Below are 84864 nucleotides of genomic sequence, written 5' to 3'. Positions count from 1 at the left end.
TTGAGCGCCGCGGAGATCGACATGCCGAGGGCGTTGCGGGTGTCGACCGGGTCGAGCATGCCGTCGTCCCAGATCTCGGAAGTCGTGTAGTACGCGCTCTGCTTGCGCTTGAACTCGCCGAGCACCGGATCGCGGATGGCGTCGATGTCGGCCTGGCTGAGCTTCTGGCCCTGCCTGGCGAGCTGGCGGATCTTGACGTCGGCGAGCGTGTTGGCGGCCTGCTCGGCGCCCATCACCGAGGTCTGCGACTGCGGCCAGCTGAACAGCATGCGCGAGTCGAAGGCGCGGCCGCTCATGCCGTAGTTGCCGGCGCCGAAGGAGCCGTGGCACATGACGGTGAACTTCGGCACTTCCGAGTTCGACACCGCCATGATCATCTTGGCGCCGTCCTTGGTGATGCCGCGGCGCTCGTATTCCTTGCCGACCATGAAGCCGGTGATGTTCTGCAGGAAGATCAGCGGCACGCGGCCCTGGTTGCACAGCTCGATGAAGTGCGCGCCCTTGAGGGCGCTGTCGTTGAACAGCACGCCGTTGTTGGCGAGGATGCCGACCTTGTAGCCCCACAGGTGCGCGTAGCCGCAGATCAGGGTCTTGCCGTAGGCCGGCTGGTATTCGTGGAAGCGCGAGCCGTCGACCAGGCGCGCGATCACTTCCTTCATGTCGAACTGCGCCTTGATGTCGCGCGGCAGGATGCCGTACAGCTCGCGCGCGTCGTAGTACGGCGCTTCCGGTTCCTGCCACTCGATGGGCGATTTCTGCGGCCGCTTGAACTGCGCGACGATGTCGCGGGCGATGGCGATCGCCTCTTCCTCCGAAGCGGCCGGATAGTCGGCGGTGCCGGACACGCTGGTGTGCATGTCGCAGCCGCCGAGCTCGTCGACCGACACGTCCTCGCCGGTCGCGGCCTTCACCAGCGGCGGGCCGGCGAGGAAGATCGCGCCGGTGCCGCGCACGATGACGTTGTAGTCGGACAGGCCCGGCACGTAGGCGCCGCCGGCCGTGCAGTGGCCGAGCACCACCGACACCTGCTGCACGCCCATCTTCGACAGCATGCACTGGTTGCGGAAGATGCGGCCGGCCATGTACTTGTCGGCGAACAGATCCGCCTGCAGCGGCAAAAAGCCGCCGGCCGAGTCGCAGAGATGCACGACCGGCAGGCGGTTCTCGATGGCGATGTCGAGCGCGCGCACCGTCTTCTTCACCGTCAGCGGATACCAGGCGCCGCCCTTGACCGAGGCGTCGCCGGCGTTGATGACGACCTCGCGGCCGGAGACGATGCCGATGCCGGTCACGCAGCCCGCGCCCGGCACCTCGCCGCCATACGCCTCATTGGCGGCCAGCGACGAGAACTCGAGGAACGGCGTGCCCGGATCGAGCAAGAGGTTCAGGCGCTCGCGCACCAGCAGTTTCTTCTGGTCGCGCAGGCGGTCGATGTCGCGCTGCGGGCGCGAATGGCGGACCTTGTCCTGCTTTTCCTTGAACTCCTCGGCGAGACGGCGATTGTGCTCGGCGTTGGCCTGGAAGTCGGCGGAAGCCGTATTGAGCTTGGATTCAATTCTTTTCATGCCTGTACTTCCTGTACGAGCCGGCGCCATCCCTGGCGCCGGCTGTCAAATGGGTTCCGTGCTTTATCCGGCGGCACGTTCAAGGCTGAGCAGCAGCGCATCGCGATCGAAGGTCTGGCCCTTCTCGTAGGCGACGGCGGCGACCACGCCGTCGCGCGGCGCGGCGATCGTCGTCTCCATCTTCATGCTCTCCATGACCAGCAGGGTCTGGCCCTTCGTCACCGCATCGCCGGCCTTGACCGACACGGCGACGATGCTGCCCGGCATCGGCGCGCGGATGTGGTCTGCGGCGCTGCCGCCCGCGGCCGCGGCGAGACGGTCGAGCGGATGCCGGTAGCGCAGCTGGTAGGCCTCGCCGTCGAGATGCACGAAGACGTCGTCGCCGCGCGTGGCGACGACGACTTCGAGATGGCGCTCGCCCAGCGTCAGCCAGGCGCGGCCGTCGGCGGCGACGGCGAGATCGACGTCGAGCACCTGCTCGCCGACGTGCAGGCGATAGGCCCGCGCCGAGCGCGACAGCGCGATGTTGTGCTCGGCGTCGCCGAGCCTGAAGGCGTGTTGCATCGATTAATTCCTCCAGCCGCCGATCGCCGCATGCAGATCGGGCACCGCGTCGGCGACATCGCGCATCGGCCGCGTGCTGAGCGCCGCGGCGGCGAGCAGGGCCTGCAGCGTCTGGCTCGGCAGTTCCGGTTCGGCGGCGATCTGCGGGTTGGCGTCGAGAAAGCCGGTGTGCACATCGCCGGCGACGAAGGCCGGATGGGCGATCAGGCGGCGCAGGAAGGCCGTGTTGGTCTTGCAGCCGAGCAGCACGGTTTCCTTCAGGGCCTTGTCGGCGCGGGCGATCGCGTCCTTGCGATCCGTGCCGCGAATGATCAGCTTGGCGATCATCGGATCGAAGGCCGAGGTCACCTCGCCGCCCTGCAGCACGCCGCTGTCCCAGCGCACGCCTTCACCCTCGGGCGGGTGCAGCACGAGGATCGGCCCGGTGGTCGGCGTGTAGCCGCGCGCGGCGTCCTCGGCGTAGATGCGGAACTCGATGGCATGGCCCTGCGATTTCACATCGCCCTGTCCGTAACCCAGCGTCTCGCCGGCGGCGACGCGCAGCTGCTCCTGCACCAGATCGATGCCGGTGATCTCCTCGGTGACCGGATGCTCGACCTGCAGGCGCGTGTTCATCTCCAGGAAGTAGAACTCGCCGCCCTGGCCGAAGATGAACTCGACGGTGCCGGCGTTGCGGTAGCCGATCGAGCGCGCGATGCCGGCGGCCGTCTCGCAGATCTTCGCGCGCAGCGCCGGCGACAGCGCCGGCGACGGCGTCTCCTCGACGATCTTCTGGAAGCGGCGCTGCACCGAGCACTCGCGCTCGAACACATGCACGACGCCGCCCTGGCCGTCGCCGAGCACCTGCACTTCGATGTGGCGCGGATTCTCGATGTAGCGCTCGCAGTACAGGCGGCCGTCGCCGAAATAGCGCTGGCCTTCCGAACGGCCGCGCTCGATTTCCTGCTCCAGCAGCGCCAGATCGCGGACGATGCGCATGCCCTTGCCGCCGCCGCCGGCGCTCGGCTTGATCAAGAGCGGCGCGCCGACCTGGCGCGAGCGCTCGACGAAGCTCGCCGGATCATCGTCCTCGATCGCCGAGGGCGCGACCGGGAAGCCGGCCTTCTCGACGTAGGTGCGCGCGCGCACCTTGTCGCCCATCAGGTCGATCTGCTCCGGCGTCGGGCCGATGAAGCGGATGCCGGCCGCCTCGACGGCCGCGCAGAAACCCTTGTTCTCCGACAGGAAGCCGTAGCCCGGATGGATCGCGCCGGCACCGGCCGACTTCGCGGCGGCGATGATCTGCGCGCCGTCGAGGTAGGCGGCGACCGGCGTCGCGCCGCTGATCTCGATGGCCTGATCGGCCATCTTCACGGCGGCCGTGCCGCGATCGGCGGCGTGGTAGACGACCACGCCCCTCAGGCCGAGCTTCTGCACCGTGCGCAGCACGCGCACGGCGATCTCGCCGCGATTGGCGACGAGCACGGTAGTGAAGGGCCAGTTCTTGATGTCGGGCGTCGGGGTCTCGGTGATCGGCGCAGCCATGCGCGGCTCCTTACTTTCTCTTCTGCGTTGCTTTTTCGAGACGCGCGGCGAGCGCGCTGAGTCGCCGCAGGCCGTCCTGTTCGTCGCGGCTGCGCGCGATGCCGTCGCAGAGCACCGCGGTGATCTGCTCGGCGGCGGCGTCGATATCGAGTTCGCCGCGTTCGTCGCGGCCGCCGGCGGCCGCGGCGACGGCGCGCGCCACGTAGGGCCAGCTGTGGTGTTCGATCGCGCCGAACACCATGTCGCGCAGCAGCGTCGTCGGAATGTCATCGCGGAATTCGCCGCCGGCGCGGCCTTCGTCGATGACGCCGACGAGGAACTGCGTGTACTGGCGGTTCATCGCATGCAGGCCGGAGCCGCGGTAGTCGGCCTCGCCGTGCACCTCGCGGAACATCAGGCGGCACAGCAGCGGGTAGTCGCGCACCGAGCGCAGGTGGCGCCAGACCAGCAGGCGCAGGCGCGCGCGCGCGCCGCGCACGCCGGCCAGGTCGCGCGCGTAGTCGCCGAACATTTCCTCGTACCAGTATTCGAGGACCTTGAGCAGCAGCTCGCGCTTGGTCGCGAAGTATTTGTAGATCGTGCCTTCGACGACGCCGAGGCGCGCGGCGATCTCCGACACCGCCGTCGCCTCGTAGCCCTTTTCGCAGAACACGTCGCGCGCCGCCTGCAGGATTGCGGCGACGCGCTCGCCGCGCTCCATGCGCGGCGCCGGACGTGCGGCGACCTTGGCAGCGACGCGGCTCACGCCGACGTCAGCTCCAGCGAGGCCGGCACCTGCAGCGGGAAGTCCATGAGGATCTGCGCCAGCATCTTGCCCTGCGGATCGAAGCGCAGGCTGGCGGTGCCGCCGCCGCCGAGCGCGCGCTGCATCAGGAAGTTGAAGCCGTGCAGGCCGGGAATCTCGAAGCGCTCGACCGGGCCTTCGCAGAAATGCGCGAAGTACTGGCGCACCGCGTCGCTGCTCAGCTGCTCGCGCAGGATCGCCACGTATTCCGGCTTGCGCGCCAGCACGCCGATGTTGCCGGCATCGCCCTTGTCGCCGGAACGGCCATAGGCGAGCGCGATCAGCGGCACGGTCCGGGTCGGGCCGCTGATCGCCTGCGCCTTCGGCACGACGGTGGCCGCCGGCGCGGCCGGCCGGGCGACGCCGTAGGCGGCCGCCGGCAGTTCATATGGCTGGCCATCGACCTCGATCTTCACCGCGCGCTTCGGCACCAGGCAGGAGAACAGGCGCACCAGCGGCGTCGGCGTCGGGCGGCCGCCGAAGAAGCCGGTGATGCCCTGCGCCATCGCCGTCGCCGGCGGGATCACTTCGCGGCCGAACAGATCGAGCGCCTTGCTGTCGGCGTGCTGCACGGCGATCTTCAGCAGCACTTCGCGCGCATCGCGGCGACGCGCATTGGCGCCCCAGTTCGCTTCGCTGCCGAGCACCTCGACGTCCGTGCGCAGGTAGTCGGCGAATCCGCGCGCGGCGAACAGCGCCCGCGTGCGTTCGAGAATGGCCTTGCCGACCGCATCGGCCTTTCTCACCGCGTCGATGCCGCCGATCATCATCAGCGCCGTGGCGCGGAAGCCGTCCTGGTAGGTCGCCGAAACCTTGTAGGCATCGGTCGGCGCGTAGCCGCGCGCGCCGCTCACTTCAACCTGGTTCTCAGCGATCTGCGTCAGCTGGATGTTGCGCCAGTCGCAGGACACGTCGGGCAGGAGATACGCGCCCGGATCGCCGATCTCGTAGACGATCTGCTCGGCGATGGTGTCCGGCGCGACGCGGCCGCCGGTGTTGGAGGGCTTGGTGACGACGAAGCGGCCGTCCGCCTTGCAGACCGCGATCGGGAAGCCCATGCGGGGCCAGTCGGCGGCCACTTTCTCCCAGTCGGTGCTGGCGCCGCCGGTGGCCTGCACGCCGCATTCGATGATGTGGCCGGCGAGGCTGCCCGCCGACAGCTTGTCGTAGTCCTCCGCCGCCCAGCCGAACTCGTGGACCAGCGGCGCGAGCACGACGGCGCTGTCGACGCAGCGGCCGGTCAGCACGATGTCGGCGCCCTGGCGCAGCGCTTCGACGATCGGGAAGGCGCCGAGATAGGCGTTCATGCTCCACAGCTTCTCGGGCATCGCCGCGCCCGTGAACATTTCCTTGACGCCGGCGAACTCGGCGGCGCGCGGCAGCAGATCGTCGCCGGTGACGATGGCGATCTTCAATTCGACACCGAGCGCCTTCAGCTTCTCCTCGATCGCCGCCTTGCACGCGGACGGGTTCACGCCGCCGGCATTGGTGACGACCTTGATGCCGCCGCTCTTCAGCTTGCCGGCGAGGCCGGCGACGACCGAGGGGAAATCGGTCGCGTAGCCGGCGTTCGGGTCCTTGGCGCGCGCGCGCGCCAGCAGCGACATCGTGATCTCGGCGAGATAGTCGAGCACCAGGTAGTCGATCTCGCCCGAGTTGACGAGCTGCTTCGGGCCTTCGGCCGAGTCGCCCCAGAAGCCGGCGCCGCAGCCGATGCGGATTTGATCTTTCATTGCCGATGACCTGGATGTGCGCCGCCGCAGCGGCGGACCATTTCGAATGGAGTCATAGGGGGTCCTCTGCGCCTCGGGGCGGAGAGGGTCGGGCGAGGTGGGGAACCGGCGTCGCGCGGCGGGCTACGCAAGGGCTCACCTCCCCTGACCCTTCCCCCCGCCATGCGGGCGGAGGGGAACGTGACATGACGGCTCATTTGTCGGCTCAGTTTCCCGTGAAGTTCGGCCTGCGCTTTTCCTCGAAGGCCGCCATGCCTTCCTTGGCGTCCTGCGTCGACGACATCACCGGCACCATGGCCTGCGCGTATTCGAGCGATTCGCGCAGGCTCATGTCGCGAATGGCGTTGAAGGCCTGCTTGCCGAGGCGGATCGCGGTCGGCGACTTGTCGGTGATGCGCGCCAGCAGCCAGTCGAGCTTGGCGTCGAGCTCGGCGCGCGGCACCACGTAATTGACGACGCCCCATTCGAGCGCTTCGGCGGCGCTGAACTGCTCGCCGGTGATGCACATCTCCTGCAGACGGCGCGGCGGCAGCACGCGCAGCATGTACGGCAGGATCATCATCGGCGTCAGGCCGATCTTCGCCTCCGTGGTGCCGATGCGGATGTCGTCGGCGGCGATCGCCAGGTCGCAGGCGCAGAGCAGGCCGAAGCCGCCGGCCATGACGTGGCCGTTGACGCGGGCGACGACCGGCAGCGTGCATTCCTGCAGGCGCTTGAACAGATCGACGATGTAGTGCCTGGGCCGCGCGAAGTCGACGGCGAAGGCGAAGCCCTGCGTGTTCTTGGCGAGATCGGCGCCGGCGCAGAAGGCCTTGTCGCCGGCGCCGGTGATGACGATGGCGCGCGACTGGCCGTCCGTGCTCGCCGCGGCGATCGCCTGGTCGATCGTGCGCACGACGCGCTCGTTGAGCGCGTTGCGCCGCGCTTCGCGGTTGAGGGTGATCCACAGCACCGCGCCGCGGCGCTCGACCAGCACGGGATTCTCGTTGACGTCCGCCATGACTTCTCCTGCGTGGCGCTCACCAGTCCCCCGGAGCGAGGAGCGGCGATGGCCTGGGCCTGAATTTCCGGCAGCGTGCCGGGCTTCTGGTGAGTCCGCCTCACCCATTCAGCGGAGAGCCTAGCGGGCGGCGACGCGGCAATGGAGATTTCCGCCGCGCGACGCGGCGACGGGCCGGCCGGCGGGCGGCGCGCGGCGCGACGGCGGATCAGGGGCGGGCGAGCTCGGCCGCGCCGCAGGCCTGCGCCGCGTCGGCGGGCTCGCCGTCGAGCGCCTGCAGCGGCCAACCGGCGGCCCGCCAGGCGTCCAGGCCGCCGAGCAGCGGCCGCACGTCGTGAAAGCCGAGCCCACGCATGCGCTGCGCGAGCTGGGCGGCGCTGATCTCGTTCGGGCAGGCGCAATAGACGACGATGCTGCGGTCACGCGGCAGATCGGCCAGCGCCAGGTCGAGCACGTCGGGTTCGGGCGTGATCGCGCCGGGAATCAGCCAGGGGTCCTGCTGGCGGTTCAGCGCGGTGCGCACGTCGATCAGCAGCGGCGCATCGCCGGACGCCATCCGCGTGTACAGCTCGTCGACCGAAATGCGGCTCGCCTGCAGCTGGCGCAACAGACGCCGGCGGCGCCACCAGCGCTGCGCGATGAAGCCGGCGAGCACCAGCAGGACCACATAGCCGAAGCCCAGGCCGACGGTCTGCAGCAGGCCCAGCAGCGCATCGATCTGCCCGGACAGCAGGCCGCCGAGCGCGAGCCCGGTCGCCACCCACAGCGCCACGCCGACCAGGTCGTGGGCGGCGAAGCGGCGGAATGGCACCAGCGACAGGCCGGCCATCGGCACCGAGACGACCGACAGGCCCGGCAGGAACCGCGCGACGAGCAGGATGCGCACGCCGCGCCGCGCGAAGAAGGTCTCGGTACGGCGCACGCAGCTGTCGCGCGACAGGGACAGGCGGCAGAGCATGCGCAGCACGCGAAAGCCATGGCGCCGGCCGGCCATGTACCACACGGTATCGCCCGCGAAGCCGCCGGCCACGGCGCCGGCGAAGCTGGCGGCGAGCACGGCGACGCCGCCGTCGGCGCTGACCGCGGCGCTGCCGGCATAGATCAGCGCCGGCATGGTCGGCACCGGCAGGCCGAGCGCGGCCGCGGAAACACAGAGCGCCGCGAGCAGCGGCGCGAGCAGTTGCGGATCGAGGGCCTGGAGCAGCATCGCGGAACCCGAGCGGCCGGACGCCGCCGTTTCAAGCCCTCAGTATCGCATCGCGGCGCGCGCTACCAGTCGAAGGCCGCCACCATACGCCGCTCGCCGCGCAGGAAGGCGTCGGCGACATGGCGCAGCGGACGCAGGTCGACGTCGCTCGCCCCCCTCCCTGATCAGCTGCACGAAGCGCGCGTAGAGTCCGCGGTACTCGGCTTCCGGCGGCAGTGGCTGCGCGGTGCCGTCGACGAACATCGCCGCGCCACCGCCCGCAAGGCGCAGCGTGCCGGCGTCGGTGACGATCTCGATGTCCCAGGTCTGCGTTCCGGTCTGCAGGAAATCGAAGGAGGCGCGGATGTCGATGCCGGCACTGTCGGCGAACGTCAGTTCGGCGGCAATCGGCGCCTGCCGGTTGGCCGGAAAATCGAGCGTCGCCTGCTGCAGGAAGAAGGCGCGCGGCAGGACGTGGGTGACGATCGACAGCGCATTGATGCCCGGATCGAACACGCCGAGGCCGCCGGCGGCGAAGATCCAGTCCTGGCCGGGATGCCAGTGGCGGACGTCCTCGCGCCAGTCGATGCGCACGCTGCGGATCGGCTTGCGCTGCAGCCAGGCGCGCGCCGCTTCGACGCCGGGCGCGTAACGCGAGTGCCAGCTGGCGAACAGCGTCAGGCCCTGCGCGCGAGCCAGCGCGGCGAGGTCGTCCACTTCGCTAAGCGTCGCGCCGGGCGGCTTCTCGAGAAAGACATGACGGCCGGCCTGCAGCGCCGCGCGCGCCTGCTCGTAACGGCCCTGCGGCGGCGTGCACAGCGCCACCGCGTCGACGCGACCGGCGGCGAGAAGTTCGTCGATGTGCAGGTAGTGGTCGACGCCGTCGATACGCGCATGGCGGCTCGCCGCGGCGACGAGCGTGATGCCATCGGTCGCCACGATCGCCGGCAAGTGCTGGTCGCGAGCGATCTTGCCGATGCCGACGAGTCCGAGCTTGATCATCGAAGAACCTCTCGAATCAGGGGCGCCGAGCATGGCGCGGGGGATCAGGGTTGGCCGGCGACGCGCCAGATGCGCCCGCCGAGGTCGTCGCTGACCAGCAGGGCGCCGTCGCGGGCGATGGCGACGCCGGCCGGGCGCCCCCGGACGTGATCGTCGTCGGCGACGAAGCCGGTCATGAAATCGACGTAGCCGCCGTCCGGCACGCCGTCCTGCATCGGCACGCGCACGACCTTGTAGCCGGTGCGCTTGCTGCGGTTCCAGGACCCGTGCAGCGCGACGAAGGCATCGCCGCGATAGCGCAGCGGCAGCGCGCCGGGCGCCGTCGCGCCTTCGTAGAAGACGATGCCGAGCGCCGCCGAATGCGCTTGCAGCAGGACGTCCGGCACCGTGACATGGCCGCGCAGCTCGGGCCGCGCGCCGGCGAGGCGCGGGTCCTCATGATCGCCGAGGTAGTACCAGGGCCAGCCGTAGAACGCGCCTTCGCGCACGCGGGTGACGTAGTCCGGCACCAGATCGTCGCCGAGACCGTCGCGCTCGTTGACCGCGCACCACAGCGCGCCGCTCGCCGGCTGCAGGCCCAGGCCGACGCAGTTGCGGATGCCGTTGGCGAAATGGCGCGGCGGCGTCCTGCCGAGCGGATCGGTGACGAGCACGGTGGCGCGCGCCTCCTCGCCGCCCCAGGCCGCGCCGACGCCGTGGCGGGCATCCCAGTCGGCGAGCTGCGCGGCGCTCTGCTTCGGCAGCAGGCCTTCGGCGACGTTGGAGGCGGAGCCCACCGCGATGTACAGCGCGCGGCCGTCGGCGGAGAACTGCAGATCGCGCGTCGCGTGCCCCGCCGCCTGCGGCGACAGCCGCGCGACGATGGTCTGCGGCTGGCCGCGGGCCTGGCGATCGCCGCTGCGGTAGGCATAGCGCACGACCGAGTTGCGGTTGGCGACGTACAGCCACTGCGCCTCGCCGCTCACCGGATAGAAAGCCATGCCGAAGGGCGCGTCGAGGCCGGCGGCGTAAATGGTTCCGTCGGCGCCGTCCGGCGCGGTCGCCGCGCCGTCGACGTAGGGCAGCACGCGGATGCGGTTCGAGGCCGACTCGGCGACGAACACGTCACCGTTCGGCGCGACGCGAATCCGCCGCGGCGCGGCCAGGCCTTCCGCCCAGGCACTGACCACGAGACCGGACGGCACCTTCGGCAAGGCGCCGTCGCGGCGCGCCGCCGTTGCGCTGCCCTTGCGCGCCGAGGGCGTGCTGTACGGCGGCGGCAGCTCGGCGGCGACGATGCGATGCGCGACCTCGGGCGCATCGCGGTCCCAGTCGCCGGAGCGGCGGCGCGCCGCGGCGCCGCCATCGCCCTCGGCGGCGGCCGCCGGCGCGACCGCGCGCGTGGTCGCCAGAAAGGCGATCAGCGCGCGGCGTTGCGCGGCATCGGCGATCGCCGTCGTCATCGTCGTGCCGGGGACGACGCGCGTCGGCGCGGCGAGAAAGCGGTCGAGCGTGTCGCGGTCCCAGTGCAGGCGCGCGTCGCGCAGCGCCTGCGAATAGGCGAAGTCCGCTTGCGCGGCGCCGGCGCGGTCGACGATCCCGGCAAGGTCCGGGCCCGTCGCGCCGCCGGGCAGATCGCCGCCGGCCGCATGGCAGAGCAGGCAGTTCTCCGCGAACAGCGCGCGACCCTGCGCCGGCACGTCGGCGGCGGCGAGCGCCGGCAGCAGCGGCAACAGCAGCGAGACGAGAGGGCGCCAGAGGCTCATGCCGGACTCCGTTTCCCGGGGGCTGACCACAGTACGTCAATTCACCACGCGCGACGAATGCGGCGGCGCCCTCACAGCAGCGCGAGCTGCGCCGCAAGCTCGGCCAGTTCGATCAGCGCGCCGGCGACGTCTCCGGTGAAGCCGCCGAGGCGGCGCAGTGCCAGCGCGCGCACGACGAGCAGCGTCACGGCGACGGCCGCGATGGCGGGTCCCGCGAACGCGGCAAGGGCCAGCGTCACGGCGAGCGTCACCGCGACGGCGGCGCGGCGATCGAGCTGCGCCGCCAGCACGCTGCCCAGGCCACCGCTGCGCACATAAGCGGTGCTGACGAACAGCGGCAGCACGGCGGTGCGCGCGAGCAGCGGCGCGAACAGCGGCGTGATAGCCGCGCACGGCCGTTGCAGCAGCGCCTGCAGCGCAGCGAACTTCAACAGCAGCACGAGCACCAGGATGACGATCGCGGCGGTGCCGCAGTGCGGGTCTTTCATGATCGCCAGCGTGCGCGCCCGCCCGTCGTCATCGACGCCGTGGCCGCCGAGCCAGGCGTCGGCGCAATCGGCGAGACCGTCGAGGTGCAGCAGGCCGGTCGCCAGCGCCCAGACCGCGAGCAGCAATGCCGCCTGCAGCGCAGGCGGCAGCGGCTGCAGGAGCCAGGCGAGGCCGGCCAGCAGCGCGCCGAGCAGCGCGCCGACGGCCGGATACCAGAGCAGCGAGCGGCCCCGCGCACGGTCGTCGGGTATGGCCGCGAGACGGATCGGCAGGCGCGTGAGGAACTGCAGCGCGATGAAGAACGGATGCGCTGGCACACGCATCGCTTCAGGCACTCGCCCGCGCGGCATCGCGCACGCGCAGCGCCGCGCCGTCGCGCTCGATCGCGAAAGCGAAGCGCGCCGCGTGCGGCACGTCGATCGTCATCAGCGCGCCGAGCGGCAGCCCGTCTCGGGCGGCGATGGCGATGCGCAGCGGGCCGCCGTGCGTGACGATCAGCGCCGTGCCGCCGCCGGCAAGCTCATGCAGCGCGGCGAGCACGCGCGTCTGCAGCGCCGCCAGCGTTTCGCCGTTCGGCGGCGGATGACCGAGCGGATCGCGCCAGAAGGCGGCGAGCGCACCGGGCGTGCGAGCATGCAGCGTGGCGACCGGCACGCCATCCCAGTCGCCGAAGTCGAGTTCGGCGAAGCGCGCGTCGAACGACAGCGGCAGACCGCGCGCGGCGGCAAGCATGCGTGCGAACGCGGCGCAGCGCCGGCGCGGCGAGCTGACGATGCGACTCCAGCTGCCGCCAGCGCTCGCCGTGCGCATCTGCACGAGACCCGGCTCCGTCAGCGGCGGATCGCTGCGGCCGATGTAGCAGGCCGGCTGCGTCGTCGCGCCGTGGCGCAGCATCTCGATGCGCAGCGCCACTTCAGTGCGCCGCGTCGCGGCCGGCGACGCCGGCTTCGCCGAAGGTCGCCATCTGCGCGTGCAGCGCGCAGGCCGCGCGCAGCAACGGCACGGCCACGGCGGCACCGCTGCCTTCGCCGAGGCGCATGCCGATATCGAGCAGCGGCCGCGCCGCGAGGGCTTCGAGAATGCGCAGATGGCCCGGTTCCGCCGAGCGGTGGCCGTACAACAGCCACGGCGCGCAGGCCGGCGCGAGGCGCGTCGCCACCAGCGCGGCGCTGCCGGCGATGAACCCGTCGACCAGCACCGGCACGCCGAGCTGCGCGCAGGCAATGAAACTGCCGGCGAGCGCGGCGATCTCGAAGCCGCCGAGACGGCGCAGCACCTCGCGCGGATCGTCGAGCGCGGCCGCGTGCAGAGCCAGCGCGCGCTCGATCACCGTGACCTTGCGCGCGACGCCGGCGGCGTCGAGCCCGGTCCCGGGGCCGGCCAGTTCGCGCGGCGCGATGCCGAGCAGGGCGCAGGCGAGCGCCGTGGCGCTGGTCGTGTTGGCGATGCCCATGTCGCCGCCGATGAACAGCTCGGCGCCGGCCGCGTGCGCGCGCTGCGCGGCGGCACGGCCGCTGCCGAGCGCCTGCGCGAGCTGCGCCGCGCTCATCGCCGCCTCGCGCGCCAGGTGGCCGGTCTGCGGTGCGATGCGTTCGTCGCGCACGCGCGGCAGCGCCAGGCTCGCGCCGACGGTGCCGAGATCGATGACTTCGAGCGGGGCGCCCAGCGCCTGGGCCAGCACGCTGATCGCCGCACCGCCATGTGTACTCGAGCCGGCGATGTTGGCGATCATCTGCGCCGTCACCGCCTGCGGAAAGGCCGACACGCCGTCAGCGGCGACGCCGTGGTCGGCGGCGAACACGCTGATCCATACCCGTTCCATGCGCGGGCGAACGCGGCGCTGCAGCGCCGCGAGGCGGACCGCGATTTCTTCCAGCGCGCCCAGCGAGCCCGGCGGCTTGGTCAGTTGCGCCTGCCGTTCGCGCGCGGCCTGGGCGCTCGCGGCGTCGGGCGCGCGGATGGCGTCGTGCAGCCAGGACGGCGCAGGCTCATTCAATACCGGCAGCGGCAACCCATGATCGTTCACGGCGTTCCTCGAAGCATGCAATGCAACGGTTTCCTCTTCTTCATCGCGGAGCGAGGCGGCGAGGCTCGGGCTGAGGGGCACACGCTCGTCGCATCGCTCGATTCATTTTTCCCCTCGTCCCAAGCCTCTCCTCGGGCAAATATCGGGGACAGGGCGTTCATCGGGATGCGCTCCTACAAAGTCCCCTTGAGGGCCAGCGGCAGGCCGGCGATGGTGAAGACGACGCGCTCGCTGAGCGCGGCGAGGCGCTGGTGCAGCACGCCGGCTTCGTCGACATAGCGCCGCGTCAGCTCGCCGAGCGGCACCACGCCGAGCCCGGTCTCGTTGCCGACGAAAAAGACCGCGCCGGGCAGCATCGGCGTGACGGCCAGCAGCGCCTCGCGCTCGCGTCCGAGCGCGGCGCCGTCGTCGGCGAGCAGCAGATTGGTCAGCCACAGGGTCAGACAATCGACGACGAGCGCGCGGCCCGGCGCCGCGTGCGCCCGCAGCGCGGCGGCGAGCGCCAGCGGTTCCTCGATGCACACCCAGGCGGCGGGGCGCCGCTCGCGGTGCGCGGCGATGCGCGCGGCCAGCTCCGCATCGTCTCGCGCGCAGGCGGTGGCGATGTAGCGCACGTCGTCGCCGTGCGCGGCGGCGAGGCGCTCGGCGAGGCGGCTCTTGCCGGAGCGCACGCCGCCGAGGATCAGGGTCCTGCCGCTCATGTGCACCTCATGTGTTGATGCCGAGCAGCGCGAAGGTGCGACGCAGATCGAGATGCGCTTCCAGCGCGTCGGCGAGACGCTCCAGCGCCCTCTCGCGCAGCGCGGCGCGGTCGATCGGCTGCGCATCGGCCAGCCCGGCCCAGGCGAGCAGCGCGCGACAGGCCTGCGGCGTATCGCACAGACCGTGCAGATAGGTCGCGGCGACCTGGCCGTCGTCGCTGAGCGCACCGTCGTCGCGGCCGTCCGCCAGTCGTGCCAGCGGCCGCGACAGCGCCGGCCCGCGGCTGATGCCGGCGTGAATCTCGTAGCCGCGGATGGCGGGTTCGCCCGGCAAGGCGAGCCGGCCGTCGATGTTGCGGAGCTGCTTGCGCGCTTCGAGCGTCGTGTGCAGATCGAGCAGGCCCAGGCCTTCGCTGCTGCCGGCCTCGCCTTCGATCGCCAGCGGATCGGCGATCGTGCGGCCGAGCATCTGCAGGCCGCCGCAGATGCCGAGCAGGCGCCCGCCGTAGCGCAGGTGCTTCCGCAGGTACGCCGGCCAGCCGTGCGCGCGCAGATGCGCGAGATCGCCGCGTACCGATTTCGAGCCGGGCAGGATCACCAGGTCAGCCGGCGGCGGCGTGTCGTGCGGGCCGACATAGCGGAAGTCGATCTGCGGATGCGCGCGCAGCGCGTCGAAGTCGGTGTGATTGCTGATGTGCGGCAGCACCGGCACGACGACACGCAGGCGCGCATCGTGCTTGTGCGCCTCGCCGCGTGCGATCGCGTCCTCGGCGTCGAGATCGAGGCCATGCAGGTACGGCAGCACGCCGAGCACCGGCTTGCCGCTGCGTTCTTCGAGCCAGCGCAGTCCCGGTTCGAGCAGCGCGAGGTCGCCACGGAAACGGTTGATGACGAAACCGCGCACGCGCGCCTGCTCGCTGTCCGCCAGCAGCGCCAGCGTGCCGACCAGATGCGCGAACACGCCGCCGCGGTCGATGTCGGCGATCAGGATCACCGGGCAATCGGCCTCCTCGGCGAAGCCCATGTTGGCGATGTCGTGCGCGCGCAGATTGATCTCGGCCGGCGAGCCGGCGCCTTCGACGATGATCGCGTCGTACCGCGCGGCGAGCCGCGCGTGCGATGCGAACACGGCCCCGCGCGCGACGCGCTTGTAATCGTGATAGGCCCGCGCGTCCATGTTGGCGAGCGCACGGCCGTGCACGATGACCTGCGCGCCGGTGTCGCTCATCGGTTTCAGCAGGATCGGATTCAGGTCCGAGGTCGGCGCGATGCCGGCGGCCTGCGCCTGCAGCGCCTGGGCGCGGCCGATCTCGCCGCCGTCGACGGTGACGGCGCTGTTCAAGGCCATGTTCTGCGGCTTGAACGGCGCGACGCGCACGCCGCGCCGGTGCAGCACGCGGCACAGGCCGGCGACCAGCGTGCTCTTGCCGGCGTCCGACGTCGTGCCCTGCACCATCAATGTCTTCGCGCTCATGCGGCAAGTCCGCCGCGCAGTTCGCGCGACGCGTCGCGCAACGCGATGCCGAGCCGTGTCCAGCTGTCGGGCGGCGGCAGGCCGAAGCGCAGGCTTGCCGGCGTGCCGTCGTCGCTCTTGAACAGGCGCGTCAGCACGGCGCGCCGCGCGAGTGCATCGTGCAGGCGGGCCGCCTGCGGCGTCGCCAGCCACTGGAACAATGCGCAGCCGCCGCGGGGCTCCCAGCCGTGCATCGCGAGCAAGGCCGCGAGCTTGTGCGACTGTTCGTGCAGGCGCAGGCGCGCGCTGCTTTGCCAGCCCCGGTCGGCAAGCGCCGCGACGGCGATGACGCGCGACGGTCCGGCGATCGGCCACGGGCCCAGCGCTTCGGCGAGCCGATCGCGCAGGCCCCCGCTTGCGCCGACGAAGCCGACGCGCGCGCCGGCGAGGCCGAAGAACTTGCCGAGCGAACGCAGCACGATCAATCCCTCGCGCCGGCTCGCCTCGGCGACGAGGCTGCGCTGGCGTTCGCCGTCGATGAAGGCCTCGTCGACGATCAGCCAGCCGTCGCGCGCGGCGAGCGTGGCGTGCCAGCCGAGCAGCGTGTCGGCATCGAAACACGCGCCGTCGGGATTGTTCGGGTTGCCGACCACCAGCACCTCGCAGTGCGCTGCCGCTGCCGCGCCTTGCGCCGCGCCGATGGCGGTCACCTCATGACCGGCGCGGCGCCACTGATAGGCGTGCTCGGCGTAGCTCGGTGCGAGTACCGCGACCCGCGATCGCCGGCGCAGCCGCGGCAGCTGCTGGATTGCCGCCTGCGAGCCGGCGACCGCCAGCACATCGGCGCCGTAGTAGCGCTGCGCGGCGGCGCGCAGTTCGTCGTCGTCATCAGGCAAGACATGCAGTGCGACGGCGGCAGCAACCGCGTCGGCCGGCGACGGCAGCCACGGCTGCGGATTGAGGCCGGTTGACAGATCGAGCCATTGCGCGGGCTCGCAGCCGTAACGCAGCGCCGCCGCGCGCGGGCGTCCGCCGTGTTCAAGCATGGCGCCGGCACTCCACGCACAGCACGATCGCGATGATGACGACGAGCCACAAGGCCAGTGTGCGCGCGACCAGGCGCAGCGCCCGTTCGATGCTCGCCGCATCCGCCGCCGCGCCGCCGCCGATCAGGGGCTTGTCCTGCCAGCAGCCGTGATAGAAGGCGCCGCCGCCGAGCGTGACGCCGAGACTGCCGGCGCCGCTCGTCATCACCGCTCCGCCGTTCGGGCTTGCGCACAGACGCGCCTGTGTGCGCCAGCAGCGCAGCGCCGAGCGCGCATCGCCGAGCACGGCGTAGCCGAGCGCGGTGAGTCGCGCCGGGGCGTAGTTCAGCACGTCGTCGAACCGCGCCGCCGCCCAGCCGAATGCCGCGTAGCGCGGCGTGCGATAGCCCCACATCGCGTCCAGCGTGTTGACCAGCCGGTAGGCGACGGCGCCGGGCGCGCCGGCGATCGCGAACCAGAACAGCGCGCCCAACACGGCGTCATTGCCGTTCTCGAGCACCGACTCGGTGGCCGCCGCCGCGACGCGCGATGCGTCCATGCCCTGCGTGTCGCGGCTGACGATCTCGCCGACGCGGGCGCGCGCCGCCGGCAGATCGCCGGCGCGCAAGGCCGCGGCGACGCGCTGTGCGTGTTCGCGCAGGCTGCGATGGCCGATGCAGAAATACAGGGTGACGACGGTGCATGCGACCCCGAAGATGCCCCGTGCGGCGAGCCAGGCGCTGGCGCCCAGCGCCGGCGCGACGAGCAGCAGGACCGCGCACGCGCCGCGCAGGCGGCGGGCCCGGCCGCGGTTCAGCGCGGCTTCGCAACGCGACGCGAGCGCGCCGAACCCGGCCAGCGGGTGCGCGCGCCGCGGCTCGCCGAGCATGGCATCGAGCGCAAGCGCCGCCAGCATCGCCAGCGGCGTCGCGAATGCCGCGATGCTCACGGCCGCGCTCCGAACAGTCGGGCCGTCGCCGACGGATTCGACGCGAAATGGAAATGCACGTACGACGCGATCAAGGCCCCGTCGCGATAGACCGCCTCGCCCCCGCCGCCGTGTGGCGTGCGCGCCCGCAGCGTCGGCGCCAGCGCGCTCTGCAGCGACGAGTAGTGAAAGCTGTGACCGCGCAGTTCGCCGTCATCGAAGGCGACGCCCTGCAGCGCGAGCGCTTGCAAGCGTGGCTGCATCGTCGCTGTGGCGTCGAGCAGACCGGCGAGCGCGTGCGCGACGCCATCGCCATCGACGAGCGTTCGGCAGATCGCCATCAGGCCGCCGCATTCGGCGAGCAGCGGTTTGCCGGCCGCGTGATGCGCGCGCAGCGCGGCGAGCATCGACGTGTTCGCCGCCAGCCGCGCCGCATGCAGTTCCGGGTAGCCGCCGGGCAACCAGACTGCGTCGCAAGCGGGCAATGCCGCGTCGCGCAGCGGCGAGAAGAATCGCGTTTCGGCGCCGAGCGCGTGCAGGCAATCGAGGTTCGCCGGGTAGATGAAGCCGAGCGCTTCGTCGCGGGCAACCGCGATCCGTTGGCCGGCGAGCCGTGCTGCGATCGGCGCGGCCGCGGCGTGGCTGAAGGCGACGGTCGGCAGCGACGCGAAATCGAGCGCGCCGCCCAGGGCATCGGCGGCCGCGTCGAGTCGCCTGTCGAGGTCGGCGATCTCGCCGGCCTGCAGCAGGCCGAGATGACGTTCCGGCAGTTCAAATGCCGCGGCGCGCGGCAGGTGGCCGAGCCACGCGATGCCGTCGGGCAGGCCATCGGCCAGCATTCGCGCATGGCCGGCGCTGCCGACCCGGTTGGCGAACACGCCGAAGAACGGCAGCGTCTGGCGATAGCGCGCGAGGCCGAATGCCAGCGCGGCGAAAGTCTGCGCCATCGCCGATGCGTCGATCACCGCGAGGACCGCAATGCCGAAGCGCTGCGCGAGATCGGCGCTCGATGGCGTGCCGTCGTAAAGCCCCATCACGCCTTCGATCAGGATAAGGTCGGCGTGCAGCGCGGCCTCGTGCAGCAGCGCGCGACAGCCGGCTTCGCCGACCATCCACAGATCGAGCTGATACACCGCCGCGCCGCTCGCGCGTTCGAGCAGCATCGGATCGAGAAAGTCCGGGCCGGTCTTGAACACGCGCACGCGCAGGCCATCGCGTCGTGCCCGGCGCGCGAGCGCGGCCGTCACCGTGGTCTTGCCCTGGCCCGAGGCCGGCGCGGAAATCAGCAGCGCACGGCAAGTTGCGCTCACAACTCGATGCCCTTCTGCGCCTTGATGCCGGCGGAGAACGCGTGTTTGACGACCATCATCTCGGTGACGGTATCGGCGGCGGCGATCAGTTCCGGCGGTGCGGCGCGGCCGGTGACGACGACATGCTGCATGGGTGGGCGCGCGGCGAGCGCGGCGACGACTTTCTGCACATCGAGATAGCGATGCTTGAGCGCGATGTTCAGCTCATCGAGCACGACCAGTTCATACGCCGGATCGCGCAGTAGCTCCAGCGTGACGTCCCAGGCCGCGCGCGCGGCACGCATATCGCGCCCGCGATCCTGCGTTTCCCAGGTATAGCCCTCGCCCATCACGTGATAGCGAATCTCGGGAAAGCGCCGGAAGAACAGCTCCTCGCCGGTCTGCCAACGGCCCTTGATGTACTGCACGACGCCGACCTTCATGCCGTGACCGAGTGCGCGCGCGAGCATGCCGAACGCCGACGAGCTCTTGCCCTTGCCGTTGCCGGTCAGCACCAGCAGCACGCCGCGCTCGGTCTGCGCGGCTTTGATCCTGCCGTCGACGACGGCCTTCTTGCGCTGCATGCGCGCGCGATGGCGCTCGGCCAGACCGTCGTCGCCGCTGCTCATGTCGACCGCCGCGATGCGTGGAAAGCGCTCAGGCCTTCGGCAGTTCGTCGCGCGTGCCACGCAGCTCCGGCAGCAGCGCCGCGGCGGCGACATGCAGCAGCGCGATGATCGCCAGATAGCCCGGCGTGACCGTGGTGAAGTTAACGTAGTACTGCGCGAAGCGCGCCAGATACTCGGCGGCGTTCGGATCGGCGTAGCGGCCGCCGAGCCAGTAGAACGAGCCGTTCGAGATCAGGTACGCGAGATGCGTGGCGATGATGGCGGCCATCGCGAAGCGCAGCAGCGTCACCGGCCTGAAGCTGTAGCCGCGGCGCAGCCACGCGCCGCCCAGCCACAGCGCAGCGTGCGTCGGCACGAGAAAGGCGTAGGCCGGCGTCACGCAGTAATTGCTGATGCCGAGATGCTGGATGACGATGTAGTCGATCGCCGCCGATTCGAGCATCAGTGCCGCGAACACAGCCAGGCCGCGCCGCCCGGCGAAATAGAAGCCGCCGGCGAAGAACGTCGCCCACGATGCATCCGGCAGTTGCGCGAAATGCGCGTAGCGCGTGCTCAGCATCAGCAGCGCGAGCAGGCCGAAGATGGTCAGCTGCGAGGTGCGGCCCGGATTCAGAGTCGCGGCGTTGGAGCGAGTGTTCATCGGACTTCCTGTCGTGTGGAAGAAGTGCCCGGCGCCGTCGCGGCGCCGGGCGAGGGACTTCAGTTGCCGGGCGTGTAGCGGACCGTGAAGAACCAGCCGGTGCCGAGCGAGTTGTAGCCGGCGACCGTTTCGTAGTCCTTGTCGAACACGTTGGCGGCCTTGGCCTGCAGCGTCCACGACGGCAGCACGCGGTAGTCGACGCGCAGGTCGACGGTCGTGTAGCCGCCGAGCGGTTTGCTGTTTTGCGGGTCGTCGTAGCGGTCGCCGGAGGCGAACACCGTGGTCCCGAATGACAGCGCGCGCCAGTCGTAGTCGAGGTCGGCGCGCGCGGTTTGCCGCGCACGGCGCGGCAGCTCGTTGCCCTTGTTGTCGCCCTCGCTGCGATTCTCGGGATCGAGCCAGTTGAGGTAGAGCTGCGAGCGGAAGGCGGCGACGCTGGCCCCGAGCTGGACTTCGACGCCCGTGATGCGGGCATCGCCGATGTTGGCGGCGGAGTACGTCTCCGGGTTGTATGTAATCAGCTCGTCGACCGTCGTGCGATAGCCGTTGAGGCCCCAGTTCCAGTCGGCGCCGGCCGCGTGATGACGACCGCCGATATTCAGCTCGACGCTGTGCGAGGTCTCCGGCTTCAGATTCGGATCGCCATAGCCAAACGGGTAGTACAGGTCGTTGAAGCTCGGTGCCTTGAATGCCGAGGCATACGACGCGCCGGCGCACAGGCCGTTGGCGAAGCGATAGCCGTAGGCCAGCGCGCCGGTATCGTGCCCGCCGTACTGCTGGTTGTCGTCGTGACGACCCGACAGCTGCATTTCGTGGCCGCCCCAGCCGCCCTGGTACTGCGCATAGATGCCGGTGTTGTCGCGCGATGTCTTGGTGTAGTCGGTATCGCTGCTGACGCGATCATGGGTGTAGTCGACGCCAAGGCTGGCGAGCTGGTGCTCGGCGATGTGCAGATCGTTCTGCCAGCTGTAGGTATCGCGGTAGGTGTCGATCGAGCCGCGGTTGCTGATGGCATCGTCGGTATGCTTGAACGAGTCCGACCAGTCCTGTGCCTCGCCGGCTGTCAGCGTCACGTCCCAGATCGCCAGTGGCGAGACGCGCGCCGAGCCGCCGAACAGTTGCTGCACGCCGTAGTTCTCGTTGGTGTAGCCGTCGTACCAGTTGTGGCTGTCGGCGCGCAGGTAGTGCGCTTCGAGCGCGGCGCCGTTCGCGAATTTCCAGCCGGTATTGAAGCTGCCCGACGCGCTGCGGAAGCCGTCGTGATCCGCTTCGCCCGCCGACGGTTGTGCATTGATGCCGTCGGTCGTCGTGCCGGATAGCCCGAGGCTGTACCAGCCACCGCCGCCGTAGCCGCCGCGCAGGCTGCCCTCGACCTTGCCGCTGCCGTAGTTGCCGCCACCGATCGAGAAGGCCGGCGTCGGCGAACCATCGGTGCTGCCGCGCCTGGTGAAGATCTGCATCACGCCGCCGATCGCTTCCGAGCCGTAGAGACTCGAACGCGGGCCGCGGACGATCTCGATGTGATCGATCAGGTCGACCGGAAGCTGCTCGTAGGCGGTCGAGCCCAGCGTGGCCGAGCCGACCTTGATGCCGTCGATCAGCACCACCATGTGATCGGAATTCGTGCCGCGCATGAACAGCGACGTGGCCTTGCCCGGACCGCCGTTGCTGACGATCTGCGCGCCGGGCAGGCCGTTCAGCAGTTCCGGCAGATCGCGCGGCTGCAGGCGATCGATGTCGTCGCGCGTGATGACGGTGACCGCGGCGAGCGAGTCGTCGGCCTTCTCGGCGACGCGGCTGGCGGTGACGATGACGGTGTCGGCGTCGGCCGCGTCGGCCATCGCGACTGCGACGGGCACGGCGGCTGTCTGCGCGTAGGCGGGCGCCGCGCCGGCGGCGATGAGTGCAACGAGCGCCTTGCGAAAAGGCATGGTCGGTCTCCCTGTGCCGGCGCCCCACGCGACGGCGATGATCGAAGGACGAGCACGCGGGAGATGCGACGGGCAGGCGGAAACACCGCCTGTTCCGGCCGCGCCCACCGCGAGCCTTGACGTGGAGCGACGAGGCTCCGGTTCCGGGCCGGTATCCGGGCTCGCGGGTTTGCCGATCAGCGCCTTCCCATGTCCTGCGACACAGTGGCGTCGTGCTGACGGACGACTCGCTTACCGTTGCGGGGGCAGCGCCGGCCTTGTCGTCTTCGCACGAAGAACGACGCACCGGCTTCCCGTTTAACCGCGCCGCCGGATGGCGGCACGGCACCTGGAACGGCGCGAACTGTATGCGAGCGGCGCAGGCCGGACAAGGCCATGGCAAAAGCGCGCAGACGCGCTGAACGATATGGCCAGGCCGCCTACAATGCCGCCGACCCCGGCCTCCCGACATCGCGATGATCACGCTCTACGGCATCAAGAACTGCGACACGGTGCAGCGCGCGCGCCGGCGCCTCGACGACGAGGGCATCGCCTACCGCTTCCACGACTTCAAGTCCGAAGGCCTGTCGCGCGAGCTCGCGCAGCGCTGGATCGATGCGCTCGGCGTCGATGGCCTCGTCAATCGCAAGGGCACGACCTGGCGCAAGCTGGACGCGGCGACCCGCGAAGGGCTGAGCGCCACCAACGCCGCCGCCCTGCTCGCGCGCGAGCCCTCGCTGGTGAAGCGCCCGGTGATTGATCGCAGCGGCAGCTTGTCGGCCGGCTTCGCGAAGGCCGACGAGGACGCCATCGTCGCGCGCCTGCGCGGCTGACACCGGGCTGTCGCGGCGACGCGCCGGCGTTGCGCGGTCCGGCCGGCGCGCGCAGAATTCCCCGACGCCGCGCCAGCCAGTTCCCCGACGAGCCACGCCGCACTCGTGATGTCCGCCCTGGGGAACGGATGGGACTCGTCAATCGCCGCGCGGCTGTCGCGCCGCTCGTCTTCATGTCGTTGTGCGCCACGTTCTGCGGCGGCGCCGCTGCGCAGGCGGATGGATCGTTACTGATGATTCCGCTCGAAGCCGAGGCCGCGCCGCCGCTTGCGGCGCCGGCACCGTCTGTCGAGGCGCCGGTCGAAACGGTGATCGTCACCGGCGAGCTCCTCCGCCGCCCGGCCGAGCGCACGACGAGCAGCGTCAGCGTGCACTCCGGCGAGGAGATCGAGCGCTCGACGGCGCGCGACGTTTACGACGTCATCGCCGCCACACCGAACGCGCGGCTCGAAGACAGCGATTATGGCGTCGGCGGCATCACGCTGCGCGGCATCGGCAGTTACGGCGCCAGCGGCTCCGGCGCGTACGCGGCGTACAGCACGTCGTCGGCGATCGTCTTCGATGGCGTCGGCCTGCCGCGCTCGGCGCTGAGCTATGCCGATCTCTCGGCCTTCGATCTCGCTTCGGTCGAAATCTTCCGCGGCCCGCAGTCCACCAGTCAGGGCCGCAATGCGATGGCCGGCGCCGTCATCGTCAATACCGCCGAGCCGCAGATCGACAGCAGTTTCTCGCCGTTCCTGCGCGGGCGTTTCGCCGGCGGCAATGACGACCAGCAGCAATACGCCGGCGCCGTCGGCACGACGCTGTGGCCGGACCGCTTAGCCGTGCGCGTGGTCGGCGACGATCGCCGCGACGGCGGTGACATCGACAACCGCACGCGCGACGAAGACGACTGGGCGCGGCGGCGCAGCCGCAGCACGCGCGTGCGCGCGAGCCTGCGGCCGAGCGGCATCGGCAGTGCCTACGAGGCGCTGGTCAGCTTCGCCGACCTGCGGCGCTATCAGGGCAGCACATACGTGCCGCAAAGCGAGGAACGCGCGCGCGCGTCGCTCAGCAATGCGCCGCAGGATTACGACAATCACTCGCAGCTCGGCTCTCTCGATCAGCGCCTGCGCCTCGGCGAGCGCTGGCGCGTGCGAGCCATCAGCGCCTACATCCGCTCGGAAACGCAGAGCCGCTTCGACATCGACTACAGCGCCGACGATCAGGGCGCGACGCTGCAGAACGAGGACGCGCACGCGTTCTCGCAGGAGCTGCGCCTCGACTACAGCGGCGAGCGGCTGCGCGGCAGCTTCGGCGCGTATTACTACAAGGACAGCAACGGCGACGATTCGACCGGCCATATCAACATCAACGGCCTGCTGCAGGCGTCCGGCTTCTGCGGCGCGCAGATTCTCTGTACGGCGCCGCTCGGCAACATCCTTTTCGGCTCCGGCTCGCCGTCGCACGTCGAGGATATGGCGCTGTTCGGCGAGGTCGACTGGCTGCTCACCGACCGCCTGACGCTGACCGGCGGCGCACGCGTCGACCGCGAGAAAAACGATCGCGTGATCAGCAGCCACTACACCGGCGACACCCCCGTGGCGACGGCGATCGTCGGTCTGCTCGGCAGCGCCGGCGTGCTGCCGGCCGATGGGGAAACGAAGGTGTCGCGCGAATTCTCCGACGTACTGCCGAAACTGGCGGCGAGCTACGAGGTGTTCGACGGCTGGTTCGCCGGCGCCGCGTATTCCGAGGGCTATCGCCCTGGCGGCGACGGCTACAACCAGGTATCCGGCCGCCATTTCAGCTTTGATTCCGAACAGACGCGCAATTACGAGCTGTCGTTCAAGGGTCGCTACCGCCCCTGGCACCTCGATGCCGCGCTGAACCTGTTCCATACGCGCTGGGACGACATGCAGATCCAGCTCGGATCCGGCGTCGACAACTACATGGGCAACGCCGGCCCCGCGTACATTCGCGGCGGCGAGCTGGAACTGAGCTGGCAGCCGTGGCGCGTGCTGCGCGTGGTCGGCGGGTACGGCATCGCCTACGGCCGCTTCGGCGACGATGTGATCGTCGCCGACGGCGCCGATCTGTCCGGCAACCATCTGCCGAGAGCGCCGGACTACACCGCGGCCCTGGCACTCGAATGGACGCCGTGGCCGGCGCTGCTGATCCGCCCGGATGTGCAGTGGACCGGCAAGGCCGCCGCGGCGGCGGACAACGCGCCGCCGCACGAGCTGCCGAGCTACGCCCTCGTCAATCTCTCGCTGCGCTGGTCGGCCGGCCACTTCACGCTGTTCTTCACCGGCAGCAATCTGACCGATGCGCGCTACCGCAAGGACGCCAACAACTACGCGTTCAACGGCACCGAAGTCGTCAGCCTCGGCGACAGCCGCCGCATCGCCGGCGGCCTGGAATTCATGTTCTGAAGGAGAAGCGCGATGACGACGATCATTCGTGATGCCGAATCCCTGCAAGCCTGCGTCGGCAAGCTGCCGGGACCGCGCGATCTGAAAGTCATCGATTTCATCGACGCGCATGCGCAACGCTGGATCGGCAGCGCGCCGTTTGCCTTCTTCGCGTTCGCACGCGGCGACGCGCTGACGATCAGCGCAGCCGGCGGCGCGCGCGGCTTCGTCTGTGTCGTCGATCCGCACACGCTGCGCCTGCCGCGCGCGGCGCTCGACCGCGACGCCGACGCGCAGGCCGGTGCGAGCTTCGGTTCGCTGTTCCTGTCGCCGGGCCTCGGCGAGACACTGCGCGTCAACGGCCGCGTCGCGGCGGTTGATGCCGAAACCGTCACGCTGGTCGTCGCCGAGTGCTATCTGCATTGCGCCAAGGCACTGATGCGCTCGGCGTTCTGGGACAGCGCGCCGCTCGACGATGCGCCGACCGATTCCCGCGCGCTGCTCGCCGCGAGCCGCTTCATGGCGCTGGCGACCGTCGACGATCAGGGCCGCGTCGACGTCAGTCCCAAGGGCGATCCGGCCGGCGCGCTGCTGCAGTGGCACGACGGCAGCGCCTGGTATGCCGACCGTCCCGGCAACCGCCGCGTCGACAGCTTCCGCAACATCCTCACGCAGCCACGCGTCGCCGCGCTCGCGCTGCTGCCCGGCGCCACGACCCTGCTGACGCTGCACGGCCGCGCTTCGATCATCAGCGATGCGCCGCTGGCCAGCGCGTTCGCCGTCGATGGCCGCGTGCCGAGGCTCGTCACGCAGATCGACGACCTCCGGCTCGCGACCGCCGAAAGCGCCGCGCTGCGATGCGCGCGACTATGGCCGGCAGCGCCGGCGGACGAGCAGCTCGATCCGGCCGCGACCTTCGCCGCGCACGTCAAGCTCAGCAAGACACGCGGCCTGGCCGCCGGCATCGCCCGCGCGGCGCTGTCGGTACCGGGCCTCATGGACAAGGGTCTGCAGCATGACTACAAAAACAATCTCTACTGAAACCGACAGCGGCGCCGGCGCGGCGAAGACCGGCGCGAGTTCGCGCTGGTTCCGCTTCAATCTCTGGCTGCATCGCTGGACGAGCCTCATCGCGACCGTGCCGTTTCTCGTGCTGTGCCTGAGCGGCACGGTGCTGATCTTCCACGAGGAGATCGACGATGCGACGGGTATCGTGCCGACTGCGCAGGCCGCGGACGCGCCGCAGCGGCCGATCGCCGAGGGCATTGCCAACGTGCTCGCCGCGCATCCGGGCGAACGCGCGCTGAGCATCGGCATCGATCCGGAGCATCATCCGGGCGTGCTGCTCGTCGTCACCGCGGCGGCGGCCGAGACCACGTTCGACCACGCGACGCTGCGCTTCGCCGATCTGGCGACGGCGCAGCCGATCGGCGAATCCGATCCGGCGAAGACGCTGACCGGCTTCCTGCTCGAACTGCACGCGCAATGGTTCCTTGGCCCGCTTGGCGAGGTGATCGGCGCGCTGATCGCGCTGCTCGTGTTCCTGTCGCTGCTCTCCGGCCTCGTCGTCTACGCGCCATACGTCAAGCGCATCGCCTTCGGCGTGCTGCGCCGCGGCCGCGGCGCGCGACTGCTGCAGCTCGACCTGCACAACTTCATCGGCGCGATCGTGCTCGGCTGGGCGCTGGTCGTCACCGTCACCGGATTCCTGCTCGGCTTCTCGACGGTCGCCATCATGGTCTGGCAGGCGACCGAGCTCGGCGCGATGCGCGCGCAGGCCGGCCGGATGGCGCCGGTCGATGCCCTGCGCCCGCCGGCCGACGCCGACCGCGCGATCGCCGCGGCGCTGGCGAAAGCCGAAGACGGCCGCCAGGTCACGTCGCTGATCTTCCCGGACACCAGCTTCTCGACGCCACGCCACTACACCGTGCTGCTGAACGGCCGCAGCGGCATCGAGCGGCGCCTGTTCACCGCCGCCATCGTCGACGCCGGGAGCGGCGAACTGACGACTTACGCCGAGCCGCCGACCTACCTGAAGGCCATCATCCTGTCCGAGCCGCTGCACTTCGGCGATTACGGCGGCCTGCCGCTCAAGCTGCTGTGGACGGCCTGCACCTGGCTGACGCTGTTCATCACCGCCAACGGCGCCTGGCTGTGGTGGGATCGCCGACGGCGGCGCGCCGCCAAGGCACCGCTCGAAGGCGTGCCGGCATGAGCGGACGGCGCACCTTGTGGTGGGTCGCGGCGCGCGCGCTAATCGGTGCCGGCGGCATCGTCGGCATGCTGCTGGTCGACGGCGGCGTCGGCGACGGCCTGCTGTTTCTCCTTGCCGCATCGCCGCTGCTCCACGGCTGGTGGCGCTGGCAGAGGTCGCGCCCCTGAAGCGCGGGGCGCTATTGCGCGGCCCGCACCCAGCGCCAGGCGGTGATGGCCTGCAGCAGGGCGAGCAGCAGCGTGAACGTCAGCAGCAGCCACTGGCTGTAGTCCGGCGGCGTGTGGCGCAGTTCGCCGAGCAGATGTCCGGCGTGCGCGAGCACGTAGAGCCCGCTGGCGACGAACACCGTCCAGCGCAGCCAGCGCTGCGCGCCGTACATGAGCGCGACGGCGAAAGCCATCGGCACGACGTTGAACAGCAGTCGCAGCACGATCAGCTGCGGCGGCTGGCTACCGCTGGCGTCGGGCACCTTGAGATCGATGCCGTAGAAAAGACCGCTGAGGTTGTAGTTGAAGTGCAGCATCATGCAGATGCACATCAGCACCCAAAATAGCACTAGGCGTTGCGCAAGGGTCGCCATGGATCGTCTCCGCTGGAATGGGAACCGGCTTGGCTGGGATGATTACTGGCGCGGCCGTGACGCCGATGGTGCTGCAAAACATGTGCCGCGCCCTCAACCGAGCGCCGCGCGCGCCGCGCGCGCCGTCGCCACCATCTGCCGCAGCGCCGCTTCGGTCTCCGGCCAGGCGCGCGTCTTCAGGCCGCAATCCGGATTGACCCAGAGGCGCTCGGCCGGCACCACGGCCAGCGCCTTGTCGAGCAGCGTGCGCATCTCGCCGGCGGCCGGCACGCGCGGCGAGTGGATGTCGTAGAGCCCGGGGCCGATGTCGTTCGGATAGCGGAACTCGGCGAAGGCATCGAGCAGCTTCATGCGCGCGCGCGAGGTCTCGATGGTGATGACGTCGGCGTCGAGCGCGGCGATCGCCGGCAGGATGTCGTTGAACTCCGAGTAGCACATGTGCGTGTGGATCTGCGTCTCGTCGCGCACGCCGCCTGCCGTGATGCGGAAGGCCTGCACCGCCCAGTCGAGATACGCCGGCCAGTCGGCCTTCTTCAGCGGCAGGCCCTCGCGGATCGTCGGCTCGTCGATCTGGATGAGCTTGATGCTGGCCGCTTCGAGATCGACGACCTCGTCGCGCAGCGCCAGCGCCAGCTGCAGCGCGACCTCGCGCTTCGGCAGATCGTCGCGCACGAAACTCCAGAACAGCATGGTCAGCGGGCCGGACAGCATGCCCTTCATCGGCTTGTCGGTGAGACTCTGCGCGTAGCGCGACCACTCGACCGTCATCGGCTTCGGCCGCCACACGTCGCCGTAGATGAGCGGCGGTTTCACGCAGCGCGAGCCGTAGCTCTGCACCCAGCCGTTCTGCGTGAACGCATAACCGGCCAGCTGCTCGCCGAAGTACTCGACCATGTCGTTGCGCTCCGGCTCGCCGTGCACGAGCACGTCGAGGCCGAGCGCCTCCTGCCTCTCGACCGCGTGGCGAATCTCGGCCTGCATCGCGGCGATGTACTCGGCCTCGCCGAGCCGGCCGGCCTTGAACGCGGCGCGCGCGGCACGGATTTCCGCCGTCTGCGGAAACGAGCCGATCGTCGTCGTCGGCAGCTTCGGCAGTTGCAGAACCGCTCGCTGGGCGGCGATGCGCTGCGCGAACGGCGAGCGGCGCCGCGCGTCGTCCGGCCCGAGCGCGGCGACGCGGGCGCGGACCGCGGCCACCTGCGTGGTCGGCGCGCGGCGACGGTCCTCGATCGCGGCGGCGGCGGCGTGCAGCTCGCGCCAGACCGCGGCCTCGCCGTCGCGCAGCGCGCGCTTCAGCAAGGCCAGCTCATCGAGCTTCTGCACCGCGAACGCCATCCAGCTGCGGATGCGCGGATCGAGCCGGCGCTCGAAGGATAGATCGTGCGGCACGTGCAGCAGCGAGCAGGACGGGGCCACCCACAGGCGCTCGCCGAGCGCGGCCTGCGCCGCGTGCAGCGTCGCCAGCGCCGCCGCGAGGTCGGTGCGCCACGGGTTGCGGCCATCGACGATGCCGAGCGACAGCCGCTTGTCGGCCGGCCAGTCGGCGATGAAGGCGGGCAGCTGCTGCGGGGCGCGGACCAGATCGAGATGCAGGCCGGCGATCGGCAAGGCCTTGAGCAGCGCGGCGTGCTCGCCGACGTCGCCGAAGTAGGTCGCCAGCAGGAGCGCCGGTCCGGCGCCGGCCAGCTCGCGGTACGCCGTCGTCACGGCGGCGATCCATGCCGCCGGCAGGTCGAGGGCGAGAATCGGCTCGTCGAGCTGTACCCATTCGACGCCGAGCGCCTTCAGCTCGGCGAGCAGCGCCCAGTAGACATTGAGCAGCAGCGACAGCAGGCGCAGCTTGTCGAAGCCGGCCTCGGCCGACGCCAGCCACAGCCAGGTCAGCGGACCCGGCAGCGCGACCTTGACCTTGTGTCCGAGCGCCAGCGCCTCGCGCACCTCCGGCAGCAGCCAGTCGCGGTTCAGCGCGAAGCGCGTGCCGGCGTCGACCTCCGGCACGAGGTAGTGGTAGTTGGTGTCGAACCATTTCTTCATCGCCAGCGCCGGCTGCGCAGGCGTGCCGCGCGCCATGGCGAAGTACTCGGGCAGGCCGAGCGGGCCGCCGAAGCCGAAACGCGCCGGCGCCGCGCCGATCAGGGCGCTGACGTTGTGCAGCTGGTCGTAGAAGGCGAAATCGCCGACGGTCACGAAGTCGAGGCCGGCGTCGCGCTGCTGCTGCCAGTGGCGCGCGCGCAGGCTACGGGCGAGCTCGTGCAGGCCGGCGGCATCGAGCCCGCCCTGCCAGTGCGCTTCGAGGGCGGCTTTCAGTTCGCGCTGCGCACCGATGCGCGGGAAGCCGAGGATGTGGGCGGTGGTCATGGCGGTCGGCGAGGTGAGTGGTGAAGGCGCCCATGGTCGCCACGCGCGAGACATGATTCAATCTCAGCATTTTCCGAATTTCATTGAATGGAATTAATAGGCTCGCCATGGCCCGGTCGCCGCTCGAAATCCGTCATCTGCAGACGCTGGTGGCGCTCGCCGACAGCGGCTCGCTGGCCAAGGCCGCCGAGCGCGTGTTCGTCACGCAGTCGGCGCTGTCGCATCAGCTGAAGGCCCTGGAATCGCACTACGGCGCGCCGCTGTTCGAGCGCAACACCAAGCCGCTGCGCTTCACGCAGATCGGCGCGCGCCTGGTCGGCCTGGCCCGCGAAGTGCTGGCGCAGCTCGGCGAGGCGGAGCGCGACATCGTGCAGCGCGTGTCGGGCAGCAGCGGCGAGCTGCGCATCGTCATCGAGTGCCACACCTGCTTCGACTGGCTGATGCCGGCCATGGACGCCTTCCGCGAACACTGGCCGCAGGTCGAGCTCGATCTCGTCGGCGGCTTCCAGACCGAGCCGATGACGCTGGTCGAACAGGGCCTCGCCGACTTCGCGGTGATCCACGACAAGCCGCCGCGCCGCGCCGGCATCGTCACCGAGCAGCTGTTCACCTACGAGACGCTGGCGATCCTCGCGCCCGATCATCCGCTCGCCGACAAGCCGCATCTGACGCCGCGCGACTTCGCCGACGAGACGCTGATCAGCTATCCGGTCGACGAGGCGATGATCGACGTGATCCGCCACTTCCTCGCGCCGAAGGGCATCCGCCCGAAGCGCCGCAAGGCCGAGCTGACCGTGGCGATCCTGCAGCTGGTGGCCAGCCGTCGCGGCATCGCCGCGCTGCCGGACTGGAGCGTGATGCCGTATCTCGAGCGCGGCTACGTGATCGGCAAGCCGCTCGGCGCCCGGGGCCTGAAGTGCGAGCTGCACGCGGCGATGCCGGAAAGCCTCGCCGGCAAGCCGTATCTGCGCGACTTCATCGCCAAGGTGCGCGACGGCGTGCGCTGAAGGCGCCGGCGTGGCGCGCCTCGCATCTGTGCCATGCTTGTCGCATTCCATTGAAGGCTGCGCACGGCGCGCGGCCATGAGCCGGAGCTGCAGGTGGCAAAGAAGCTGAGCAAGTCGCAAACGGTGGTGATGAACTGGCTGAGCAAGGGCTGGAAGGCGTATTCGGTCAGCGGCAATCGTGTCGAGGTCAACGGCAACGCGGTCGGCACCACGGCGACCATGGCCACGCTCGAGGCGCTCGGCCTGGTCGAGAAGATCGGCGTCGCGGCCTGGGAAGCGAGCGCGGCCGGCAAGCAGTGGCGGCCGGCCGGCTCGACAGCGGCCTGAGCGCCGCGGCGGCGGAGCGGGCGTGGCGCCGATGCCGCCGCGCTAGAATCCGCCGCCCTTCCTTTCCGGCCGGCGTCGCATGCCCTCCATCACGTTCACGCTCGCAGGCGAGTTCATCGAGCTCAACCAGCTGCTCAAGCTGGCGGGTGCCTGCGACAGCGGCGGCGCCGGCAAGGCGCTGGTCGCCGAGGGCCGGGTGACGGTCGACGGCGCGCGCGAAACGCGCAAGACCGCGAAGATCCGCGCCGGGCAGAGCGTCGTCTGCGACGATTGGCGCATCCGCGTCGTCGCCGGCTGAAAAGCCCGGCGTCGCGGCATGCACACCGAGGCGTCGCTGCAGCGCCAGCTGGCCCGGTATCTCGGCGGCTATCCACCGGCGCTGCGCGCACAGGTCGCCCGGCTGGTCGTCGAACAGCGACTGGCGCCGCATCTGGCGCAGCGCTATCCGCAGCGGCACGCGATCCGCACCGATGCGGCGCTGTACGACTATGCGCTGCGGCTGAAGCAGACGTATCTGCGCAGTTCGGCGCCGCTGCACAAGGTCGTCTGGCAAAACAAGATGGACGTGCTGCAGAACGTGCTCGGTCTGCACACGACCATTTCGCGCGTGCAGGGCGGGCGGCTGAAGGCCAAGGCGGAAATCCGCGTCGCCAGCCTGTTCAAGGAACTGGCGCCGGAATTTCTCGAGATGGTCGTCGTGCACGAGCTCGCGCATCTGCGCGAGTTCGAACACAACAAGGCCTTCTACCAGCTGTGCCGGCACATGCTGCCGGCATACGGGCAGATCGAATTCGATCTGCGCCTGCTGCTGTTGCAGCGCGCGCTCGACGCCGCGCCGCCGGGCTGAACCTCAGCGGCGCGCCGGTTTGCCGCGGCCGCCTTTCACGGCCACGACGCCATCGCCGTTGAACTCGGTCGCAAAGCCGGCGCGCTGCAGCCGGGCCGCCACTTCGCCGGGCACGTCGCGGCGGCTGGTCAGCTTGTTCGGCGTGCCGGTGTAGTGAAACAGGCGGCCGCCGTTCTTCAGCACGCGCGCCAGCTGGTCATAGAACGCCTGCGCGTACAGCTCGCCGGCGATGCCGAAGCGCGGCGGGTCGTGCAGGATCGCGTCGACCGAGGCGTCGGCCATCGCGCCGATCCCTTCGATGACGTCGCCGTGCGTCAGCGTCAGCGCGCCCGGCACCGTGTGATCGGGTGACCAGGGATTCAGCGTGCGCAGCCAGATGACGTCGGCGTTCTTTTCGAACGACAGGATCCGCTGCGCGCCGCCGCGCAGGCAGCCGTCGGCGAAGTAGCCGAGCCCGCCGCAGCAGTCGAGCACGATCTTGCCGCGCGGTGCGATCAGCCCGACCTTGCGCTCGGCGTCGGCATACGGCGAGACGCGCGCCGTCGGCAGCATCTTGATGCCGTCGATCTCGAAGGTCGGCGCGCCCCATTCGGTCGGCACCAGCTTGATCAGCGCGTTCGCATAGCGCGCGACCGGCGCGAACGCCTCGCCGGTCCAGTAATAGATCGTGCGTTCCTTGCAGACCTCGGGCAGCGGATACGCCCGTCCTTCGTGATGCCAGCCCGCCGCGTCGAGCCGGATCGTCGCTTGCGAGCGGCCGAGATCGAGCGAGACGCCGAGCGTCGCGCGCCCGGCCGCGCGGGCGGCGGCGATGGCAGCATGTACCTGCGCCGTCAGTAAAGGTCCGATCGTTCTGCCCACACCGCATTCCGGTGCCGCGCCCGTCGCGCGGCGCGGCATTGTAGCGATGCGCGTCAGCGCGCGGTCGTGCTCCACGCGAACGACAGCCGCGCGGTCTGGCCGGGCCTGACGTTCACCGTCGCGGTCTTGTCCTGCTCGGCGTAGCGGGCGCGCACGACGTAGCGGCCGGGCGGCAGATCGGCGAGCAGATACGGGCCGTCGGTGACGATGTCGAGCAGGGTCGCGCCGCTGGCATCGCTGACGGTCACCGGCACCGAGGCGATGAACACGCCGTGGCCGTCCTCGCTCGCCGACAGCGTCACGGACAGCGAATAGCGCGACGCGGCGGCCTTGATGGCGGCGGCTTCGTCGCTGCCGATGCCGCCGGACAGATACGGCACGCCGCCCTGCGCGTTGAGCGGCGGCAGGGCGGGATCGCGCGCCGGCGCGCCGCGTTCCGCGACGGCGGGCGGCGCGACCGATGCGGCGGCGGCCGGCACGGTCGCGTTGGCATCGCTCGCCAGCCGTGTCCAGCTCAGCGCAACGCGCTGCGGCCGGCCGGCGGCCAGACGGATGACGCTCTTCTTCTCCTCGCCGCCGTAGCTGGCGCTGAGCTCGTAGCGCCCGGGCGGCAGCTGCGCGAGCAGATACGGCCCCTGGCTGACGAGCTCGAGCACCGTGCGGCCGGTGTCGTCGCGGATCGTCAGCGGCACCTCGGCGAGGTACACGTCGCGTCCGTCGCTGCGCGCCGACAGGCTGACGCTCAGCGCGAAGCGGTCGCGCGCCGCCTTGATCGCCTCGACCTCATCGCTGCCGATGCCGCCGGAAAGATAGGAGACCTCGCCCTGCGTCTGCAGCGGCGGCAGCGCGGCGGGGGCCTGCGCGTGGCCGATGCCGGCCACGCCGCAGAACAGCAGCGCGGCGATCGTGTACCGCCGGCGCGGCGATTTTTCCATGGCGAAACTCCTCGCGACGTCCTGTCGCGGCACAGCATGCGTCAGGCGCGCGGACGCCGCCAGCGCCGCTTCGCGGCTCGCCGGCGCCATCGCGCACCGCCATACTCGCCGCGTTCAGCTTGTCCATACGACAATCCGCGTTCCTCCGACCGCTCCGACCCGCCATGACCCTGCGCTTCCATACGCTCGATGTGTTCACGACCGAACCGTTCGGCGGCAATCCGCTGGCCGTGCTGTTCGGCGGCGACGCGCTGTCGACCGCGCAGATGCAGCGCATCGCGCGCGAATTCAATCTCTCCGAAACGGTGTTCGTGCTGCCGCCGACGCGCAGCGATGCCCTGCACCGCGTGCGCATCTTCACGCCCGGTCGCGAACTGCCGTTCGCCGGCCATCCGACCGTCGGCGCGGCGGCGCTGCTCGCCGAACTCGGCCTCGCGCCGAAAGGCGCCGAGGTGCCGTTCATGCTCGAGGAGGGCGTCGGCCCGGTGCCGGTGCGCGTGCGCCGCGTGCCGGGCGAGCCGATCTACGCCGAGCTGAGCGTGGCGCAGCTGCCGCAGTACGGCGAGGCGCCGGACGCCGCCGCCATCGCCCGCGTGCTGGGCCTCGACGCCGCCGATCTGCACAGCAACGGCGAAGGGCCGCGCGCGGTGTCCTGCGGCCTGCCCTTCGTGCTGGTGCCGCTGAAGGCGCCGGAACTGCTCGCCGCCGTCGACTTCGACGCCGCGGCGGCGCGCGCCCTGCTCGCCGGCGGCTGGGCGCAGCAGTTCTACATCTACGCGCGCGGTTACGAAGGCGAACTGCGCGCGCGCATGTTCGCGCCGGACCTCGGCATCCCGGAGGACCCGGCGACCGGCTCGGCGGCCGCCGCGCTGGCCGGCGCGCTCGGCAGCGAGGCGAGCGGCGACGGCACGCTGCAGTGGCTGATCCACCAGGGCGTCGAAATGGGCCGGCCGAGCCTGCTGCACGCCAGCGCCGAGCGCAGCGGCGGCCGGCTGACGGCGGTGCGCGTCGGCGGGCACAGCGTGCTGATGACGGACGGCAATTTCGGCGGCGCCTGAGGCGCCCACCCCGAGCCCGAGCGGCCGTCGGCCCGGCGCTGTCGCCGCGGCGCGCACAGGCCGGCGGGCCTTTATCCTACAAAGGGCGTCGGCATCGGCGTTCTCAACGGACCTTCGGGCGTGCCGTAAAAGAGTTCATGGAGACGATCATGAATACCCTGCCCGCTTACGGTTCACACGACGAGTTCAGCACGCTGATCGAGCACAGCGAGACGGTGCTGTTCAACGCCCTCTTGCTGCCGCGCGATACGGCGTTCTACGGCGCGCGCGCCGTCATCGTCAGCCGCGGCGAAGGCGGCCAGCACTGGCTGCGCGTCTGCGAAGGCGGCGACGAGCGCTGGATGCGCTGGACCGAGCAGCGCCGCCTGCGCATGCAGTTCGGGCGCAGCTACGCGGAAGCGCTGGCACAGGCCTGGATCACGCGCTGGGAGCGCGAGGGCTGGAGCGTCGAGTGGAGCCAGCGCGCGTCGGACGAAACGCTGGCGATCGCCGCCTGAGGCGGCAACGGTTCGAGGTTTTGGGGTTGGGAGCAGGGCGCGGCACGCGGCACCCGGTTGCGGGGAATGACAGGCGGCGCCGGACCTCGCGGTCCGGACGCCCCGGCCCGCAGGGCGCGAATCTCCTATGCTGTCAGCCTGCGCTGACAGAGCCCGTCAGCCGTCGAGGCGGCGCCGCCGCCAGGCAAAACGCCCCGTGAAAAGTTCCGAGATCAACGAGCGCATCTGGGCCGTCATCGCCCGCATTCCGCAAGGCCGCGTCGCGACCTACGGCCAGGTCGCCGCCGAGGCCGGTTTTCCGCGCCAGCCGCGGCGTACCGCGCAGGCGCTGCGCGCGGTGCCCGACGATCTGAAGCTGCCGTGGTACCGCGTCATCAATGCGCAGGGCAAGCTGTCGTTCGAACCGGGCAGCAAGGCTTACCGGCTGGCGCGCCGCAGTCTCGAAGCCGAAGGCGTGGTGTTCGTGCGCGACAAGATCGACTTCGAACGCTACCGCTGGCAACCGCGCAGCGCGGCGCCGCTGCTCGACTGAACGTCGCGCGCGGCGGGCACGGCGCGGCACGGCTTGCAGGGAGGCGCCGGCGCGCGTCTACAATGCCGCGCGGCCATCCCGGCTGCTTTGAGTCCTGCGCACGATGCTCCACTGAAATCCCACCGTCTTCCGACGGCCGCTTTCGCGCCCCGGCGCCCGCGCGGGGAACAGGGTTTTCAGCTGGACATCCTCATGACGATTCACGACGCCTCGATCGCGTTGCACGGCGTTTCCCATCAGCTGGCCGACGGCCGCTGGCTGTTCCGCGATCTGCACGAAACCTTCGACATGCGGCCGACCGGCCTCGTCGGCCGCAACGGCGTCGGCAAGACCGTGCTGGCGCGCATCCTCGCCGGCGCCATCACGCCGACTGCCGGGCGCTGCGAACGCCGCGGCCGTGCGCATTACGTCGGCCAGCAGATCGCGATCGCCGCGGGCGAAACGGTGGCCGGCCTCGCCGGCCTGCGGCCGCCGCTCGATGCCCTGCGGCGCATCGAGCAGGGCAGCACGCGGGCCGCGGATTTCGACGTGCTCGGCGAGCGCTGGACGATACGCGACGAGCTGCGGCAGGAACTCGAGCGCGCCGGTCTCGCCCACGTCGGCGCCGATACGCCGGCGGCGCAACTGAGCGGCGGCGAGGCGACACGCGTGGTGCTGATCGGCGCCCGTCTCGGCGGCGCCGACCTGCTGATTCTCGACGAACCGAGCAATCACCTCGATCGCGACAACCGCCACGCGCTGATCGCGCAGCTGCAGCGCTGGCCGGGCGGGCTGATCGTCGTCAGCCACGATCGCGCGCTGCTGCAGGCCATGCAGCGCATCGTCGAGCTGTCGAGCCTCGGCCTGCGCAGCTACGGCGGCGGCTACGCCTTCTACGCGCAGGCGAGCGCCGACCAGCGCGAGCACGCGGCGGCCGAACTCGAACGGCGCAAGCACGAGCGGCGGCGCACGGAGCGTGCGCTCCTGGCGCAACGCGAAAGACTCGATCGCCGCGCCGCGCGCGGCGCACGCGAGGCGGCGTCGGCGAACCAGGCGCCGATCCTGCTCGGCCTGCGCAGGAGCCGCAGCGAAGCGAGCGGCGGCAAGCTGCGCGCGCAGCAGGCCGTGACGCGCGACGCGCTGGCGCGGCAGGTGCGCGACGCGGCGGCGCAGGTCGAAGCCGACGCGCCGCTGCTGCTGTTCGCGCCGGAGGCGAACGCCGCGCGCGGTGCACCGATCGCCGCGCTGCGCGCGGTGCGGCTGCCGCATCTGCGCGCCGCGACGCAGTACATCGACCTGACGATCGCCGCCGGCCAGCGCCTCGGCCTGGTCGGCGCCAACGGCAGCGGCAAGTCGACGCTGCTCAAGGTGCTGGCCGGCGAACGGGCACCGCTCGCCGGCACGCGCGAGCTGCGCGTCGACAGCGCCTGTCTCGATCAGCGCCTGTCGCTGCTCGACGCCGATCGTTCCATCGCCGAACAGCTGCGCGCGGCGAACGCCCGTCTCGACGACGGCGAACTGCGCAGCCGTCTCGCCCTGCTCGGCCTCGATGCCGAACGCGTGCAGCGGCCGGCCGCATCGCTGAGCGGCGGCGAGCGCATGAAGGCGGCGCTGGCGCTGGCGCTCTACGCCGAGCGGCCGGCGCAACTGCTGCTGCTCGACGAGCCCGACAACCATCTCGACCTCGCCGCGCGTCACGCGCTCGCGGCCATGCTGCGCCAGTACCGCGGTGCGCTGGTCATCGTCTCGCACGACGACGACCTGCTCGCCGAGCTCGCCTTGACCCACGAATTGCGGGCGACCGGCGACGGTTGGCTGCTGCGCGTGCGCTAGGAGCTCACTGCGTGCCGCCGCTGTCGCTCGATGGCGGGCGGCCGTTCGGCGGCGGGCGCCGCGACGGCCGCAGCGCGAGGCGATCGCCGATCTTCTCGCAGGTCCCTTCGATGGTGTGGCCGTTGGCCGTGAAGCTGACCTGATCGCCGGCGCTGCGGCCGCTGCAGGCAGCGTAGGCTTCGGCCGGCGGCTCGGGCGGCTTGCCGCCCTGCTGCGCGTGCGCGGCGCCGGCCAGCAGCGCCAGCGCGGCGGCCGAAAGGGGAAGCATCGTTCTGGGCATCGGGTGGTCCCGTTGGTGGTTCGAACCCTTCGGACCGCGGCGCGGCGCACGAATTGCGCAGGGTCCGCAACAAACGGTTGCGATCGGTATCGCTGTTGCGGCCGACGCCGCTGACCGTGCGGCGGCGGCGCTATCCGGCGCCGGCCTCGCGGCAGTTCGCGTAGCGCTTGCCGCCGATCTCCAGCAGCGCCTCGCGGCCCTTGTTCCAGAACATCGCCTCGCCGCTTTCGAACTTCGCGCCGGATGCCGCCGCCACCTGCGGCAGCACGTATTCCCTGCCCGGCGCCCGCAGCGTGACGCGGTCGTTGTCGAAGCGCGCGCTGAAGTCGAGGCCGTCGCAGTGGTAGCGCAGCGGCGCGGCGACGTTGGCGGGCGGCGGCGGCGACAGCGGATCACCGGGCGGCGTCGGAACGTCCGGCGGCGCGGCCGGCTGTTGCGCGCCTTCGCGCCTGCAGGCGGCGGTCGCCACCAGCAGGACGCCGCCGGCCAGCAGCAGCGCCGCCCTCGCAACTGCATTGCGCCCGTTCATGCCGGACTCCGCGGTGTGGACCCGGTCCGACCCTAGCGCATCGGACATGAATCGCACCGGACTGCGCTCAGCCGCCGTCCTCGAGCTCGTCGCCGGACGGCGTCGCGACGGTGACGCGCAGGCGCTCGATGCGCGGGCCGGCGACGTCGAGGACCTCGATCTTCAGGCCGTCGACCGCGACCTCGTCGCCGCGCTGCGGCAGGCGATCGAGAATCTGCATGACGACGCCGCCGATGGTGTCGGCGCGGCCGGAATCGATGTCGCGGCCGATCATGCGTTCGAGCGTGTAGATCGGCAGCCAGCCGGGCCCCTCGTAGACGTTCGGCGCGCGTTCGACCCAGTCTTCCTTGCGACGGTGGAATTCGTCCTGGATGCTGCCGAAGATCGCTTCGAGGATGTGCTCGAGGGTGATGAAGCCGATCACCGTGCCGAGTTCGTCGGTGACCAGCGCCAGGTGCGGCAGGCCGCGGCGGAAACGGCGGAACAGGTTCTGCGCCGGCTCGTCGCGCGTGATCATCGGCACCTCGCGCAGCAGCGGCGTGAGATCGCTGAGCTGCGGATCGGCGAGCAGCGCCGCGACCAGATCGCGCACGTGCAGCAGGCCGAGGTAGCGATCGTCCTGCTCGCTGTCCTTGACCGCGTAGCGCGAGTAGCGGTGCTTGGCGACCAGCGCCAGGTTGCTCCTGATGTCGTCGCGGATGTCGAGCGCGACGAGATCGAAGGCCGGCCGCATCAGGTCGCCGACCGTGAGGTCCGGCAGGTCCAGCGTGTGCGTCAGCACCTGCGCCTGCACGCGATCCAGTTCGCCGTGACGGTGGCTGGCGGCGAGCAGCTTGCGGATCTCGTCGGCGGAATGCGGATCATCGCCCTCGCCGGCGAGATCCATGCGGAACAGGCGCAGCACCAGCGTCGCGCTGCCGTTGAGCACGGCGATGAACGGATACATCAGCCAGTAGAACAGGAACAGCGGCAGCGCCGCCCACAGCGACACCGTCTCGGCCTTGCGGATCGCCATCGACTTCGGTGCCAGCTCGCCGAGCACGATGTGCAGGAAAGAGATGATGGCGAAGGCGACGACGAAGGACACGCTGTGCAGCACCTGCTCGTTGTCGAGGCCGGCGAACTGCAGCGCCGGCTCGATGAGCCGCGAGAAGGCCGGCTCGCCGAGCCAGCCGAGGCCCAGCGAGGCGAGCGTGATGCCGAGCTGGCAGGCGGAGAGATAGGCGTCGAGCTGGCGGCGCACCTTGTGCAGCGTGCGGCCGAGGATGCCGGCCTCCTCGGCGAGCTCCTCGGCGCGCGTCAGGCGCAGCTTGACGATCGCGAACTCGGCCGCGACGAAGAAGCCATTGATCAGGACCAGCAGGACCGCGAACAGCGTCAGCGCGAGATCGTTCATTCGGGAGCGGCCGGCACGGCGGTGCCCCGGGCGGCCGCTGGGTAATGGAGACCGGCCGATTATCCGGAGCGCCGCCGCCCGAGCGCAAATGCGGCCAGCAAAAAAGCCCGCGCCGCCGGATGGCGACGCGGGCTTATAGATGATGGGGCGGGACCCCAGGCCACCCGCTCGCCGGGCAAGGACTGCCACCGGCAGTCCTTGAAATCCCGGGCACGGGGTGGGGCCCCAGCCCCACCCGCTCGCCAGGCAGGGACTGCCACCGGCAGTCCTTGAAATCCCGGGCACGGGGTGGGGCCCCAGCCCCACCCGCTCGCCAGGCAAGGACTGCCACCGGCAGTCCTTGAAATCCCTGGCTCGCTACCAGATCTTCACGCGCTTTTCCGGCGGCAGATACATCTTGTCGCCTTCCCTGACGTCGAACGCGGCATAGAACTGCGGCACGTTGACGACCACGCCGTTGCAGCGGAATTCGGACGGCGAGTGCGGATCCGACTTCAGGCGGTTGAGCAGGTTCTCGTCGGTGTACTTGCGGCGCCAGACCTGCGCCCAGCCGATGAAGAAGCGCTGGTCGCCGGTGAAGCCGTCGATGACCGGCGCCGGCTGGCCGTCGAGCGCGATCTGGTAGGCCTTGTAGGCGATCGACAGGCCGCCGAGATCGCCGATGTTCTCGCCGATCGTGAAGGCGCCCTGCACGTGCTGGCCGGGCAGCGGCTCGTAGGCGTCGTATTGCGCGATCAGCGCCTTGGTGCGCGCCTCGAAGTTCTTGCGGTCGGTGTCCGTCCACCAGCTCTTGAGATTGCCCTCGCCGTCGAACTTCGAGCCCTGGTCGTCGAAACCATGGCCGATCTCGTGGCCGATCACCGCGCCGATGCCGCCGTAGTTCACGGCGTCGTCGGCGTTCAGGTCGAAGAACGGCGGCTGCAGGATCGCCGCCGGGAACACGATCTCGTTCTTCAGGGGGTTGTAGTAGGCGTTGACCGTCTGCGGCGTCATGCCCCACTCGTCGCGGTCGATCGGGCCGCCGAGCTTGGCCGTCTCGCGATTGTGTTCGACGACGTTCGAGCGCATGACGTTGCCGACCAGGTCATCGGCCTTCACCACCAGCGCCGAATAGTCCTTCCACTTCTTCGGATAGCCGATCTTCGGATCGAAGGCGGCGAGCTTGGCGAGCGCCTTCTGCCGGGTCTCGTCCGTCATCCAGTCGAGCGAGCCGATGCTCTGCCTGTAGGCGGCGAGCAGGTTCTGCACCAGCTTTTCCATGCGCGCCTTGGCTTCCGGCGGGAAGTACTTGGCGACGTAGAGACGGCCGAGCACTTCGCCGAGCGCGCCTTCGGCGGTCTCGACGCCGCGCTTCCAGCGCGGCTTGATCTCCTTGATGCCGTTGAGCGTCGCGCCGAAGAAGGCGAAGTTCTCGTCGACGAAGGGCTTCGACAGATACGGCGCGTAGTTCGTCAGCAGATTCCACTGCAGGTAGACCTTCAGGGTCGGCAGCGGCGTCGCGGCGATGATCTTGTCCCAGGCCGTGAAGAAGCTCGGCTGGCCGATGATGAGGCCCGGCGACTTGCCGATGCCCATGCCGTCGACGTAGGCCGTCCAGTCGAAGCCCGGCGTCAGCTTGCCGAGCTCGGCGAACTCGAACTTGTTGTAGGTCTTGTCGGCGTCGCGCGACTCGACCTGCGTCCACTGCGCCTGCGCCAGCCGCGTTTCCAGCGCCATGATGGCATTGGCGTTCTGCTCCGGGTCCGGCAGCTGGGCCAGCGTCAGCATCTTGGCGATGTGCGCCACGTAGGCCTGGCGGATCGCCTCGAACTTGTCGCCCTTCTCGAGGTAGTAGTCGCGGTCCGGCAGCTGCGTGCCGCCCTGATTCAGGTAGACGACGTATTGCTTGGAATTCTTGGCGTCCGGCTCGACCTGGCCGGGAAAGGTCGCGACCCCGATCGTCTCCAGGTGCGCGAGCAGCGCCGGCAGCTCTTTCCTGTCCTTGAGCGCATCGATCCTCGCCAGCTCGTCCTTCAGCGGCGCCAGGCCCAGCTGATCGGCGCGGGCCTCGTCCATGAACGAGGCGTAGAAGTCGCCGACCTTCTGTTCGTCGGAGCCGGCCTTCTTGCCGGCATCGGCGGCGGCGGTCTCGATGATCTCGCGCAGATGCTGCTGCGCGTCGTCGGCGAGCTTGGTGAAGGCGCCGTAGTTCGACTTGTCGGCAGGAATCTCGGTCTTCTTCAGCCAGGTGCCGTCGACGTGCCGGTAGAAATCGTCCTGCGCGCGCACGCTGTCGTCGAAATTGGCGCGCTCGATGCCGGAACTGAGTGTCTTCGGCGCTGCGGCGGCGGACGGGGCCTGGTGGCTCTTGCCGCAGCCGGCCAGCAAGGCCGTGCCGAGTAGGACGGCGCTGCCGGCGCCGAGCACGATTGAACGCATCGAAGACTCCGTGGAATGAGCGGAAAGCGGCACTGTAGCGAGCCCTAGACCGCCGGCGCGCCGGGAAATTCCCCCAGTTCGCCATTTCCGCCGCGACGGGACGGCGGCGCGCTCAGCCGGCAACGCCCTGCGCCGACCAGGCGATGGCGGCGATGCCGGCCCAGTAGGTGCCGAGGATCAGACCCTGCGCGCCGCCGTAGCGGCCGACGAACTTGCGCATGCCGAGCGCCGAGTCGGACAGCACGAACAGCGCCGCGCCAGCCAGCGCGCAGCCGCCCGTCACGCCGCCGAGGGCCTGCCAGCGCAGCAGGGCGGTCAGCGCCATGCCGGTCAGCACCAGCGCGTAGACCACGACCGGGATGCGCAGCGGCGCCTCGGCACGGCGCACGAGCAGCGTGCCGAGCGCGGCGCCGTAGACGACGAACAGCGCGCCCCACCAGGGCGGCGGCGCCGGCGTCACGCCATGCAGGAAGGCGAGCATGAAGACCAGATGCGCGAGCAGGAAGCTGCCGAGCCCGCCGAGGAAGGCGCCGTTCGACTCGTACATCAGCGCGATGTCGCCGGCCAGGGCCAGAACCAGGGCCAGCAGCAGGGCGTCGCGATAGCCGCCCGGCGGGGCGCTCCAGGCCAGGCCGATGATGAGGATCGTGGTCAGCGGCTTGAGCAGCTTGAACAGCGGCGGTCGCGTCTCGCGCCAGTCGGCGACGATGGCGGCGGCGGCCGACGCGGCAATGGCGGCGAACAGCACGGGCAGCGGTACGAGCACGGATTCCCCCGGATCAAGCGTCTTGTCATCGTCGGCGCCGCCCGCACATGGAGAGCAGCGGCGCCGCGCTAGAGTATCGCCCCGCGACCGCCGCGAAACCGGCCGCGCCGCCGCGCCGCGGTGCGCGGCGCGACAATGACGCGCCCCCAGGCCCAAGGACCCGACATGGAAAAGATTCGCAAGACCGACGCCGAATGGAAGGCCCTGCTGACACCCGAGCAGTACCAGGTGACGCGCAAGGGCGGCACCGAGTGCGCGTTCACCGGCGCGCTGTGGAACGACCATCGCGACGGCGTCTTTCACTGCGTCTGCTGCGGCCTGCCGCTGTTCGATTCGCGCACCAAGTTCGAGTCCGGCACCGGCTGGCCGAGCTTCTTCGATCCGGCGCGGAACGAGGCCGTGATCAGCCGCGAGGACCTCAGCCACGGCATGCGGCGCGTCGAAGTGCTGTGCGCGCGCTGCGATGCGCACCTCGGCCACGTCTTCCCGGACGGCCCGAAGCCGACCGGCCTGCGCTACTGCATCAACTCGGCGGCGCTCGACTTCCGCGAACGCGCATGAGGCCGCGCGGGTGAGACTGCACTGGCTGCAGCACGCGGACTTCGAGGACCTCGGCTGCATCGCCCCGGCGCTCGCCGCCGGCGGCCACACGGTCACGCGGACGCGTCTCTACGCCGGCGAGACGCTGCCCGCCGTCCAGGCGTTCGACGCCCTGATCGTCATGGGCGGGCCGATGAACATCTACGAATACCCGGCGCATCCCTGGCTGCGCGACGAGAAGGCGTTCATCGGCGCCAGCCTTGCCGCCGGCAGGCGCGCGCTCGGCATCTGCCTCGGCGCGCAGCTGATCGCCGACGTGCTCGGCGCGCCGGTGACGCGCGGCGCGCACCAGGAGATCGGCTGGCACGCCCTGCAGCTGACCGAAGCGGGGCGGCAGGCGCCGATGTTCGCCGGCTTCCCCGAGCGCTTCATGGCCTTCCACTGGCACGGCGACACCTTCGCGATTCCCGCCGGCGCGCGGAGCCTGATGGCGAGCGCCGCCTGCGCGCACCAGGCCTATGCGCTGCGCACGGCGAGCGGCGCCTCGGTCGCGGCCATCCAGTTCCATCTCGAAGTCACCGCCGCCAACGCGCGCGTCTGGTTCGAACAGGAGCGACCGGCGCCGGGGCGCTACGTGCAGGCGCCGGAGGCGATCCTCGCGCGGCTCGACGATTTCGCGCAGAACAACCGCCTGATGCTGCGCCTGCTCGACAACTGGCTGTCAGACCGCGCCTGATCGGCGCGCCGCGCCCCTCAGGACGGCTTGTTGCTCTCGTCCCAGCGCATCGGCTGCCAGAGCTCGAGCTTGTTGCCGTCCGGATCGAGAATCCAGGCGAACTTGCCGTTCTCGTGCGACTCCGGGCCGGCGACGATGGCGACGCCGGCGGCACGCAGCTGCGCGAGCAGCGCGTCGAGATCATCGACGCGGTAGTTGATCATGAACGGCGCCTCGCCCGGCGCGAACCAGCGGCTGTCGGCGTCGGCCACACACCAGACGGTGAGACCGCCGTCCTCGGCGCGGTCCTCCGGCCATTTGAGGATCGCACCACCGAAATCCTCGAGCGCCAGGCCGAGGTGCTGCCGATACCACTCGGCCAGCACGGCGCCGCGGCCGCGGCTCTTGAAGAACACACCGCCGATTCCCGTCACTTTCGCCATCGTTCTTGCTCCGCCCGTGTCATGGTCCGCGGCCTGGCGCGTGCGTGGCGGCGGCGCTCAGGCCGGCGCGCGCTGGCCGAAGCGCGCGCGGCGCGGCTTCGCCGCCTCTGCGCGGCAGGCGGCGCGGCGCTTCGGCATCAGCGCCTCGATGTCGGCCTGCAGGTGTTCGATGGCCTGCGCGCGGCCGTCGCGCGGGTGATCGCTCATGTTGGAACGATGCCAGGCGCCGTTGCCGAGGAAGCGGTCGATGTCGCTCGGCGTCAGGCGCATCAGGTCGCCGCGCTGGCCGACGCCCATGCGCTCGATCATGTGCGCATTGAGGCGCTGCTCGAAAGCCGCTTCCGGCAAGGCGAGAATCGGCTTGCCGAAGTGGATCGCTTCGCCGATCAGCTGGTTGCCGGCCGTCGACAGCACGGCGCGGCAGTGCGCGAGATCGCGCACGAAACCGTCGACGCTCGGCGCGCGGAATTCGAGGTTCTCGCTGTCGCCGCGCAGGCCGGTGCCATAGACGATGACCCGGCAGTCGAGTTCGCGCAGCGCGCGGTCGACATGCGGCAGGTACTGATGCTCGCCCTTGTTGAAGTAGGCCAGCAGGTAGTCGCCGCTGCGCGGCGTCTCGCGCACGACTTCGTCGCGCAGCATCGGGCCGACGATGCGCACCTGCGGATAGGCGGCCTCGGCCGGATAGAAGCTGGAAACGAGGATGCGTTCCGGCACGCCCATCAGCTGCCGGTAGCCCCAGGCGTCGCGCATGCCGAGCGCCCACAGGTCCGGCGGGAAATGCGGCTTGCAGTAGGCGATGATGCCGACGTGATCGAAACTGATGCGCGGAATGCCGAGTTTCTGCGCGGCGCGGTGCGTCCAGGCTTCGGAATCCGAGATCACCAGCTCGATGCCGCGCGCCTTCATCTCGCGCTCGACCTGCGCCGAGCCCGGCCCGCCGAACAGCAGATCGCGCATCGGCGCGAAATTGCGCGCGACGGTCTTCGGCAGCGAATGCGTGCCGGCGCTGTTGTACTGGTAGCCGATGGTCGGAATGCGCACCGTCGGGAAGCGCGGCGCCAGCACTTCGTAGGCGTCGCCGCCGGCGAAGACCGTGATGTCGTGCCCGGCCTGCAGCGCGGGCAGCACCGACATCGTGCGCATCGCGTGGCCGCGACCGTAGCCCATCACGCCGTAAGCAATCCGCATGCACATCCCGTCGTCATCGCCGCAAGCCGGCGCATTGCAGATTAGTGACGCTCGATGATCGGCGGATGACAGTCCGGCAACAATCCGATGACGGGCCGGCGCGCGCCGCGCGGCTGCGCTAGGATGCCGGCGTCATCAGCCGTGGAGCGACGACGTGCAATCAGGCAATCCGGTACTGCGCAACAAGGACTTCGGCGTCGCCCAGGGCGAGGCCATGACCATGGACGGCACGGTCGGCAAGACCGCCATCCTGTTCGTGCTGCTGCTGATCGCGGCCGGCTGGACCTGGATGCGCTTCAACACCGCGCTGGCCGAGGCCGGTCCGCAGGCGGCGCTGGCGGCGGTCTCGCCGTTCGTCTGGGGCGGCCTCCTGGTCGGCTTCGCGCTCGCGCTCGTCACCGTGTTCAAGAGCGCCTGGTCGGCGGTCACGGCACCGCTCTATGCGATGGCCGAGGGCTTCGCGCTCGGCGGCCTGTCGGCGATGTTCGAGCTGCGCTACGCCGGCATCGTCGTGCAGGCCATCGGCCTCACCTTCGGCGTGCTGGCGATGATGCTGTTCCTCTACCGCACGCGCGTCATTCGCGTCACCGAGAAATTCCGCTTCGGCATCGTCGCCGCGACCGGCGCCGTCGCCCTGCTCTATCTCGTCGACCTCGGCCTGCGCGCGTTCACGAGCATCAACATTCCGTTCATCCACGAGGGCGGCCTGGTCGGCATCGGCTTCAGCCTGCTGGTGGTCGGCCTCGCGGCCTTGAACCTGACCCTGGATTTCGACGCCATCGAACAGGGCGTGGCCGGCGGCGCGCCGAAGGTCATGGAGTGGTACGGCGCCTTCAGCCTGATGGTGACGCTGGTCTGGCTATACCTCGAGATCCTCCGCCTGCTCGCCAAAGCCCGCCACTGAAGACGCGAATCTGTCTGCTGCGCGGGCCGATCTCACGCCTTCCGTGCTCGCCGTGCATCAGCACGGCTGTGCGCGGAAGACGTGACCTCGGCCCTGCTCGCGACGACAGCTTCGCGTCTTCAGATCACCAGCTTTCCCAGCTCTTCATTCTTTGACATCTCTCCATGCACGCCCTGCTTGAACCCGAACTCTGGATCGCGCTCTTCACGCTCGCCGCGCTGGAGATCGTGCTCGGCATCGACAACATCATTTTCCTGTCGATCATGGCGAACAAGCTGCCGGAGCATCAGCGCGCGCGGGCGCGGGTGATCGGCCTGGCGGGCGCCTGCGGCACGCGCATCCTGCTGCTGCTGTCGCTGGCCTGGCTGGCCAAGCTGACGGCACCGCTGTTCCACCTCGGCGACTGGGGCGTGTCGGGCCGCGACATCATCCTGATCGGCGGCGGCCTGTTCCTGCTCGGCAAGAGCGCGCTGGAAATCCACGAATCGGTGGAAGGCGGCGAACACGACGCCGAGCACGTGGTCGGCAAGGCGGCGACCGGCTTCGCGGCGGTGATCGTGCAGATCATGATCCTCGACATCGTGTTCTCGCTCGACTCCGTCATCACCGCCGTCGGCATGACCGACCACGTGCCGGTGATGATCGCGGCGATCGTCGTCGCCATCGGCGTCATGATGTTCTTCGCCGGCCCGGTGTCGGCCTTCGTCGAGCGCCACCCGACGATCAAGGTGCTGGCGCTGTCGTTCCTGGTGCTGATCGGCATGGCGCTGGTCGGCGAAGGCATGGGCTTCCACGTGCCGAAGGGCTACATCTACTTCGCGATGGGCTTCTCGACGCTGGTCGAGATGATCAACCTGCGCACGCGCCGGAAGCAGAAGCACTGAGCGCGCCGACGCCGGAAATCACCCAGTCGGCCGCCGGACCGTAGACAGCGCTCCGGCGGCTTGCGTAGCGTTGGCGCTTTCTCCCCCGACGTCCGACGCCCGTGAACCGAACGCTGATCGCCGCCGCCCTGCTGGCGCTGGCCGCCGCACCCCATGCCCAGGAGTCCCTGCCGCAGCCGGCACCGTCGCCGCCGGCGATCGTCGAGCCGCAGGATGTCGACTATCCGGGCACGCTGACGCTCGCCGTCGACGCGACCGATCTCGAGCGCCACGTGTTCCGCGTGCGCGAAACGATTCCGCTCGCGCCTGCGCCGGACGGCGGGCGGCGCGTCACGCTGCTCTACCCGCAATGGCTGCCCGGCAACCATGGTCCGACCGGCCGCATCGACAGCCTCGCCGGCCTGACCGTCAGCGCCCGCGGCCAGCGGCTCGAATGGACGCGCGACGTCGTCAATGTCTATGCCTTTCACGTCGACGTGCCGGCCGGCGTCGACGCGCTCGATCTCGACTTCCAGTTCGTGTCGCCGACCGATCCGGCGCAGGGCCGTGTCGTCATGACGCCGGCGATGCTGAACCTGCAGTGGAACGCCGTGGCGCTGTATCCGGCGGGCTATTACGCGCGCCGCATTCCGGTCGCGGCGAGCGTGCGCCTGCCGGACGGCTGGGACTACGGCACGGCGCTCGACACCGCGACGCGCGACGGCGCCACGGCGACGTTCAGGACCGTGTCCTTCGAGACGCTGGTCGATTCGCCGATGTTCGCCGGGCGCTGGTTCCGGCAGATCGACCTCGATCCGGGCGCGAAGCGGCCGATCCGCCTCAATCTCGTCGCCGATCGCGCCGACCTGCTCGACGCGAGCGCGGCGCAGATCGGCGCGCATCGCAGGCTCGTGCAGCAGGCCGACCGGCTGTTCGCCTCGCGGCACTACGATCACTACGATTTTCTCGTCGCGCTCAGCGACGAGCTCGGCGGCATCGGCCTCGAGCATCATCGCTCGAGCGAGAACCGCGTCGCGCCGAAATACTTTCTCGACTGGGACAAAAGCTCGGCCGGCCGCGATCTGCTCGCGCACGAGTACACGCATTCCTGGAACGGCAAGTTCCGCCGCCCCGCCGATCTGTGGACGCCGAACTTCAACGTGCCGATGCGCGATTCGCTGCTCTGGGTCTACGAGGGCCAGACGCAGTACTGGGGCTACGTGCTGGCGGCGCGCGCCGGCCTGCTGAGCCGCGAACAGACGCTCGACGCGCTGGCCCTGACCGCCGCCGTCTACGAGCAGCGCGCCGGACGGCAATGGCGCGCGCTGCAGGACACCACCCATGATCCGATCATCGCCCAGCGGCGGCCGGTTCCCTGGCGCAGCTGGCAGCGCAGCGAGGACTACTACTCGGAGGGCCAGCTGGTCTGGCTCGACGTCGACACGCTGATCCGCGAGAAAAGCGGCGGCGGCAAATCGCTCGACGATTTCGCGAAGGCCTTCTTCGGCGTCGACGACGGCCGCATGGCGCCGCTGGCCTACGGCTTCGACGACGTGGTCGCCGCGCTGAACGCCGTGCAGCCCTACGACTGGGCGGCCTTCCTGCGCCAGCGCCTCGACGCGCACGCCGCCGGCGCGCCGCTCGACGGCCTGAAGCGCGGCGGTTACGAGCTGATCTACACCGACCAGCCGAGCGAATACTTCAGGCACGCCGAGAAGCTGCGCAAGAGCGTCGACCTCAGCTTCTCGCTCGGCCTCGTCGCCGTCGCCAAGGACGGCAAGATCAGCGAAGTCATCTGGGACGGCCCGGCGTTCAAGGCCGGCCTGACGGTCGGCGCGCAGATCGTCGCCGTCAACGGCGACGCCTACGAGGCCGACGGACTGAAGGATGCCGTCGCCGCGACCGCGAAAGCCGGCGCCGCGCCGCTCGAGCTGCTGGTGCGCGACGGCGATCACTACCGGACGGCGACGCTCGACTATCGCGGCGGCCCGCGCTACCCGGGCCTGCAGCGCCTCAAGGGCACGCCGGCGCGGCTCGACGCGATCCTCGCGCCGCGCTCGTAGCGGCGGCGCGAGGGCGGCGATTCAGTAGATCGGCAGGGCGCTGCCGGCGTTGAACTCCGGCACGGTGGTCGTCGCGTTGTACAGCGGCATGCCGTCGCGCACCTTCTGGCCGCCGTCGCGCGTCAGCGGCCGGAAGCTCAGGGTCATGTTGCTGCGCGAGGACCGCGCCGAGAAGAAGTCGAAGGGAATGACCAGGTAGATGCCCTTGTCGAACTGGCCTTCGCCGAAGTCCTCGGCCGAGACATTGGTCTTGGTCACGAAGAAGCCGACCGCGGCGCCGCTGCGGAAGTACTTCGCCACGTCGAGCGTCGCGCCCCAGTCGCCGGCCAGATAGCGGCCGTAGCTGAGCTTCACCAGCAGATCGGCGGGCCGGTATTCGTAGTAGCCGGTCAGATGGCCGGTGCTGATGTCGTAGTCGCGGAACGCGAACAGCTGGTCGTAGTCGCGCTGCCAGACGTGATTGACGTCGAGGCTCAGCGCCCAGGGCTGCTGGAAGCGGCGATAGAGCAGCTCGCCGGCGACGCCGCCATACATTTCCTCGAAGAGGCCGCCCGACAAGCGACCGTACAAGGACGTGCCGAGCGGGAAGAAGGTATTGGTCTCGAGACGGACGATGTTGTCCTCGCCCTGCTTGAGATACTTGGCGATGTCGCTGCGCACATGCGGCAGCACGCTGTTCGACTCGAGCTTCAGCTCGTCGAAATTGTTGTAGAGATTGGCGCCGACCTGCGCGGAGAGATTCCAGTGCGGCGTCAGGTTGAGCGTGCCGCCGAGCCGCCACCACAGCTGATAGAAATAGAACTTGTCCGGCCCGCCGATGCTCTGGCGCAGCGCCGGCCCGGTCTCCCAGCTGAAATCCGGATAGCGGTGAACGCGGTCCTCATCCCAGCGCGTGTCACCCGCCGGCGCGGTGATCGCGACGCGGTCCTGCAGTGCCTCGGGCGCGATCTGGCCGCGCAGCAGCCCGTCGGCGTCGCCGCGCGCGAGCGTCACGCGGTAGCTCTCGAAACCGTAGCGCAGCTCGCTCAGGGTGAAGTCGGTGACGTCGGCCGGCGCGGTGTCGGCGAGCGTGCGCGCCACGCGACCGAGCGTCTCGGCGGTCTTGCGATAGCGGGTCTGGGTGTACCAGACCGTCAGCCGGCCGTCGTCGATGCGCAGCGCCTGCAAGGTGATGCCCTGCGCCGACAGCGCCTTGCGCAGCGCCGGCTCGAGGCCGGCGACCGGCGATGGCCTGGCGCTCGAGATCGGCGGGGTCGGCGCGGACTCGCGCACCGGCCCGGCCGGCGCGACCGGCGTCGCGCTGGCATCCGGCAGGGTCGGCGCCGCGGCGGACGGCGTCGGCCGCGGCGGATCGAGGAATTTCGGCGCACCGCGCCATTCGTTGAAATTGGTGCGCAGGCTGATGCGTGCCGCGACCGTGTTGCCGCGCTCGTAGGCGAGCGTCGTATCGATGTAGCGGTTCGGACGCCAGGACAGCCCGACGTTCACCGGCGAGGCGACGTCCTGGTTGTTGTCCATGAATTCGTGCTTGTAGTCATTGCCGTCGACTTCCACGGTCAGCGACAGCGACGGCAGCGGCGTCTGCCAGCGCACGCCGCCGAACAGGCCGATCTCCTTGCCGCGGAACAGGCGGTTGCCGCCGGTCGAACCGGACTCTGAACGCTCGGGACGATCCTCGAAGTGATCCGAAATCGCCGCAAATGGATTGCGGATGCCGCCACGCGCGCCGAGACGACCCCAGCCGAGACCCAGGCTGAAATCGAAGTCGTAGCAGCGGTAATTCGCGACGAGATATTCGCTGGAAAAGATGCCGGTGCCGCCAAGGTCGCGGACGCCGAGCGCGACCGCGGGCAGGTATTGGCTCTCGTCGAGCAGCAGCAGCTTCACGTCGAAGGAGCGGTCCTTGTAGCTCTGGTGGCCGCTGAAATCCTCCGGTCCGTACAGGCGATTGGTGATTTCCGAATAGCGGAACGTCGTCTCGATGCGGCGGAACGGCTGGGCGGTAAACTGCAGCTGGTTGTAGGGATGGAGCGTCTGCACGCCGACCGCGAACTCGCCGGGATCCGACACGCGCGCCGTCGGCGTCTGCAGCAGGCCGACACCGCCGTAGTCGTTGAAAGCGTCGAAGGCCGCCGCCTGCGCGCCGCCGCTGGCCAGCAGGAGCAGGACGGCCATGCCGGGCGCCGGGCGAAGAGCGGCTTGGTCATGCTTCATCGTGCGGCGCAGAGGTGACAAGGCGTCGTCCTTATGTGGGCGTGCGGGCCGGGCTGCATCTTAACGACCGCCTCGCGGGCGCGACCCCGGTCCGCCGGAACCCGAGGGCTCGGGCTTCGGCCGTGAAAGCGCGCAGGCAAGCGGGCAGGAGTCCGCATGCTACCCGATGTTTTCCCGCACGTTGAGGCGTACTTCGGCGTCGGATAAAGCCGCGGCATTAGCGCCGGACTTGCCAAATACCGCCGTGCCGATATACTCGAACCCAAACCCACTCCCGCGCTCATGGATTCTCAGGGGATTTCGTCATGAACCGTATAGCCGCTTTCGTTGGTGCTGCTCTGATCGTCGCCGCACAGGCTGCCGCCGCCGCCGAAGAGGGCACGCCGGCCGGTGCCGGTGCCGGTGCCAATGCGGGCGCCGCCGTGCTGCGCTCGGTCCTCGTCACGCTGCTGACGACCGGCACCATCACCGCCCTGGTCGCCGCCGACGACGACAACACGCCGACCACCGCGACGACGTCGACCACGCCGTAACGGGTCCGCTGGCTTCAAGCAAAAAAGGCCGCCTTCGGGCGGCCTTTTCGTTGCTGCGCGGCGGCAGGCGCGCCGAACGGTTCAGGCCGCGGTGGCCGCCGGCCGGATGTAGCGCTCCCATTGCAGCGGCGGCAGATCGGGATGGAAACCGCGCTCGCCCTTGATCACCAGGCCGTCGCGCTCGCGGAACCAGTAGCGGTTCTCGGTCTTCCAGCGCTGGTGCGGCAGCCGGAGTTGCTCGGTGACCGGAATCACCACCTGCTCCGCGCCGAGAATGGTGATGCGCTGCGGCGCGCCGACCTTGAACGTCGCCTCGAACGGCAGGCCCGCCTGGTCCGGGGCGGAGACGTCGATCCGGCCCTTCAGGCTGCGGCCGTCGAGCTGCCTGATCAGCTCGATCGTCAGCACCGGCACGTCGTCGTAGGCGTAGCGGCGCAGGTCGCGCAGCATGCCGCTGGTCTGCGTGACCAGGCCGTTGTCGGTCACCACCAGCATGCGGTCGTCGGCGCGCCAGGTGGCGCGATACGGCGGCTCCAGCGTTTCCATCACGACAATCTTCTGCACGCCGTTGCCGGTCCAGAAGCCCATCGTCGAATACGGAATCGCGGCGATGCGCTCCGGCGTCACCGTGTAGCGGTCGCTGTCGCTGCCGAGCGCGCGGAAGGCGAGACCGAATCCGGAATCCTCGGCGCAGGCGGCGGTGAACAGCGTGGCGATGGAGGCGAGAAAGGCTCGGCGATGCACGTGCGAAAGTCCCGTTACGGCGCGATGGGCCGCGGCCGGTACAATGCAGCATGCTTGAGCTGTCGTCCAATCTCTCTCCCCTCGTCGCCTCCCTGAATCCCGCGCAGCGCGAAGCGGTCACCGCGCCGCCGGAACACCGCCTCGTGCTGGCCGGCGCGGGCTCGGGCAAGACGCGGGTGCTGACGCACCGCGTCGCCTGGCTGATCGCCGCCGAGGGCGTGTCGCCGATGTCGATCCTCGCGGTGACGTTCACCAACAAGGCGGCGGCCGAGATGCGCGCGCGCATCGAGCAGCTGGTCGACGTGCCGATCCGCGCGATGTGGGTCGGCACCTTCCATGGCGTCGCGCATCGCATGCTGCGCATGCACTGGAAGGAGGCCGGGCTGCCGCAGAACTTCCAGATCCTCGATGCCGACGACCAGGTGCGACTCGTCAAGCGCATCATCAAGAACCTGGAACTGCCCGACGACCAGTGGCCGGCGAAGACCGTTGCCGGCTGGATCAGCGCGCAGAAGGAGGAAGCGCGGCGGCCGCAGCACTTCGCCGACGAGGGCGACTACACGCAGCGCCAGTTCGTGCGCATCTACAGTGCCTACCAGGCGCAGTGCGACCGCCAGGGTGTCGTCGACTTCGCCGAGCTGCTGCTGCGCGCCTACGAGCTGACGCGCGATCACGCCGACATCCAGGCGCATTACCGCCGCCGTTTCCGCCACATCCTCGTCGACGAGTTCCAGGACACCAACAAGCTGCAGTACGACTGGCTGCGCGTCATCGCCGGCCGCGACGGCGTGCTGTTCGCGGTCGGCGACGACGACCAGAGCATCTATTCCTGGCGCGGCGCGCGCGTCGACAACATGCTCAGGCTCGCGCAGGACTTCCGCGGTCTGGAAGTCGTGCGCCTGGAACAGAATTACCGCTCGACCGGCAACATCCTCGCCGCCGCCAACGGCTTGATCGCCAAGAACGCCGGCCGCCTGGGCAAGGAACTGTGGACCGACGGCAGCGACGGCGAGCCGATCCAGCTCTACGCCGCCTTCAACGAGTACGACGAGGCCGATTTCGTCGTCGCCCGCATCAAGGAACATCTCGACGGGCGCTGTGCGCTGTCCGAGATCGCCGTGCTGTACCGCATGGGCGCGCAGTCGCGCGTGCTCGAGGAAGCGCTGATCCGTGCGCGCCTGCCGTACCGCATCTACGGCGGCCTGCGCTTCTTCGAGCGCCAGGAAATCAAGGACGCGCTCGCCTATCTGCGCCTGCTGCACAACCGCCACGACGACACGAGCTTCGAGCGCGCCGTCAACACGCCGCCGCGCGGCATCGGCGCGACCAGCGTCGAGAAGCTGCGCCAGCTCGCGCGCGACAAGGACGTCTCGCTGTGGACGGCGGCGACGCAGGGCGCCGGCCCGCTCGGTCGCTCGGCGGCGGCGCTGCAGCAGTTCACCGGCCTGATCGAATCGCTGGCCAGCGAGACCAAGGCCGTCGCGCTGTCGCGCGCGACCGAGCGCGTCATCGAGCGCAGCGGACTGCGCGAGCACTATCGCAAGGAAAAGGGCGAGCAGGCCGAAGCGCGTCTCGAAAACCTCGATGAGCTGATCAGCGCGACGCGCAGCTTCGAACCCCGCGTCACGAACGAGCCGCCCGACGAGAACGAGTCGCCGCGTGCCGATCCGCTGACGGAATTTCTCACGCATGCCGCGCTCGAAGCCGGCGAAGCGCAGGCCGGCCCCGGCGAGGACTGCGTGCAGCTGATGACCCTGCACGCCGCCAAGGGCCTCGAGTTTCCGGTGGTGTTCATGGTCGGCATGGAGAACGGCCTGTTCCCGCATGCGCGCTCGGCCGGCGAAGGCAATCTCGAGGAGGAACGCCGGCTCTGCTACGTCGGCATCACGCGCGCGCGCAAGCAGCTGTACATGAGCTACGCCGAGATGCGGCGCATGCACGGCGTCGAGCAGAACAACGCGCCGTCGATGTTCCTGCGCGAGATTCCGCCCGAGGTCATCGTCGAGACGCGGCCGCGCGCCAGCCTCACACGTCCCGCGTTCGCGCCGCGCAGCGCCTACGGCCGCGAGCACAGCGCCGGCTTCTCCGGCGGCGGCTGGGATCGCGGCGACGTGAACGAGCGACGCGGCGCCTACGGCGCGCGCCACGAGCCGCCGTTAACGCGGCAGCCGGTTTCACCGAGCATGATGGGCAAGAGCGAAGGCCCGGCCGGCCTGCGTCTCGGCCAGTCGGTGCGGCACGAGAAATTCGGCGAGGGCACGGTGCTGGCCTTCGACGGCGACGGCGAGCGCACGCGCATCGAAGTGCGCTTCAAGAATGCCGGCACGAAGTGGCTGATGCTCAGCTTCGCCAGGCTCGAGGCACTCTGATCGCTGGAGGCGGCATGAATGGCACGATCATCGGCGTCATCATTCTCGTCATCGCGCTGATCGTCGGTCCGTTCGCGACCCTGCGCGCGGTGTCCTACTACCGCGGCCGGCGCAGCGGCCGGCCGGCGACGCCCAGCGCGGCGCGGCCCGACGCCGAGGACGATCCCGACAAGCCGAGCGGCTTCTGGTAGAGGCGCCGCTCAGGCGGCGAGGGCACGCTGCCGCGCCAGGCTGGCGCGAAACGGCGTGCGCCCGAGCCGCAGCAGGATCGCCGCCAGGGTCGGCGCCAGCGTGCAGACCAGCAGCAACGAATGGCCGACCGCCAGCTTGTCGCCATAGACGTAATCGGTGACCAGGGCGACGGCCGTCGGTCCGAAACCGAGACCGAGCAGGTTCAGCACGAACAGGTAGATCGCCGAAACCTGCGCGCGCACGGCCGGCGCAACGACCTCCTGCAGTCCCGCCGGCGCCACGCCGAACGGCATGCTGAAGAAGAAGATCGCCGGCACCATCGTCAGCACCAGGGCCCGATCACCGGCGAGCAGGAACAGCGCAGTGCTCGGGATCGCGGCGAGCGCCGCGAACAGGCCGACGCGCAGCGTCGCGTCCTCGACGCCGCGCCGCAGCAGACGATCGGCGAGCGCGCCGCCGGCGAGCACGCCGAGCGTGCCGAACAGCGCGACGGCGCCGCCGTACCAGATGCCGACCTCGACGCGCGTCCAGTGATGCAGGCGGATCAGGTAGCTGGGAATCCATGCGGCGCTGCCGTAGGTCGCGACCGCGATCATCGCGAAGCCGAGGTGATGGCAGATGAGCGTGCGCGCGTTCGCCCGCAGTTCGCTGCGCAGCAGGGCAAACGGCGTCGTGCTCCGGCGCGCACCGCGCACCGGCTCGCGAATCGCCAACAGCACCACGCTGAACACGGCGCCGACGACGCCGAGCAGCAGGAACACGAACTGCCAGGGCTTCGGCGCGCCGACCAGCGGCAAGGTCGGCAAGGGATGCGTGCTGGCGTAATGGATGATGGCGCCGCCGAGCAGATAGGCGGCGCCGGAACCGATGTAGACGCCGCTGCCGAACAGGCTGATCGCGCTGGCGCGACGCTCGCGCGGGAAATAGTCGGTGATCAGCGAGTACGCGGCCGGCGACAGCGAGGCCTCGCCGATGCCGACGCCGATGCGCGCGGCGAGCAAGGAGCCATAGCGCAGCGCGAGGCCGCAGGCCGCGGTCGCGAGACTCCAAGCGAACGCACCGAGCGCGATCAGGCCGCGCCGGCTGCCGCGATCCGCCCACCACGCCAGCGGGATGCCGCAGACCGTGTAGAAGATCGCGAAGCTGAAGCCCATCAGCAGGCTCATCCCGGTGTCGCTGACGCCGAGATCGGCGCGGATCGGATCGACCATCAGATTGAGGATCTGGCGGTCGACGTAGGACAGCACGTGCGCCGCCGTCAGCAGCAGCACGACGAACCAGGCGTAGGCGGAACGGCGCGGCGGAACGGACGTCATGAGCTTTCCTTGCGGCGGCTGCGGATCACGGCTTCGGCTTCGAGCGCGTCGAGTTCGGCGTCGGACAGACCGAGCTTCTCGGCGAGCACGGCGCGCGTGTCGGCCGACAGCTCCGGCCCGCTCCAGCGCACGGCGCCCGGCGTCGCCGACAGCTTGGGCACGATGCCGACCTGCAGCAGCTCGCCGAAATGCGGATGCGGCGCACGCAGCAGCATCTCGCGCGCCGCGTAGTGAGGATCGGCGGCGGCGTCGGCGAGCGTGTAGACGCGCGCGCAGGGCACGGCGGCCGCTTCGAGCACGGCTTCGATGTCGCCGGCGTCGCGCGTCGCGGTCCAGGCGCCGATCTCGGCGTCGAGCGCGTCGACGTTCGCCCAGCGCGAGTTGATCGTCGCGTAGCGCGAATCGGCTAGCGAATCGGCGCGGCCGATCGCCGTCATCAGGCGTTTGAAGGTCGCGTCGTTGTTGGCGGCGATCAGCACGTAGCCGCCGTCGCGCGTCGGATAGAGATTGTTCGGCGCCATGTACGGCAGGCGCGAGCCCTCGCGGTTCGGCACGTAACCAAAACGGTCGTAGGACGGAATGGCCGCCTCGAGCATCGAGAACGCCGCCTCGTACAGCGCGCAGTCGATGACCTGGCCGCGGCCGCTCTTCTGCCGTTCGAGCAGGGAGAGCGCGGCGCCGTAAGCGGCGTAGGCGGCGGAGAGATAGTCGATCACCGGGACGGCGACGCGCGGCGGCGGCTGGCCGGGCTCGCCGATCAGGTGACGCACGCCGCCGAAAGCCTCGCAGATGGCGCCGTAGCCCGGCTGCGCGCGACGCGGTCCGCTCTGGCCGTAACCGCTGATGCGTACCAACACGAGGCCGGGGTTGTCGCGCGTCAGCGCTTCGTAGTCGAGGCCCAGCCTCTCCAGCGTGCCGGGCCGGAAATTCTCGACGACGATGTCGCAGTGCGCGGCGAGCTGCAGCACCAGTTCGCGACCGCGCGCGGTCTTGAGATCGATCGTCACCGCGCGCTTGTTGCGCAGGATCGACGCCGCGTACAGCGCGATGCCATCGTCCGGAATGCCGATCTGCCGCACCGAATCGCCTTCCGGCGGCTCGATCTTGATCACCTCGGCGCCGAAATCGGCAAGCAGACGCGTGCAGGCCGGCCCGGCGATCGTGCTGCACAGCTCCAGCACGCGATAGCCGGCCAGCGGCGCGCGGCGCTCGCCGTCGTCGCCCGCGCGCGTCTTGGCCTCCGCGCTCATCGCAGCGTGCGGCGCTTCGGCGCCGGCTGCAGCTGCGTGAGACGCACGGCGTCGCGTACCCAACGGCACAGCAGCGGCCGCGTCTCGGCCGGCTCGATGATGTCGACGACGCCGAAAGCCTCGGCGGTGCGGAACGGCGAGCCGAGATGCTCGTAGTACGCCTCGAGTTCGCGGCGTTTCGCGTCCGGATCGCCGGCCGCCTCGATCTCGCGCTTGTGCGCGGCGGCGACGCCGCCCTCGATCGGGATCGAGCCCCAGCGCGCGCTCGGCCAGGCGAAGCGGTGATTGAGCGAGGTGCCGTGCGGCCCGCTCCACGGCCCGAGCATCGAGCCGCCGACGCCGTAGGCGCGGCGCAGCACGACGCTGACCCAGGGCACGCTGGCCTGCTCGATCGCCGCGCCGGCGCGCGCCGCGGCGATCAGCGTGCCGGCGCGCTCGGCTTCCGGGCCGATCATCACGCCCGGCTGGTCGACGAGATGCACGACCGGCAGATGAAAGCTGTCGCACAGATCGACGAAGCGCTCCAGCTTCTGCGCCGCCGCGCGCGTCAGCGCGCCGCCGCTCTGCGCCGGATCGTTGATCATGAAGCCGACCGCGTGGCCGTCGAGCCGTGCCAGATACGTGCGCAGCGAGGCGCCGAAGTCCGGCGCGAGCTCGAACAACGAGCCGCGGTCGCAGATCGCCTCGGCGATCGGCCGCGCCGCGTAGACGCGGCGGCGGTTGGCGGGAATCGCCGTATCGAGCGCCGGCTCGCGGCGCCCGGGATCGTCGTCGTTCGCCGCGCGCGGCGGCGCTTCCCAGGCATGGCCCGGCAGATAGGACAGAACGCGCCGCAGCTGCGCGAGCGCGGCGCGCTCGTCATCGGCCGCGTTGAGAATCGCGCCGCTGACGCGCGTGCACAGATCGGCGCCGCCGAGCGCTTCCTTGTCGACGTCGAGGCCCAGGCCCTGCTTCACCACCGGCGGACCGGCCGCGAAGACCTGCGCCTGGCCGCGCACCATCACCGAGAAATGCGCGGCGATCGCGCGCACCGCGCCGAGCCCGGCGCAGGAACCGAAGGCGGCGCTGAGCACCGGCACCGCGCCCATCAGCGCCGTGCTCGGCCACAGCGGATAGCCGGGCAGCTTGGTGCGCCCGCTCCGGGCGAGCAGTTTGACGCTGCCGCCGGCCGAGTCGACGAGCCGCACCAGCGGCATGCGAAATTCCAGCGCCATGCGCTCGGCATAAATCCACTTCTCGGCGACCGCCGCTTCGGAGGAACCGCCACGGATCGTGAAATCGTCGGCGACCACCATCAGCGGCCGGCCGTCGACTTCGCCGCGGCCCATGACGCTGTTCGAGGGCGTGAAGTCGAGATAGCGGCCCTGCGCGTCGTAGCGCCCGGCGCCGGCGAGCTTGCCGAGTTCCTGGAAGGAGCCGGGATCGACGAAGGCGGCGATGCGCTCGCGCGCCGTCAGGCGGCCCTGCGCATGCCAGGCGGCGACCGCCTCTGCGCCGCCCATGCGCTCGGCCGCCTCACGGCGGCGGTGCAGTTCGCGCAGCGCCTCGTCATCCATGCGTCGCTTCTCCAGCGCAGGGCTCAGCCGAGCTCGGCGAGCGGCTGACCTTCTTCGACGGCGTCGCCCTCGCGCACCAGCCAGGCCTTGATGCGGCCCGCGCGCGGCAGGGTGGCGGGAATCTCCATCTTCATCGATTCGACGTACAGCGCCACGGTTCCGGCCGCGAGCGGCTCGTCGAGACGCGCGGCGAATTGCCAGACGGTGCCGGTCGCCGGCGAGCGCAACAGCGTGCTCATCGCGCGGGCCCGGCGGCGTGCGCCTGCGCACGCTGCAGCACCAGCGTCCGCGTGTGCTCGACGACGCGGCGCGCCGCCTTCTCGGCGGCGATCTCCGAACGGGCGCGCAGCGCCGTCACCAGCTTGCGATGCCGCGCCAGCGACTGCTGCCGCCAGCGCGACGGCGCCGGCTGCAGGAAACGGTGCAGCCAGTACGCGACGCGGCCGACGCGGCGCTGCATCGCCGCCGCCTGGCGACTGCCGCAAGCCTCGGCGAGCAGGGTGCCGGCGCGATAGGCGGCGTCGACCAGCTCGACGTTCTTGCGGCCGCCGCGGATCAGCGCCTCGAGCGCGTCGATCGCCTCGGCGTACTGCCGCAGCTGCTCGTCCGAGGCGTGGCGCACCGCGAAGCGCGCGACCGCGCCGTGCGCGACGCCGAGCAGATCGAACAGATCGGCGATTTCCGCCGGCGCGGGATCGATGACGCGCGCGCCGCGCCACGGCGCCAGCTCGATGAGGCCGTCCCGTTCCAGCACGCGCAGCGCCTCGCGCACCGGCGCCCGGCTGATGCCGAGCCGCTGCGCGACGTCGGCCTCGCGTATGCGCGCGCCCGGCTGGTAGACCCCGACGAGAATGTCGCGCAGCAGGCGGCGCACGGTCTGCTGGATCAGCGGCAGCTCCGCAGCGGCATCGCCGTCGCCACCGACCAGCTCGGCGCTGGCCGCTCCGTGCGAGCTTTGATTGTCGACAATCATGTGTGCTTACCGTGCATTTTCCGGGAATCTACGCCGTGCCTCTTCGTCCGGCAAGCGCGCGCGGCCCGCCGGCCGCGCCGGCGCCACACTGTGGCGACGGGCGCGTCCGCAACCGTTCCGTTTCCCGTATATCCAAATAATTCATAGGTATTTCTCGCATAACGAGCGTCCGCGTAAAAGACGGGCAGGCTGCGCAGGCCGCCGCCGCGGTCGGCGGGCGGCTACGGCAGGATCGGAAATCGGCGCTTGCATCGCCGGAATTGTCGACTACACTCCGTGCAGAAATCGACGCTTTCTGCACGGCGAATGACGTTCGACTCCAGGCCGCGAGACCTGGCGCGCAAGGGGAGAAGACGATGCGCAAGATGCTCGGAGTGGCAGGCTTCGGAACGGCGTGGCGCGGCCTTGCAGCGCTGCTGCTGGCGGGCGCCGCCACGGCCCAGGAGCCGGCGCCGGCGGCGCCGGCCGATGACGAGACCGCCACGGTCGTGGTCACCGCGACGCGGCGCAGCCAGAGTCTCGACCAGGTGCCGATCGCGGTCAGCGAGGTCAGCGGCGAGACGCTCGAGCAATCGGTCCTGCGCGACACGCAGGCGCTGCAGATGCAGGTGCCGTCGCTGGTCGTCACCGTGTCGGGCAGCGAGAACGCCGGCTCGGTGATCCGCATCCGCGGCATCGGCACCTCGGGCGGCAACGTCGGCTTCGAAAGCTCGGTCGGCGTGTTCGTCGACGATGTCTACCTGTCGCGCTCCAGTCTCGCGCTGACCGACCTGATCGACATCGACCGCATCGAAGTGCTGCGCGGCCCGCAGGGCACGCTGTTCGGCAAGAACACCTCGGTCGGCGCGATCCGCCTGGTCAGCAACGCGCCGGGCTTCACGCCGGACGCCGCGCTGAGCGTCAGCTACGGCAACGACAACGCGCGCCTAGCGCAGGGCATGATCAACCTGCCGCTGGTCGACCATACGCTCGCCGTGCGCTTCGCCGCGCAGATCAACGAGCGCGACGGCTTCATCCACAACCAGTACGACGGCAAGGACTACAACGACCGCGACCGCTACACGCTGCGCGGCCAGCTGCTGTACCAGCCGCTCGAGGGTCTCTCGCTGCGCCTGATCGCCGACCGCATCGTCAAGGACGAGCGCTGCTGCGCGGCGCCGTACACGCAATACGGGCCGACCGCGCCGGCGATCACGGCGCTCGGCGGCACCGTGTTCGAGCCACCGTCCGAGGACACGGCCGCCTTCAATCGGCCCGTGGCCAGCAAGGCCGAGGACAGCGGCGTGTCGCTGCATCTTGACTGGGATTTCGACTGGGCACAGCTGCGCGGCCTCGTCAGCTATCGCGACAGCACCGGGCGCGATCAATCCGACGGCGACTACAGCGACATCGACCTCGTCTACATCCCGGTGCAGAACGGCGGCATCCGCACCAAGACCGCCGAACTGTCGTTGCACGGCGTCGCCGGCCGCCTCGACTGGCTGATCGGCGTCTACGGCGCCGACGAGGATCTGAACCTGAACATGGCGACGCTGCTCGGCGACGATGCCGGCGCCTACGTCCATGCAATCAGCGGCGGCGCGGTACCGGCGGTGCTGTATCCGAGCGGGCGCGGACAGACCGACGTGCGCGCCGCGCAAAGCGGCAGCAGCTGGTCGCTGTTCACGCACGACATCGTCGATCTCGGCGCCGGCTTCGATCTGACGCTCGGCCTGCGCTGGCTGCACGAGCAGAAAGCCGGCGGCGGCCACGCCACCTCGGACAGCCCGTCCTGCAATCCGGCCGTGACCTTGCCGGCCAGCGCCCGTTTCCTCTGCGGCGCCGATCCCTATCGCGCGCACTACGACGACGATCGCTTCACCGGCACCGCCTCGCTCGGCTGGAAGTTCGCCGGCGATCTGTACACATACGCGAGCTATTCCTCCGGCTTCAAGTCCGGCGGCATCAACCTCAATCCGCCGACCACCGCCAACGACGGCGACCGGACCTTCCGTCCGGAAACCGTCGACGCCTACGAGCTCGGCCTGAAGGCGCCGTTCTTCGGACGCCGCCTGCAGACGCGCACCGCGCTGTTCTGGATGGACATCGACGACTTCCAGCTGGCCGGCTACGACGGCCTCGCCTGGCAGGTGCAGAACGCGACCGTGCGCTCGCGCGGCGTCGAGTTCGAATCGACCCTGTATCCGGCGAAGGGGCTCGACCTGCGCGCCGCCGTCACCTATGCCGACGCGGAGTTCACCAAGGGCGCGAACGACGGCGCGCAGATGACCAACGCGCCGCGCTGGACCGGCCAGCTCGGCGCCGGCTACGCGCACGCGCTGCCGTTCTGGAGCGCCAGCGCCTTCGCCAACGTCGTCGCGCGCTACCAGAGCGAGGTCAACACCGGCGTCGATCTCGATCCGAACAAGCGCCAGGGCGGCTACACCCTGCTCAACGCGCGCGCCGGCCTGCAGCTGCCGGCCGCGTTCGAGGTCTCGCTGTGGGGCGCCAATCTCACCGACAAGCACTACAACTTGATCATTTTCGACAGCCCGGCGCAGAGCGGCAGCTACAACGGCTACGTCGGCCAGCCGCGCGCCTGCGGCATCGAAGTGCGCAAGCGCTTCTTCTGACCGATGCCGGGCGCCGCGCTTCGCCATGGCCTTGCGATCGTCGGCGGCATCGCGCTCGGCGTCGCCTCGGCCTGGTGGGCGATCGGCCGCCTGCCGGACGGCGAGCGTTACGGCGCCTGGCGGAGCGATCCGCTGACCGGCAGCACCGCCGCCGATGCCTACACGCGCGCGCGCAGCGCGCGCCATGGCCTGCTCGCGCTGAATCGCGAGGAGGCGCTATACCTGATCGCCGCGCAGGACGACGGCGGCGCGCCGCTGTCCGAGCGCTGCGACTACGAGATTCGCGGTGGCACGCTGCCGGCGGCGTGGTGGTCGCTCACCGTGTACGCGGCCGACGAATTCCTGCCGCGCAACGGCAGCGCCGCCTACGCCATCGACGCCGCGCACCTCCGGCGCGACGGCGACGGGCGCTGGCGCGCGCGTCTGGCGACGACGCGCGAGGCGTCCGCCAACTGGCTGGATTCGACGGCCACCGGCACGCCGAGCCTGACGCTGCGCCTCTACCGGCCCAAGGCCGCGCTGCGCGCCGACGCCTTGCCGACGATCACGCGGCGGAGCTGCCGATGAAGCCCTGGCGCGCGCCCCTGCTCGTCGCCGTCGTCGTCGCGGTCCTCGCGCACATCGCCTTCGTGCACGCCTATCCGACGCTGCTGATGCGCGCGACCCTGCGCCAGCTCGGCGGCGGCGGCGAGCGCCTGCACCGCTGGCTGGCGGCGCCGCGCGTGACGCCGGCGGCGCGGCGCATCGTGCGCCCGGCGCCGGAGTTCGCCTACTCGGCCTGCGTCTACGATCTCTCGCGCGGCGCGCTGCGCATCCGCCTGCCGGCCTCGCCGGACTACTGGTCGCTGTCGTTCTACGCCGGCAACAGCGACAACTTCCTCACCCTGCGCGATGTCGATCATCGCGACGGACTCGAACTGCTGCTCGCCGCCGGCGAGGCCGCGCCGGCCGCCGCGCTGCGGGCGCCGGACACGCGCGGCGTCGCGCTGATCCGCCGCCTGGCGACCGACGACGCCGGCTGGCAGAACGTGGAACGCTTGCGCAAGGAGGATGTATGCACGCTCGCCGCATCGTGATCGCCGCGCTCGTCGCGCTGTGGACCGGCAGCGCGCCCGCCGCGCCCGCCGCCGAAGCGCAGGTCACCGTGCGCGGCGGCGCGCTGCGCGGCAGCAGCGCCGACGGCGTGCAGGCCTTCCTCGGCATTCCCTACGCGGCGCCGCCGGTCGGCGCGCTGCGCTGGCAGGCGCCGCAGGCGCCGGCGGCGTGGAGCGGCGTGCGCGACGCGACGCGCTTCGGCAGCGCCTGCGCGCAGGGCGACGATCGCTTCTTCGGCCTCACGCCGCAGCGGCGTGGCGAGGACTGTCTCTATCTCAATGTCTGGACGCCGCCGCACGCGGCGCAGGCGCTGCCGGTGATGGTCTGGCTGCACGGCGGCGCGCATCGCATGGGCGCCGCCTCGCTCGCCGCCTACGACGGCGCGCGCCTCGCCGCGCGTGGCGTCGTCGTCGTCACCCTGAACTACCGGCTCGGCTATCTCGGCTACTTCGCGCATCCGGCGCTCGGCGCCGACGGCGGCAACTTCGGCCTGATGGACCAGATCGCGGCGCTCGCATGGGTGCGCGACAACATCGCCGCGTTCGGCGGCGATCCGGCGCAGGTCACGGTGTTCGGCGAGAGTGCCGGCGGCGCCGACATTCTCTATCTGATGACCCATCCGGCCGGCCGCGGCCTGTTTCGCGCGGCGATCGTCGAATCCGGCGGCGGCTGGGGCAAGCCGCTGCCGCGCGACAAGATGCAGGACAAGGTGGTCGCCGCGCTGGCCGGCGTCGGCGTCGCCCGGGATCTCGACGCCGCCGCGCTGCGCGCGCTGCCGGCGCAGAAGCTGATCGACGCGCAGGCCGCCGATCGCAATCTCGGCTTCGGCCCCTTCCTCGACGGCCGCACGGTGTTCGAAGCGCCGGCCAAGGTCTTCGCCGAAGGCCGCCAGCAGAAGCTGCCGCTGATCATCGGCAGCAACGACGGCGAAGGCAGCCTGCTGAGGTTCCGCCAGCCGGGCTGGCGCGACCGCCTGCTGATCCGCCTGCCCATGGTGTCCGGCTGGTACCCGGACGTCGAGGCCGATGCGCGCGCGCCGCTGCTGTTCCGCGACGCCGTGTTCGCGGCGCCGGCGCGCTGGATCGCCGCACACCACGCGCCGGCCTGGCTCTATCGCTACGCGCACCTCAGCGCCGGCCAGCGCGGCAAGGCGCCGGGCGCCGGCCACGCCGCCGAGATCGCCTACGTGTTCGACACGCTCGACAGCCTCGCTGTCTTCAAGATCGCGCTCGACGACGAGGACCGCCGCCAGGCGACGCAGCTCGCCGACTGCTGGGTGTCGTTCGCCAAGGCCGCGCGTCCCGACTGCGGCCTCGCCTGGTCGCCGTATCGCCGCAGCGCCGATCGCGCGCTGCTGATCGGCGACGACGCACGCGAAGGCGCGCTGCCCGACGGCGCGGCGCTCGACGGCGTGACGAAATACTTCGGCCCCGGCGGCTGGTTCGGCGGCTGAGCGCGGCGCGCGGCGTCGCGTTTCTCACGCGCGCCTGATCAAAACGAACTCCCTCTGCGCCGATGAATGTCGGCGCAGAGGGGAATCATTTTGTCGGACGCTCTAAGCTGTGGCGGTGCTCTCGCCGCTGATCGTCGCCTGCCTTCTCGTTCTCGCCGCCGTCCTCCATGGCTACGGCCGCCATCGCGCGCGGCAACGCAAGATCGCCGCCGTTCCCGAACGCTGGCGCGAGCGCATCGCCGCGCGCGTGCCGCAGGCGGCCTACGTGCCGCCGGCCCTCGAAGCCCTCTACGCGCAGCGCGTGCAGGCCTTCCTGCGCGACAAGCGCTTCGTCGGCTGCGACGGTTTCGTGGTCGACGACGAGCATCGGCTGATCGTCGCCGGCCTCGTCGGCCTGCTGCTGCTGCGCGACGACGCCGAGGTGTTTCCGCCGCTGCGCAGCGTGCTGCTCTATCCGGCCGCCTTCCTCGTGCCGCACGACGAACCCGACGAGCTGGGCCTCGTCGACGACGAGCCGGTCGAGCAGATCGGCGAATCCTGGCAGGGCGATCGCGTGATCCTGTCCTGGCAGGACGTCGAGGCGGCACTGCGCGGCGACGCGGTCAACGTCGTCGTGCACGAGTTCGCGCACCAGCTCGACGACGAGAATCCCTGGAGCGAAGGCGCGCCGCGGCTCGCCGAGGTCGGCGATTACGCGGCGTGGTCGCAGGTCATGCAGCGCGAGTACGAACGCCTGCAGCGCCACCGCCGGCCGCCGGTGCTCGATCCCTACGGCGCCGAGAGTCCGGGCGAATTCTTCGGCGTGGTCAGCGAAGCTTTCTTCCAGCAGCCGCAGGCCCTGCGCCGCCATCACGCCGAGCTGTACGCGCTGCTCGCCGCCTACTACCGTCTCGACCCGGCGGCGCGCCCGCCGCCATGGCCGTGATTCGTTCAGGCGACGTTCGGCCGCAGCGGGCGCACAATTGCGCCGCCGCACCACGCGGTTTGGGGACAAGGAACGAACCATGGGCATCACCCGGATCATCGGCATCGCGCTGATCGTGCTCGGCGCGGCCGGCCTCGCGTACAAGCAGTTCTCGTACACCAAGGAAACGCACGACGCCAACATCGGCGATCTGCATCTGTCGCTGAAGGAAAAGGAAAGCGTCTCGGTGCCGACCTGGCTCGGCGGCGGCGCCGTGGTGCTCGGCATCGTGCTGCTCGTGCTGCCGGCGCGCAAAAGCTGAGGCGCTGCGCGCCGCGAAGGCCGGCCTGCGCCGGCCTTTTTCATGCGCGCTACTGGAGCTTCACCAGCAGCGCCTGGATGCCGTTCGATTCGAGGCGCGCCATGGTCTGCTGCACGTGCTGCCAGTTCTTGTCCGGCCCGATGCGCACGCGGTAGAAGGTGTCCTTGTTGTCGATCGTCACGCTCTCGATGCGCGCCTCGACACCGATCAGCGCCAGGCTCGCCTTCTGCTTCTCGGCTTCGGCCTGCGAGCGGTACGAGGCGACCTGGATGATGTAGCTGCCGCTGTTGGCGTCGGCGTTTGCCGCCGGCGACGGCGGCGGCGTGCCATCGGCGTTCGGCGGCGCCTGCGGCTTCGGCGTGGCCGGCGGCTGCGCCGACTTCACCGCCTCGTTCGGCAGCACGACTTCCTGGTTCTTGAGAATTTCGTAGAAGGTGAAGCGCTCCTTCTCCTTCGGCGGCAAGGCCAGCGCCTGCGGCTTGCCGCCCTTGCGCGGCGCCGGCCTGGCATCGTCGCCGGCGGTGCCTGCCGCCGCCTCGCCATCGGCCTCGTGCGCCTGCGGCACGAGATGGCTGTTGTCGACCGGCCGCTTGATGTAGACGAAGGCGGCGACCGCCAATCCGAAGGACAGTCCGGCGATCAGCCAGATCCAGCCGGGCACGCCACCACCGCCGCGCTTGCCGGTGCTGCGGGTCTGACGGCGGTTGCCGCTGCTGCGTTGTGCGTAATCGCGGGCCATGCGGGGGCGTTCTCGAAAAGCTTCGTGTCCGGCGGCAAGTCTGTCACGCCGCCGGTGCGGCTCCAAACGCGGCTACATCTTCTCGGGCGCGCTGACGCCGAGAATGGTCAGGCCGTTCTTCAGCACCTGCCGCGTCGCGGCGATCAGCGCGAGGCGCGCGTTCTGCAGCTCGGTGTCGTCGTCGACCAGGAAACGATGCACGTTGTAGTAGCTGTGCAGCGCTTCGGCGAGATCCTTGAGATAGAACACCACGGTATGCGGCGTGTACGCCGCCGCCGCCTTGCGCAGCACTTCCGGATAGCGCGTGAGCAGCGTCAGGAGCGCCTTCTCGTGCTCGGTGTCGAGGCGGTGCAGCGTCGACGCGGCGTCCTCCGCCTTCCAGCGGCCGCCCTTCTCGGCGAGCTGCTCGAATACGCGGCAGATGCGCGCGTGCGCGTACTGCACGTAGTAGACCGGATTGTCGTTCGACTGCGAGCGCGCGAGGTCGATGTCGAATTCCAGATGCTGGTCGTGCGAGCGCGTCAGGTAGAAGAAACGCGTCGCGTCCGTGCCGGCCTCGTCGATCAGATCCTGCAGCGTCACGAAGTTGCCGCTGCGCTTGCCCATGCGGCCGCTCGACAGCGTGACGAACTGGATCAGCTGCACGTTCAGCGCGTCCTTGCGTTCCGTCAGCGCCTCGATCGCCGCGCGCACGCGGGCGATGTAGCCGTGGTGGTCGGCGCCCCACACGTCCATCAGGATCGGCCAGCCGCGATCGAGCTTGTCGACGTGGTAGGCGAGGTCGTTGCAGAAATACGTGGCGGCGCCGTCGGCCTTGATCAGCACGCGGTCCTTCTCGTCGCCGAAGGCCTCGGTGCGCATCCACAGCGCGCCGTCCTTCTCGTAAGTCAGGCCCTTGTCGGCAAGCCGCTTGAGCGCCTTCTGCACGAAGCCGGATTTCACCAGCGCCGCTTCCGACGACCACTGGTCGAAGCCGACGTTGAAATCGGCGAGCGTCTTTTTGATGACGCCGAGCTGTTCGGCGAGCGCGGTCTGCTTGACGGTTTCCCAGCCGGCGTCGCCGAGCAGCGCGCGCGCGCGCGTGATCAGCACGTCGGCATAGGCTTCCTGCTGCAGCTTGATGCGGTCCTTGTCGGCATCGCTGGCGCCGTCCGGAACCTGCGGCTCGGCGTAGACGCCGTCGAGCACCGCGGCGGCGCTGCGCTTGAGCGTGTCGCCGACCGTCGCGCGCAGCGCCGCCGCGGTGCGCCGGATGTAGTCGGCCGGATAGCCGCGCTTGGGGAACGGCAGCGTCTCGCCGCACAGTTCCAGATAGCGCAGCCACACCGAGATCGCGAGGATGTCGACCTGGCGGCCGGCGTCGTTGATGTAGTACTCGCGCCACACCGTCCAGCCAGTCGCCGCGAGCAGCTTGGCGATCGAATCGCCGTAGGCGGCGTTGCGGCCGTGGCCGACGTGCATAGGCCCGGTCGGATTGGCCGAGACGAACTCGACCATGATGCGGCCCTTGGTGCCGGAATCGTCGCGGCCGTACTGCGCGCCCTGCGCGAGCACGTCGGCGATGACGTTCTGGAATGCCGTGCGGTTCAGGAAGAAATTGATGAAACCCGGCCCGGCGATCTCGACCTTGGTGACGCTCGCCGAGGCCGGCAGCGCCGCGACCAATGCCTCGGCGACGGCGCGCGGCGGCTTGCCGAGCGGCTTGGCCAGCTGCAGCGCCAGATTGGTCTGGAAGTCGCCGAACTTCGCGTCCTTCGTCGCGTCGAGGTTGATCGCCGGTCGCGCCGCGTCCGATCCAGCAAGGATCTGGTCGAGGGCGTGGGCAAGCAATTCCTGCAGCTGCGTTTTCATCGAAGAAGCCGGCGGGCAAAAGTTTTTGGGCGCGGATTGTAGCCGGGGGGCCTCTCCGCCGTCTTTTGCCGGCCGGCGCAATCGGGTAGGCTGCGCGTCGTTTTTGGGGAGTAGCCGTTCCGCGCAAGGCGGAAAGCCGCGTCAACATACTTGCCGGCCCTTCGAGCGGCATGGCGCGGCCAGCAGCGAGGTCTTCGGACCCGCGGTGTGGCGAGACCAGGACTTGCGAGGCGGTCGCCGGTCGGCTTCGCGCGTCCGGTCTTGCGCAACGCCCGGCTCACGCAGTTTCCGAACAAGACATCAGACCATGGAAGCTTTTCTCGTCTCGACCGGTGTCGTGCTGCTCGGCGAAATCGGCGACAAAACCATGCTGCTCGCGCTGCTGCTCGCCACGCGCTTCCGCAGGCCGCTGCCGGTGATCGCCGGCATCCTCGTCGCGACCCTGCTCAATCACGCGCTCGCCGGCCTGATCGGCGGCTGGGTGCGCACGGTGCTGCCGTCCGGATGGCTGCCGTGGATCGTCGGCGGGCTGTTCATCGCCGTCGGCCTGTGGGCGCTGGTGCCGGACAAGATCGACGAGGACGAGGCGAAGCCGGCCGGCGACGGCAGCGCCTTCCTGGTGACGGCGCTGGCCTTCTTCCTCGCCGAGATCGGCGACAAGACGCAGATCGCCACCACCCTGCTCGCCGCGCGCTTCGATTCGCTGCTCGCCGTCGTCGCCGGCACCACGACCGGCATGATGCTCGCCGACGTGCCGGTGATCTTCATCGGCAGCGCGCTCGCCGCGAAACTGCCGCTGAAGGCGATCCGCATCGTCGCCGCCGGCCTGTTCATCACGCTCGGCGTGACGACCCTGGTCTTCCGGCACGCGGTCGGCGGTTAGAGGCTGAGAAGCACGGGCATAGAAAGCAGCTGCTTGGCTGCTATGCCGGCCAGTAGATTCGCTTCAACGGGACAATGCGTTTGGTTTCGGCATCGGTCGAATCGTAGTGCTCGATGAGTGCGCGAACCACATTGTCAAGTGTCCACAGGGTAACTGGGATAGACGCGCGATCAGCCTCGTATTGGGCGTCCTTGCTGAAGCCTCCTGTGCTGACATAGAGCCCGCGATCGTCCTTATGCCTTCCGCCGAGAAAACTGCGAATTTGCTGGCTGCCCATCGATTCCTGGCGATGCTTAACCTCGACGACGATGCGGGGATGCTCGAAACCAAAACCGTCGGGGGAAGCAACAATATCCTTGCCGCGATCTGACCCGGGCGGTGAGACCTGAGTTTTGTAGCCCATCGCGCGCAAGATGCCCGCGACTAGTTGCTGCATTTCGTTCCAGTCCAGTTCATTAACGCGGTCCTTGATCCTCTCGATCGCTTGTAAATCTATGCTGGCCAATGGGTCGGCGACGACTTCGTCACTTTCATCTTTCGCAGGCGCCGGGCGGCCTTTGTGTATGGCCAGGATTTCGGCCATGGCACTCGGCGAAACCTCGAACACGGTCAGGGTCGATCCCAAAATATTCTTAGTGCCCGTGCTGAGGCTATCGCGAGCGAGCTCGGATACATACCATTGCACCTTGCGCGCCAGAGGCATGTCTTGCTCGCCCCATTCGGGATGGTGCTCCGCTGGGCCGGCAACGGTTCCGAGCCGGTACATGCGGTTGAATGGCGAATACGTGATGATCCAGTCGCCATTCTGAATCTCGTTGACGAAGCGCCATACCTGCGATGCTCCCGAAACCACGGCGCCACGCTTCATTTGCGGCTGAGCCTTTTCGTACAAGGCAATCAAGCCTTCGCGAGAAACGCCAGGCTTGGCGTGTTCGGCCAGTTGATCCCAGCCAATCGCAATGACCTCATTCTCCCGGAAAGCGTCGTACAGGCTTCCGCCATCGCCGCGAACCATCCACATTCTCGCCATGCCATCTCCCCTGAGATATCGGCATATTGCCGAGTTCTGCGGAGGCCCGTTAGCCTTTGGTTCTTGCGGCTCGCCTCAAAACAGATCCGCCGGATCGACGTCGACCGACCAGCGCACGCGGCGGGATTCGGGCAGTTCGCCGAGGCGCGGCACGGTGGCGGCGAGCGCGCGCTGCAGCGCGGCGCGGCTGTCGGCCTGCAGCAGCAGCTGTGCGCGGGTGTAGCCGGCACGGCGCTCCATGCCGGAGGGGATCGGCTCCATCGCCTGCACGTCGGTGAACGGCGCGTACAGTGCCCGCGCGCCGCGCAGGAAGCGCAGCGGCAGCGCGGCGTCTTCGGACTCGGCGCGCAGCAGCGCGAGGTGCGCATACGGCGGCAGCCTGGCCATCGCGCGCTCCTCGAGCAACGCGTCGGCGAGCGCATCGTAGCCGCGCTCGACCAGCGTGCGCAGCAAGGGGTGCTGCGGCTCGTGCGTCTGCAGCCAGACCTCGCCGGCCTGACCCGCGCGGCCGGCGCGGCCGGCGACCTGCGTGACCAGCTGGCCCATGCGTTCGATCGCGCGGAAGTCGGCCCCGTACAGCGCCTGGTCGGCGGAAACGATGCCGACCAGCGACAGATTCGGGAAATCGTGACCCTTGGCGAGGATTTGCGTGCCGACCAGCACGTCGATCGTCTGCGCGCGCACGTCGGCGAGCAGGCGCTCCAGTTCATGGCGCTTGCCGAGGCGGTCGGAGTCGAGCCGTTCGATGCGCTTGCGCGGATAACGGTTGGCGAGCGCCTGCTCGATGCGCTCGGTGCCCTGGCCGAGCGGCATCAGTTCGCTCTGGCCGCAGGACGGGCAGACCTTCGGCACGCTCTGCTGCGCCCCGCAGTGATGGCAGATCAGGCGGCCGCGACCGCGATGCAGCGTCAGGCGCGCATCGCAGGCGGTGCAGGCGGCGCGCCAGCCGCAGGCATGGCACAGCAGCATCGGCGCGTAGCCGCGACGATTGATGAAGAGCAGCGCCTGCTCGCCGCGTTCGAGGCAGGCGTCCAGCGCGCCGAGCAGGGCCGGCGACAGGCCGTGCGCCAGCGCCTGGCCGCGCACGTCGAGCAGGCCGATCCGCGGCGGCGGCTGCGCGTGCACGCGCTCGCGCAGGCGCACCGCGCGGTAGCGGCCGCTGCGCGCGTTGTGCAGCGATTCGAGCGAGGGCGTCGCGCTGCCGAGGATGACTTCCGCCTGCAGGCGCCGCGCGCGCACGATGGCCAGATCGCGCGCCGAATAGCGGAAGCCGTCCTGCTGCTTGTACGAGGGATCGTGCTCCTCGTCGACGATGATGAGGCCGAGGCGCGCGAACGGCACGAACACCGCCGAGCGCGTGCCGACGATGACCGGCGCGACACCGGCGCGCGCGGCCAGCCAGGCCTGCTCGCGCTCGCCCTCGCTCATGCCGGAATGGAAGCTCAGCACACGCGGCCCGAGCCGTTCGCGCAGGCGCTCGGTCAGCTGCGGCGTCAGGCTGATCTCGGGCACCAGCACCAGCGCCTGCCGGCCTTGCGCGAGCATCGCCTCGATGCGGCGCAGATAGAGCTCGGTCTTGCCGCTGCCGGTCACGCCTTCGAGCAGGCTGACGCGGAAGCCGGCCTCGCCGCCGCACTCCAGTTCGGCGAGCGCCCGCGCCTGCGCGGCGGTGAGCGTCGGCGCCGCGGCGCAAGGCGCCGCTTGCGTATCGACGGCGCGGCATTCGACCCAGCCGCGTGCACCGAGGCGCGCGCGCATGGCCGCGGCGGCGCTCCAGTCGGCGGACGGCAGCGCCCGCGAGCGCAGCGCTTCCAGCGCGGCGCGCTGGGCGCGATGGCGCTCCGGCAGCGCGGCGAGCGCCTCGCGGCCGGCCGCCGTCAGCTGCCACTGCTGCGGCAGGTGCAGCTCGGCGCGGCCCTCGTGCTTGAGGCTGCCGGGCAGCGCGGCGGCGATCACCTCGCCGAGCGGATGCCGGTAGTACTCGGCGGCCCATTCGCAGAGCCCCAGCAGGTCCGGATCGAGCAGCGGCGCCTCGTCGAGCACGGCGCCGAGCGGGCGGTAGTCCTGGCCGTCGTCGGGCGCCTCGAACGGCGCGCGCACGACGACGCCGGTCAGCTGGCGGCGGCCGAACGGCACGCGCACGCGCAGGCCCGGCCGCAGCTGCGCGGCCTGTCCGGCGACGACGCGATAGTCGAAGTGCCGGTAGAGCGGCACCGGCACCGCGACGCTGGTCAGCAGCTGGCGCATGAGTTGTGGATAAGCATGTGAATGGCGCACCGCTTTGGCGCTTGGCCGAGCGCTTCGCCGTCTCCGCCAGGCCGCGCAAAGACGTGGGAGCAGGAAAATATTCCTTTCCCGATCAATTCATTGTGACGACATGAATAGAATGTTAATGAAGCGTGGCTTGATTGTGTCGCCATTTTTTGCTGAGCGCCGCTTGTGCATAAGGATTTCTCAGGCGTGTCCTGCACGCGGCGTCGCGGCACGCTCCGGCGCGGCATCTTATCGGCCGCGCGAGCGGCGCGCTGGCGCTTGCCCGGCGCGGCCACCCGGCCGCTTGCCGCGCATCGCCCAGCTGTGGCGGGCACCCACAGGCTCTAGAATGCCGCGCTTTCCCCCGCCCGAGCCGCCCTCTTGTCCGCCCCGTCTCCCAGCGCCGGCGCGCACGTATCGTTCGCCGCCCTGCGCCACCCCGGCTACCGCGTCTATTTCGCGCTGTCGGCGATCGTCATGATGGCCGACAGCATCGAGCACGTGATCAGCTACTGGGTCCTCTTCCAGAAATTCCATTCGCCGGCGCTCGGCGGCTTCGCGGTCGTCTCGCACTGGCTGCCGTACCTGCTGTTCTCGGTGCTGTCCGGCGCGCTCGCCGACCGCTTCGATCCGCGGCGCATGATCCAGCTCGGCATGGTGCTGTTCTGCGGCGTGTCGCTGGCCTGGGGCCTGCTGTTCATCACCGACACGCTGCAGGTCTGGCACGCCGCGCTGCTGCTGGTGGTGCACGGCTGCGCCGGCGTGCTGTGGGGGCCGCCGTCGCAGGTGCTGCTGCACGACATCGTCGGCCGCGAGCATCTGCAGAGCGCGGTGCGGCTCAACGCGACCTCGCGCCAGCTCGGCCTGCTGTTCGGGCCGGCGGTCGGCAGCGGCCTGCTGCTGGTCTTCGGCCCGAGACTCGGCATCCTGATCAATGCCGCGCTCTATCTGCCCTTCATCGTCTGGCTGGCGACCGCGCCGTACGGGCCGCGCTTCCGCGCCGCCGGCACCGGCGTCGCGCGGCGCGCGGTGCGCAGCCTCGGCGACATCGGCCGGGCGATCCGCGAGATCGCGCAGCATCGCGTGATCCTCATGATGACGGTGCTGGCCGGCGGCGCCTCGCTGTGCATCGGCAACGCCTACCAGGCGCAGATGCCGGGCTTCGCCCACGATTTCGGGCTCGCGCACGTCGATTCTTCGTACGGCGCGCTGCTCGGCGCCGATGCGGCCGGCGCGCTGATCGCCGGCTTCGTGCTGGAAAGCCGCGGCCTGCTGCCGCCGCATCCGCGCAGCGCCTGCATCCTCGCCATGATCTGGTGCGCGGCGCTCGGCAGCTTCGCGCTGAATCCGTACTACGCGCTGGCGCTGCCGCTCTTGTTCGTCGCCGGCTTCGTCGAGCTGTCGTTCAACTCGATGGCGCAGACCCTGGTGCAGCTGCACGCGCCGGCCGCGATGCGCGGCCGCGCGATCGGCGTCTACAACATGTTCGCGATGGGCATGCGCACCTTCAGCGGCGTGACCATCGGCCTCGCCGGCGCGCGCGTCGGCATCCATGCCTCGCTCGCCGCCAGCGCCGCCGCCCTGTTCATCATCGCCGGCTGGCTGCTGCAGCGCAGCCGGCGTCCCTCGCGGGACGCCGGCTGAGCCCGGCGCTCAGCGCCCGTAGCGCGCGGTGATGCGCGCCGAAGCCAGGGTGTGCGCGTGGATCATGAAGCCGGCCAGCGCCGGCGTCGCGTTCGCCGGCAGCTCCAGCACGCTGTCGAGCGCATAGACCGTGAACACGTAGCGATGCGGCTTGTCGCCCGGCGGCGGACAGGCGCCGCCGTAACCCGGCGCGCCGAAGTCGGTCGACAGCTGGCGGGCACCGGCGGGCAGCATCGCGCCGTCGGCGCCGCCGGCCGCGGCGGGCAGTTGCACGGTGTCCGCCGGCAGGTTGACGACGACCCAGTGCCACCAGCCGCTGCCGGTCGGCGCGTCGGGATCGTAGACGGTCAGCGCGTAACTCTTGGTGCCGACCGGGCCGGCGCTCCAGGTCAGCGCCGGCGAGCGATTGCCGCCGTGGCAGCCGAAGCCTTCGAGCACCTGCGCGTCGGCCAGCGTCCGCTGTTCGGCGATGTCCGGACTCGTCAGGCGAAACGGCCTTGCGGCCGGCGCGGCCGTGCACACGGCGGTGACCGCGCTCAGCGCGATCGCGATGGCGGACAGGGGGTGCTTCGACATTGGCAGGCTCCTTCTCCGGAAACGGCCGCCAGTGTGGCGCGGCGCGTCCGGCGCCGGTGCGCCGAAACGCGCAAGCGCGGCGCCGATACGCTCAGCGTGCGCGCTGCGGCACACGGACCGCCGACGGCGCGAGGCCGTAGCGACGGCGAAAGGCGGCGGCAAAGCGCGAGGCGGAGCGATAGCCGGCGTCGAAGGCGATGCGCTCGATCGGCCGCGTCGTGCTCTGCAGCTGCGCGAGCGCCTGGCCGAGGCGCAGATCGTCGAGCAGCGCGCGCAGGCTGCTGTGCTCGTCGGCGAGACGGCGGCGCAGCGTCGCCGGGCTCATGGCGAGGCGCGCGGCGATCTCGGCGCTGCGCCAGGCGCGCGCCGGATCGGCCGCGATCAGCATGCGCACGCGCTCGGCGATGCCCGCTTCGGCGCGCAGGCCGGCGATGAAGCCCTGCTCGGCGAGCGCCAGCCACACCTCCTCGAAGCGGTGGCGCAGCAGGCTGTCGGGCAGCGCCGGCGCGGTCGCCAGGCCGTCGCGCAGATGCAGCACGGCCTGCACCAGCGCCGCGTCCGGCCGCAGCCGCAGCCAGGGCGACGGTTCCACATCGCGGCGCTCGCCGCGCAGCAGCCGGGCGTCGAACTCGATGCACAGCGCTTCGTAGGGCGCGCCGTCACCCGGCGGAATGTTCTCGACGTCGATCTGCTCGCCCGCCGGCACCGCGAACCATTGCCCGGCTTCGAATACCGTGCATGCGTCGCCGCGGCGCAGCTGCTTGCGGCCGCTCTGCACCGCGATCAGGGCCGGCGCCGCGAAGCGCACGCTGCGCAGCAGGTGCCGGGCGCGCGTGCTGATCTGCAGATAACCGCCCAGTCCGGCGCGCGCCGCCGCGGGCGGCCGCTCGCCCGCCACGCTCATGCGCGCGTGCGCACGTCGCCTTCGTCGCGCAGCGAGAACGGCGTGAAGCGCGTGTCGGTGTCGTAGGTGTCGACCCCTTCGGCGCGCTTCAGCGCGGCGACGATCTTGTAGGTCACCGGCGTCATCACGACCTCGACGCAGACCTTGAACACGAAGTTGAAGAGGATCACGCCGATCATCGCGTCGAAGCTCCACAGACCGGCGAAGGCGATCGGATAGAACAGCGCGGAGTCGGCGAACTGGCCGCAGATCGTCGAGCCGATGGTGCGCGTCCACAGGTGCTTGCCCTGCGTCCACACCTTCATCTTCGCCATCACGTATGAGTTGAGGAAGTCGCCGACCCAGTAGGCGACCATGCTGCCGACGACCACGCGCCAGGTGTTGCCGAGCGCGGTTTCCAGCGCCGGCTGCAGCGCGCGGTTGTAGTCGTCGTTGGCGGCCGGCATGTTGAGCACGGCGTAGGTCATGAAGGTGGCGAACAGCATCGCCCCGAAGCCCGCCCAGATCGCGCGGCGTGCACGCGCGTAGCCGTACACCTCGGTGAGCACGTCGCCGAAGATGTAGCCGATCGGGAAGAACAGATTGCCGGCCGAGAAGGAGAACATGCCGAACAGCGGCAGATGGATCTCGCAGATCTTGCCGGGGCCGATCAGGTTCGAGCACAGCAGCACGGCGACCGTGCCGCCGAGCAGGAAGTCGTAGTAGCGGAAGCCGTGCGTCGGCTGGGCGCGGGCAGTCATGGGCGGATGATCCGGTGCGATGAAACGAAAGCGGCGGCCTGGCCGTCGGCGCCGCAGCATAGCGCAAGCGCCGCGGTCGACGACGATGCCGGCGCACTCCGCGCGATTCGCCGCCGCGCCCCGGCATCGGCCGGCGCACGCCGCGTTCAGGGGGGGCCTGCCTGTGAAGCGGTTCACGAGCGCCGGCGCCGTACCGGCGTACCGTCATCGCTTCGCTGTCGCACGAGGGGACCGCCATGCCGAAGCTCACATCGAAGCTGCGCGATGAATACGAGCAGTTGTTCGCCGCCTGCCAGATCCGCCCGGAGCGGCGCACGCAGGTCGAGCGCATCGCCGGCCAGGTGCTCGACAACCGGCCGCGCTACGAAGCCGTCGGCGCGCCGCTCGGCATCCCCTGGTACGTGGTCGGCGCGATCCACAATCTCGAAGCGAGCCTGTCGTTCCGCACGCATCTGCACAACGGCGATCCGCTGACCGCGCGCACCGTGCACGTGCCGGCCGGGCGGCCGGCCAGCGGCGCGCCGCCGTTCAGCTGGGAAGACAGCGCACGCGACGCCCTGACGCTTGAAGGCATGAACGGCCTCGACGACTGGAGCCTGTCGGCGACGCTGTATCGCCTCGAGGGCTACAACGGCTGGGGCTATCGCAAGCAGCATCCCGACGTGCTGAGCCCGTATCTCTGGAGCTTTTCGAACCAGTACGAACGCGGCAAGTACGTCGCCGACGGCAAGTGGAGCGCGAGCGCGGTGTCCGACCAGTGCGGTGCGGCGACCCTGTTGCGCCGTCTCGCCGAGCTGCAGCAGGTCGTCTTCCCGCCGCGGCCGAACGAGGCGCCGGCGACGCCGCAGCTCGTGCGCTACTCGCCGACCAAGCTGCGCAACCCCGTGGAGTACGCGCGCGCCGTCGCCCTGCAGGAATGGCTCAACACGCACCCCGGCATCTACGTGCGCGTCGACGGCGCGCCGGGCCCGCGTACCTCGGACGCCTGGCGCGCGCTGACGGGTTCGTACCTGCCGGGCGATCCGCGCGCGGGCTGATGCGCGCCGCGCGCCGCATCAACAAAAAGGCCGCCCGAGGGCGGCCTTTTCTTCAGCTGCAGCAAACGCTCAGTGGCCGCCTTCGAGCGACTTCACCGCCTGGATCATCGCGACCATCACCTTCTGCGCGTCGCCGTAGACCATGTTGCAGTTGTCGCGGAAGAACAGCTCGTTCTCGACGCCCGAGTAGCCCTTGCCCTGACCGCGCTTGACGACGTAGACCTGCTTGGCCTGGTCGACGTTGAGGATCGGCATGCCGTAGATCGGCGAGCTCTTGTTGGTGCGCGCCGCCGGGTTCACGGTGTCGTTGGCGCCGATGACGATGGCGACGTCGGCTTCCTTGAACTCGTTGTTGATGTCTTCCATGTCGTAGATGATGTCGTAAGGCACGCCGGCTTCGGCGAGCAGCACGTTCATGTGACCGGGCATGCGCCCGGCGACCGGATGGATGGCGAACTTCACCTCGACGCCGGCGTCCTGGATCAGCTTCACGAACTCGTAGAGCTTGTGCTGCGCCTGCGCCACCGCGAGGCCGTAGCCCGGCGCGATGATGACCTTCGAGGCGTAGCGCATGTTGATGCCGGCGTCGCCCGCATCGACCGGCTTCATGCTGCCGCTGATCTCGCCCTGCTGCTCGTCGCCGGCGGCGCCGAAGTTGGAGAACAGCACGTTCGACACCGAGCGGTTCATGGCCTTGGCCATCAGCAGCGTCAGCAGCGTGCCGGCCGAGCCGACCACCATGCCGGCGATCATCAGCGCCGGGTTGTTCAGCACGTAGCCTTCGAAGCCGACGGCGAGGCCGGTGAAGGCGTTGTACAGCGAGATCACGACCGGCATGTCGGCGCCGCCGATCGGCATGGTCATCATCACGCCGTAGAACAGTGCCAGCGCGAAGAACACCGCGAGCACCGCGACCGGCACCTGGCCGTGCGCGTAGACGACGTAGGCGCCGATGCCGACGAGGACCAGCAGCAGCGTGCCGTTGATGGCCTGCAGGCCAGCGAGGCGCAGCGTCTTGTTGATGCGGCCATCGAGCTTGCCCCAGGCGATCAGCGAGCCGGACAGCGAGATCGAGCCGATCAGGCCGCCGAGCACGGCGAGCGCGAGGCCGACGCCGACGTGCGCCTTGCCGCCGAACAGCTCGATCGCGGCGATCGCCGCGGCGGCGCCGCCGCCCATGCCGTTGTACAGCGCGACCATCTGCGGCATCGCGGTCATCGCCACCTTCTTGCCGCTCCACCAGGCCCAGCCGAGGCCGAGCACGAGCGCGATCACGGCAAGAATGACGTTGGTGGTGAGGAACGGCCTGGCGTCCGGCTCGACGTCGACGACGTAGAGGAAGCTGGCGAGCACGGCGACGACCATGCCGAGGCCGGCCCAGCGGATGCCGGTCGAAGCCGTGACCGGGCTCGACATGCGCTTGAGGCCAAAGATGAAAAGGAACGCGGCGACGAAGTACGCCGAGTCGATGATCAATGCGGCATTCATGGCGGTCCCCTTAGCCCTTCTTCTTGTCGGAAGGCTTGAACATTTCGAGCATGCGCTCGGTGACGACGTAGCCGCCGGCGGCATTGCCGGCGCCGAGCAGCACGCCGACGAAGCCGATCACCTGCTGCGTCGTGCTCGAGGCATTGATCAGCGCCCACAGCGCGCCGACCACGACGATGCCGTGGATGAAGTTCGAGCCCGACATCAGCGGCGTGTGCAGGATCGCCGGCACGCGGCCGATGATCTCGAAGCCGGTGAAGGCGGCGAGCATGAAGATGTAGAGGGCCACGAAGCCCGTCAGGATGGTGGTCGTGTATTCCATGTTCAACTCCGTGATTCGTGATCGATGATTCGTGATTCGCAGATCGGCTTTGCCAATCACCCATCGCGAATCACGTTTCAACGGCTTTCTTGGCGGCTTCGTTCTTGATCTCGCCGCCGTGCGTCAGCGCCGTCTTGGCGAGCACTTCGTCGTTCCAGTCGAACGCGATCTTGCCGTCCTTGACGAACAGCTCGATCAGGTTGAACTGGTTCTTCGCGTACAGCTCCGAAGCATGCTCGGCGAGCAGCGAAGGCACGTTGAGCGGCGCGGCGATCGTCACCTGGCCGATCTGCACGGTCTGGCCCGGTTGCGAGTATTCGCAGTTGCCGCCGCCTTCCGCGGCGAGGTCGATGATGACCGCGCCGTTCTTCATGCCGTCGACCTGCGCCTTGCTGACCAGCTTCGGCGACGGACGGCCCGGGATCGACGCGGTGGTGATGACCACGTCGGCCTGCTGGATGTGCTTGGTGATGACCGCGGCGACCTTGTCCTTCTCCGCCGGCGTCAGCTCGCGCGCGTAACCACCTTCACCGCGCGCATCGACGCCGGTGTCGACGAACTTGGCACCGAGCGATTCGGCCTGTTCCTTGGTTTCCGGACGCACGTCGTAGCCTTCCGTCATCGCGCCGAGGCGGCGCGCGGTGGCCAGTGCCTGCAGGCCGGCGACGCCGAGGCCCATGACCAGCACCTTGGCCGGACGGATCGAGCCGACCGCGGTGGTCATCATCGGCAGGATGCGCGCGAGGTTGGTCGCGCCGAGCAGCGCGCCGTAGTAGCCGGCCAGCGCCGCCTGCGAGGACAGCGCGTCCATGGCCTGCGCGCGCGTGATGCGCGGCACCAGCTCCATCGCCAGGGTGGTGATCTTCTTGTCGCGCAGCAGCCGGGTGAGATCGGCTTCCTTGTGCGCGTAGACGAACGACAGCAGCACGCTGCCGTCCTTCATGGCGTTGACGACCGAGGCGTCCGGCGGCTGCACCGCCACGACGATGTCGGCGTCGCTGACCAGCCCCTGCGGGTTGGCGGCGAAGGTGACGTTCTTGAACGCCGAGTCCGGAATGCGGCTGGCGGCGCCCGCCTCCGACTGCATGTGAATCTCGCAACCCAGCTTGACGAGCTTGTCGGCGACGGCGGGAACGAGCGCCACGCGGCGTTCGTTGGCGCGAGTCTCCTTCAGCACGGCGATTTTGACCGGCATATCTGATGGCTCCCAGAGCGCTAAAACGGAATCGGCAAATCCGCGTCCATACCTATCTTGTGGCAGGTTCGAGCACGCGAACGGCCGCCAAGTCTAGCGGAACGATGGGGGAATAACACCCAGACGCGGACGACGGAACGCGCCCCGACGGCCGTGCCGGAGCGCAAGTCGGCCGGCCGACGACACGCCCCCGGAGGTTCAGGTCGCGGCGGCGCCCGGCGATCGCGAAAGGGCTTCGAGCTGCTCGGCCAGTTCGAGCAGGCGTTGCCGCAGGTGCTCGCGCTGCGCGGCGTCCAGTGTCGGCGCCAGCTGCGCGAACAGCTGCAGCCAGCGCTCGCGGTTGGCCGCGAAGGCGCGGCGCTGCTCGGCCGTCCACAGCCGGTCGCCGGCGGTGACCAGCGGCGTCAGCCGCGCGCAGAAATCCGCGGCGCCGCGCTGCGCGAGCGTGGCCGCCAGGGCGTCGCGCCAGCGCTGGCGGAACGCCAGCCACGGGCCGGCGACCCAGGGCCGCGTCGCGTTCCAGTCGTGCACCATCTGTTTCTGCGCCGGCCTCAGCTCGCCGAGCCAGTGCCCCAGGCTCTTGCGCAGCGAGCGCTCGGCCTTGTCACGCAACGCGTCTTCCGGCGCGTCGACCGCTTCCTCGGCGTAGTCGCGCAGATCGTCGTCGGCCTGTTCGAGCAGCGATTTCACCTGCGCCGCGCCCAGGCTCGCGCCCAGCGGGCACAGCACCGGCATCAGGTGCTCGAGCGCAGGCGTCCACAGCGCGCCGTATTCGTCCGCCCAGCGTTCGAGCTCGGCGTCGTCCGGCGGCGTGTCGACGCGCGCGGCGATGCGCCGCAGCGCCGCGGCGTAGCGCGGCAGCTCGCTGCGGCGGTGCCAGTCCCAGAACGTGCGGAAGTCGGCGTCGAAGCGCGCGCGCTGCGCCTTGTCCATGTCCACGTACTTGCCGAGTTCCCAGCGCGCGATGAAGTCCAGCCGGTTGTAGGCGAACTGCGCGGCGCTGCAGGCCACGACGAGCGCGGCGCAGGCAAGGGACGCGGCGAGACGAAACGGACGCATGCGGCCATCGTGCGGGGGGAGGATGAACCGCAGCCTAACCGAAGCCCCGCGCCGCGATCGCAAATCGCGCCGCTTGTCATTGATCTGGGCGGGTGGACGGCGCCGCCCGGGCGGCGCACGATGCCGCGACGCCCCTTCAGCCCGGCCCGCAACGTGAAGACACGCGAAGCCTCGCAAGCCCTGCCACCGCTGCCGCTGCAGGACGCCTCGGCGGCCATCGCGCAGAGCAAGTATTTCCTGCCCGGCGAGGATCTCGACGGCCTGCGCCGCCGTCTCGCGCGCACGCTGGCCGCCGTCGAAGCGCAGCCGCAGCGCTGGGAGGAAGCCTTCTATCACGCGCTGCACTACGCCTTTCCCGGCGGCCGCATCATGGCCAACGCCGGCGCCGAATCCTTCAAGGCCAATGTCTCGACCATCAACTGCACGGTGTCGCGCACGCTCGACGATTCCATGGCCGGCATCATGGAGGCCGCACGCGAGGCGGCGCTGACGCTGAAGGCCGGCTGCGGCATCGGCTACGACTTCACGACCCTGCGTCCGCAGGGCGCCCACGTCGCCGGCGCCGGCGCGACGACGTCCGGCCCGCTGCCGTTCATGGACGTGTTCGACGCGATCTGCCGCACGGTATCCAGTGCCGGCGGCCGCCGCGGCGCGCAGATGGGCTGTCTCGAAATCAGCCATCCGGATATCGAGAGCTTCGTCACCGCCAAGCGCGAGGCCGGTCGCCTGCGCGCCTTCAATCTGTCGGTGCTGGTCACCGACGCCTTCGTGCAGGCGGTGCTCGACGACACCGACTGGCCGCTGGTGTTCCCGGCGTTCCGGCACGAGATCGGCGCGGTGCCGACCATCTGGCGGCGCTGGCCGGCGCGCGACGCGCTGCACACCGTCAACGAGCGCGGCGAAACCTGCTGCCGCGTGTACCGCACGCTGCGCGCCCGCGCCCTGTGGGATCTGATCATGCGCTCGACGTATGCGTACTCCGATCCCGGCTTCATCCTGATCGACGCCTGCAATCGCATGAACCCGCTGTGGTTCAGCGAGGACATTCGTGCGA

Annotated in this window: 79 protein-coding genes, 1 pseudogene and 1 riboswitch (1 of these 81 only partly in view); of the genes and pseudogenes, 31 read left to right on the top strand and 49 right to left on the bottom strand. The window is 70.1% G+C overall.

What is annotated here, in order from left to right; genetic code table 11:
• From K344_RS0114635 to btuB, 20 genes and pseudogenes are all read right to left on the bottom strand, one after another.
• A partial coding sequence (locus tag K344_RS0114635) for an acyl-CoA carboxylase subunit beta (RefSeq protein WP_028080805.1) occupies positions 1-1565 on the bottom strand: 1565 nt, incomplete at its 3' end.
• Positions 1566-1628: 63 nt separating this feature from the next.
• Positions 1629-2129 carry an acyl-CoA carboxylase biotin carboxyl carrier protein subunit gene (locus K344_RS0114630; protein WP_028080804.1) on the bottom strand — a complete coding sequence of 167 codons (501 nt, stop codon included), beginning with the start codon at positions 2127-2129 and terminating at the stop codon, positions 1629-1631.
• A 3-nt stretch (positions 2130-2132) separates the two neighbouring features.
• On the bottom strand, positions 2133-3653 hold the full coding sequence (locus tag K344_RS0114625) for an acetyl-CoA carboxylase biotin carboxylase subunit (RefSeq protein ID WP_051362258.1): 1521 nt from the start codon (positions 3651-3653) through the stop codon (positions 2133-2135).
• Between the two features lie 10 nt (positions 3654-3663).
• Entirely contained in the window at positions 3664-4398 is a 735-nt protein-coding gene (locus K344_RS21915) for a TetR/AcrR family transcriptional regulator (protein ID WP_051362257.1), read from the bottom strand.
• On the bottom strand, positions 4395-6170 hold the full coding sequence (locus K344_RS0114615; RefSeq protein ID WP_028081289.1) for an acyclic terpene utilization AtuA family protein: 1776 nt from the start codon (positions 6168-6170) through the stop codon (positions 4395-4397). Before K344_RS0114615 ends, K344_RS21915 begins: the two co-directional genes overlap by 4 nt.
• A gap of 205 nt (positions 6171-6375) precedes the next feature.
• Complete coding sequence (locus K344_RS0114610) at positions 6376-7170, bottom strand: enoyl-CoA hydratase-related protein (protein ID WP_028081288.1); 795 nt, start codon at positions 7168-7170, stop codon at positions 6376-6378.
• Positions 7171-7378: 208 nt separating this feature from the next.
• Positions 7379-8377, bottom strand: a complete 999-nt coding sequence (locus tag K344_RS0114605) for a DedA family protein/thiosulfate sulfurtransferase GlpE (RefSeq protein WP_051362256.1) — start codon at positions 8375-8377, stop codon at positions 7379-7381.
• Positions 8378-8439: 62 nt separating this feature from the next.
• Positions 8440-9358: pseudogene (locus K344_RS21910) on the bottom strand (Gfo/Idh/MocA family protein).
• Between the two features lie 44 nt (positions 9359-9402).
• Positions 9403-11103: a PQQ-dependent sugar dehydrogenase gene (locus tag K344_RS0114595; RefSeq protein ID WP_084197472.1), complete on the bottom strand. Its 1701-nt coding sequence runs from the start codon at positions 11101-11103 to the stop codon at positions 9403-9405.
• 71 nt (positions 11104-11174) lie between these two features.
• Positions 11175-11915 carry an adenosylcobinamide-GDP ribazoletransferase gene (locus K344_RS0114590; protein ID WP_028081285.1) on the bottom strand — a complete coding sequence of 247 codons (741 nt, stop codon included), beginning with the start codon at positions 11913-11915 and terminating at the stop codon, positions 11175-11177.
• A 4-nt stretch (positions 11916-11919) separates the two neighbouring features.
• Entirely contained in the window at positions 11920-12504 is a 585-nt protein-coding gene (locus tag K344_RS0114585) for a histidine phosphatase family protein (protein WP_028081284.1), read from the bottom strand.
• Position 12505: 1 nt separating this feature from the next.
• On the bottom strand, positions 12506-13588 hold the full coding sequence (cobT, locus tag K344_RS0114580; RefSeq protein WP_211234556.1) for a nicotinate-nucleotide--dimethylbenzimidazole phosphoribosyltransferase: 1083 nt from the start codon (positions 13586-13588) through the stop codon (positions 12506-12508).
• A 203-nt stretch (positions 13589-13791) separates the two neighbouring features.
• A complete protein-coding gene (gene cobU, locus K344_RS0114575; protein ID WP_043114514.1) occupies positions 13792-14319 on the bottom strand; it encodes a bifunctional adenosylcobinamide kinase/adenosylcobinamide-phosphate guanylyltransferase in 528 nt (175 codons plus the stop codon).
• A 7-nt stretch (positions 14320-14326) separates the two neighbouring features.
• On the bottom strand, positions 14327-15793 hold the full coding sequence (locus K344_RS0114570; protein ID WP_028081281.1) for a cobyric acid synthase: 1467 nt from the start codon (positions 15791-15793) through the stop codon (positions 14327-14329).
• On the bottom strand, positions 15790-16818 hold the full coding sequence (cobD, locus tag K344_RS0114565; RefSeq protein WP_028081280.1) for a threonine-phosphate decarboxylase CobD: 1029 nt from the start codon (positions 16816-16818) through the stop codon (positions 15790-15792). Before cobD ends, K344_RS0114570 begins: the two co-directional genes overlap by 4 nt.
• Positions 16811-17713, bottom strand: coding sequence for an adenosylcobinamide-phosphate synthase CbiB (cbiB, locus tag K344_RS21905; RefSeq protein ID WP_051362266.1), 903 nt, complete (start codon positions 17711-17713; stop codon positions 16811-16813). Before cbiB ends, cobD begins: the two co-directional genes overlap by 8 nt.
• Positions 17714-17742: 29 nt before the next feature.
• Complete coding sequence (locus K344_RS0114555; protein ID WP_028081279.1) at positions 17743-19035, bottom strand: cobyrinic acid a,c-diamide synthase CobB; 1293 nt, start codon at positions 19033-19035, stop codon at positions 17743-17745.
• Complete coding sequence (gene cobO / locus K344_RS0114550; protein WP_028081278.1) at positions 19032-19643, bottom strand: cob(I)yrinic acid a,c-diamide adenosyltransferase; 612 nt, start codon at positions 19641-19643, stop codon at positions 19032-19034. Before cobO ends, K344_RS0114555 begins: the two co-directional genes overlap by 4 nt.
• A 28-nt stretch (positions 19644-19671) precedes the next feature.
• The gene (locus K344_RS21900; protein ID WP_051362255.1) at positions 19672-20283 is read right to left on the bottom strand and encodes a hypothetical protein; all 612 of its coding nucleotides are present in this window, start codon (positions 20281-20283) and stop codon (positions 19672-19674) included.
• A 59-nt stretch (positions 20284-20342) separates the two neighbouring features.
• Positions 20343-22214 carry a TonB-dependent vitamin B12 receptor gene (btuB, locus tag K344_RS0114540; RefSeq protein WP_051362254.1) on the bottom strand — a complete coding sequence of 624 codons (1872 nt, stop codon included), beginning with the start codon at positions 22212-22214 and terminating at the stop codon, positions 20343-20345.
• A 129-nt stretch (positions 22215-22343) separates the two neighbouring features.
• Positions 22344-22561: riboswitch (cobalamin riboswitch) on the bottom strand.
• A 108-nt stretch (positions 22562-22669) separates the two neighbouring features.
• Between btuB and K344_RS0114535 the strand changes: the two genes are divergently transcribed.
• From K344_RS0114535 to K344_RS24135, 5 genes are all read left to right on the top strand, one after another.
• The gene (locus tag K344_RS0114535) at positions 22670-23026 is read left to right on the top strand and encodes a Spx/MgsR family RNA polymerase-binding regulatory protein (protein ID WP_028081276.1); all 357 of its coding nucleotides are present in this window, start codon (positions 22670-22672) and stop codon (positions 23024-23026) included.
• Between the two features lie 233 nt (positions 23027-23259).
• Entirely contained in the window at positions 23260-25440 is a 2181-nt protein-coding gene (locus K344_RS0114530; RefSeq protein ID WP_245586224.1) for a TonB-dependent receptor, read from the top strand.
• Positions 25441-25452: 12 nt separating this feature from the next.
• Complete coding sequence (locus tag K344_RS0114525; RefSeq protein ID WP_028081274.1) at positions 25453-26460, top strand: pyridoxamine 5'-phosphate oxidase family protein; 1008 nt, start codon at positions 25453-25455, stop codon at positions 26458-26460.
• The gene (locus K344_RS0114520) at positions 26435-27634 is read left to right on the top strand and encodes a PepSY-associated TM helix domain-containing protein (protein WP_084197470.1); all 1200 of its coding nucleotides are present in this window, start codon (positions 26435-26437) and stop codon (positions 27632-27634) included. Before K344_RS0114525 ends, K344_RS0114520 begins: the two co-directional genes overlap by 26 nt.
• A complete protein-coding gene (locus K344_RS24135) occupies positions 27631-27801 on the top strand; it encodes a hypothetical protein (protein ID WP_157622957.1) in 171 nt (56 codons plus the stop codon). The genes K344_RS0114520 and K344_RS24135 overlap by 4 nt, the downstream gene beginning before the upstream one ends.
• An 11-nt stretch (positions 27802-27812) precedes the next feature.
• On the opposite strand, the gene K344_RS0114510 is transcribed toward K344_RS24135, so the two are convergent.
• The gene (locus K344_RS0114510; protein WP_157622955.1) at positions 27813-28214 is read right to left on the bottom strand and encodes a hypothetical protein; all 402 of its coding nucleotides are present in this window, start codon (positions 28212-28214) and stop codon (positions 27813-27815) included.
• Positions 28215-28307: 93 nt separating this feature from the next.
• On the bottom strand, positions 28308-30572 hold the full coding sequence (gene metE, locus K344_RS0114505; RefSeq protein WP_028081271.1) for a 5-methyltetrahydropteroyltriglutamate--homocysteine S-methyltransferase: 2265 nt from the start codon (positions 30570-30572) through the stop codon (positions 28308-28310).
• Positions 30573-30679: 107 nt separating this feature from the next.
• On the opposite strand from metE, the gene K344_RS0114500 reads away from it, so the two are divergent.
• The 4 genes from K344_RS0114500 (at position 30680) to K344_RS0114485 (ending at position 32753) form a co-directional block, all read left to right on the top strand.
• On the top strand, positions 30680-31579 hold the full coding sequence (locus tag K344_RS0114500; protein WP_028081270.1) for a LysR family transcriptional regulator: 900 nt from the start codon (positions 30680-30682) through the stop codon (positions 31577-31579).
• 93 nt (positions 31580-31672) lie between these two features.
• The gene (locus K344_RS0114495; protein ID WP_043114512.1) at positions 31673-31906 is read left to right on the top strand and encodes a hypothetical protein; all 234 of its coding nucleotides are present in this window, start codon (positions 31673-31675) and stop codon (positions 31904-31906) included.
• Between the two features lie 79 nt (positions 31907-31985).
• Positions 31986-32204, top strand: coding sequence for an RNA-binding S4 domain-containing protein (locus tag K344_RS0114490; protein ID WP_028081268.1), 219 nt, complete (start codon positions 31986-31988; stop codon positions 32202-32204).
• A gap of 18 nt (positions 32205-32222) precedes the next feature.
• Complete coding sequence (locus tag K344_RS0114485; protein WP_051362253.1) at positions 32223-32753, top strand: M48 metallopeptidase family protein; 531 nt, start codon at positions 32223-32225, stop codon at positions 32751-32753.
• Between the two features lie 3 nt (positions 32754-32756).
• Here K344_RS0114485 and K344_RS0114480 read toward each other — a convergent pair whose 3' ends face one another.
• Positions 32757-33653: a class I SAM-dependent methyltransferase gene (locus K344_RS0114480; RefSeq protein WP_084197480.1), complete on the bottom strand. Its 897-nt coding sequence runs from the start codon at positions 33651-33653 to the stop codon at positions 32757-32759.
• Between the two features lie 14 nt (positions 33654-33667).
• Entirely contained in the window at positions 33668-34549 is an 882-nt protein-coding gene (locus K344_RS0114475; protein WP_028081265.1) for a carboxypeptidase-like regulatory domain-containing protein, read from the bottom strand.
• Between the two features lie 164 nt (positions 34550-34713).
• On the opposite strand from K344_RS0114475, the gene K344_RS0114470 reads away from it, so the two are divergent.
• The 4 genes from K344_RS0114470 (at position 34714) to K344_RS0114455 (ending at position 38448) form a co-directional block, all read left to right on the top strand.
• Positions 34714-35607 (top strand): PhzF family phenazine biosynthesis protein, encoded by an 894-nt coding sequence (locus K344_RS0114470; protein WP_028081264.1) that lies wholly within the window; start codon positions 34714-34716, stop codon positions 35605-35607.
• A gap of 149 nt (positions 35608-35756) precedes the next feature.
• A complete protein-coding gene (locus K344_RS0114465; RefSeq protein ID WP_157622953.1) occupies positions 35757-36104 on the top strand; it encodes a hypothetical protein in 348 nt (115 codons plus the stop codon).
• Positions 36105-36300: 196 nt separating this feature from the next.
• A complete protein-coding gene (locus tag K344_RS0114460) occupies positions 36301-36636 on the top strand; it encodes an MGMT family protein (RefSeq protein ID WP_028081262.1) in 336 nt (111 codons plus the stop codon).
• A 192-nt stretch (positions 36637-36828) separates the two neighbouring features.
• Positions 36829-38448 (top strand): ATP-binding cassette domain-containing protein, encoded by a 1620-nt coding sequence (locus tag K344_RS0114455; RefSeq protein WP_043114511.1) that lies wholly within the window; start codon positions 36829-36831, stop codon positions 38446-38448.
• 4 nt (positions 38449-38452) lie between these two features.
• On the opposite strand, the gene K344_RS21895 is transcribed toward K344_RS0114455, so the two are convergent.
• From K344_RS21895 to K344_RS21885, 5 genes are all read right to left on the bottom strand, one after another.
• A complete protein-coding gene (locus K344_RS21895) occupies positions 38453-38716 on the bottom strand; it encodes a hypothetical protein (RefSeq protein ID WP_051362252.1) in 264 nt (87 codons plus the stop codon).
• A 142-nt stretch (positions 38717-38858) separates the two neighbouring features.
• Positions 38859-39257, bottom strand: coding sequence for an MliC family protein (locus tag K344_RS21890; protein WP_043114509.1), 399 nt, complete (start codon positions 39255-39257; stop codon positions 38859-38861).
• 67 nt (positions 39258-39324) lie between these two features.
• Complete coding sequence (locus tag K344_RS0114440) at positions 39325-40653, bottom strand: hemolysin family protein (RefSeq protein ID WP_028081260.1); 1329 nt, start codon at positions 40651-40653, stop codon at positions 39325-39327.
• A 357-nt stretch (positions 40654-41010) separates the two neighbouring features.
• The gene (locus tag K344_RS0114435; protein WP_028081259.1) at positions 41011-43071 is read right to left on the bottom strand and encodes a M13 family metallopeptidase; all 2061 of its coding nucleotides are present in this window, start codon (positions 43069-43071) and stop codon (positions 41011-41013) included.
• A gap of 112 nt (positions 43072-43183) precedes the next feature.
• Complete coding sequence (locus tag K344_RS21885) at positions 43184-43837, bottom strand: lysoplasmalogenase (RefSeq protein ID WP_051362251.1); 654 nt, start codon at positions 43835-43837, stop codon at positions 43184-43186.
• A gap of 165 nt (positions 43838-44002) precedes the next feature.
• On the opposite strand from K344_RS21885, the gene msrB reads away from it, so the two are divergent.
• Entirely contained in the window at positions 44003-44398 is a 396-nt protein-coding gene (msrB, locus tag K344_RS0114425) for a peptide-methionine (R)-S-oxide reductase MsrB (RefSeq protein ID WP_028081258.1), read from the top strand.
• 10 nt (positions 44399-44408) lie between these two features.
• Positions 44409-45113, top strand: a complete 705-nt coding sequence (locus K344_RS0114420) for a type 1 glutamine amidotransferase (protein WP_028081257.1) — start codon at positions 44409-44411, stop codon at positions 45111-45113.
• 17 nt (positions 45114-45130) lie between these two features.
• Here K344_RS0114420 and K344_RS0114415 read toward each other — a convergent pair whose 3' ends face one another.
• Both K344_RS0114415 and K344_RS0114410 read right to left on the bottom strand, forming a co-directional pair.
• Positions 45131-45535 carry a VOC family protein gene (locus K344_RS0114415; protein WP_028081256.1) on the bottom strand — a complete coding sequence of 135 codons (405 nt, stop codon included), beginning with the start codon at positions 45533-45535 and terminating at the stop codon, positions 45131-45133.
• Positions 45536-45592: 57 nt separating this feature from the next.
• The gene (locus K344_RS0114410; RefSeq protein WP_028081255.1) at positions 45593-46726 is read right to left on the bottom strand and encodes a glycosyltransferase family protein; all 1134 of its coding nucleotides are present in this window, start codon (positions 46724-46726) and stop codon (positions 45593-45595) included.
• Positions 46727-46880: 154 nt separating this feature from the next.
• On the opposite strand from K344_RS0114410, the gene K344_RS0114405 reads away from it, so the two are divergent.
• From K344_RS0114405 to K344_RS0114395, 3 genes are all read left to right on the top strand, one after another.
• Entirely contained in the window at positions 46881-47630 is a 750-nt protein-coding gene (locus tag K344_RS0114405) for a Bax inhibitor-1/YccA family protein (protein WP_028081254.1), read from the top strand.
• Between the two features lie 164 nt (positions 47631-47794).
• Entirely contained in the window at positions 47795-48514 is a 720-nt protein-coding gene (locus K344_RS0114400; RefSeq protein ID WP_028081253.1) for a TerC family protein, read from the top strand.
• A 101-nt stretch (positions 48515-48615) separates the two neighbouring features.
• Positions 48616-50556 carry a M61 family metallopeptidase gene (locus K344_RS0114395; protein WP_028081252.1) on the top strand — a complete coding sequence of 647 codons (1941 nt, stop codon included), beginning with the start codon at positions 48616-48618 and terminating at the stop codon, positions 50554-50556.
• A 21-nt stretch (positions 50557-50577) separates the two neighbouring features.
• Here the strand turns inward: K344_RS0114395 and K344_RS21880 are convergent, their stop codons facing one another.
• Positions 50578-52731, bottom strand: a complete 2154-nt coding sequence (locus K344_RS21880; RefSeq protein ID WP_051362250.1) for a YjbH domain-containing protein — start codon at positions 52729-52731, stop codon at positions 50578-50580.
• A gap of 344 nt (positions 52732-53075) precedes the next feature.
• Between K344_RS21880 and K344_RS21875 the strand changes: the two genes are divergently transcribed.
• Positions 53076-53303 carry a hypothetical protein gene (locus tag K344_RS21875; protein ID WP_043114507.1) on the top strand — a complete coding sequence of 76 codons (228 nt, stop codon included), beginning with the start codon at positions 53076-53078 and terminating at the stop codon, positions 53301-53303.
• 81 nt (positions 53304-53384) lie between these two features.
• Here K344_RS21875 and K344_RS0114380 read toward each other — a convergent pair whose 3' ends face one another.
• Positions 53385-54047 (bottom strand): YjbF family lipoprotein, encoded by a 663-nt coding sequence (locus K344_RS0114380; protein WP_028081251.1) that lies wholly within the window; start codon positions 54045-54047, stop codon positions 53385-53387.
• 50 nt (positions 54048-54097) lie between these two features.
• Here K344_RS0114380 and uvrD point away from each other — a divergent pair, with 50 nt between their 5' ends.
• Both uvrD and K344_RS24130 read left to right on the top strand, forming a co-directional pair.
• Positions 54098-56416: a DNA helicase II gene (uvrD, locus tag K344_RS0114375; RefSeq protein WP_028081250.1), complete on the top strand. Its 2319-nt coding sequence runs from the start codon at positions 54098-54100 to the stop codon at positions 56414-56416.
• Between the two features lie 14 nt (positions 56417-56430).
• Positions 56431-56607 (top strand): hypothetical protein, encoded by a 177-nt coding sequence (locus tag K344_RS24130; protein ID WP_157622947.1) that lies wholly within the window; start codon positions 56431-56433, stop codon positions 56605-56607.
• Between the two features lie 9 nt (positions 56608-56616).
• Here the strand turns inward: K344_RS24130 and K344_RS0114365 are convergent, their stop codons facing one another.
• The 5 genes from K344_RS0114365 to K344_RS23140 are packed head-to-tail and all read right to left on the bottom strand — an operon-like array spanning position 56617 to position 61703.
• Entirely contained in the window at positions 56617-57924 is a 1308-nt protein-coding gene (locus K344_RS0114365; RefSeq protein ID WP_028081249.1) for a spinster family MFS transporter, read from the bottom strand.
• On the bottom strand, positions 57921-59174 hold the full coding sequence (locus tag K344_RS0114360; RefSeq protein WP_028081248.1) for a CaiB/BaiF CoA transferase family protein: 1254 nt from the start codon (positions 59172-59174) through the stop codon (positions 57921-57923). Before K344_RS0114360 ends, K344_RS0114365 begins: the two co-directional genes overlap by 4 nt.
• A complete protein-coding gene (locus tag K344_RS0114355) occupies positions 59171-60730 on the bottom strand; it encodes an acyl-CoA carboxylase subunit beta (RefSeq protein ID WP_028081247.1) in 1560 nt (519 codons plus the stop codon). The genes K344_RS0114360 and K344_RS0114355 overlap by 4 nt, the downstream gene beginning before the upstream one ends.
• 23 nt (positions 60731-60753) lie before the next feature.
• On the bottom strand, positions 60754-60969 hold the full coding sequence (locus K344_RS0114350) for an acyl-CoA carboxylase biotin carboxyl carrier protein subunit (protein ID WP_028081246.1): 216 nt from the start codon (positions 60967-60969) through the stop codon (positions 60754-60756).
• On the bottom strand, positions 60966-61703 hold the full coding sequence (locus K344_RS23140) for a GntR family transcriptional regulator (RefSeq protein ID WP_051362249.1): 738 nt from the start codon (positions 61701-61703) through the stop codon (positions 60966-60968). Before K344_RS23140 ends, K344_RS0114350 begins: the two co-directional genes overlap by 4 nt.
• A gap of 356 nt (positions 61704-62059) precedes the next feature.
• Here K344_RS23140 and K344_RS0114340 point away from each other — a divergent pair, with 356 nt between their 5' ends.
• From K344_RS0114340 to K344_RS0114315, 6 genes are all read left to right on the top strand, one after another.
• Complete coding sequence (locus K344_RS0114340) at positions 62060-64315, top strand: TonB-dependent receptor (protein ID WP_084197458.1); 2256 nt, start codon at positions 62060-62062, stop codon at positions 64313-64315.
• Positions 64316-64318: 3 nt separating this feature from the next.
• Positions 64319-64882 (top strand): DUF1214 domain-containing protein, encoded by a 564-nt coding sequence (locus K344_RS21865; protein ID WP_051362248.1) that lies wholly within the window; start codon positions 64319-64321, stop codon positions 64880-64882.
• On the top strand, positions 64879-65391 hold the full coding sequence (locus K344_RS0114330; RefSeq protein ID WP_028081244.1) for a DUF1254 domain-containing protein: 513 nt from the start codon (positions 64879-64881) through the stop codon (positions 65389-65391). Before K344_RS21865 ends, K344_RS0114330 begins: the two co-directional genes overlap by 4 nt.
• Positions 65370-66863, top strand: coding sequence for a carboxylesterase/lipase family protein (locus K344_RS21860; protein WP_051362247.1), 1494 nt, complete (start codon positions 65370-65372; stop codon positions 66861-66863). Before K344_RS0114330 ends, K344_RS21860 begins: the two co-directional genes overlap by 22 nt.
• A gap of 109 nt (positions 66864-66972) precedes the next feature.
• Positions 66973-67788 carry a M90 family metallopeptidase gene (locus K344_RS0114320; protein WP_028081243.1) on the top strand — a complete coding sequence of 272 codons (816 nt, stop codon included), beginning with the start codon at positions 66973-66975 and terminating at the stop codon, positions 67786-67788.
• A 79-nt stretch (positions 67789-67867) separates the two neighbouring features.
• Positions 67868-68089 (top strand): hypothetical protein, encoded by a 222-nt coding sequence (locus K344_RS0114315; RefSeq protein WP_028081242.1) that lies wholly within the window; start codon positions 67868-67870, stop codon positions 68087-68089.
• Between the two features lie 49 nt (positions 68090-68138).
• Here the strand turns inward: K344_RS0114315 and K344_RS0114310 are convergent, their stop codons facing one another.
• Positions 68139-68828: an SPOR domain-containing protein gene (locus K344_RS0114310; RefSeq protein WP_028081241.1), complete on the bottom strand. Its 690-nt coding sequence runs from the start codon at positions 68826-68828 to the stop codon at positions 68139-68141.
• Between the two features lie 72 nt (positions 68829-68900).
• Positions 68901-70679 (bottom strand): arginine--tRNA ligase, encoded by a 1779-nt coding sequence (locus K344_RS0114305; RefSeq protein ID WP_028081240.1) that lies wholly within the window; start codon positions 70677-70679, stop codon positions 68901-68903.
• A gap of 307 nt (positions 70680-70986) precedes the next feature.
• Here K344_RS0114305 and K344_RS0114300 point away from each other — a divergent pair, with 307 nt between their 5' ends.
• A complete protein-coding gene (locus K344_RS0114300) occupies positions 70987-71562 on the top strand; it encodes a TMEM165/GDT1 family protein (protein WP_028081239.1) in 576 nt (191 codons plus the stop codon).
• A gap of 40 nt (positions 71563-71602) precedes the next feature.
• On the opposite strand, the gene K344_RS0114295 is transcribed toward K344_RS0114300, so the two are convergent.
• Together K344_RS0114295 and K344_RS0114290 are read right to left on the bottom strand one after the other, a co-directional pair.
• A complete protein-coding gene (locus tag K344_RS0114295; protein ID WP_028081238.1) occupies positions 71603-72592 on the bottom strand; it encodes a restriction endonuclease in 990 nt (329 codons plus the stop codon).
• Between the two features lie 75 nt (positions 72593-72667).
• Positions 72668-74839, bottom strand: coding sequence for a primosomal protein N' (locus K344_RS0114290; RefSeq protein ID WP_028081237.1), 2172 nt, complete (start codon positions 74837-74839; stop codon positions 72668-72670).
• Between the two features lie 387 nt (positions 74840-75226).
• On the opposite strand from K344_RS0114290, the gene K344_RS0114285 reads away from it, so the two are divergent.
• Positions 75227-76489, top strand: a complete 1263-nt coding sequence (locus K344_RS0114285) for an MFS transporter (protein ID WP_028081236.1) — start codon at positions 75227-75229, stop codon at positions 76487-76489.
• A 9-nt stretch (positions 76490-76498) separates the two neighbouring features.
• Here the strand turns inward: K344_RS0114285 and K344_RS0114280 are convergent, their stop codons facing one another.
• From K344_RS0114280 to K344_RS0114270, 3 genes are all read right to left on the bottom strand, one after another.
• Positions 76499-77065, bottom strand: a complete 567-nt coding sequence (locus tag K344_RS0114280; RefSeq protein WP_028081235.1) for a YbhB/YbcL family Raf kinase inhibitor-like protein — start codon at positions 77063-77065, stop codon at positions 76499-76501.
• Positions 77066-77156: 91 nt separating this feature from the next.
• The gene (locus K344_RS0114275; RefSeq protein WP_051362246.1) at positions 77157-77969 is read right to left on the bottom strand and encodes a helix-turn-helix transcriptional regulator; all 813 of its coding nucleotides are present in this window, start codon (positions 77967-77969) and stop codon (positions 77157-77159) included.
• A complete protein-coding gene (locus tag K344_RS0114270; RefSeq protein WP_028081233.1) occupies positions 77966-78709 on the bottom strand; it encodes a queuosine precursor transporter in 744 nt (247 codons plus the stop codon). The genes K344_RS0114275 and K344_RS0114270 overlap by 4 nt, the downstream gene beginning before the upstream one ends.
• A gap of 236 nt (positions 78710-78945) precedes the next feature.
• Here K344_RS0114270 and K344_RS0114265 point away from each other — a divergent pair, with 236 nt between their 5' ends.
• Complete coding sequence (locus K344_RS0114265; RefSeq protein WP_028081232.1) at positions 78946-79746, top strand: hypothetical protein; 801 nt, start codon at positions 78946-78948, stop codon at positions 79744-79746.
• 69 nt (positions 79747-79815) lie between these two features.
• Here the strand turns inward: K344_RS0114265 and K344_RS0114260 are convergent, their stop codons facing one another.
• From K344_RS0114260 to K344_RS0114245, 4 genes are all read right to left on the bottom strand, one after another.
• Positions 79816-81234, bottom strand: a complete 1419-nt coding sequence (locus K344_RS0114260) for an NAD(P)(+) transhydrogenase (Re/Si-specific) subunit beta (protein WP_028081231.1) — start codon at positions 81232-81234, stop codon at positions 79816-79818.
• Positions 81235-81244: 10 nt separating this feature from the next.
• Complete coding sequence (locus K344_RS0114255; RefSeq protein WP_043114505.1) at positions 81245-81556, bottom strand: NAD(P) transhydrogenase subunit alpha part 2; 312 nt, start codon at positions 81554-81556, stop codon at positions 81245-81247.
• A gap of 70 nt (positions 81557-81626) precedes the next feature.
• Entirely contained in the window at positions 81627-82751 is a 1125-nt protein-coding gene (locus tag K344_RS0114250; protein WP_028081229.1) for an NAD(P) transhydrogenase subunit alpha, read from the bottom strand.
• Between the two features lie 198 nt (positions 82752-82949).
• Complete coding sequence (locus tag K344_RS0114245; RefSeq protein WP_028081228.1) at positions 82950-83810, bottom strand: DUF6279 family lipoprotein; 861 nt, start codon at positions 83808-83810, stop codon at positions 82950-82952.
• Between the two features lie 120 nt (positions 83811-83930).
• Here K344_RS0114245 and K344_RS0114240 point away from each other — a divergent pair, with 120 nt between their 5' ends.
• On the top strand, positions 83931-84864 hold the start of the coding sequence (locus K344_RS0114240; RefSeq protein ID WP_051362245.1) for an adenosylcobalamin-dependent ribonucleoside-diphosphate reductase. Its footprint extends 1172 nt past the window's final position; the window shows 934 of its 2106 coding nt (coding positions 1-934); it begins with the start codon at positions 83931-83933; its stop codon lies off the right edge, out of view.

Origin of the sequence: Solimonas soli DSM 21787, from assembly GCF_000474945.1 — a bacterium.
Classification (GTDB): Bacteria; Pseudomonadota; Gammaproteobacteria; order Nevskiales; family Nevskiaceae; genus Solimonas; species Solimonas soli.
Note: the sequence above shows the minus strand (reverse complement) of the source record. Positions and strands in the feature narration are given on the sequence as shown.

Excerpts from the sequence above, each read along its gene's own strand:
- K344_RS0114630 (WP_028080804.1), bottom strand. The coding sequence starts at position 2,129 with ATGCAACACGCCTTCAGGCTCGGCGACGCCGAGCACAACATCGCGCTG.
- K344_RS0114625 (WP_051362258.1), bottom strand. The coding sequence starts at position 3,653 with ATGGCTGCGCCGATCACCGAGACCCCGACGCCCGACATCAAGAACTGG.
- K344_RS0114615 (WP_028081289.1), bottom strand. The coding sequence starts at position 6,170 with ATGAAAGATCAAATCCGCATCGGCTGCGGCGCCGGCTTCTGGGGCGAC.
- K344_RS0114610 (WP_028081288.1), bottom strand. The coding sequence starts at position 7,170 with ATGGCGGACGTCAACGAGAATCCCGTGCTGGTCGAGCGCCGCGGCGCG.
- K344_RS0114605 (WP_051362256.1), bottom strand. The coding sequence starts at position 8,377 with ATGCTGCTCCAGGCCCTCGATCCGCAACTGCTCGCGCCGCTGCTCGCG.
- K344_RS0114595 (WP_084197472.1), bottom strand. The coding sequence starts at position 11,103 with ATGAGCCTCTGGCGCCCTCTCGTCTCGCTGCTGTTGCCGCTGCTGCCG.
- K344_RS0114590 (WP_028081285.1), bottom strand. The coding sequence starts at position 11,915 with ATGCGTGTGCCAGCGCATCCGTTCTTCATCGCGCTGCAGTTCCTCACG.
- cobU (WP_043114514.1), bottom strand. The coding sequence starts at position 14,319 with ATGAGCGGCAGGACCCTGATCCTCGGCGGCGTGCGCTCCGGCAAGAGC.
- K344_RS0114570 (WP_028081281.1), bottom strand. The coding sequence starts at position 15,793 with ATGAGCGCGAAGACATTGATGGTGCAGGGCACGACGTCGGACGCCGGC.
- cobD (WP_028081280.1), bottom strand. The coding sequence starts at position 16,818 with ATGCTTGAACACGGCGGACGCCCGCGCGCGGCGGCGCTGCGTTACGGC.
- cbiB (WP_051362266.1), bottom strand. The coding sequence starts at position 17,713 with ATGCTGGCGGCGCTTGCGCTCGATGCCATGCTCGGCGAGCCGCGGCGC.
- cobO (WP_028081278.1), bottom strand. The coding sequence starts at position 19,643 with ATGAGCAGCGGCGACGACGGTCTGGCCGAGCGCCATCGCGCGCGCATG.
- K344_RS21900 (WP_051362255.1), bottom strand. The coding sequence starts at position 20,283 with ATGAACACTCGCTCCAACGCCGCGACTCTGAATCCGGGCCGCACCTCG.
- btuB (WP_051362254.1), bottom strand. The coding sequence starts at position 22,214 with ATGCCTTTTCGCAAGGCGCTCGTTGCACTCATCGCCGCCGGCGCGGCG.
- K344_RS0114535 (WP_028081276.1), top strand. The coding sequence starts at position 22,670 with ATGATCACGCTCTACGGCATCAAGAACTGCGACACGGTGCAGCGCGCG.
- K344_RS0114530 (WP_245586224.1), top strand. The coding sequence starts at position 23,260 with ATGATTCCGCTCGAAGCCGAGGCCGCGCCGCCGCTTGCGGCGCCGGCA.
- K344_RS0114525 (WP_028081274.1), top strand. The coding sequence starts at position 25,453 with ATGACGACGATCATTCGTGATGCCGAATCCCTGCAAGCCTGCGTCGGC.
- K344_RS0114520 (WP_084197470.1), top strand. The coding sequence starts at position 26,435 with ATGACTACAAAAACAATCTCTACTGAAACCGACAGCGGCGCCGGCGCG.
- K344_RS24135 (WP_157622957.1), top strand. The coding sequence starts at position 27,631 with ATGAGCGGACGGCGCACCTTGTGGTGGGTCGCGGCGCGCGCGCTAATC.
- K344_RS0114510 (WP_157622955.1), bottom strand. The coding sequence starts at position 28,214 with ATGGCGACCCTTGCGCAACGCCTAGTGCTATTTTGGGTGCTGATGTGC.
- metE (WP_028081271.1), bottom strand. The coding sequence starts at position 30,572 with ATGACCACCGCCCACATCCTCGGCTTCCCGCGCATCGGTGCGCAGCGC.
- K344_RS0114500 (WP_028081270.1), top strand. The coding sequence starts at position 30,680 with ATGGCCCGGTCGCCGCTCGAAATCCGTCATCTGCAGACGCTGGTGGCG.
- K344_RS0114490 (WP_028081268.1), top strand. The coding sequence starts at position 31,986 with ATGCCCTCCATCACGTTCACGCTCGCAGGCGAGTTCATCGAGCTCAAC.
- K344_RS0114485 (WP_051362253.1), top strand. The coding sequence starts at position 32,223 with ATGCACACCGAGGCGTCGCTGCAGCGCCAGCTGGCCCGGTATCTCGGC.
- K344_RS0114480 (WP_084197480.1), bottom strand. The coding sequence starts at position 33,653 with ATGCCGCGCCGCGCGACGGGCGCGGCACCGGAATGCGGTGTGGGCAGA.
- K344_RS0114475 (WP_028081265.1), bottom strand. The coding sequence starts at position 34,549 with ATGGAAAAATCGCCGCGCCGGCGGTACACGATCGCCGCGCTGCTGTTC.
- K344_RS0114470 (WP_028081264.1), top strand. The coding sequence starts at position 34,714 with ATGACCCTGCGCTTCCATACGCTCGATGTGTTCACGACCGAACCGTTC.
- K344_RS0114465 (WP_157622953.1), top strand. The coding sequence starts at position 35,757 with ATGAATACCCTGCCCGCTTACGGTTCACACGACGAGTTCAGCACGCTG.
- K344_RS0114455 (WP_043114511.1), top strand. The coding sequence starts at position 36,829 with ATGACGATTCACGACGCCTCGATCGCGTTGCACGGCGTTTCCCATCAG.
- K344_RS21895 (WP_051362252.1), bottom strand. The coding sequence starts at position 38,716 with ATGCTTCCCCTTTCGGCCGCCGCGCTGGCGCTGCTGGCCGGCGCCGCG.
- K344_RS21890 (WP_043114509.1), bottom strand. The coding sequence starts at position 39,257 with ATGAACGGGCGCAATGCAGTTGCGAGGGCGGCGCTGCTGCTGGCCGGC.
- K344_RS0114440 (WP_028081260.1), bottom strand. The coding sequence starts at position 40,653 with ATGAACGATCTCGCGCTGACGCTGTTCGCGGTCCTGCTGGTCCTGATC.
- K344_RS0114435 (WP_028081259.1), bottom strand. The coding sequence starts at position 43,071 with ATGCGTTCAATCGTGCTCGGCGCCGGCAGCGCCGTCCTACTCGGCACG.
- msrB (WP_028081258.1), top strand. The coding sequence starts at position 44,003 with ATGGAAAAGATTCGCAAGACCGACGCCGAATGGAAGGCCCTGCTGACA.
- K344_RS0114415 (WP_028081256.1), bottom strand. The coding sequence starts at position 45,535 with ATGGCGAAAGTGACGGGAATCGGCGGTGTGTTCTTCAAGAGCCGCGGC.
- K344_RS0114410 (WP_028081255.1), bottom strand. The coding sequence starts at position 46,726 with ATGCGGATTGCTTACGGCGTGATGGGCTACGGTCGCGGCCACGCGATG.
- K344_RS0114400 (WP_028081253.1), top strand. The coding sequence starts at position 47,795 with ATGCACGCCCTGCTTGAACCCGAACTCTGGATCGCGCTCTTCACGCTC.
- K344_RS21880 (WP_051362250.1), bottom strand. The coding sequence starts at position 52,731 with ATGGCCGTCCTGCTCCTGCTGGCCAGCGGCGGCGCGCAGGCGGCGGCC.
- K344_RS21875 (WP_043114507.1), top strand. The coding sequence starts at position 53,076 with ATGAACCGTATAGCCGCTTTCGTTGGTGCTGCTCTGATCGTCGCCGCA.
- uvrD (WP_028081250.1), top strand. The coding sequence starts at position 54,098 with ATGCTTGAGCTGTCGTCCAATCTCTCTCCCCTCGTCGCCTCCCTGAAT.
- K344_RS24130 (WP_157622947.1), top strand. The coding sequence starts at position 56,431 with ATGAATGGCACGATCATCGGCGTCATCATTCTCGTCATCGCGCTGATC.
- K344_RS0114365 (WP_028081249.1), bottom strand. The coding sequence starts at position 57,924 with ATGACGTCCGTTCCGCCGCGCCGTTCCGCCTACGCCTGGTTCGTCGTG.
- K344_RS0114360 (WP_028081248.1), bottom strand. The coding sequence starts at position 59,174 with ATGAGCGCGGAGGCCAAGACGCGCGCGGGCGACGACGGCGAGCGCCGC.
- K344_RS0114355 (WP_028081247.1), bottom strand. The coding sequence starts at position 60,730 with ATGGATGACGAGGCGCTGCGCGAACTGCACCGCCGCCGTGAGGCGGCC.
- K344_RS0114350 (WP_028081246.1), bottom strand. The coding sequence starts at position 60,969 with ATGAGCACGCTGTTGCGCTCGCCGGCGACCGGCACCGTCTGGCAATTC.
- K344_RS23140 (WP_051362249.1), bottom strand. The coding sequence starts at position 61,703 with ATGATTGTCGACAATCAAAGCTCGCACGGAGCGGCCAGCGCCGAGCTG.
- K344_RS0114340 (WP_084197458.1), top strand. The coding sequence starts at position 62,060 with ATGCGCAAGATGCTCGGAGTGGCAGGCTTCGGAACGGCGTGGCGCGGC.
- K344_RS21865 (WP_051362248.1), top strand. The coding sequence starts at position 64,319 with ATGCCGGGCGCCGCGCTTCGCCATGGCCTTGCGATCGTCGGCGGCATC.
- K344_RS0114330 (WP_028081244.1), top strand. The coding sequence starts at position 64,879 with ATGAAGCCCTGGCGCGCGCCCCTGCTCGTCGCCGTCGTCGTCGCGGTC.
- K344_RS21860 (WP_051362247.1), top strand. The coding sequence starts at position 65,370 with ATGCACGCTCGCCGCATCGTGATCGCCGCGCTCGTCGCGCTGTGGACC.
- K344_RS0114315 (WP_028081242.1), top strand. The coding sequence starts at position 67,868 with ATGGGCATCACCCGGATCATCGGCATCGCGCTGATCGTGCTCGGCGCG.
- K344_RS0114310 (WP_028081241.1), bottom strand. The coding sequence starts at position 68,828 with ATGGCCCGCGATTACGCACAACGCAGCAGCGGCAACCGCCGTCAGACC.
- K344_RS0114305 (WP_028081240.1), bottom strand. The coding sequence starts at position 70,679 with ATGAAAACGCAGCTGCAGGAATTGCTTGCCCACGCCCTCGACCAGATC.
- K344_RS0114300 (WP_028081239.1), top strand. The coding sequence starts at position 70,987 with ATGGAAGCTTTTCTCGTCTCGACCGGTGTCGTGCTGCTCGGCGAAATC.
- K344_RS0114295 (WP_028081238.1), bottom strand. The coding sequence starts at position 72,592 with ATGGCGAGAATGTGGATGGTTCGCGGCGATGGCGGAAGCCTGTACGAC.
- K344_RS0114290 (WP_028081237.1), bottom strand. The coding sequence starts at position 74,839 with ATGCGCCAGCTGCTGACCAGCGTCGCGGTGCCGGTGCCGCTCTACCGG.
- K344_RS0114280 (WP_028081235.1), bottom strand. The coding sequence starts at position 77,065 with ATGTCGAAGCACCCCCTGTCCGCCATCGCGATCGCGCTGAGCGCGGTC.
- K344_RS0114275 (WP_051362246.1), bottom strand. The coding sequence starts at position 77,969 with ATGAGCGTGGCGGGCGAGCGGCCGCCCGCGGCGGCGCGCGCCGGACTG.
- K344_RS0114270 (WP_028081233.1), bottom strand. The coding sequence starts at position 78,709 with ATGACTGCCCGCGCCCAGCCGACGCACGGCTTCCGCTACTACGACTTC.
- K344_RS0114265 (WP_028081232.1), top strand. The coding sequence starts at position 78,946 with ATGCCGAAGCTCACATCGAAGCTGCGCGATGAATACGAGCAGTTGTTC.
- K344_RS0114260 (WP_028081231.1), bottom strand. The coding sequence starts at position 81,234 with ATGAATGCCGCATTGATCATCGACTCGGCGTACTTCGTCGCCGCGTTC.
- K344_RS0114255 (WP_043114505.1), bottom strand. The coding sequence starts at position 81,556 with ATGGAATACACGACCACCATCCTGACGGGCTTCGTGGCCCTCTACATC.
- K344_RS0114250 (WP_028081229.1), bottom strand. The coding sequence starts at position 82,751 with ATGCCGGTCAAAATCGCCGTGCTGAAGGAGACTCGCGCCAACGAACGC.
- K344_RS0114245 (WP_028081228.1), bottom strand. The coding sequence starts at position 83,810 with ATGCGTCCGTTTCGTCTCGCCGCGTCCCTTGCCTGCGCCGCGCTCGTC.